Here is a 115,343-nt window from a genome sequence, read left to right as displayed (position 1 = left end):
GTCCGAACTGCCGCCCCGCTGAAACCGGCCCGGCCCGCACCGGAGGCCGCAACCCCGCCCCACCGAAACCGGACGGACCCCGTGCCGCCGGAACAGACGCCGGAAACAGAAGGGCCCCGGTCCGAAGACCGGGGCCCTTCCTCAGCAGTGATGCTCCACCGAAGCAGAAGTCCTACTTCACGAACGGGTCCACCGCGATCACCACGAACAGCAGCGTCAGGTAGGTGATCGACCAGTGGAACAGCCGCATCTCCTTCAGCTTGGCGCCGACCACCCCGGCCTTGGCCCGGGCGTACAGTCCGTGCGCCTCCTTGAGCCAGGCGGCACCCAGCACGACGGCCGAGACGGGGTAGAGCCAGCTGGTGTCGGCCAGCGGCCACAGCGCCAGCGAGACGGCCACCATGACCCAGGAGTAGGCGACGATCTGCTTGGCGACCGCCAGGTTGCCCTTGATCACCGGCAGCATCGGGACGCCGGCCCGCTCGTAGTCCTCGCGCACCTTCATCGACAGCGGCCAGTAGTGCGGCGGCGTCCAGAAGAAGATGACCAGGAAGAGCACCAGCGCCGACCAGGACACCGTGTTGGTGACCGCCGCCCAGCCCACGAACACCGGCATGCAGCCGGCGATGCCGCCCCAGACGATGTTCTGCGCCGTCCGCCGCTTCAGCCCCAGCGTGTACACGAACACGTAGAAGAGCAGTGCCGACAGCGCCAGCAGCGAGGACAGCGGGTTGACCAGGTAGCCCAGCCAGATCGTCGAGCCGACCGCCAGGGCGATGCCGAAGACCAGCGCCTCGCGCGGCGACACCATGCCCGTGACGAGCGGCCGCCGCTCGGTGCGCGACATCACCGCGTCGATGTCACGGTCGATGTACATGTTGAGGGCGTTGGCACCGCCGGCCGAGAGGTAGCCGCCGATGACGACCTCCAGCACCAGCAGCGGATCCGGAACACCGCGCTGCGCCAGGAACATCACCGGCACGGTGGTGATCAGCAGGAGCTCGATGATCCGCGGCTTGGTCAGTGCGACGAAAGCGCCGACACGGGCCCCGAACGGCCGGTGCGCAGGCGTCGCCCCGGTGACCCCGGCGGGACGGGATTCGACGGCGGTCACTAACACCCCAACTGAAGATGAATCCTCACAGGCGGCCACGGGAACGAGGGCCCCGTTTCGTCCGCTCTGCGCGTACCACGCCACCTTAGACGCTCCATATCTCCCCACCGGCTCCGGGGTCCCCCGGCGAGGCGGAACGCACACCCCTGGGTGAACAGACGAAGCTGGTCCCGTGCGGTACCGGCCCCCCGCCCCGGCCCCCCGAGGGGCAGAGACGACGAAACCAGGAGAGCCTGTGACAAAACAGCCGCCCGGTCCTTCGTGGGAATCGCCATACGGAATTTCCCGTTGTCCCAGCACGGAGGGTGAGCCTCGGCCCGGACGGTAGGCTCGCTCCGAGAAGCGGGATCTACCCTCCGTGACCGGCACCACCCAAGCGTCCGGCCCCAGCGACGTGGCCGACCCGGTCCCCCTCACGGGGTCACTCTTCACAACGGAAGGAGCCCTGAGACAGGGTGAACACGACGCCGACGAACGTATTCGAGTGGTCCGAACTGGACGAGCGGACTGTCGACACGGCCCGCGTCCTGGCCATGGACGCGGTCCAGAAGGTCGGCAACGGACACCCCGGGACGGCCATGTCGCTGGCCCCGGCGGCGTACCTGATCTTCCAGCGCTTCCTGCGCCACGACCCGACCGACCCGGCCTGGGTCGGCCGCGACCGTTTCGTGCTCTCCCCCGGGCACACCAGCCTGACCCTCTACACCCAGCTCTACCTCTCCGGCTACGGCCTGGAGCTCGACGACCTCAAGGCCTTCCGGGTCGCCGGCAGCCGCACCCCCGGCCACCCCGAGCACGGCCACACCGCGGGCGTCGAGACCACCACCGGCCCGCTGGGCCAGGGCATCGCCAACGCGGTGGGCATGGCGATGGCGGCCCGCTTCGAGCGCGGCCTCTTCGACCCGGACGCCGCGGCCGGCGAGTCGCCGTTCGACCACACCATCTGGGCCATCGTCTCCGACGGCGACCTGGAGGAGGGCATCTCCGCCGAGGCCTCCTCGCTGGCCGGCCACCAGAAGCTGGGCAACCTCGTCGCCCTGTACGACGACAACCACATCTCGATCGAGGGCGACACCGAGACGGCCTTCTCCGAGGACGTCCTCAAGCGCTACGAGGCGTACGGCTGGCACGTCCAGCGGGTCACCCCGAAGGCCAACGGCGACATCGACGTGGCCGCCCTGGCCGAGGCCCTGGCCGCCGCCAAGGCCGAGACCTCCCGCCCGTCGATGATCGCTATGCGCACGATCATCGCCTGGCCGGCCCCGGACGCCCAGAACACCGCCAAGGCACACGGCTCCGCGCTCGGCGCCGCCGAGATCGCCGCCACCAAGAAGGTCCTGGGCTTCGACCCGGAGAAGACCTTCGAGGTCGGCGACAAGGTGATCGAGCACGCCCGCCAGGTGATCAAGCGCGGCAAGGCCGCCCGCGACGCGTGGCAGCAGTCGTTCGAGGCCTGGCGCGGCGCCAACCCGCACCGCGCCGCCGAGTTCGACCGCATCCAGGCCGGCGAGCTGCCCGAGGGCTGGAAGAAGTCCGTCCCGGTCTTCGAGGCCGGCAAGGACGTCGCGACCCGCAAGGCCTCCGGCGAGACCCTCAAGGCGATCGGCGCGGTGATCCCGGAGCTGTGGGGCGGCTCGGCCGACCTCGCGGAGTCCAACCTCACCACCATCGACGAGGAGAGCTCCTTCCTCCCCGAGGGCAACCCGCTGAAGACCGCCAGCCCCTACGGCCGGACGATCCACTTCGGCATCCGCGAGCACGCCATGGGCTCGACCATGAACGGCATCGCGCTGCACGGCAGGACCCGCGTCTTCGGCGGCACCTTCCTGGTCTTCGCGGACTACATGCGCCCCGCCGTCCGCCTGGCCGCGCTGATGAAGCTGCCGGTCACCTACGTCTGGACGCACGACTCGATCGGCCTCGGCGAGGACGGCCCGACCCACCAGCCGGTCGAGCACATGGCCTCGCTGCGCGCCATCCCGGGCCTGGCCATGGTCCGCCCGGCCGACGCCAACGAGACGGCCGTCGCCTGGCGCACCGTGGTCGAGCGGCAGACCACCCACCCCGGCCCGGTCGGCCTGGCGCTCACCCGCCAGAACGTCCCGACCTTCGACCGCGAGGTGTTCGGCTCCGCCGAGGGCACCGCGAAGGGCGGCTACATCCTGGCCGAGGCCTCCGACGGCGACCCGCAGGTGATCCTGCTCGGCACCGGCTCCGAGGTCCAGCTGGCCGTCAAGGCCCGCGAGGTCCTGGAGGCCGAGGGCATCGCGACCCGCGTGGTCTCGCTGCCGTCCTTCGAGTGGTTCCAGGAGCAGGACCAGGCCTACCGCGACAGCGTGCTGCCGCCGTCGGTCAAGGCCCGCGTCTCCGTCGAGGCCGGCATCGCCCAGGGCTGGCGCGAGCTGGTCGGCGACCACGGCCGGATCGTCTCGCTGGAGCACTTCGGCGCCTCCGCCGACTACAAGGTCCTGTTCGAGGAGTTCGGCCTGACCTCCGAGCGGGTCGTCGCCGAGGCCCACAACGCACTGCGCTCGCTCGAAGCCGTCAACCGCTAGCGGCACCCGGGCCGGGGCCGCCGACCGCACATCGGCGCCCCGGCCCCTCTGACTACCCCACGAAGCAGAAGAAAAAAGGGACTGAAGCACCATGACTGACGCACTGAAGCGCCTCAGCGACGAAGGCGTGGCGATCTGGCTGGACGACCTCAGCCGCAAGCGGCTGAACACCGGCAACCTCGCCGAGCTGGTGCAGAACAAGCACGTGGTGGGTGTCACCACCAACCCGACCATCTTCCAGAAGGCGATCGGCGGCGACGACTCCTCCTACGACGGCCAGCTGCGCGACCTCGCCGTCCGCAAGGTCACCACGGACGAGGCCGTCCGCATGATCACCACCTCGGACGTCCGCGACGCGGCCGACGTGCTGCGCCCGGTCTACGACGCCTCCAACGGCCGCGACGGCCGGGTCTCCATCGAGGTCGACCCGCGCCTGGCCCACGAGACCGCCGCGACCATCGCCGAGGCCAAGCAGCTCTGGTGGCTGGTCGACCGCCCGAACGTCTTCATCAAGATCCCCGCCACCAAGGCCGGCCTGCCCGCGATCAGCGAGGTCATCGGCAAGGGCATCAGCGTCAACGTCACGCTGATCTTCTCGCTGGAGCGCTACCGCGCCGTCATCGACGCCTACCTGACCGGCCTGGAGTCCGCCAAGGCCAAGGGCCTGGACCTCTCCCAGATCGAGTCGGTCGCCTCGTTCTTCGTCTCCCGCGTGGACACCGAGATCGACAAGCGCCTGGACAAGGTCGGCGGCGACGCCCGGGACCTGCGTTCCAAGGCCGCCCTGGCCAACGCCCGCCTCGCGTACCAGGCGTACGAGGAGGTCTTCGGCACCGTCGACGGCAAGACCGCCGGCAGCGACCGCTGGAAGGCCCTGGAGGCCGCCGGCGCCAAGCCGCAGCGTCCGCTCTGGGCCTCCACCGGCGTCAAGGACCCGGCCCTGCCGGACACCCTGTACGTCACCGAGCTGGTCGCCCCGGGCACCGTCAACACCATGCCCGAGGCCACCCTGGACGCCACCGGCGACCACGGCGTGATCACCGGCGGCACCATCGTCCCGAACTACGCCGACGCCAAGGCCGTGATGGACGCCATCGCCGCGGCCGGCGTGGACTACGACGACGTCGTCCAGGTGCTGGAGGACGAGGGCGTGGAGAAGTTCGAGCAGTCCTGGAACGAGCTGCTCGACACCGTCACGGCCTCGCTCGCCTCCTTCGCCGACGAGAAGTGATTCCCGCTCACAGCCAGCGCACGAAAGCGGAGCCCATCAAGTGAGCACTGATTTCCCTGAGTTGACATCGGACTCGGACGCGGGCGCCCCCCCGCCGGCTCCCGTCAACCCGCTTCGTGACCCGGCCGACCGGCGGCTCCCGCGCATCGCGGGGCCGTCCGGTCTGGTCATCTTCGGGGTCACCGGCGACCTGTCCCGCAAGAAGCTGATGCCGGCCATCTACGACCTGGCCAACCGCGGCCTGCTGCCGCCGGGCTTCTCGCTCGTCGGCTTCGCCCGCCGCGAGTGGAAGGACGAGGACTTCGCCCAGGAGGTCCACGACGCGGTCAAGGAGCACGCGCGGACGCCCTTCCGCGAGGAGGTGTGGCAGCAGCTCGCCAAGGGCATGCGCTTCGTCCACGGCACCTTCGACGACGACGACGCCTTCGACAAGCTCCGCGGCACCATCGAGGAGCTCGACAAGGCGCAGGGCACCAGCGGCAACTTCGCCTTCTACCTGTCGGTCCCGCCGAAGTTCTTCCCGACCGTCGTCCAGCAGCTGAAGAAGCACGGCCTGGCCGACCCGCCCCAGGGCTCCTGGCGGCGCGCGGTCATCGAGAAGCCCTTCGGCCACGACCTGGAGAGCGCCCAGGAGCTGAACCGGATCGTCCACGAGGTCTTCCCCCGGGACGAGGTCTTCCGGATCGACCACTACCTGGGCAAGGAGACCGTCCAGAACATCCTGGCGCTCCGCTTCGCCAACCAGATGTTCGAGCCGATCTGGAACCGGTCGTACGTCGACCACGTGCAGATCACCATGGCCGAGGACATCGGCATCGGCGGCCGGGCCGGCTACTACGACGGCATCGGCTCGGCCCGGGACGTCATCCAGAACCACCTGCTCCAGCTGATGGCGCTCACCGCCATCGAGGAGCCGGCGTCCTTCCACCCCAAGGCGCTGGTCGCCGAGAAGCTCAAGGTGCTCAGCGCCGTCAAGCTCCCGGCCGACCTCGGCAAGCACACCGTGCGCGGCCAGTACGCGGCCGGCTGGCAGGGCGGCGAGGAGGTCGGCGGCTACCTCGACGAGGACGGCATCAACCCGGACTCCAAGACCGACACCTACGCGGCCATCAAGCTGGAGATCAACAACCGCCGCTGGGCGGGCGTGCCGTTCTACCTGCGCACCGGCAAGCGGCTCGGCCGCCGGGTCACCGAGATCGCGGTGGTCTTCCAGCGCGCCCCGTACCTGCCGTTCGACTCCTACGCGACCGAGGAGCTGGGGCAGAACGCCCTGGTCATCCGGGTGCAGCCGGACGAGGGCGTCACGGTGCGGTTCGGCTCCAAGGTGCCGGGCACCTCCTTCGAGGTCCGGGACGTCACGATGGACTTCGCCTACGGCGAGTCCTTCACCGAGTCCAGCCCGGAGGCGTACGAGCGGCTCATCCTCGACGTGCTGCTCGGCGACGCCAACCTGTTCCCGCGCCACCAGGAGGTCGAGCTCTCCTGGCAGATCCTCGACCCGATCGAGAAGTACTGGGACTCCCACGGCAAGCCCGCCCAGTACCCGGCGGGCACCTGGGGCCCGGCCGAGGCGGACGAGATGCTCGCACGAGACGGCAGGAGCTGGCGCCGGCCATGAAGATCGACCTCACGAACACGACCTCCAGCAAGATCAACGCAGCGCTGATGGAGGCGCGCCGGGGCAACGGCGCCACCGCCGCCGGCATGGTGCTCACGCTGGTGATCGTGACCGACGAGGGCAGCGCCTACGACGCCCTCAAGGCCGCCAACGACGCCTCGCGGGAGCACCCCTCGCGCACCCTGGCGGTCATCAAGCGCGCCGGGCGCTCGCCCCGGGCCCGCGCCGAGACCCGCCTGGACGCCGAGATCCTGGTCGGCAGCGACGCCGGCTCCGGCGAGACGGTCGTCCTGCGCATGCACGGCGAGCTCGTCGCGCACGCCCAGTCGGTCGTCCTGCCGCTGCTCCTCCCGGACGCCCCGGTGGTCGTCTGGTGGCCGGAGAACGCTCCGCTGCACCCGGCCCAGGACCCGCTGGGCTCGATCGCCCAGCGCCGGATCACCGACGCCGTCACCGCGGAGTCCCCGGTCGGCCAGCTCGCCCAGCGGGCCCAGAGCTACACCCCGGGCGACACCGACCTGGCCTGGACGCGGATCACCGGCTGGCGCTCGATGCTGGCCGCCGCGCTGGACCAGCGGCCGTCCACGATCACCTCCGCGGTGGTCGAGGGCGAGTCGTACAACCCCAGCGTCGAGCTGCTCGGCCTCTGGCTGCACAACCGGCTGCACGTGCCGGTCGAGCGGGTCGTCACCGGCGGCCCGGGCATCACCGCGGTGCACCTGCGCACCCCGGACGGGGACATCACCCTGGACCGCCCGGACGGCCTGATGGGCACGCTGTCGATGCCCGGCTCGCCGGACCGCCAGGTGGCGCTCAAGCGGCGCGAGACGTCCGAGCTGATCGCGGAGGAGCTGCGCCGGCTCGACCCGGACGACATCTACGCGACGGCCGTGCGCACCCCCGTCGAGCGGCTGCGCGAGCCCGACGCCGAGACGGCGGCGGCGGCCGGGCACGCGGTCGCCGAGGCCGCGGTGGCCAACCCCTCACGGGTGACCGCCAAGGTGCCGGGCGCCGCCGCACCGGAGGAGGCCGCCGACCAGGAGTCCGCGCCGAGGAAGACCGCCGCGAAGAAGGCTCCGGCCAAGGGCGCGGACAAGAAGGCGGGATCGTGACCGCGGCCACCCCGCAGCTGGTCGTCCACCGGGACAAGGAGCTGATGGCCCAGGCGGCCGCGGCCCGGCTGATCACCCGGATCGTGGACGCCCAGGCCGCCCGTGGCACCGCCTCGGTGGTGCTCACGGGCGGGCGCAACGGCAACGCCCTGCTGGCCGCCATCGCCGCCTCCCCCGCCCGGGACGCGGTCGACTGGGCCCGGCTGGACCTCTGGTGGGGCGACGAGCGCTTCGTGCCCTCCGCCGACCCGGAGCGCAACGCCGTCCAGGCCCGGGCGGAGCTGCTCGACGCCGTCCCGCTCGACCCCGCGCGGGTGCACGAGATGCCCGCCTCGGACGGCGTGGACGGCTCGGACGTGGAGGCCGCCGCGGCCCGCTACGCCGAGGAGCTGGCGAAGGCGGCCGGGCCGGGTGACCGGCTCGGCGTCCCCGCCTTCGACGTGCTGCTGCTCGGCGTCGGACCGGACACCCACGTCGCCTCGCTCTTCCCCGAGCACCCGGGCGTCCGGGAGACCGAGCTGACGGTGGTCGGCGTGCGCGGTGCTCCGAAGCCCCCGCCGACCCGCGTCTCGCTCACCCTCCCGGCCATCCGGGCGGCCCGTGAGGTCTGGCTGCTGGCTGCGGGCGAGGACAAGGCCGGCGCGGTCGCGGTGGCCCTCTCCGGCCCGGGCGAGCTCCAGGCGCCCGCCTCGGGCGCGTACGGCCGCAGCCGCACCCTCTGGCTGCTGGACCGGGCCGCGGCGGCGCAGATCCCGCCGCAGCTGTACCCGCCGGCCTCGGCGTAGCCCCGGCCACGCGAAAGGGCGCCACCGTCGGAGAACGGTGGCGCCCTTCGTGTTGTCAGGTCTCAGATCTCGCCGCGCAGCTTCGCCAGGGCCTCGGCGAGGATCGCCTCGCCGTCGGCGTCGGTGCGCCGCTCGCGCACGTAGGCGAGGTGGGTCTTGTACGGCTCGTTGCGCGAGGGGGCGGGCGGGTTGTGCTCGTCCTGGCCGGCCGGGAAACCGCAGCGCGGGCAGTCCCAGGTGTCCGGGATGACCGCCTCCGCGGCGAAGCTGGGGCGGGTCTCGTGCTTGTTGGCACACCAGAAGGAGATCCGGTTGCGCGGGGCGGACTCGCCGCGCTCCGCCTCCCCCATCGGGCCGGCTCCGACCCTGCTGCCACGGATGGCGTTGCCACTTGCCACGGTCTGACTCCCTGCGTGCTGGTGCGCCGACCCGCCGCGGTGCGCGTCGGTGGCGAAAGTCGTCCTAGTGTAAGCAGGAGTTAAGGATCCACGACCACCGGCTCCGCCCCGGACCGTTCCAGCATAGGCCGCGGGGCAACGAGGCGTCAGAGATACGTCAGCTCTTGTACTTGAGCACCAGGCCGAGCACGATGATGCACGCGAACCAGGCGACACCGACGATGATCGTGATGCGGTCCAGGTTGCGCTCGGCCACCGCCGAACCGCCGCCGGTGGACATCGCGCCGCCACCGAACATGTCGGAAAGGCCGCCGCCCTTCCCCTTGTGCAGCAGCACCAGGAGGATCATCAGCAGGCTGAAGATGATCAGGGCAATCGAGAACCCGATAACCACGACGGGACCAACTCTCTCGTATCTTCGGCGAAGGGGCCGGGCCGCGCTGAGCGGTCCGGCCCCAAAGCCTACGTTGCTGCGGCGGCGTTAGCCTACTGCCTGCTCACGGTACCGCACGATCTTGACGAACTCGTCGGCGTCCAGGGAGGCACCGCCGATCAGGCCGCCGTCGACGTCGGGCTTGGCCATCAGGCCGGCCGCGCTCGACGACTTGACCGAACCGCCGTACAGCACGCGGACCTTGCCGGCCAGCTCGGCGTCGTACAGCTCGGCGATCCGCACGCGGATCGCGGCGCAGACCTCCTGGGCGTCCTCGGGGGTCGCCACCTCGCCGGTGCCGATCGCCCAGACCGGCTCGTACGCGACGACGATGGACTCGGCGTGCGCGGCCGGGACGTCCTGCAGGGCGCCGTCGAGCTGGGCCAGCGTGTACTCGACGTGGGTGCCGGCCTTGCGGATGTCCAGCGGCTCGCCGATGCAGAGGATCGGCGTGACCCCGCTGCGGTAGGCGGCCTTCACCTTGGCGTTGACGATCTCCTCGTTCTCGCCGTGGTACTGGCGGCGCTCCGAGTGGCCGATCACCGCGTAGGTGCACTTCAGCTTGGACAGCATCGGGCCGGAGACCTCGCCGGTGTACGCACCGGAGTCGTGCTGCGAGATGTCCTGCGAGCCGTACTTGATCTTCAGCTTGTCGCCGTCGACCAGGGTCTGCACCGAACGGAGGTCGGTGAACGGCACCAGGACGGCGACCTCGACCGACTCGTAGTCCTTGTCGGCCAGCGCGAAGGCCAGCTTCTGGGTGTGCTGGATGGCCTCAAGGTGGTTGAGGTTCATCTTCCAGTTGCCCGCCATCAGCGGGAGACGCTCAGTCATTGCCTCAGCCTTCCAGGGCGGCGAGACCGGGGAGGGTCTTGCCCTCCAGGTACTCGAGGCTCGCGCCACCGCCGGTCGAGATGTGCCCGAACTCCGTCTCGTCGAAGCCCAGGATGCGGACGGCCGCGGCGGAGTCGCCGCCACCGACCACGGTGAACGCGTCGCTGTCCAGCAGCGCCTGCGCGACTGCCTTGGTGCCCTCGGCGAAGGTCGGGTGCTCGAAGACGCCCACCGGACCGTTCCAGAACACCGTCCTGGCGTCGGCCAGCTTCGCCGCGAAGAGCTCGCGGGTCTTCGGGCCGATGTCCAGGCCTTCCTTGTCCTCCGGGATCTCGCTCGCGGCGACGATCGCGAAGTCCTCGACCGGGGCGTGCGTCTTGGTGTCGGGGAACTTCGCGGAGACCGCGACGTCCACCGGCAGCACGAACTCGACGCCGTTCTCCTCGCCGCGCTTCAGGTAGTCCAGGACCACGGGGACCTGGTCCTTCTGCAGCAGCGAGATGCCGACCTCGTTGCCGAGGGCGTACAGGAAGGTGTACGCCATGCCGCCGCCGATCAGGATGCGGTCGGCCTTGCCGAGCAGGTTGTCGATCACGCCGACCTTGTCGGACACCTTGGAGCCGCCGAGCACGACGACGTACGGGCGCTCGACCTCCTCGGTGAGGCGCTTCAGCACGCCCACCTCGGTGGCGATCAGGTCGCCGACGGCGTGCGGCAGGCGGGCCGGCAGGTCGAAGACGGAGGCGTGCTTGCGGTGCACCGCACCGAAGCCGTCGCCCACGTACAGGTCGGCCAGCAGGGCCAGCTCGTCCGCGAAGGCGCCGCGCTCGGCGTCGTCCTTGCTGGTCTCGCCGGCGTTGAAGCGCAGGTTCTCCAGCAGCGTGACCTCGCCGTCGGCCAGGGCGGCGACGGTGGCCTTCGCGCTCTCGCCCACGGTGTCGGCCGCGAAGGAGACCGGCCTGCCGAGGATCTCGCCGAGGCGGGCGGCCACCGGCGCGAGGGAGAACTGCGGGTCCGGCTCGCCCTTGGGGCGGCCGAGGTGGGAGGCGACGACGACCTTGGCGCCACGCTCGGCGAGCTTGGCGATGGTCGGCGCGACGGCACGGATCCGGCCGTCGTCGGTGATCGTGCCGCCGGACAGCGGGACGTTCAGGTCCGCGCGAACGAATACGCGCTTGCCGGCGACGTCGAGGTCTTCGATGGTCTTCACGGTCTTCCGTCTCCTGGGGGGTGGAGCAAGGACGGCACAACGGCGGGCCGTCAAAGGGGAGTTGAGGGTGCGCAGACGAGGGCCCGGATGGCGTCGAAGCCTTCCGGGCCCTCCCCCTTACTTCACGTCAGCTCCCGCTGCGTCAGAGCTGGCCACCGACGAGGCTGGTCAGGTTGACGAGGCGGTTCGAGTAGCCCCACTCGTTGTCGTACCAGCCGAAGACCTTGACCTGGTTGCCCTGGACCATGGTCATCAGCGAGTCGAAGATCGTGGAGAACGGCGAGTTCACGATGTCGGAGGAGACGATCGGGTCCTCGGTGTACTGCAGGATGCCCTTGAGCGAGCCCTCCGACGCCTTCTGGAAGGCGGCGTTGACCTCCTCGACGGTGACGTCGCGCTCCAGGGTGACGACCAGGTCGGTGATCGAGCCGGTCGGGACCGGGACGCGCAGCGAGGTGCCGTCCAGCTTGCCCTTCAGCTCGGGAAGCACCAGCGCGGTGGCCTTGGCGGCACCGGTGGAGGTCGGGATGATGTTGAGGGCGGCGGCGCGGGCGCGACGCAGGTCCTTGTGCGGGAAGTCCAGGGTGACCTGGTCGTTGGTGTACGCGTGCACCGTGGTCATCAGACCCTTGACGATGCCGAAGTTCTCGTTCAGCACCTTGGCCAGCGGCGCCACGCAGTTGGTGGTGCAGGAGGCGTTGGAGATGACGGTGTGCTTGGCGGCGTCGTACTTGTCGTCGTTGACGCCCATGACGATGGTGACGTCCTCGTCGGTGGCGGGCGCCGAGATGATGACCTTCTTGGCACCGGCGGTGACGTGCTTCTTGGCCGCCTCGGCCTTGGTGAAGATGCCGGTGGACTCGATGACGATGTCCACGCCCAGCTCGCCCCAGGGCAGGTTGGCCGGGTCACGCTCGGCGATGACCTTGAAGGTCTTGCCGTCGACGGTGATGCTGTTCTCGGTGTGCGAGACCTCGCCCTGGAAGGTGCCCAGGATCGAGTCGTACTTGAGCAGGTGCGCCAGGGTCTTGGTGTCGGTCAGGTCATTGACACCGACGATCTCGATGTCTGCGCCCTGGGCCTTGACCGCACGGAAGAAGTTGCGGCCGATGCGGCCGAATCCGTTGATGCCTACCCGGATCGTCACGAACCGATCTCCTCGTTAGGTACGCCGGAACTATGCCGACGGGGTGGAATTTGGGATGTCCCCGACCGCCTACGACCCTACCCCTCCGAGGCGTGCCGGGGCACATCAGGCCGGGTCAAAGACCCTGGCGTGGCGTGTCAAGGGGCCACGAACAGGACTTCCACCCCTCCCCCCGCAGGAAGTTGGTCCCACATCCCGGACACCCCGCCGGGGGCTCCGCCGTCGGCGGTTCGGACACGGAACGGCCGGTACCCGGGATTCCGGGTACCGGCCGTTCTCCACCACGGTCCGCGATCGCTGTCAAGGCCCCCTAGTTGAGCGCCATCTCGTCGGTCAGATTGGCCTCGGTGCTCGGCAGGCCGAGCTCGGAGGCCCGCTTGTCGGCCATCGCCAGCAGCCGGCGGATCCGGCCGGCCACCGCGTCCTTGGTCAGCGGCGGGTCGGCCAGCGCGCCCAGCTCCTCCAGCGAGGCCTGCTTGTGCTGCATCCGCAGCTGGCCGGCGGCGGCCAGGTGCTCGGGCACCTCGTCGCCGAGGATCTCCAGCGCGCGCTGCACCCGGGCACCGGCCGCCACCGCGGCGCGGGCCGAGCGGCGCAGGTTGGCGTCGTCGAAGTTGGCCAGGCGGTTGGCGGTGGCCCGCACCTCGCGCCGCATCCGGCGCTCCTCCCAGGCGAGCACCGACTCGTGGGCGCCGAGCCGGGTCAGCAGCGCGCCGATGGCGTCGCCGTCGCGGATCACCACCCGGTCCACGCCGCGCACCTCGCGGGCCTTGGCCGGGATGCCGAGCCGGCGGGCGGCGCCGACCAGGGCGAGGGCGGCCTCGGAGCCGGGGCAGGTGATCTCCAGCGAGGAGGAGCGGCCGGGCTCGGTGAGCGAGCCGTGCGCGAGGAACGCCCCGCGCCAGGCCGCCTCGGCGTCACAGGTGGCGCCGGAGACCACGGCCGGCGGCAGGCCCCGGATCGGCCGCCCGCGGCCGTCCACCAGTCCGGTCTGGCGCGCCAGCAGCTCGCCGTCCTTGACCACCCGGACCACGTAGCGGCTGCCGCGGCGCAGACCGCCGGGCGCCATCACGACCAGGTCCGAGGAGTGTCCGAAGATCTCCAGCAGGTCCTTGCGCAGACGGCGCGCCGCCGCGCCGGTGTCCAGCTCCGCCTCGATCACGATGCGGCCGCTCACGATGTGCAGCCCGCCCGCGAAACGCAGGATCGCCGAGACCTCCGCCTTGCGGCAGCAGGCCCGGGTGACCGGGAGCCGGCTGATTTCGTCCTTCACCGCTGGAGTCATCGCCATGGCCCGATCCTTCCATGTGTCCGGAAAATCCGGTCGTACGCGGCGGCCAAGAGCTCCGGGTCGTGTCGCGGCGTCCCGTCGGTACGGGCCACCCGCCCGAGCACCAGGGCCGCGCCCATCCGCTCGGCGGCCTTCTCCAGGCCGGCCAGGTCCGCCTGCCCGAAGGCGCCGCCGGTGACGGCGCGCTCGTCCACCAGGATCGCATCCACCGCGAGGGTGGGTGCGTGGTCGGCGATGACCTCCAGGTGACGCTGCGGGGTGAAGCCCTCCGTCTCGCCGGGCTGGGGGGCGAGGTTCAGGGTGAGCAGGCGACGGGCCCGGGTCTCGGTGAGCGCCTTGGCCAGCTCGGGCACCAGCAGGTGGGGCAGCACGCTGGTGAACCAGGAACCGGGGCCGAGGACCACCCAGTCCGCCTCGCGGACGGCGGTGACGGCCTCCGGGGCGGCCGGGGGCTCGTCCGGCAGCAGCCGGACCGACTCCACGGTGCCGGGCGTCGCGGCGACACTGGCCTGGCCGCGCACCGCGGAGACCTCTCCGGGGCGGGCCGGGTCGTGCCCGCGGACTATCGCCTCGATGTCCAGCGGGACCGCCGACATCGGCAGCACCCGGCCCTGGACGTTCAGCAGCCGGCCCACCCAGTCCAGGGCGGCGACCGGGTCCCCGAGCTTCTCCCAGAGCGCGACGATCAGCAGGTTGCCGACGGCGTGGCCGCCCAGTTCGCCGGTGCCGGTGAAGCGCTGCTGGATCACCTCGGACCAGGTGCGGCCCCAGTCGTCGTCGCCGCAGAGCGCGGCCAGCGCCTTGCGGAGGTCGCCCGGCGGCAGCACCCCGAGCTCCTCGCGCAGCCGGCCGCTGGATCCGCCGTCGTCGGCCACCGTGACCACGGCGGTGAGGTCGGTGGTGAGCCGGCGCAGGGCGGAGAGCGAGGCGGAGAGGCCCTGGCCGCCGCCGAGGGCGGTGATCCGGGGGGCCTGGTTGGACCGGGGCGCCTGACTGGTGCGCGCCGGGCCCGGGCGGGCCGGGTTGGTCCGGGCCTGCCCGGTCCGCGGCCTGCCGGGCACCGCGGCGCGCGGCGGGACCCCCGTCCGGTCGGCGGTCTTGTTCTGGAGCTGCCGCCCGGGCACGTATCCCGTCACACCTACCTCGCGTTCCTCTTGCCCGCCGCCGGGCCTCCGCCGGCGGCCCGGCAGGGGCGCGGCGGCTACTCCCGTCCCATGTCACGGTGGACGAGCACGGTTTCCACTCCGTCCGCGATGAGACGCTTCGTCAGGCGCTCGGACATCGCGACGCTGCGGTGCTTGCCACCGGTGCAGCCTACGGCAAGCGTCATGTAGCGCTTCCCCTCGCGGCGGTACCCCTCGGTGATGATGCGCAGCAGCTCGGCGTAGCCGTTGAGGAACTCGTTGGCCCCGGGCTGCTGGAACACGTAGTCGGCGACGTCGGCGTCGGTGCCGGTACGGGCGCGCAGCTCGGGGACCCAGTGCGGGTTGGGCAGGAAGCGGCAGTCCACCACGAGGTCGGCGTCGACCGGCAGGCCGTACTTGAAGCCGAAGGACATCACCGTGGCGCGCAGCTCGGGTTCGTCGTGGTCGGCGAACTGGGCGTCCAGCTTGGCGCGCAGCTGGTGCACGTTGAGGTTGGAGGTGTCGATCACCAGGTCGGCCTCGCCGCGCAGGTCGCGCAGCAGGTCGCGCTCCCGGGCGATGCCGTCGACGATCCGGCCGTCGGCCTGGAGCGGGTGCGGGCGGCGCACGCTCTCGAAGCGGCGGACCAGGGCGTCGTCGGAGGAGTCCAGGAAGACGACGCTCAGCCGGACGCCGCGCTTCTCCAGCTCGTCCAGCGAGGTGAGCAGGTCGTCGAAGAACTGCCGGCCGCGGACGTCCACCACGACGCCGATCCGGGCCACGTTGCCCTGGGAGCGGGCGCCGAGGTCGACCATGGTCGGGATGAGGGCCGGCGGCAGGTTGTCCACCACGAACCAGCCCAGGTCCTCCAGGCACTTGGCCGCGGTGGAGCGACCCGCTCCGGACATGCCGGAGATGATCACCAGCTCCGGGGCGTTCTCTCCCGCGTCTGACATCGTCACTTCGGTTCCCCGCTCTCGGTGGTTCTGCTGAGGAGAACGCGCGTCGCGCGGGCACGCTTCCCCGGCTCACTCGGACGAGTGGGCTCGGGGCGCGCCGGCTGACGGGCGGCGTCGGCCGTCATGGCGTCTCCTGGGACGTTGCTGCCTGGGGCGCCGCGCCGGCCGCCGGGCCGGCCACGTCGGCGCTGTCATCGATGATCTCGCCGGTGGCGGTGTTCACAGCCGGTGCCGCGGGTGTACGGGAGGACAACGCTGCCGCAACAGTCTCCGCCGTCCGGCGTCCGATGCCGGGGACGGCGCAGAGCTCGTCGACGGTGGCCGCGCGGAGCCGCTTCAGCGAGCCGAAGTGCTTCAGCAGCGCCTGGCGGCGAGTCTCGCCGAGGCCGGGGACGGAGTCCAGTTCCCCGGCGGTGAGTCGCCTGGAACGCTTGGCGCGCTGGTAGGTGATGGCGAAGCGGTGCGCCTCGTCGCGGACCCGCTGGAGCAGGTAGAGGCCCTCGCTGCTGCGGGGCAGGACCACCGGGTCGTCCTCGCCGGGCAGCCAGACCTCCTCCAGGCGCTTGGCCAGGCCGCAGAGGGCGACGTCGTCGATGCCCAGCTCGTCCAGGGCGCGCCTGGCGGCGGCGACCTGCGGCTGGCCGCCGTCGACGACCAACAGCTGCGGCGGGTAGGCGAAGCGGCGGGGGCGGCCCGTCTCCGGGTCGACCGGCCCGGCGGGCGCCTCCTGGCCGTCGGGGGCCTCCTGGCCGGCCGCGTCCGCGGTGGCGGCGACCGGGTCGTCGGCCTCGGGGACGGCCCATTCCCCCGTCTGCTCGCGCTCCTGGAGGTAGCGGCGGAACCGGCGGGTGATCACCTCGTGCATCGAGCGGACGTCGTCCTGGCCCTCGAAGCCCTTGATCTGGAAGCGCCGGTACTCGCTCTTGCGGGCCAGGCCGTCCTCGAAGACCACCATCGAGGCGACCACGTCCTCGCCCTGGAGGTGCGAGATGTCGAAGCACTCGATGCGCAGCGGGACGGAGTCCAGCTCCAGCGCGTCGGCGATCTCCTGGAGGGCCCGGCTACGGGTGGTGAGGTCGGAGGCGCGCTTGGTCTTGTGCAGTGCCAGCGCCTGCTGGGCGTTGCGCTGCACGGTGGCCATGAGGTCCTTCTTGTCGCCGCGCTGCGGGACGCGCAGGTCCACCTGGGCGCCGCGGAGGCCGCTCAGCCACTCCTTCACGGGGCCGACCGGTTCGGGCAGCGCGGGGACCAGCACCTCGCGCGGGACGGCCTCGCTCCGTTCGTCCCCGCCGGCACCGCCGTAGAGCTGCTGGAGCGCGTGCTCGACCAGGCCCGCGGTGTCCACGTCCTCGACCTTGTCGGTGACCCAGCCGCGCTGGCCGCGGACCCGGCCGCCGCGGACGTGGAAGATCTGGACGGCGGCCTCCAGTTCGTCCTCGGCGACGGCGAGCAGGTCGGCGTCGGTGGCGTCGGCGAGCACGATGGCGTTCTTCTCCATCGCGCGCTTGAGCGCCCCGATGTCGTCCCGCAGCCGGGCCGCCTTCTCGTACTCCATCTCCGCGGCGGCCTCCTGCATCTGCTCTTCCAGCCGGCGCAGGTAGTTGCCGGTGCGGCCGGCCATGAAGTCGCAGAAGTCCTCGGCCAGCGCCCGGTGTTCGTCGGCCGAGACCTTGCCGACGCAGGGCGCGGCGCACTTGCCGATGTAGCCGAGCAGGCAGGGCCGGCCGACCTGGCGGGCGCGCTTGAAGACGCCGTTGGAGCAGGTCCGGACGGGGAAGACGCGCAGCAGCAGGTCGACCGTCTCGCGGATCGCCCAGGCGTGCCCGTACGGGCCGAAGTAGCGCACGCCCTTCTTGTGCGCCCCGCGCATCACCTGGACCCGCGGGTACTCCTCGTTGAGGGTGACCGCCAGCTCCGGATAGCTCTTGTCGTCGCGGTACTTGACGTTGAAGCGGGGGTCGAACTCCTTGATCCAGGAGTACTCCAGCTGGAGCGCCTCGACCTCGGTGGCGACCACCGTCCACTCCACCGAGGCCGCGGTGGTGACCATCGTCGCGGTGCGCGGGTGCAGCCCGGCGAGGTCCTGGAAGTAGGACGACAGCCGGGGGCGCAGGCTCTTGGCCTTGCCGACGTAGATGACCCGACCGTGGGCGTCGCGGAACTTGTAGACGCCCGGCGAGACCGGGATGGCGCCCGGGGCCGGGCGGTAGGTGGACGGGTCAGCCATGGGTCCACCGTACCGAGTCGGGCCGGGCGTGCGGAGGGGAGATCGACTGGGCGGAGATCAACTGCTTCAGCTCGGGGTCACCTTGAGGTTCCCGCCCTCGACCGCCACCGTGTACTCGGGAAGCGGGGTGGGGGCGGGACCGTCGAGCACGGCGCCGTCGGTGATGCCGAACATGCTGCCGTGGCAGGGGCATTGGATCTTCTGGTTCTTGACCTGGTCGACGATGCAGCCGGCGTGGGTGCACTTGGCGCTGAAGGCCTTGTACTGGCCCTCGGCCGGCTGGGTCACCACGATCTTCTTGTCGCGGTAGACGGTGCCACCGCCGACCGGCACCGCGGAGGCCGGGCCGACGTCCACCGGGGTCTTGGCGGCAGGGGTGCCGGAGGAGCCGGAGGAGGACGAGGAGCAGCCGGCGACCGCCAGCGTGCCGCCGCCGGCGGCGAGCACGGCCGCGGCCCCACAGAGCAGGGTGCGGCGGGAGGTGGCGGGGCTCTCGGCCTGCGGGCTCTCGGGTGCCTCGGACATGGGTGCGCTCCTGGTCTGGCGGCGGGCTCGGCTGCTGGGGTCGCCGGGAATTCTATGCGGCCCTTACCGGCCGCCCCCACGGGTGGGGGCGGCCGGTGAGCGGTGCCGCACGGTAGGGCCGGCGGGGCTACTTCTTCGCGGCGGCCCGCTTGCGCGGGGCCTTGACCGCCACCGGGGCGTCGGCGAACTCGCCCGGGAGGATGTCCCGCAGGAACTTGCCGGTGTGGCTCTCCGGGACGGCGGCGATCTGCTCCGGGGTGCCCTCGGCGACCACCGTGCCGCCGCCGGAACCACCCTCGGGGCCCATGTCGACGATCCAGTCGGCGGTCTTGATCACATCGAGGTTGTGCTCGATGACGATCACCGTGTTGCCCTTCTCCACCAGACCGGAGAGCACCTTGATCAGCTTGCTGATGTCCTCGAAGTGCAGGCCGGTGGTGGGCTCGTCCAGGACGTAGACCGTCCGGCCGGTGGAGCGCTTCTGCAGCTCGGAGGCGAGCTTGACGCGCTGCGCCTCGCCGCCGGAGAGCGTCGGCGCGGACTGGCCGAGCCGGACGTAGCCGAGGCCGACGTCGTTGAGCGTCTTCAGGTGGCGGGCGATCGCGGGGACGGCCTCGAAGAAGTGCAGGGCCTCCTCGATCGGCATGTCCAGCACCTCGGCGATGGACTTGCCCTTGTAGTGGACCTCCAGCGTCTCCCGGTTGTACCGGGCGCCGTGGCAGACCTCGCACGGCACGTAGACGTCGGGCAGGAAGTTCATCTCGATCTTGATGGTGCCGTCGCCGGAGCAGTTCTCGCAGCGGCCGCCCTTGACGTTGAACGAGAAGCGGCCCGGCAGGTAGCCGCGCACCTTGGCCTCCTGCGTCTCCGCGAAGAGCCGCCGGACGTGGTCGAACACGCCGGTGTAGGTGGCCGGGTTGGAGCGCGGGGTGCGGCCGATCGGCGACTGGTCGACGTGCACCACCTTGTCCACCAGGTCGGTGCCGGTGATCCGGGTGTGCCGGCCGGGCACGCTGCGGGCGCCGTTCAGCTCCCGGGCGAGGTGGGTGTAGAGGATGTCGTTGACCAGCGTCGACTTGCCGGAGCCGGAGACGCCGGTGATCGCGGTGAACGTCCCGAGCGGGAAGCCGACCGTGACGTCCTTGAGGTTGTGCTCGCGGGCGCCGTGGACGGTCAGCTGGCGCTTCCGGTCCCGGTCGCGGCGGGCGGCCGGGATCGGGATGGACCGCTTGCCGGAGAGGTACTGGCCGGTCAGCGACTCCTTGTTGCCGAGCAGCTGCTTCAGCGAGCCGGAGTGCACGACCTTGCCGCCGTGCTCGCCGGCGCCGGGGCCGATGTCGACCACCCAGTCGGCCATCTTGATGGTGTCCTCGTCGTGCTCGACGACGATCAGGGTGTTGCCGATGTCCCGCAGCCGGACGAGCGTCTCGATCAGGCGGTGGTTGTCGCGCTGGTGCAGGCCGATGGAGGGCTCGTCCAGCACGTAGAGCACGCCGACCAGGCCGGAGCCGATCTGGGTGGCGAGCCGGATCCGCTGGGCCTCGCCGCCGGAGAGGGTGCCGGCCGCGCGGTTGAGCGAGAGGTAGTCCAGGCCGACGTCGACCAGGAAGCGCAGCCGCTCGTTGACCTCCTTGAGGACGCGCTCGGCGATCTGCTTGTCCCGCGCGTTGAGCTTCATCGCGCCGAGGAAGTCCGAGCAGTCACTGATCGACATCGCCGAGACGTCCGCGATCGACCGGCCCTCGACGGTGACGGCGAGCACGACCGGCTTGAGCCGGGTGCCCTCGCACGTCGGGCAGGGCACCTCGCGCATGTAACCCTCGAAGCGCTCCCGGCTGGAGTCGCTCTCCGCCTCGGTGTGCCGGCGCTGGATGAACGGGACGGCGCCCTCGAAGCCCGTGGTGTACGAGCGGTCCCGCCCGTAGCGGTTGCGGTAGCGGACCTCGACCTGGTGCTTGTGCCCGTACAGCAGCGCCTTCTTGGCGCGGGCCGGCAGCCCGGCCCAGGGGATGTCGGTGCGGAAGCCCAGCTCGCCGGCGAGGGCGTCGATCAGCCGCTGGAAGTACTCCTTGGTGTGGCCGCCCGACCACGGGTGGATGGCGCCCTCGTCCAGCGACTTCTCGTCGTCGGGGACGACCAGCTCCGGGTCCACCTCCATCCGGTTGCCCAGGCCCGAGCAGTCCGGGCAGGCGCCGAACGGCGAGTTGAAGGAGAACGAGCGCGGCTCCAGCTCCTCGAACGACACGTCGTCGTACGGGCAGTAGAGGTGCTCGGAGTACATCCGCTCGCGCTCGGGGTCGTCCTCCGGGAGGTCGACGAAGTCGAGCACCACCATGCCGCCGCTCAGCCGCAGGGCCGTCTCCACCGAGTCGGTCAGGCGGCGCTTGGCGCTCTCCTTGACGGTCAGGCGGTCGATGACCACCTCGACGGTGTGCTTCTCCTGCTTCTTGAGCTTGGGCGGCTCGGCGAGCTGGACCGTCTCGCCGTCCACCCGGGCGCGGGCGTAGCCCTTGGACTGGAGGTCGGCGAAGAGGTCGACGAACTCGCCCTTGCGCTCGCGCACCACGGGGCTGAGCACCTGGAACCGGGTGCCCTCGGTGAGCTCCAGCACCTTGTCCACGACGGCCTGCGGGGACTGCTTGGCGATCGGGCGGCCGCAGTGCGGGCAGTGCGGCTTGCCGATCCGGGCGAACAGCAGGCGCAGGTAGTCGTACACCTCGGTGATGGTGCCGACGGTCGAGCGCGGGTTGCGGTTGGTGGACTTCTGGTCGATCGAGACGGCCGGGGAGAGGCCCTCGATGAAGTCGACGTCGGGCTTGTCCATCTGCCCCAGGAACTGGCGGGCGTAGGAGGACAGCGACTCGACGTACCGGCGCTGCCCCTCGGCGAAGATCGTGTCGAAGGCCAGCGAGGACTTTCCGGACCCGGAGAGGCCCGTGAAGACGATGAGGGAGTCGCGGGGCAGGTCGAGCGAGACGTTCTTGAGGTTGTGCTCGCGAGCACCGCGGACGATGAGCCGGTCGGCCACTGCTTCTGGCGCCTTTCTCCGGGGCGAGATGGCTGGTGAAAGTGAGGTGTTCTTCTTCCAGGATGCGGCAGCCAGCCTACTAGCTCACGCGTTCGATTATCGAGCTTGTCCAGCCAGGTCCACCCGAACGAGTGACGGCGACCTCGGGGCCGTCCGTACCCGGTCCGAAAAGGCCCTGCTCAGGGCCCGGGTTCGGAGGTAGCGTCAGCTGGTCAACGAGCGGAGCCCCACCGGGGCAACGCACCGCCTCCGAAGAGAAGGCCCACCCGATGACCGACCCGCAGACCGCCGCCGCCCTCGCAGCCGACCGGCTCGCCCTGGTCGGGGAGAGCACCCGGCACCTGCTGCACACCGTCTCCGAGCTGAAGCCCGAGGCCGTCGCCGAGCCGTCCGCACTCCCCGGCTGGACCAGGGGCCACGTCCTGGCCCACCTCGCCCGCAACGCCGACTCCCTGGTCAACCTGCTGAACGGCGCCCGCACCGGCACCGACATCCCGCAGTACGCGAGCAACGAGGCCCGCGACCAGGAGATCGAGGACGGCGCGCCCCGCCCGGTGGACGTCCAGCTCGCCGACCTGGAGGCGAGCGACCGGCGCTTCGCCGAGGCCGCCGCGCTGCTGCCCGGCGAGGCGTGGACCGCCGACGTCCGGCACCGCACCGGCTACGTCTTCCCGGCCTGCGACATCCCGTGGAAGCGCCTCGCCGAGGTCGAGTACCACCACGTCGACCTGGACGCCGGCTACACCCCCGCGCACTGGCCGGAGGCCTTCGCGGTGGCCGAGTTCCGCAGGATCGCCGCCAGGCTGGCAGACGCCGCCCTGCCGGCCGTCGAGCTGGTCGCCGACGACACCGAGGACCGCGGCGCGATCGGCTCGGGCGGGCCGGGGCTGGTCGTCGAGGGCCCGGTCCGCGCACTGCTCGCCTGGCTCTCCGGCCGCTCGGACGGCGACGGGCTCCAGGTCCACCGGGGCGGTGTCCAGCTCGCCGACGGCCGCGCCGCGCTGCCCCCGCTTCCCCCGCTGGGCTGACGGCGCGAGGATGATCCTGACCCCTGTAGCGACCTGACGAGGAGCGGACGGATGACGTACCACGGAGCGGTCAAGGTCGGCGGACCGCCGGGCGTGCGCGAGCTGGCCCATCTGATCATCACCAAGGTGGCCGTCGGGCCGTACGACAACAACGCCTACCTGCTGCGCTGCCGGGCCACCGACGAGCAGCTGCTGATCGACGCCGCCGCCGACGCGCCGGTGCTGCTGGAGACCGTCGGCGACGAGCTGGCCACCGTGGTGACCACGCACCGCCACCACGACCACTGGGCGGCGCTCGCCGAGGTGGTCGCCACCACCGGCGCCCGCACGGCCGCCGGCGAGCACGACGCCGAGGGCATCGACGTCCCCACCGAGCTGCGGCTCGCGGACGGCGACACCCTCCGGGTCGGCCAGGTGGAGCTGACCGCCCGGCACCTGGTCGGCCACACCCCCGGCGCGATCGTGCTGGTCTACGACGACCCGCAGGGCCACCCGCACGTCTTCACCGGCGACTGCCTCTTCCCGGGCGGCGTGGGCAACACGTGGGGCGACGCGGCGGCCTTCGAGAGCCTCTACCGGGACGTCAACGCGAAGATCTTCGACGTCCTGCCGGACGAGGCCTGGGTCTACCCCGGCCACGGCAACGACACCACCCTCGGCGCCGAGCGCCCGCACCTCCAGGAGTGGCGCGAGCGCGGCTGGTGACCGCCCCGGCCACCGGGAACGACGGCGGGCCCGCGACCTCTGCCAGGTCGCGGGCCCGCCGTCGTACGAGAGGGGGTCAGGCGTCGATCTTCTCCGACTCCACCGCTTCCCGCTCCTGCTTCTTCGAGGCCATCAGGCTGGTCACCGTGGTGACGGCCAGGACGACGACGATGACGCCCAGGGAGAGCGGGATGCCGATCTCCGGCACGTTCGCGCCGGCCTCGTGGGCGGCGTGCAGGACCAGCTTCACGCCGATGAAGCCGAGGATCACCGACAGGCCGTACGAGAGGTGGACCAGCTTCTTCAGCAGGCCGCCGATCAGGAAGTACAGCTGGCGCAGACCCATCAGGGCGAAGGCGTTGGCGGTGAAGACGATGTACGGGTCCTGGGTGAGGCCGAAGATCGCCGGGATGGAGTCCAGCGCGAAGAGGACGTCCGTGGTGCCGATCGCCAGCATGACGATCAGCATCGGGGTCATCAGCCGGCGGCCGTTCTCCCGGATGAACAGCTTGGTGCCGTGGTACTTGTCCGTCGACGGGAAGCGCTGCTCGATGGACTTGAGCAGACGGTTCTCCTCGAACTCCTCGTCCTCCTCGTCGGCCCGGGCCTCCTTGATCAGCTTCCACGCCGTCCAGATCAGGAAGGCGCCGAAGATGAAGAACACCCAGGAGAACTGCGCCACCAGCGCCGCGCCGCCCGCGATGAAGACCGCCCGCAGCACCAGCGCGATGATCACGCCGAACATCAGCACGCGCTGCTGGTAGATCCGCGGAACCGCGAACTTGCCCATGATCAGAATGAACACGAACAGGTTGTCGACACTGAGCGACTTCTCGGTGATGTAACCGGCGAAGAACTCGCCGGCCGGCTGCGCGCCGGAGTGCCACCAGAGGAAACCGCCGAAGACCACGGCCAGCACGACCCAGACCGCGGTCCAGATCCCGGCTTCCTTGATCGACACCTCGTGCGGCTTGCGTCCGCCGATGAAGAAATCGGCCACGATCAGCGCCAGCAACACACCGATCGTGCCGACCCACATGCTTACGGAAACGTCCACTTACTGCTCCTCCGGCAGGTAGGCGAGACAGTCATCGTCACTTGCCGGAGGTCTCTTCCGCCCGTCGGACCCGCTCTGGCGCGCCCGCGGACCAGTGCCCCGGGGCGCCGCTCGCGAGGGCGCCCGTGATGACGGGACGACTGCGGGGGAATACTCCCCTCCGCTGCCCTCGAGAGTAACAGGAAGTCCAAAGAAAGGTAAAGAAGGTAAAGAACCGCCCCGCACTCCCCCCCTTCCCGGGCGCCCGGGGGGCCTGCGCGAGGCGCCTCCGCGGGGTACCTCGCGCAGGCCCTCCCCGGGTGCTTCGCCCGGCGCCTAGAGGAACGGCTCGATGGCCGGCAGCAGGTCCTGGAAGGTCCGGCCCCGCGCGGGCGCGCCGATCGCCTGCATGCCCCAGCCGCCGGACGGCTCGCGGAACACCTTGGCCATGATCTGCCCGGTGTGCGGGCCGCCGCCGGCCAGCTCGTACCGGGCCAGCTCCAGACCGGTGGACTCGTCCACCAGCCGGCAGTACGCGTTCTGCACCTCGGCGAAGGTCTGCCCGGTGTAGGAGCTGACCGTGAACACCACCTGGGTGATGTGCGCCGGCACGTGCACCAGGTCGACCAGGATCGACTCGTCGTCCCCGCCCGCACCGGTGCCGCCGACCAGGTTGTCGCCGGTGTGCCGGACGGACCCGTCGTTGCTCTCCAGGTGCTGGAAGAAGACCACGTCGGACGGGGTCTGCTCGGCGTACAGCAGCGCCGAGGCGTCCAGGTCGATCTGCCGGGTGCGGCTGCCGAAGAGGCCCCGCTTGGGCGCCGCCTTCCACCCCAGCCCCATCCGGACGATGGTCAGCGATTCGCCCGAACCCTTCTGCAGGCTGACCTGCTGCCCCTTGGCAAGGTTCACCGACACGGCGTTGTCCTCTCTGCCCAGCCGCGCGGTCGGTCTCCGCGCCGGCTCCACGGTGGAACACCCCGTTGCCGTCCCCCGGCTGAGGCCCCCTGGTGCGACCGCCCTCGTCCCCGGACGGCACCGCAGACAAGCCTATGGCCTGCGGTCGGGCGCACCGGTCAGCGTCTACCCGTTTGTGGCAAGGCTGAGACACCCCGGGGCTTGACCGGTGTCAGAACCGGCCAAGCCCCGCGGCGGTACGCCCGGAGGCGTCAGGCGATGCCGGCCTCGCGCATCTGCCGCAGCTCCTTCTTCAGCTCCTTGACCTCGTCGCGCAGCCGGGCCGCGACCTCGAACTGGAGGTCCGTCGCGGCCGCGTGCATCCGGTCCGTCATCGACTGGATCAGGTCGGCGAGCTCGGCGGCCGGCATGGACTTGGCCGGCTTGCGGTCCGCGCCGAGCGCCGGCACCGGGGCCTTGCCCTTGGCGGCCGAACCCCGGTACCCGGTGGAGAGCAGCTCGTCGGTGTCCACGTCCTCGCGGGCGAGGGTGTCCAGGATGTCGCCGATCTTCTTGCGCAGCGGCTGCGGGTCGATGCCGTGCTTCTTGTTGTAGGCCTGCTGGACGTCCCGGCGGCGGTTGGTCTCCTCGATCGCCTTCTCCATCGAGGGGGTGATCCGGTCCGCGTACATGTGGACCTCGCCGGAGACGTTGCGGGCGGCGCGGCCGATGGTCTGGATCAGCGAGGTGCCGGAGCGCAGGAAGCCCTCCTTGTCCGCGTCCAGGATCGCCACCAGGGAGACCTCGGGCAGGTCGAGGCCCTCGCGGAGCAGGTTGATGCCGACCAGCACGTCGTACCGGCCGGCCCGCAGCTCGCGCAGCAGCTCGACCCGGCGCAGCGTGTCGACGTCGCTGTGCAGGTACCGGACCCGGATGTCCAGGCCGAGCATGTAGTCGGTGAGGTCCTCGGCCATCTTCTTGGTGAGCGTGGTGACCAGGACGCGCTCGTCCCGCTCGACCCGCTTGCGGACCTCGTGCACCAGGTCGTCGATCTGGCCCTCGGTCGGCTTGACGATCACCTCGGGGTCGATCAGGCCGGTCGGGCGGATGATCTGCTCGACCTGGCCGTCGCCGCGCGACAGCTCGTACGGGCCCGGGGTGGCCGAGAGGTACACGGTCTGGTCGACCCGCTCCAGGAACTCCTCCCACTTGAGCGGGCGGTTGTCCATCGCGGAGGGCAGCCGGAAGCCGTGCTCGACCAGGGTGCGCTTGCGCGAGGCGTCGCCCTCGTACATCGCACCGATCTGCGGGACGGTGACGTGCGACTCGTCGATGACCAGGAGGAAGTCCTCCGGGAAGTAGTCGAGCAGCGTGTTCGGCGGGGAGCCGGGCTCGCGGCCGTCGAAGTGCATCGAGTAGTTCTCCACGCCGGAGCAGGTGCCGATCTGGCGGAGCATCTCGATGTCGTAGGTGGTGCGCATCCGCAGCCGCTGGGCCTCCAGCAACTTGCCCTGCTTCTCCATCCTGGCGAGCGTCTGCTCCAGCTCCCGCTCGATGTCGTTGACCGCGCGCTCCATGCGCTCCGGGCCGGCCACGTAGTGGGAGGCCGGGAAGACGTGCACGGAGTCGTCCTGGCTGATGATCTCGCCGGTGAGCGGGTGCAGGGTGTACAGCGCCTCGATCTCGTCGCCGAACATCTCGATCCGGACGGCCAGCTCCTCGTAGACCGGGAAGATCTCGATGGTGTCGCCGCGGACCCGGAAGGTGCCGCGGGTGAAGGCGAGGTCGTTGCGGGTGTACTGGATGTCGACGAAGCGGCGGAGCAGGACGTCGCGGTCGATCTCCTCGCCGACCTTGAGCCGCACCATCCGGTCGACGTACTCCTGCGGGGTGCCGAGGCCGTAGATGCAGGAGACGGAGGCGACCACCACCACGTCCCGGCGGGTGAGCAGCGAGTTGGTCGCGGAGTGGCGCAGCCGCTCGACCTCCTCGTTGATCGAGGAGTCCTTCTCGATGTAGGTGTCCGTCTGCGGGACGTACGCCTCGGGCTGGTAGTAGTCGTAGTACGAGACGAAGTACTCGACCGCGTTGTTCGGCAGCAGCTCGCGGAACTCGTTGGCCAGCTGGGCCGCCAGCGTCTTGTTCGGCGCCATCACCAGGGTGGGGCGCTGGAGCTTCTCGATCATCCACGCCGTGGTGGCCGACTTGCCGGTACCGGTGGCACCGAGCAGGACGACGTCCTTCTCCCCCGCGCGGATCCGGCGCTCCAGCTCGGCGATGGCCGCCGGCTGGTCGCCGTTGGGCTGGAAGGGGCTGACGACCTCGAAGGGCGCCTCTGACCGCTCAATGCTCGTGATGGGTCGCACGAGTCCACCGTACGACCCACCACTGACAACACGGGCGCCAACGCGTGATCCCGCGCGGGGGCCGCGGGCCCGGCCCCCGCGTCAGCCCTTCGCGCTGTCGCGGGCGAGGGCGACCAGGCGGGAGACCGCGCGCAGGTACTTCTTGCGGTAGCCGCCGCGGAGCATCTCCTCCGGGAAGACCTGGTCGAAGGGGATGCCGGAGGCGGTGATCGGCAGCTCGCGGTCGTACATCCGGTCCGCGAGGACGACCAGGCGCAGCGCGGTGGACTGGTCGTCGACCTGCCGCACGCCCCGCAGGCAGACCGCCTGCACGTCGTCCAGCAGGGCGCCGTAGCGGCTGGGGTGGACGGCGGAGAGGTGGTCCAGCAGCGCGCCGAAGTCGTCCAGCGAGGCGCCCGGGGTGCGGGCGGCGACGGCGTCCACGTGTGCGTCGGCGTACGGCGGCGGGGCGTCCGGGAGGCCGCGGTGGCGGTAGTCCTGGCCGTCGATCCGCATCGGGCGGAAGTGCGCGGAGAGGCCCTGGATCTCGCGCAGGAAGTCGGCGGCGGCGAACCGGCCCTCGCCGAGCTTCTCGGGCAGCGTGTTGGAGGTGGCGCAGAGCTTGACGCCGTTCTCGACCAGGCGGCCGAGCAGGGTGGAGACGAGGACGGTGTCGCCCGGGTCGTCCAGCTCGAACTCGTCGATGCAGAGCAGCCGGTGGCCGGAGAGGGTCTGCACGGCCTGCTGGAAGCCGAGCGCGCCGACCAGGTTGGTCAGCTCGACGAAGGTGCCGAAGGCCTTGGGGCCGGGCGCGGCGTGCCAGAGCGAGGCGAGCAGGTGGGTCTTGCCGACGCCGTAGCCGCCGTCCAGGTAGACGCCGGCCGGGCCGCTGGGCGCGGGGGCGCTGCGGCGGAACCAGCTGCGCCTCGGGGCCGCGCCGTTGACGCTGTTGAGCGTGCCGGCGAACTGCTCCAGCACCTGCACGGCCTCGTACTGGCTGGGCTGCGTCGCGTCGGGGATGTACGTCCCGAAGCTCACGTCGGAGAAGCGGGGCGGGGGGACCATCTCGGCGACCAGGCGCTCGGCGGGAACGACGGGGCGCCGGTCGGTGAGCGCGACGGGGGCGGGGGTTATCGACCCGGCCTCGGTCGCGGCGTCGGGGTGTGGGGCTGCTGCGGGCACGGTAGTAGAGGGTACGCCTGGTCGTGCACGCCTCAGGGCGGGGCCACCGGTGGAGGCCGGTGGAAGACTGGCGGTATGCAACAGTTGATCAGCCCGCTCGCCCAGTCTTTCGCCGATCCGGCCTCGCTGGAGTCGCTGGCCGCCGTCTACGCGTACCCCGACCAGGTGAATCACGGCCGGCCGTGGCTGCGCGCCAACATGGTGTCCGGCCTGGACGGCGGGGCGAAGCTGGACGGGCTCTCCGAGGGGCTCTCCGGGGACGCCGACAAGCGGATCTTCGGGGTGCTGCGGGCGCTGTCGGACGTGGTGCTGGTGGGTGCCGAGACGGTCCGCGCCGAGGGTTACCGCCCCGGGCGGGCGCGGGCCGAGTTCGCGCAGGCGCGCCGGGCGGCCGGGCAGGCCCCGGCTCCGGCCATCGCGGTGGTCAGCCGCTCGCTGGGGCTGAACCTGGCGGCGCCGCTGTTCACCGAGCCGCTGGTGCGGACGGTGGTGATCACCACCGAGGACGCCCCGGCGGAGGGCCTGCGCGCGGTGGCCGAGGTGGCCGACGTGGTGCAGGCCGGCCGCGGCTCGGTGGACCTGCGGGCAGCGGTCGCGGCGCTGGCCGCACGGGGCTGGACGAGGTTGCTGAGCGAGGGCGGCCCGCGGCTGCTGGGACAGCTGGCGGCCCAGGACCTGCTGGACGAGCTGTGTCTGTCGCTGGCGCCGTTGATCACGGCCGGCGACGCGCCGCGCATCATCCACGATGCGCAAATGCCTGACGTGCAGCGGATGCGGCTGGTCTCATTGATCGAGCAGAAAGGATTCCTCTTCACCCGCTACCTGCGTCTTCACCCGCACTCGGCCTCGCCGACCCCGTGATCCCCGGAATGTGATCCCGATCCCGGTCGGGAGCCTTCGTCCGCGTGGCCCGTGTGACGGGTGGGCAGCGTGCGGAAAGCTTCCGCCGGGCAGTATGGGATGCGATGCCGGGGCCCGGGGGCCGGCCACTGGAAGGGACTCACGTGTTCAAGACGGTACTGATGATCGAAAAGGCGCTCTCCGACGACGATGTGGAGCTGGTCACCACGCTCCACAGCGACGAGAAGGTGTCCTTCGTCGTCCTGATGCAGCCGCGCGGCAAGCAGGACGAGCTGCTGCGGGCCCTGGACGACGTCGCGCTCGGACACCTCGACAAGGTGGTGCACGAGCACGACGAGTCCGAGAGCGGGCCGACGGTGGCCAGCGAGTCGCTGGAGCACAGCCTGCGCCACCTGCGCGCGGCCGGGGCCGAGGCGGTCGGCGAGCTGGTCGAGGAGAAGCCGCTGGACCGGCTGCGCACGGCGGTCGAGGAGCACGAGGCCGACGAGGTGGTCGTGCTCACCTCGCCCCACTTCGTGGAGGAGTTCTTCCACCGCGACTGGGCCTCCCAGGCCCGGCACAAGGTGGGCGTCCCGGTGCTGCGGCTGTTCGCCAGCGACTCCTGAGCCGACCCGCCGGTGGTGCAGAATCGTCCTTGCGGCCCGTCCGCGAGGACGATTCGCACGTCCGACCCCAGCTGTCCCCCTGTCCTGCCCCCGCCCGTACGGAGCCCCGCCTTGAACGACGCCGCGCACGACCTGCACGCCCCGCACTTCATCGGTATCGGCGGCGCCGGGATGTCCGGCCTGGCGAAGATCCTCGCGGTCCGCGGCGCCAGCGTCTCCGGCAGTGACTCCAAGGAGTCCGAGACCGTCCTGGCGCTGCGCGCGCTCGGCGCCGACGTGCACATCGGCCACGCCGCCGAGAACCTGCCGGAGGGCGTCAGCAGCGTCGTCGTCTCCAGCGCGATCCGCGCCGACAACCCGGAGCTGGCCGCCGCCCGCGAGCGCGGCGTCCCGGTCGTCCACCGCTCCGACGCGCTGGCCGCGCTGATGGGCGGCCGCCGGGCGCTGGCGGTGGCCGGCACCCACGGCAAGACCACGACCACCAGCATGCTGGCCGTCGCCCTCGGCGAGCTGGGCCTCGACCCCTCGTACGCGATCGGCGGCGACCTCGACGCACCCGGCTCCAACGCCCACCACGGCACCGGCGAGATCTTCGTCGCCGAGGCCGACGAGAGCGACCGCAGCTTCCACAAGTACGCGCCCGAGGTCGCGATCGTGCTCAACGTGGAGCTCGACCACCACGCCAACTACGCCTCGATCGACGAGATCTACGAGTCCTTCGAGACCTTCGTCGGCCGGATCACCCCCGGCGGCACCCTGGTCGTCTCCGCCGACCACGCGGGTGCGCGCGAGCTGGCCTCGCGGGTGGCCGGCCGTGACGGCCTGAACGTGGTCACCGTCGGCGCCGCCGAGGACGCCGACGTCCGCGTCCTGTCGGTGGCCGCCCGCGGCATGACCAGCGAGGTCACCGTCCTGCTGGACGGCGCCGAGCTGTCCTTCACCGTCTCGGTGCCCGGCCGGCACTACGCGCACAACGCGGTCTCGGCGCTGGCCGCCGGCGTCGCGCTCGGCGTCCCGGCCGCCGACCTCGCCAAGGCGCTCGGCGCCTACACCGGCGTGCGGCGCCGGCTCCAGCTCAAGGGCGAGGCGGGCGGCGTCCAGGTGATCGACTCCTACGCCCACCACCCGACCGAGATGGCCGCCGACCTGGAGGCGATCCGCGAGGGCCTGGAGGGCGCGGGCCGGGTGCTGGTGGTCTTCCAGCCGCACCTGTTCAGCCGCACCCAGCAGCTCGCCGAGGAGATGGGCCAGGCGCTCGCCCTCGCCGACGCCTCCGTCGTCCTCGACATCTACCCGGCCCGCGAGGACCCGATCCCCGGTGTCACCAGCGAGCTGATCATCGACGCGGCCAGGCGGGCCGGCGCCGACGTCACGCCCGAGCACGCCTTCGACGCCGCCCCCGCCCTGCTGGCCGGCCTGGCCCGCCCGGGCGACCTGCTGCTCACCATGGGCGCGGGCGACGTCACCAACCTCGGGCCGGCCATCCTGGAAGAATTGGGGCAGGGCCTGGGGCGCCTCGCGAACGTCGCCACCAACGTCTGAGGACCTGTCGACCGGGAGCGTGTGATGAGCTACGAGATCGAGAAGACCGACGCCGAGTGGCGCGCCCAGCTCTCGCCGGAGGAGTACCACGTCCTCCGCGAAGCCGGCACCGAGCGCCCGTTCACCGGCGAGTACACCGACACCAAGACGGTCGGCGTCTACGGCTGCCGCGCCTGCGGCGCCGAGCTGTTCAGCTCGGAGACCAAGTTCGACAGCCACTGCGGCTGGCCGTCCTACTACGCGCCGCTCGCCGGGGACCGCGTCCAGTACATCGAGGACACCACGCTCGGCATGCGCCGGGTCGAGGTGCGGTGCGCGAGGTGCGGCGGGCACCTCGGGCACGTCTTCGAGGGCGAGGGCTACGGCACGCCGACCGACCAGCGGTACTGCATCAACAGCATCTCGCTGACGCTGAAGCCGGCCGACGAGGGCTGACCCCGCGTGCCGCAGGCCCGGGAACCGCCGTCCGGTTCCCGGGCCTGCGTGCTGTCCGCGGTCGTCCCCGCCGCCCGCCGGCTACCCCGGGACGGGCTGGAAGCGGACCGGCAGGTGCACCAGGGCCCGGTGGAAGGGGCCCGGGCGCCAGAACAGGTTGCCGGCGGGCGTCGCGAGTTCGAGGTCGCTGAGGCGGCTGGTGAGCTGCTCGATGGCGGTGATCGCGATCAGCAGCGCGGGGTCGCGGGCCGGGCACGCGTGCGGGCCGGCCGACCAGGCCAGGTGGGCGGACTGGCCGCTGCCCAGCCCGGGGCCGTCGGTGGACGGCGCGGCCTGGGAGTTGGCGGCCGCGTAGGAGACGAGCACCAGCGAACCGGCCGGGATCTCGCGGCCGTGGAAGGTGACGTCGTAGCGCGGGTAGTGGGCGGAGAGGTTGGCCATCGGCGGCTCGTGCCAGAGCGCCTCGTCGATCGCCTGGTGCGCGGTCATCGCGCCGCCGAACAGCGAGCCGGCGTAGCGGGCGTCGGTGAGCAGCCGCAGCAGCGCGTTGCCGATCAGGTTGGCGGTCGGCTCGTGCCCCGCGATCATGGTGAGGGTGATCTGCCGGACCACCTCGTCGTCGTCCAGCCGGGCCGGGTGGGTGAGGAACGAGGAGGTCAGGTCGCGCTGGGGCCGTGTGCGGCGCTCGGCGACCATCTCGGTCACCACCGCGACGAGGTCCGTGTAGGCGACGACCGACTGCTCCGTGGACTCCACCATGTCCGCGATGCCGGCCACCAGCCGGGCGCTGTGCTCCTCCGGCACGCCGTACCAGGTGTTGAAGACGAACGCCGGCAGCCGGCGCGCGTACTGGGCGATCAGGTCGGCCGAGCCGGTGGCCGCGAAGGCGTCGATCAGCTGGTGGGCGACCTCGGCGATCCGGCGCTGGAGCAGGTGCGGTTCCAGCAGGGCGAGCCCGTCGGTGATCACCTGGCGGTAGCGGGCGTGCTCGGCGCCGTCGGTGAAGAAGGCGGTGGGGCGGAAGCCGAGCATCGGCTGCAGCGGCGAGTCCGACGGGACGGTCTCCGGCCAGGCCCGCGGGTCCTTGGAGAAGGTGTCGGTGTCGCGCAGCAGGTCCAGGGCGGCCTGGTAGTCGGTGACCAGCAGGGCCTCGACCCCGGGGGCGAGCTCCACCGGGGCGACGGGGCCGTAGCGGCGCAACCGGTCGTAGACGAGTTTCGGGGCGGCGGCGAACTCCGGGCCGTGCAACGCGATCGGCCCGTCGTCCGCTCCGGTGGCGGGGGTGCCGGAGCCGGTGGTGCGGGTGGCGCCGGTGGTGTCGGTGCCGGTGGTGCCGGTGGTGTCGGTGGTGCCGGTGGTGCCGGTGGTGCCGGTGGTGTCGGTGCTGGTCACGGCTGCTCCGGGGCGGCGTCGGGTGCTGCGGGCAGGCCGTGCAGGACGTGCTCGGCCAGCGCGATCAGCGCGTCCAGGCTGGCGCCGCGGTCGCGGGCGTCGCAGAGCACCAGCGGGGTGGCGGGGTGGAGGTCCAGGTGCGCCCGGAGCACCTCGGCCGCGTGGCCGGGCGCGTCCGGGAAGCAGTTGACGGCGACCGCGTACGGCAGGCCCTGCTCCTCGACCATGTCCATGATCTCGAAGGAGTCGGCCAGCCGGCGGGTGTCCGCCAGCACCAGGGCGCCGACGGCGCCGCGGGCGATGTCCTGCCAGAGCGGGAAGAAGCGGCGCTGGCCGGGGGTGCCGAACATGTAGAGCACCACCTGGCCGGGCAGGGTCAGGCGGCCGAAGTCGACCGCGACCGTGGTGGTGGCCTTGCCCGGCAGGAGCGCGGTGTCGTCGACGGGGGCCCCGGTCTCGGTCATCGCCTCCTCCGTGTGGAGGGTCGGGATCTCCGAGAGGGTGCGGATGAGCGTCGTCTTGCCGACCCCGAACGGGCCGGCGACGACCAGCTTCATCAGTGTCTGGTCCCGGTCGGGCAGGTAACCCACCCGGCCCTGGGCCTGGCCCGGAGCCGGAACCTGGCCCGGAGCCGGAGCCAGGCCCGGAGCCGGAGCCAGGCCCGGAGCCGGAGCCAGGCCCGGAGCCGGAGCCTGGGCCGGAGCCGGAGCCTGGGCCTGGCCGCCCGGCCGGCTGCCGGCGGGGCTACCGGAGAGTGCGGAGTCCAACGAGGAGCCTCTCGACGATGGAGCGGTCGGTCTGCTGTGCGCGGGGGATCGGGGCGCGGGCCCGGAGACAGCCCGCCTCGACCAGGTCGGCCGCGAGGAAGACGGTGGCGCTGACCGGGAGCCGCAGGTGGGCGGCGGCCTCCACCACGGTCAGCGCGCCGGGCTGCAACAGCTCCCAGAGGCGCCGGTGCTCGCCCTCCAGGTCCTGCAACGCCTGCGGCGGTTCGGCGCCCGTGGCGTGCAGCACGGTGAGCCGTTCGAAGCCCTCCGTGCCGGGGCGGGCCCGGCCGCCGGTGGCCAGGTAGGCAGGGACCATCCTCCTGCGGGGTACGGCGGTCATGACCGGGCGCTGACGTCCTGCCGCCTGGCCGGGCTCGCCAGGGCGTGGCCCAGAGCGGCGACCTGGACCTGCATCTGGTAGGCCACGTTGCCGAGTTGGGCCTCCGGGGTGGTGAACACCGCCAGCGAGGTGTTCTCACCGGCCGGGACGACGATGGCGAAGCCCAGGTCCGACTCGACCACGGTCTGCGCCAGCCGGGGCTGCTCGGTGTCGGTGAACGCGGTGGTGAACGCGCGGGCCGCGGCGTGCACGGTGGCCGTCATCGCGGCGACCCGCTCGGCGGAGGCGCGGCCGAGGCCGTCCGAGGCCCCCTCGACGAGGCCGTCGCCGGTCGCGATGACCGCGTGCAGGACACCCGGCAGCTCCAGTAACGGCGTCAGCACCCACGAGATCTCGTCGGTGGCGGTCAGGCTGGACGTGCTGCTCACTGCTCTGCTCCTTCGGAGGGCTGGGCGGGGCGGTGGCCGGTCGGGCCCGGGCCGGCGGCCTCGGGGCCCATGTGGTCGGGGCCGGTGCGGTCGGGGCCGCTGCGGTCGGCGGTGCCGGCGGCGGCCGGGGTCGTCGTGTCGGGGCCGTCGAGAGCCGGGCGTACGGCGGCCGGGAGGGCCTCGGCGGCCCGTTGGCCGACCTCCGCTGACTCCGCCCGGGCGACGGCGGCCCGGCCGGAGCCGGTGCCCTGTTGCAGCGCCTGCCAGCGGGCGGCGGCCTCCTCGGGGGTCCGCCCGGCCAGGCCGGTGAGCGTGTCGTCCGGCGCACCCGTCGGGGCATCCGTCGACGCGCCCGCGAGGGCCTGGGCGGCGGTGGCCCGGGCGGCGCCGCCGGCCGGCTGCTGGGCGAGCGGCTGGCGCCTGCGCCTGGTGGGCAGGCCGCTGCCGTCGGACGGCGCGGCGGGCCCCGGCGTCACCTCGTGCACCGGCGGCACGACGTGCATGGCCGGCGCGGCGTGCCGGGTCGGCAGGTGGTGCCCGTCCGGCCCGTCGTGCCCGTTCCGATCGTCGGACTCGTCGTACGACGCCGGCACCACCTGCACGGTCGGCGCGGGCGCCGGCCCCGCCCCGGCGCGCAGCGGCAGCGGGGTGAGCACCGAGAGCGGCTGCTCCGCGTCCACCACGGTCAGCAGCCCGGCCGGGATCCGCACGATGGTCCGCATGCCGCCGTAGGGCGAGATCTCGATGTGGCAGGCGAAGCCGTACTGCCGGGCCAGCTTGCCGGCCACCGCGAAGCCGGTCTTGGGAGGGTTGCCCAGCTCGGTGAGCAGCACCTCGGGCGGACCGGCCAGCAGACGGCGGGCGCGGCCCAGCTGGTCCTCCTCCATGCCGATGCCGCTGTCGTCGATGATCACCAGCGCGCCACGGCCGCCCTGCTGGACGGTGACCGGGATGTCGGTCTCCGGGTGCGAGTACGCGGTGGCGTTGGCGAGCAGCTCGGCGATGGCGATGGCGAGCGGCTCCGCCGCCCGGGCCACCACGGCCAGCCGGTTCTCCCGCAGGTGGTTGGCGACCTTGATCCGGGCGTAGCCGGGCACCCGGGAGAGCGCGCCGAGCACCACCTCGGCCAGCGGCGAGTCGGTCCGGGCCAGGCCGGGCCAGGCCTCGCAGAGCACCGCGATGGTCTGGATCCGGCGCAGCGCGACCTCGTTGCGGAAGTCGAGCTCCAGCAGCCGGGGGTCGTCGTTGTCGTGCTGGAGCTGCTGGACCAGGCTCTGGATCTGGTAGAGCAGCGTCTGGATCTTGGAGGTGGCACCGCGCATCGCGGCGCGGGCGGCGGCGTCGACCCGTTCGCGCTCGTCGGTGACGGCGGTGGCGGCGGCGTCAAGGACGGCCTGGAGCAGCCGCACGGCCTCGGGGCCGACGGCCTGCGGGTCCAGCGGGCCGTTGGCGGGAGCGCTGGGGTGGAGGAGCCGCAGCGAGGTGGCGCTCACCCGCTCGGCGGCGAGGTGGCCGATCTCGGCCAGCAGGGCGCGGACCTGCTCGTCGGCCTCGGCGGCCCGGCGGACGGCCGCGGCGGTGCGGTCCTCGGCCGCGCGGGCGTGCAGCTCGGCCTCGGCCGCACGGTGCTCCGCCTCGGCGGTGCGTTGGGCGGCCTCGCGGGCCCTGCCCTCCGCGGCCAGCGCCCGGGTCTCGGTGCGCTGCGCCTCCTCGGTGGCCCGGCGGGTGAGCGCCTGCGCCTCGCGGAGCTGCTGCTCGCCCCGGGCCAGCCGGCCGTCGGCGGCGCGGGCCCGTTCCTCGCCGTGGGCGGCGGCCGTCTCGGCGGCGACGGCCCGGACGAGTGCGCGGGTCCGTAAGCGGGCCAGGACACCGGCCGCCGCGAGCGCGGCGGCTGCGAGCACTGCCAGGGCGAGCAGCGCGATCTGCATCATCGAACCTCGGACGTCCTCGATCGAAGGGGGTGGGGGTGCGCCGGTGCGGGCGCGGGCGCCGGGTCAGGCCGACGCGGGGGCGTCCTGCCCGGACCGGGGCCGCGACGGGCGGCCGGCCTCCTCGTCCAGCTCCCTGGCCACCAGGGCGACCTGGCTCATGGCCTCCAGCACGTTCGGCACCTCGCTGCCGTCCAGGTGCCGGTACTCGGCGGCGACGGTGAGCACCAGCCGCTCGGGCAGGCCGAGTTCGGGGTGGCGCTGCTCGGCGATGATCCGCCGGGCGGCGTCCAGCGCCGGTGTCCCGGCCTCGTGCAGGGCGTGCGCGCGCTCGCGGACATAGCCGAGGTAGGCGATGTGGTCCCGGACGCCGGAGCGGTCCAGCACCGGGCCGTGGCCGGGGACGAAGATCTCGGCTCCGGTGGCCAGGGCCTGCTCGCAGGCGCCGATGACGTTCTCCAGCGGGCCGGCCCAGTGCGAGGGGTGGTCGCCGGGCTGCTCGGGCGTCGAGCCGAAGATCACGTCGCCGGTGAACACCGCGCGCTGGTGCGGCAGGTGGACGATCAGGTCGCCGCCGGTGTGCGCGGACGGCAGTGCGGTGATCTGGACGGGGTACTCCCCCACCCGGAGCTCCAGCTCGCCGCTGAAGACGGTCTGCGGGTGGACGGGCTCGGTCTCGGACCAGTCGAACTGGCCGAAGTGGCGCTGGAGGTAGCCGCCGAGCAGCGAGGCCGGGTCACTGCCCGTGACGAGCGCGTGCTGCTGCTTCGGGCTCGGCTCCCAGTGGATGTGGCCGAGCGCCTCGCGCGTGGCGATCACCTCGGCGTCCGGGAGCACGCCCGCGCCCCAGAGGTGGTCGCCGTTGGCGTGGGTGACGACGATCCGGTCGACGGTGACGCCGTCGGCCAGCCGTTGCCGGCTCTCGGCGAGGAACTCGGCGGCGAGGGAGGGGTCGTAGGGCGTGTCGATCCAGAGCGCGGTCCCCGGCGAGGCCAGCAGCCCGCAGTTGGCCAGCCCCCAGCCGCGCTTGGGCGGAAGCCACACGTACAGGTCCTCGGCTATCGCGCTCACGTTCGCACGGCTGATCGTCATGTGCGCGATTATGCCGATGATGTGACAGGTAGGGGAGTAAAAGGCTTGTGATTCAAGCCATTTCCTGTCCCGGACCATCCTGACCTGTCCTACTTCGCACCGGCACGGTCCGGCCCATTTCGTCTCAATGCACGGGGACGGACGGACCGGTGAACGCGGGAGGTCGGACCGGCCGACTTCCTGCTCCCGGGCTGCCTCAGAGCCGCGGATCCACGGTGCCCGGCCCCGGATCCACGGTGCCCGGCGCCCGCCCGCTGCTCAGACGGCGGGCAGGATCCGGCAGACCTCCACCGTGACGTCCACCGTGTCGAGGCCGATGACCCGGCCCTCGACGGCGGCGAATCCTTTCTCCCCGCTGCGGAACAGCGCCGCCAGCGGCGACTTCCGACCGGTGGCCGCCAGCGCCTCCACCGCCATCGCCGAACCGAAGGCGAAGACCCCGCAGACCACGATGCAGGGCGCCTGCCGGGAGGTACGGGTCACGAAGACGAAGCCGTGATCCCGGATCAGTTCGTCCGCCGCGTTGTACTGCGCCTCGAAGGTCATCCCGCCCCAGCGGGCGCGGGCCGCCTCCGGGTACTCGATGCAGAAGTCCGGGAACGCCGCGCCGAGCACGCTCGCCGAGTACCGGTTGACGCTCGGGCCGCCGATCGAGAAGGTCGGCATCCTCGGGTCCTGCGAGCCGGCCGCGACCAGCTCTATCGTCGCCTTCCGGTTGACCTTCCGCAGCAGGTCGATGAGTTGGGCTATCGCCCGCGCCTCGGCCATCGGCATGAAGAGGACGTTCCTCGGGCCCCGGCTGGTCAGCCGGCGGCCGTCCTTGGCGAAGGCGAACTCCGCCACCTCGATGCCGGGGGTGATGATCTGCACCCGGCTGTACGGCGCGAGCAGCGCGCGGAGGAAGCCGTACTGCAGAAAGAGCCGGGCGCGGGCGAGCGAGCGGGCGGCGAGAAAACCGATGACCGCCGGAACGAACCCGACCAGGACCTGAAGCAGGATCTCCATAGCATCCCCCGCACGGAAGACTCGGGCACGAACTGTCTGCCGAGAGGTGATGCCCCGTAGAACACCGGGAACTCCCGGCACTGCCGTCAACCCGGCGCCCGCCGTCGGCAATGCGCCCACTTCAGCCCTTCGGGTGAAGACCCGTGCCTCGCCACGGACGGCCTGCGGGGCAGGCCTCCCCCGGCCCGCCCGTCATCCGTCCAGCCGCTTGACGAACTTCCGCTCGCTCGCGCAGCGCTCGTACCCGAGCCACTCGTTGATGGCGAGCATCGGCGCGTTGGTCGCGTCGTTGCTGGTGTACGCCCGCCGGTAGCCCGCCGCCTGCGCCCGGCGCAGCGACTCCAGCTTGGCGAGCTTGGTCAGGCCCCGCCCCCGGAAGTCCCGCCGGCAGGCCGAGAACGCCGACCAGTAGCGGTCCGCGCCGTCCGTCTGCACCGCGCTGAACGCGACCGGCTCGCCGTCCAGGACGGCGACCGTCGTCAGCTCGCGGTCGAGGTCCGGGCGGGCCCAGTCGCCGTGGAGGAACTCCTCGTAGTCGGCGGCGTCCATCGCGACCTCGCCCGGCTCGTCGCGGATCGCGTCCGCCTCGATGACGAAGATCGGGTACGGGTCCTCCACCCACTCGCTCGCGGGGCGCAGCTCGACACCGGCCGGCAGGTCGGGGGCGGCCGGGAGCGGCAGCGACAGGTCGCGGCGGGCGAAGTGGGCCGTCCGGCCGGCGGTGAAGCCGCGGTTCGCGGCGAACTCCAGCGCGCCCGGCTCCTCGTCCACCCAGCTGTGCACCTCGGCGACGCCGAGCCCGGCCAGGTACGCCTCGGCCTCGGCCAGCAGCGCCGTGAACGCACCCCGCCGCCGGTACGCCGGCAGGATGCTGCCGTTGGCGTAGCCGACGCCCCGGGTCGTCGTGCCGGTGACCAGGCCGCAGCGCAGTGCGCCGACCACCCGGCCGTCGAGCTCGGCCACCAGGGTGCGGTGGTGCTGCCCGGCCGGGAGGTTGGCGTCCATCCAGACGAACACCTCGGGGGTGAGCACCAGGTGCTCGCGCCCCGCGCTGTGGGCGGCGGCCACGGCCCCGGCGTCGGCCGGGCGGAAGTTACGGATCGTCAGAGTCGTCATAGGTGCGCCACGGTAGCCCGCCGCGGCCCCGGCCCGCCTCCGATTTACCGCCCCCACCTGCGGTTCCGTGGCGGGGAGGGGGTCGGGGTCGGTCACCACCGGGCCGGCAAGCTCAAATAATGCTCTGAGATGACCGGGTGAGGCTTGGCAGTCGCCGCGTCCGGGGACACCCTCAGCAACACAGCCCGGTCCCGCCCTGGCGACGACGCCCGCGCCGGCCGACGGCTTCCCACCCAGCCCTCCGAAGGGGGCGCACCGATGACCTCCCCTGCCGTGAAAGCGCCCGTCAAGGGCACCACACCCGACCGGGTCACCGCCGCCACGGCCACCGCCACGGCCACCTCCGCGGCCACCTCCGCGCAGGTCGGCACGCTCGGCGTCGGCCTCGGCTGGCGCAGCGAGATCGACATCGTGGTCGAGCGCCAGCCGGGCCTGGACTGGGTCGAGGTGGTCGCGGAGAACGTCTGCGCCGGCCACCTGCCGGAGTCGCTGCGGATCCTGCGGGAGCGCGGCGTCACCGTGGTCCCGCACGGCGTCTCGCTCGGCCTGGGCGGCGCCGACCGGCCCGACCCGGCCCGCCTCGCCAGGCTCGCCGAGACCGCCGACGCGCTCGGCTCGCCACTGGTCACCGAGCACCTGGCGTTCGTCCGGGCCGGCGGCCTGGAGGCCGGGCACCTGCTGCCGGTACCGCGCTCGCGCGACGCTCTCGCGGTGATCGCCGAGAACGTCCGGATCGCGCAGGACCAGCTGCCGGTGCCGCTGGCACTGGAGAACATCGCCGCCCAGCTGGCCTGGCCGGACGACGAGCTGACCGAGGGGCAGTTCCTCGCCGAGCTGGTCGAGCGGACCGGTGTCCGGCTGCTGATCGACGTCGCCAACCTGCACACCAACCGGGTCAACCTCGGCGTGGACCCGGCCGCCGAGCTGGACCGCCTGCCGCTGGAGGCGCTCGCCTACGTCCACGTGGCGGGCGGGCGGCTGGTCGACGGCGTCTGGCACGACACGCACGCGCACCCCGTCACCGAGCCGGTGCTGGAGGTGCTGGCCGAGCTGTGCGCGCGGGTCGCGCCGCCCGGCGTCCTGCTGGAGCGGGACGCGAACTTCCCGCCGCCCGGGGAGCTGGCCGCCGAACTGGACGCCGTCCGGCGCGTGCTGGAAGGGGCCCGGCGACCGTGACGACACCGGAGGACAGCGAGCTCGCCGCCGCCCGCGCCCGACTGGCCGAGCGCCAGGAGGCCCTGCTGGCCGCCCTGGTGGCGGGCGGGCCGGTCCCGCCGGGCTTCGACGAGGCCCAGGTCCACGCCCAGGCACTGGGCCTGGCCCACAAGCGCAGGGACACCGCGGCCAAGGTGGCCCCGGAGCTGCCCCGGCTGCTCGGGCCGCAGTACGGGCCGCTGTTCCTCGCCTTCGCGCGCCGCCACCCGCAGACCGGCGGGTACCGCGCCGACGCCCGCGCCTTCGCCGCGTGGGCGCTGGCCAACACCTCGGCCTACGGCCCCGGGGAGGGGCTCGGCCCGGAACAGCGGCGGGCCCTGGAGCTGTGGCTCCGCGGCCCCGCCCCGGAGCCGGTGCCCGGCCCGCTCACCCGCCTGCGCCGGGCGCTGCTGCCCGCCCGCCGGCACCACTGACCCGCTCTCCGCTTCGTTCACCATCCGGGGGAATCCGCCCATGTGGCACAACACGTACTTCCTCGTACCAGCCGTCCTGCTGGTCGCCGCCGCGCTCTACGCACCGCAGACCAAGCAGGCGGCCCAGAGGGTCCCGCAGGCCAAGGGCCTGCCCGGGCGCGGGCTGCCGCTGCTCGACACCGCCTTCCTCTCCGGCGGGCCCGGCCGGGTCTTCGACACCGCGTTCGTCCGGATGCACCAGTCGGGCCGGGTCGTCGTCAACCGGGACGGCCTGGTCACGCTGACCGGCGGCCGGCCGTACGACTCCGTCGAAGAGGCGATCATCGAGGCGCTCGGCCCGACCGGGCAGCGCGAGCTGGCCCCGCTGCGGCGCGCGGTGATGCGCTCGGCCGCCGTCCAGAAGCTGGGCGACGGGCTCGCCCACCGCGGGCTGCTGCGCAACCCCGTCCTGCTGCGCCGGGCCAAGGTGGCGCGCCGACCGCTCTGGCTGGCCCTGCTGGTCGTGGTGCTGAGCACCGTCCTCGCCTACGTCCTGGACAACGGCGAAGCGGACCGCCCGGCGCTCTGGATCCCGGCGGTCCTGCTGATCGTCGGACTGGCGTCAGTGATCGTCTCCTGGCCGCTCAAGGGCCGGATCACGCCCGCCGGACGCCGCCAGCTCGCCCTGATGGACACCGGCAAGCCGTGGACGCCAGCCGACGCCGTGACACCCCTGGCGACCGGCGCCGCGCTGCTCGGCGCGATCGCGCTCGGCGGGCTGGCCGCGTCCGGGCTGGAGGACGCGGAGCTCCAGGAGGCGATGCTCGCCGCCGCGGCGGCCGAGGAGGAGGCCGCCAGGGTGGCCGCCGGCATGGCCTCCTCCACGGCGTCGTCCTCCTCCGGCTCCTCCTCCAACCCGGCCACCTGGTGCGGCGCCTCGTCCGACTCCGGCTCCTCCGGTTCGGGCTGTGGCTCCTCCTCCGGTTCGGGCTGCGGCTCCTCCTCCGGCAGCTGTGGCTCGTCCTCTTCGTCCGGTTGCGGCTCCAGCTCCAGCAGCTGCGGCTCCTCGTCCTCCTCCAGCTGCGGTTCCAGCTGCGGCGGAGGCAGCTCCTGCAGCTCGTAGGGTCCGGCCTCGAACTCCCACCGGCCTCCCGAGTCACAGTTCGGTATCGCGGTCCGGGAATCCGTTCCGCCCGGAGTGAAGGCGGGTCTACAACAAGCCCATGTGGTTGCTCTTCCTGATCCCGGCCTGCGCCGCCGCGGTGCTCTCCTGCATCCGGCTGGTCCGGATGGCCGCCACCGCCGACGCGCTCGCCGACCAGGAGGGCCCCCGACCGCCCGAGGCGGTCGGGATCGGCCTGTACGAGACGGCGTACCTGGCGGGCGGACCGGACCGGGTGGTCGAACTGGCACTCGTCCTGATGGCCTCCCGGGGCCGGCTGCACCTCGCCCACACCGGCTGGACCACCGTGGTCGACCCGAGGGGCCGCAGCCGGCTGGAGCGGGCCGTCATCACCACCGTCGGCCCGGACGGCCAGTGCCGCACCGACGACCTGCGCCGGGCGATGGCCGCCCACCCGACCGTGCTGGAGATCGGCGGCCGGCTCGCCCTGACCGGCCTGGCCACCCCGGCACCGGTCCAGCAGAGCACCGTCCTGGTGATCCGGCAGGTCCGGCACGCGCTGCTGCTCTCGCTGGCCCTGATGGCCGGCGCCGTGGCCGTCGGCGGCCTCTCGGACGGTGACGCGCTGGCGCCGCTCGCCTGGTTCTCGCTGCCCCTGGTCCTCACCGCGGGCACCCTGCTGATGGCCCGGGTCGACGTCTACCCGTACACCCGCTGGGCCTCCCCCGTCGGCCAGGAGGTCCTGCGCGAGGTCCGTCCGCCCCGCCAGCACGGCCTCGGCGACGACGACGAGCGCGAACTGCTCACCGCCGTCGCCATGATCGGCCCCGCCGCCGTCCCGGACCCGCGCCTGCGCGCGGCCCTGCGCCACCGGCACTGACCGGAAACCCGGTGCGCCGCCCGGCCTCCCCCGGCAGACTCGCGGCATGAAGCGAACCCCGGGCCCCGCCTCGCCCGTCCCCGCCCTCGACCTGGCCGTACGGGACGGCGGGCTGGTCCGGCTGCGCCGCTCGCTGCCGGGCGCCGACCGCCTGGAGGGCTTCGTCGTCGGCACCGGCCCGGTCTGGACCCTGCTCGCCAACTGCACCGACCACCGCCTCGACGGCTGGACGGCCGTCCGCACCGCCGACCTGCGCAAGGTCCGCCGGATCGGCGACGAGGACGGGCTGACCGTCCGCGCGCTGCGCCGGCGCGGCGACTGGCCGGTCCGCCCGCCGGCCGGCGACCTGCCGCTGGACGACCTGCCGGGCCTGGCCGAGGCGGCGAGCCGGGCGTACGGGCTCATCGCGCTGCACACCGAGGAGAGCGCACCGGACGTCTGCTGGGTCGGCGCCGTGACCGGCGTGCGCCCGAAGTCGCTGCGCCTGCACCGGGTCGACACCGAGGCGCGCTGGTACGACGAGCCGGTGAAGTTCCGGCTGGACCGGATCACCCGGATCGACCTCGGCACCCACTACACCGCGGTCCTGCGCGAGTTCGCGGGCGAGCGCCCCTGAGGACCGCCGCAAACGCCGGGGGGTCACCGGACACGCCGGGGTCACGGGACTCGCCGGGTCACCGGAAGCGCCGAGGGCCGGCTCCCCCTTCCCGGGGGAACCGGCCCTCGCTCGGCCGGGCTCAGACCAGGCCGGCCAGCAGCTCGCTCACCGGCTTGCGGCGGCCGGTGAAGAACGGCACCTCCTCGCGGACGTGCAGCCGGGCGCGGGACGGGCGCAGGTCGCGCATCAGGTCGACGATCCGGTGCAGCTCGTCCGCCTCGAAGGCGAGCAGCCACTCGTAGTCGCCGAGCGCGAACGAGGCCACCGTGTTGGCCCGCACGTCCGGGTAGCCGCGCGCCATCTGGCCGTGCTCGGCGAGCATCGCGCGCCGCTCGGCGTCCGGCAGCAGGTACCACTCGTAGGAGCGGACGAACGGGTAGACGCAGACGTAGTCGCGCGGGCGCTCGTCGGCGAGGAACGCCGGGATGTGCGACTTGTTGAACTCGGCCGGGCGGTGCAGCGCCATGTTCGACCAGACGGGCTCCAGCTCACGGCCCAGAGCGGTGCGGCGGAAGCGGTTGTACGCCTCCTGGAGGTCGTCCGAGTCCTCCGCGTGCCACCAGACCAGGATGTCGGCGTCCGCCCGCAGACCGGACACGTCGTAGGTGCCGCGCACCGTGACGTCCTTCGCGGCGAGCTGGGCGAACAGCTCGTCCACCTCGGCGGCCAGCGCGGTGCGGTCCTCGGGCAGCGCGCCCTTGAGCTTGAACACCGACCACATGGTGTAGCGGATGACCTGGTTCAGGTCGCGCGCCTTCTTCTTCTCGGGCTGCTGCTCCGGCTGCTGCTCAACGGTCTCAGTCATGCGCCCATTGTCCTCTCCGTGACGTTCTCCCCGGTCAGCGGGGTCAACACTTTGTCGAGCGCGTCGACGGCCGTCCGCGCGCTCGCGATGCACGCCGGGATGCCCACCCCGTCGTACGCGGCCCCGCAGAGCGCCAGCCCGCCCACCCGGCCGGCCGCCGCCCGGATCCGCGCCACCCGGTCGAGGTGGCCGACCGGGTACTGCGGCAGGCCGGCCCGCCAGCGGGTGACGGCGGTGTCGTACGGCCGGGCGGTCAGGCCGATCGCCTCGCCCAGGTCGGCCAGCGACTGCGCCACCAGCTCCTCGTCCGACAGGTCCAACGCCTGCTCCTCGTGCAACCGCCCCAGCGAGGTCCGCAGCATGAAGGTGTCCGGGGCCGAACGCTCCAACCAGCCCCACTTGTTGGAGGAGAAGGTGGACGCCTTGATCCGGCGGCCGTCCACCGGCGGCACCAGGAATCCGCTGCCGGCCGGCGGCTCCGGCAGGTCGGCCCGCCGGAACGCCAGGGTGACCAGCGCCATCCCCGCGTACTCGACGCCGTCGAGCTCGGCGGCCGCCCCCGGCGCGTCTGTGCGCAGCAGCCGGGCGGCGGCGGGCGCGGGCACGGCCAGCACCACGGCGTCCGCGTGCAGCGTCGCGCCGTCGCCGGTCACCACTCGCCAGCCGTCGGCGGTGCGCCGCAGCTCCGCCACGGCGGTCCGGGTCCGCAGCTCGACGCCGGCGTCGGCACAGGCCGCGGCGACCGCCACGGGCAGGGTGCCGATACCGCCGCGCAGGCCCTGGAAGACGGGGGTCGAGACGGTCTGCGGCCGGGTGGCCAGCTCGTGCACGCCCTCGACCAGCGAGCCGCCGCCACGGGCGATCGCCAGCAGCTGCGGCACGGCGGCGCGCAGCGAGATCTCGTCCGCGTGCCCGGCGTAGACGCCGCCCAGCAGCGGCTCGACCAGCCGGTCCACCACCTCGCGGCCGAGCCGGTCGGCGACGTAGCGCCCGATCGCGACGTCGTCCGCGACACCCTCGCCGGTGCCTTCGTGCCGGGCCCGTTCCAGCCCCTCGGCGGTCAGCACCCCGGACTTCGCGAGCGCCTCCAGGTCACCGGGGACGCCCATCACCTGCCCGCCCGGCAGCGGCCGCAGGGCGCCGCGCGTCCAGATCGCGGCCTTGGCGGTGGTCGGCGGCTCCAGCTCCGCGCCCAGCCCGACCGCCCGCGCCAGCTCGACCGCCTCCGGCCGCCGGGCCAGCATCGACTCGGCCCCGAGGTCCACCGGGACCCCGCCGACCTCGCCGCCCGACAGCTTCCCGCCGAGCCGCTCGGACGCCTCCAACAGCGTCACCCGGGCCCGCGCGGGCCCGCCTGCCGCCCCGCTGAGAAACGCGGCAGCGGCCAGCCCCGCGATACCGCCACCGATCACCACGACCTGTGCTTGCGCCATGTCCGCAGTCTCGCAGGTCCTTACATCCCCGCCTCAGTCCGCCCGCCCGGGCGCTTCGCCGCCGGCACGAGCGCGTCGAGGTCGATGTCCACGGGGAACGGCACGGGCCGCTGCAGCCGCCCCCGGAAGATCCCGGCGGGGGCGTAGGACGAGGTGGCGGCGTCGAGCTCGTAGGCGTGCACGACCGGCCGCCCGTCCTCGTCCTCGATCACCCAGTAGTGCGGGATGCCGGCCTCGGCGTACTTGCGCACCTTGACGGTGCGGTCGCGGTGCGCGGACTCCGGGGAGACCACCTCGACGACGAGCGAGACCTCGTCGGGCGTGAACTGAGTTCGCTCGGGGTCGTACTCGGCGGTGGTGACGAGCACGTCGGGCTCCGGCCGGTTCCGCCGGTCCAGCTTGATCGTCATCTCCCGTCCCGCACGACTGCCCGGCGGGATCTGGGCCCGCAACGCGACGACCAGGTCGGTGACGAGCTCACCGTGCCACCAACGCTGCGGGGGCAGCCGGAAGACCAGTGCTCCGTCGATCAGTTCGGTGTGCCGCGGCGCCTGCGGCAGGTGGTCGAGGTCCTCGGCGATCCACCCCTCGTCCCGGGGCGGGTACATCCAGCCCGGCAGCTCGCTCATGGGCCCAAGGTAGCGTCTGGGGCGACCGGCGAAGGGGCTCGGATGTATCTGCAGGGTGAGGCGGTCCGCTGCGTTGACGACAGCGACTGGCCGTACATCGTGGAGGTCCGGTTCACGGACGTGGACGGGCGGCAGTGGGCGGTGGTCGACAAGATCGTGATGTTCGGGACCGGCACCCTGTCCGAGGAGCAGTTCGACGCCGGCTTCCCGTACCCGGCGGCGGTCGGCGTCCCCTGCCGGGTCCTCGGCTCCCCCGCCGTCGGCGAGGACGACGAGGTGGTCACCGTCGCCGTCCTGCCCGAGCGCGGCCACGGGCCCGAGGTCCGGGTGCGGCGGCGGCAGCTCGACGCGGCGGAGCCCGTCCTGGTGAGCGCGTGCCTGGCCGGGGTGCCGTGCCGGTACGACGGACGGGCGAGGACGTCGGAGGCGGCGGTCGGGCTGGTCGAGGACGGGCGGGCGGTGGTGGTCTGTCCGGAGGTTGCCGGCGGGCTGGCGACGCCGCGGCCCGCGGCGGAGATCGTCGGCGGCGACGGCGCGGACGTGCTGGACGGACGGGCCCGGGTGGTGGACGCGACGGGGGCGGACTGCACGGAGGCGTTCCTGGACGGGGCGCGGCAGGCGTTGGCCGCCGCCGAGGCGGCCGGGGCGCGGCGGGCGTTGCTGATGGCGCGCAGTCCGTCGTGCGGGTGCGGGCAGGTCTACGACGGGAGCTTCGGCGGGACGCTGCGGGCCGGCGACGGGGTGACGGCGGCGCTGCTGCGGCGGGCGGGTGTCGTGGTGACGGCGGGGCAGGCCGGGTAGCGCCTTGTCCGGGCCGCCGCCGAGCCGTGACCGACTTGCGATCTCCCGGGCGGGTCCGGCCGGCCGTCTTCTCCGTCCAATGGTCCGGACGCCCGGATCGCGGCGCCGGACAAGGGACTTGGGGAGGGCTCGATCGTGGTGCGAGGACGGCGCGGGGCGGGGTACCGAGCGGGGGTGGCGGCCGCGGCGCTCGCGGCCGCGGTGTTGGCCGGGGGGTGCGGCGCCGGCTCCGGGCGGGGCGAGGACGGTGCGGCGGCAGTGGCCAAGCAGGACGCGCCAGCCCCGGCGGCGGACGGGGCCGCGGCAGGCGCGCCCGCAGTGGGCGGGGCCGCGCCCGCACCGCCTTCGGCCACCGCGAAGCCCGGGTCGCCGGCCACCGGCGGGGCGGGGCAGCCGGGCTCCGTGACGGTCGCCGACACCCGGCTGATCGCGTACACGGCGCAGCTGTCGGTGCGGACGAAGGACGTCGCCGCGGCGCTCACGAAGGCACGCGGGCTGGCGGCCTCCGCCGGCGGCTACGTCAGCGCCGAGACGGTGAGCGGCGGGGGCGAGGACGCCGCCGGGCAGAGCGGCCAGATCACCGTCAAGGTGCCGTCCGCGACCTTCCAGCAGACCCTGGAGCAGCTCTCCGCGCTCGGCGAGGTGCTGTCGCGCAGGAGCCAGGCGGACGACCTGACCCAGCAGGTGGCGGACGTGTCGAGCCGGGTGCAGACCCAGCAGGCGAGCGTGGACCGGGTGCGGGCGCTGATGGCCCAGGCGAAGACGCTGGGCGAGATCACCAGTCTGGAGGGCGAATTGAGCCGCCGCGAGGCGGACCTGGAGTCGCTGCAGAAGCAGCTGAAGGAGCTGTCGGCCCGGACCTCCCTCTCCACCGTCACCCTCGACGTGCGGCGCGAGGCCGGTCCCGTCCCCGCCGGGGCGCCGGACAAGGGGAAGGACGAGGGGTTCTGGGCGTCGGTCGGCTCGGCGCTGGGCGGCGGCTGGAACGCGCTGGTCACGATCGTCCGGGCGGTCGCCGTGGCGATCGCCGCGGTGACGCCGTTCCTGCTGGTGCTGGGCCCGGCCGCGCTGGTGTTCTGGCTGGTCCGCCGGCGCCGGTCGCCCGGGCCGGCCCCCGTGGTGCCGCCGGTCCCGGCCCACCTGCCGCACCGGCCGGAACCGGAGGAGGAACGGGAACCGCAGGAGGACTGAGCGGCCGCACGGCGGCGGGCCCCCTCCCGCGGAAGGGGGCCCGCCGCCGTGCGGCCCGTGGCCGTGACGTCCGCCGCCCGTGGCGGACGGCGCCGGGGTCAGCGCGCGCTGGCCTCGTGGACGAACGCGACCAGCCGGCTGAGCGCGTCCGGGTCCATGCTGGGCAGCACGCCGTGGCCGAGGTTGAAGATGTGGCCGCTGGTGCCGAGCGCCTGGGCGGCGTGGAGCACCTCGCGGGCCTTGGTCTCGACGGCCTTGGTGGGCGCGAAGAGCACGGCCGGGTCGAGGTTGCCCTGGAGCCCCTTGCCCGGGCCGACCCGCTCGGCGGCGACGTTCAGCGGCACCCGCCAGTCGACGCCGACGATGTCGGCGCCCGCCTGGCCCATCAGGCCGAGCAGCTCGCCGGTGCCGACGCCGAAGTGGATCCGCGGCACGCCGTAGCCGGCGACGGCGTCGAACACCTTGGTGCTGGCCGGCATCACGGAGCGGCGGTAGTCGTCCGGGGCGAGCGAGCCGACCCAGGAGTCGAACAGCTGGACGGCGGAGGCGCCGGCCTCGATCTGCACCTTGAGGAAGGCCGAGGTGATGTCGGCGAGCCGGTCGACCAGGGCGGCCCACAGCTCGGGCTGCCCGTACATCATGGCCTTGGTGTTCTCGTGGTTCTTGGACGGGCCGCCCTCGACCAGGTAGCTGGCGAGCGTGTAGGGGGCGCCGGCGAAGCCGATCAACGGGGTGGAGCCGAGCTCGTCGACGAGCAGGCCGACCGCCTCGGTGATGTAGGGGACGTCGTCGGGCTCCAGCGGGCGGAGCCGCTGGAGGTCCTCGGCGGTGCGGATCGGGTCGGCGATCACGGGGCCGATGCCGGGCTTGATGTCGACGTCGATGCCGATGGCCTTGAGCGGCACCACGATGTCGCTGAAGAAGATCGCCGCGTCCACCTTGTGCCGGCGCACCGGCTGGAGGGTGATCTCCTTGACCAGCTCGGGCCGCATGCAGGACTCCAGCATGGGGATGCCCTCGCGGACCTTCAGGTACTCGGGCAGCGAGCGGCCCGCCTGGCGCATGAACCACACCGGGGTGTGCGGCACCGGCTCGTGCCGGCACGCCCGCAGGAACGCGGAGTCGTGCGCGGCGCCGCGGCGCGCGGGGGACTGCTGACCGGGGGCGGCGCCGGCCTGGGGGGCTGCCGCGGTGTCTGCCGTTGTCTCGCTCACGGTTCAAATCTTCGCACGCGCTCCGGACCGGACTCCCCGGGCAGGCTCGTCGGTTCCTCCAAGATCTGCCCGGTTTGCCGGTCCCGGCACGCCGCACAGGCGGAAGTTACGGCGATTACCCGGGTTTTCGACCTAGTCTTCGGGTCATGGCAGCGGTCGGCGGGCACCCCGCACAGGGTGGCGGAACAGGTGGCGGAACGAATCGGGAGGCGGCGCCGAGCGAGTTCCGGGCCGCGGTCGAGGCGCTGACGGAGGCGCGGCTGCGCCCCGAGCTCGAACTCTCCTCCGCCCCGGCGCCGCGCCGGCTCGCCCCGCACGCCTTCGCGCTGACCGCCTCGGTGGAGGTGGACGGCGAGGAGCTGGCCGACGGCCGGCTGGTGCTGCTGTACGACCCGGCCGGGCAGGAGGCCTGGAACGGCGACTTCCGCGTGGTGACCATGACCCGGGCGGAGCTGGAGCCGGAGATGGCCGGCGACCCGATGCTCTCCGAGGTCGGCTGGGCCTGGCTGCTGGACGCCCTGCAGGCGCACGGCGCCGGGTACGCGGAACCGTCCGGGACGGTGACCAGGTGCGCCTCGCAGTACTTCGGCGCGCTGGCGGACCGCCCGTCGTCCACCGAGATCGAGATCCGGGCGTCCTGGACGCCGGCCGACGGCCGCTTCGAACGGCACCTCGCGGCCTGGGGGGACCTGCTCTGCATCAGCGCCGGCCTGCCGCCGGCCGCCCCGGCGCAGCAGCAGGCGCCCGACGCCCCGTCACTCGGCGGGGTGGTCCCGATGCCCGCCCGCCGGCGCCCGCGTTCGCACTGACGAGTGGCGTCCGGGCCGGTCGGCCCCGGCACGTCCGACGCCACCCCCAGGGCTGACGGAGTGTGACTTCAGACCCGCTCTGCGTCAATGCCCGGTCAAAACCGACCGATCTGCGATGAATCTGATCGATTTTTGTGCGAATTCGAGGCATGTCGCATCAGTCGTCTGCGCGATTTGTCCGTATTGTTACTCACTAGATCGTGATCTTTCGCTAAAGCCGGGCACGGTTGCTGCCGAAGCAGACTGTGACCCTTTCCAAACGCGGAACACTCCGACCGCCCCCATCGGGGTTCCGTCCGCCACTCCCCGCAGGAGGCCTGGTGTCGGTCCTTCTTGAGCACCCCGCAAACGTGGTCGCCTACCGCCCGACCAAGCCCACCGCCATGGTGGTCATCGCCGATCCCCGTGTCCGAAACACCGTCACCCGGCACCTCTGGGCGCTCGGCGTCCGTGACGTGATCGAGGTGTCCTCGATCGCCGAGGCCCGCCCCCGGGTCTCCACCCCGCGCGACATCTGCGTCGCCGACGTCCACCTCCCGGACGGCTCCGGGCTGACCATCCTGGCCGAGACCCGCGCCGCGGGCTGGCCAAACGGCCTGGCCCTCTCGGCCGCCGACGACATCGGCGCGGTCCGCAGCGCGCTGGCCGGCGGCGTCAAGGGCTACGTGGTCACCGGAACCCGGACCAACGTCGCCATGCCCGGCCGCCCCGGACTGCCGATCGGTGCCGGCGGCCTGGCCGGCCGGATGCGCCGCCCCGGCATGCCGGGCGTGCCGGGTGCGGCCGGTGCTCCGGGTGCGCCCGGAGCTCCTGGCGCACCCGGAGCCCAGCAGGCCGCGTACCGGGAGCTCTCCGGCCGCGAGGTCGAGGTGCTGCGCCTGGTCGCCGAGGGCCAGTCCAACAAGGCGATCGGCGTCGCGATGGGCCTCTCCGCGCTCACCGTGAAGAGCCACCTCGCCCGCATCGCCCGCAAGCTGGGCACCGGCGACCGGGCCGGCATGGTCGCGGTCGCGCTGCGCACCGGCATCATTCACTGACCCGTCGTGGGGCCGCTGCGGCGGCCCAGGAGGAACGTTCCTCCTGGGCCGCCGCAGCGGCTTGCGCACAGTCGTCACGGTGAGCGGGCCGTCACCTCCCGAGCGGCACGGCCCCCGGGAGGCGGCCGGGTGACGGCGCTGTCATATTCACCGACCCGGTCTGACCAGTCCGACAACACTCCCGGTAGCGAGGTCCGTCGTACCCTTGGTGAGTGACCGACGCCGTAGCAGCCATCCCAGAAGAAGCAGCCCCGGTCCCGCTCCTCGAACCGAAGGAGGGGATCCCGCCAGTCGTGGCGGACGAGCGGGCGCTGGCCGCCGTCGTCGCCGCCTTCGCCGCGGGTACCGGGCCGGTCGCCGTCGATGCCGAGCGGGCCTCCGGCTACCGCTACGGCCAGCGGGCGTACCTCATCCAGCTCCGCCGCGCGGGCGCCGGTACCGCGCTGATCGACCCGATCGCCTGCCCCGACCTCAGCGGGCTGGGCGCGGCCCTCGCGGACACCGAATGGGTGGTCCACGCGGCCACCCAGGACCTGCCCTGCCTGGCCGAGGTCGGCATGCGCCCCCAGCGCCTCTTCGACACCGAGCTGGCCGGCCGGATCGCCGGCTTCGCCCGGGTCGGCCTCGGGCCGATGACCGAGAGCGTGCTCGGGCTGAGCCTGGCCAAGGAGCACTCGGCGGTCGACTGGTCCACCCGTCCGCTGCCCGAGCCGTGGCTGCGCTACGCCGCCCTGGACGTCGAGGTGCTGGTCGAGCTGCGCGACGCACTCGAACAGGAGCTGGACGCCCAGGGCAAGCTCGGCTGGGCGCTGGAGGAGTTCGCCGCGATCGTCGCCGCGCCCCGCCCGGCGCCGCGCACCGACCCCTGGCGCCGCACCTCGCAGCTGCACAAGGTCCGCCGTCGCCGCCAGCTCGCCGTGGTGCGCGAACTCTGGCTCACCCGGGACCGGCTGGCGCAGGAGCGGGACGTCTCGCCGGGCCGGGTGCTGCCGGACGCCGCGATCGTCAACGCCGCGCTCGCCATGCCGCTCAACGTCGCCGCCCTGCAGGCCGTCCAGGGCTTCGGGCCGCGCGTCCACCGCCGCCAGCTGGAGCAGTGGCTGGCGGCCGTGCAGCGCGGCCGGGAGGTCCCGGAGAACCAGTTGCCGCCGGCCTCCGCGCCGCACGACGGCCCGCCGCCGCCGCGCGCCTGGGCCGAGAAGGACCCGGTCGCGGCCGCCCGGCTCTCCGGGGCGCGGGCCGCGGTGAGCGAGCTGGCGGAGGCGCGGAACCTGCCGGCCGAGAACCTGATCACCCCGGACCTCGTCCGCCGGGTCTCCTGGGAGCCGCCGGCCGAGGCGAGCGCCGAGAACGTGGCCGCCGCGCTGCGCCGGCTCGGCGCCCGGCAGTGGCAGGTCGACCTGGTCGCACCGGTGGTCGCCGCCGCCTTCGCCAAGGCCGCGGTGGAGCAGGACTGACGCGGTGCCGCCGGGAGACCGGGAGGCACGACACGAAAGGGGACGCCGTCCGACGTCGGCGTCCCCTTCGTCGTACCCGGACGGGGGACGTGTCGCGGGACACACGCGGTGATCGGGCCGCCGGGCCTGGGCAGGTTGGTTACCGGCGGGTAGCATGGCGGGGAAGCGGCGCCGCTCACGTCCTCTCTGCGACGGACGGCGGCAGCCTGCCCACCTCAATCTGTTGGTCCCTGGGAGGAGAGCCCCCGTGCCTCGTACCGCGAGGGACGTCGTCTTCGTCGATGGCGTCCGCACCCCGTTCGGCAAGGCCGGCCCGAAGGGCATCTACCACGAGACGCGCGCCGACGACCTCGTCGTCAAGTGCATCCGGGAGCTCGTGCGCCGTAACCCCAACCTGCCCGTCGAGCGGATCGACGAGGTCGCCGTCGCGGCCACCACGCAGATCGGCGACCAGGGTCTGACGATCGGCCGCACCGCCGCCCTGCTGGCCGGGCTGCCGAAGTCCGTCCCGGGCTACTCGATCGACCGCATGTGCGCCGGCGCGCTGACCGCCGTCACCGCGACCGCCAGCGGCATCGCCTTCGGCGCGTACGACATCGCCGTGGCCGGCGGCGTCGAGCACATGGGCCGCCACCCGATGGGCGAGGGCGTCGACCCGAACCCGCGCTTCGTCTCCGAGAAGCTCGTCGACGAGTCCGCCCTGTTCATGGGCATGACCGCGGAGAACCTGCACGACCGGTTCCCGCACATCACCAAGGAGCGCTGCGACGCCTACGCCGTGCGCTCGCAGGAGAAGGCCGCCAAGGCGTACGCCAACGGCGACATCCAGCCGGACCTGGTGCCGATCTCGATCCGCAACACCAACCCCGAGGTCGGCGAGACCGGCTGGGGCCTGGCCACCGTGGACGAGCCGCTGCGCCCGGGCACCACGATGGAGAACCTGGCGGGCCTCAAGACCCCGTTCCGCCCGCACGGCAACATCACCGCGGGCAACTCGGCCGGCCTGAACGACGGCGCCACCGCGTCGCTGCTGGCCGCCGAGGACGTCGCCGAGGAGCTCGGCCTCCCGGTCAAGATGCGCATGGTCTCCTACGCCTTCGCGGGCGTCGAGCCCGAGGTCATGGGCATCGGCCCGGTGCCGGCCACCGAGAAGGCGCTCGCCAAGGCCGGTCTCACGATCGACGACATCCAGGCCTTCGAGGTCAACGAGGCCTTCGCCGTCCAGGTGCTGGCCTTCCTGGACCACTACGGCATCGCGGACGACGACGAGCGGGTCAACCCGTTCGGCGGCGCGATCGCCTTCGGCCACCCGCTGGCCTCCTCCGGCGTGCGCCTGATGAACCAGCTGGCCCGCCGCTTCGAGCAGCGCCCGGACGTCCGCTACGGCCTCACCACGATGTGCATCGGCTTCGGCATGGGCGGCACCATCATCTGGGAGAACCCCCACTTCGAGGGTGGTAAGTGACCATGAGCACCACGACTGAACTGCTCCAGCACGGCGCCGCCCTGTTCCCGGGCGAGGTCGTCACGACCGCGCACGTGCGCCACCTGGACCTGCCGCTCCAGGCCGGCAAGCTGGCCCTGATCACCCTGGACAACGGCTTCGACCACACCAAGCCGACCACCTTCGGCCCGGGCTCGCTGCTGAAGCTGTCCGTCGCGCTGGACCAGGTCGAGGCCGAGGCCGCCGAGGGCAAGATCGTCGGTGTCGCGATCACCGGCAAGCCGTTCATCTTCGCGGTCGGCGCCGACCTCAAGGGCGTCGAGATCCTCAAGGAGCACGCCGACGCGCTCGCCATCGGCAAGGGCGGTCACGACGTCTTCAAGCGGATCGCCGCGCTGCCCGTCCCCTCCTTCGCCTTCTACAACGGCGCGGCGATGGGCGGCGGCGTCGAGGTCGGCCTGCACGCCACCTACCGCACCGTCAGCGCGGGCGTTCCGGCGTTCTCGCTGCCCGAGGTCTTCCTGGGCCTCGTCCCCGGCTGGGGCGGCTGCACCATCCTGCCGAACCTGATCGGCCCCTCGAAGGCGATCAAGGTCATCATCGAGAACTCGATGAGCCAGAACAAGCAGCTCAAGGGCAAGGACGTCTTCGAGCTCGGCATCGCCGACGCGATCTTCGAGCCGGCCGACTTCCTGGAGCAGTCGCTGCTCTGGGCCGCCAAGGTGCTCAAGGGCGACGTCGTCGTCGAGCGCGAGGAGATCGACCGCGGCAAGGCCTGGGACGACGCCGTCGCCTGGGGCCGCCTGGTCGCCGACGCCAAGGTGCACGGCGCCGCGCCGGCCGCCTACAAGGCGCTGGACATCATCCAGCAGGTCAAGGACCAGGACCTCCAGGCCGGCTTCGACGCCGAGGACGCGGCCCTGGCCGACCTCATCATGAGCGGCGAGCTGCGCAGCGGCATCTACGCCTTCAACCTGGTGCAGCGCCGGGCCAAGCGCCCGTTCGGTGCCCCGGACAAGTCGCTGGCCCGCCCGGTCACCAAGGTCGGCGTCGTCGGCGCCGGCCTGATGGCCTCGCAGCTGGCGCTGCTGTTCGCCCGCCGTCTGGAGGTGCCGGTGGTCCTCACCGACATCGACCAGGAGCGCATCGACAAGGGCGTCGGCTACGTCCACGCCGAGATCGACAAGCTGCTCGCCAAGGGCCGGATCGGCAACGACAAGGCCAACCGCCTCAAGGGCCTGGTCACCGGCTCGCTCGACAAGGCGGCCGGCTTCGGCGACGCGGACTTCGTGATCGAGGCCGTGTTCGAGGAGATGGGCGTCAAGCAGACCGTCTTCGCCGACCTGGAGAACGTGGTCTCGCCGACCTGTGTGCTGGCGACCAACACCTCCTCCCTGTCGGTCACCGAGATGGCCTCCAAGCTGAAGCACCCCGAGCGGGTCGTCGGCTTCCACTTCTTCAACCCGGTCGCGATCCTGCCGCTGCTGGAGATCGTCCGCGGCGAGCAGACCGACGACGCCTCGCTGGCCACCGCCTTCGGCGTCTCGAAGAAGCTGAAGAAGACCGCGGTGCTGTGCAAGGACGCCCCGGCGTTCGTGGTGAACCGGATCCTGACCCGCTTCATGGGCGAGATCCAGACCATCATCGACGAGGGCACCCCGATCGCCACGGTCGAGAAGGGCGTCGAGCCGCTCGGCCTGCCGATGTCCCCGATCATGCTGCTGGAGCTGGTCGGCCCGGCCATCGCGCTGCACGTCTCGGAGACCCTGCACGGGGCCTTCCCCGAGCGGTTCGCCGTCTCGGAGAACCTCGGCAAGGTGGTCAAGGCCGGCAAGCGCGGCTTCTACACCTGGGTGGACGGCAAGCAGGTCCTCGACCCCGAGGTGCTGGAGCTGCTCGCGTTCGGCGACACCGTGCTGACCGAGGAGCAGGTGCTCAACCGCTCCCTGGAGGCCGTCGCGCAGGAGATCGGCCTGATGCTGGAGGAGGGTGTCGTCGGCGAGGCGCAGGACATCGACCTCTGCATGATCACCGGCGCCGGCTGGCCCTTCCACCTGGGCGGGATCACCCCGTACCTGGACCGTGAGGGCGTCTCGGAGCGGGTGAACGGCAAGCGCTTCCTCGCCCCGGGCGTGGCCTCCGTGCCCGCCTAGGCAGTGACGCAGGAGCCCCGGTGACCGTGGAGGTCACCGGGGCTCCTGCGTGTCCGCGGGCGGGCCGTGCAGCCGGTGCTGGCCGTCCGGCCGGGGCCGGGCCCGGTCGGCGGGCCTCAGCGCTTGAGGCGGTAGACCACGGTGTCAGCGAAGACGCCGACCATCTCGTAGTGGGTGTCCAGCAGGTTCTCGATCCGCGGGATCTGGGTCGGCTGGTACGGAGCCAGGCCCGAGTCGTCCACCACGACCTCCGGGAGGCCGTTGGCGAGCAGCTCCTTGTCGAAGGTCTGCCAGGCGTCGCTGACGCTGTACTTCTCGCCGACGTTGGGGCTGCTGTCCTTGCCGCCGCTGTAGTTGGTCAGGAACCCGGCCGTCAGGTAGCGGGTGGCCGGCTTGCGGTCGGCCAGCCAGTACAGCTCCGGGTGCATGCCCCAGACCAGCACGGTGTCCTTCGGCGTGGTCTGCGCGGCGACCGCGGTGGCGACCTCGGTGGTCTGGTTGAGCCGCTCGCCGGGCCAGGCCAGCGCCAGCGCCCAGAACACGGTGGCGGCGGCCGTCGTGTACACCAGGACGGGCTTCCAGCGGACCGCCGAGGTGGCCACCGCGCCGGTGCCGAGCAGTACCAGCGGGGGGATCAGCTGGAGGTAGTAGTGGCCGAAGAAGTGGAAGCCGACGCTGACCGCGACCACCGAGGAGAGCAGCCAGACCCAGAGGTCGGCGGTGGAACCGTGCTCCTCCCCGGCGACCGGGAGCGGGCGGTGGCGGTACTTCAGCCAGAGCCGTCGGCCGACCGGCAGCAGGAAGCCCAGGCCGGCCCCGGCCAGGATCGCCGAGTTGCCGAGCGCCCGGCCGGTCATCTGCAGCCAGGCACCGCCGAACGAGGCGTAGTCGCCGCTGCCGGTGACCACCCAGAACAGGAAGCCCTTGGGCTTGGTGAGGATCACCGCGACCAGCGCTATCGGCAGGGTGAACCCGAAGCCGATCTTGAACAGGGCCGGCGGCCACCGGACGCCGCGCCGGCGGGCGTCCTGGAACAGCATCCAGAGCACCGGCAGCAGCACCGCGCCGCCGGTCTGCTTGGTCAGCGAGCAGAGTGCCACCGCGATCCCGGCGGCCAGCCAGCGGCGCCGCTCGGCGTACCGGAAGGCCGCCACCATGGCGGGCAGCATGAAGACCTCGAAGGTGGCCGCCTGGGTGTCCTCCGGGGAGAGCCCGATGGAGACCAGCAGGTACAGCAGGCCCGCACCGGCGCCCGCCCGGTTGCCCCAGCGGCCGCGGGCGATCGAGGCCAGCAGGACGGCGGTGCCCAGGTGCGCGACGACCGCCAGGGTGCGCAGCGGCCAGAGCGAGGCCGAGCCGAAGACGGCGAAGCAGGCCTGGTAGAGCCAGGGCAGCAGCGGCGGCTTGCGGTCGACCACGGTGTCGTAGAGCACGCCCCCGTCGGCCAGCATCCGGGCCTGGGTGGCCAGGAAGCCCTCGTCGGGGCTCCAGACCGGCCGGACGAACGAGGGGATGTGGGTGGCGAGCGCCACCAGGGCCAGCACCGGCACCAGCCTCGTCCAATATCCAGTACGGACGTGGTCGGGCAGGCGCTCGGCTAGCCCGGCGAGGCGGGATCGGGTGGGGGTCGGCACGGATGACAACCTACCGGGCGGGATCGGCGCGGGCAGCGCCGGTCCCGCCTTTCCTTGCGATTATCAGCCTGCCCCGGGCGAACTGTTGCGGACTTGTCGCAAACGGGCGCCGCGGGGCGGGCCGGGGGTGCCGGGGCCGGTCTCAGGCCTCGACGGTGGCCACGTCCAGCTTGGCGAGCCGGGCGACCAGCGCGGTCACCTGGCGGGCGATGTCCGGGGCGTTGAGGCCGATCTCGGCGAGGATCTCGCCCCGCGAGGCGTGGTCCAGGAACTCCTGCGGGATGCCGAAGTCGCGCAGCGGGACGTCCACCTCGGCGTCGCGCAGCGCCTGCGCGACCGCGGCGCCGACGCCGCCGACCCGGCCGTTGTCCTCGATCGTGACGACCGCCCGGTGCTCGGCGGCCAGGCCCGGCAGGGCCTCGTCCACCGGCTTGACCCAGCGCGGGTCCACCACGGTGGCGGTGATGCCCTGGGCGGCCAGCAGGTCGGCCACCTCCAGGCTGGTGGGGGCCATCGCACCGACCGAGACGATCAGCACGTCGGCGCGGCGGCCGTCGGCCTGCTCCGCGGCCTCGGGGGCCTCCCGCAGCACGTCCATGCCGCCGATCCGGCCCACCGCGGCGACGGCGGGGCCGACCGTGCCCTTGGAGTAGCGGACCACCGTGGGGGCGTCCTTGACCTCGACGGCCTCGCGCAGCTGGGCGCGCACCTGGTCGGCGTCGCGCGGGGCGGCCAGCCGCAGGCCGGGGATGACCTGGAGGATCGACATGTCCCACATGCCGTTGTGCGAGGCGCCGTCGGTGCCGGTGACACCGGCCCGGTCCAGGACGAACGTGACCCCGAGCCTGTGGAGGGCGACGTCCATCAGGACCTGGTCGAACGCGCGGTTCAGGAAGGTGGCGTAGACCGCGAAGACCGGGTGCAGCCCGTTGGTGGCCAGGCCGGCCGCGCTGGTGACGGCGTGCTGCTCGGCGATGCCGACGTCGAAGATGCGGTCGGGGAAGGCCTTCGCGAACGGGGCCAGGCCGACGGGGTGGAGCATCGCGGCGGTGATGGCGACGATGTCCTCGCGCTCGTGGCCGAGCGCGACCATCTCCTCGCCGAAGACGGACGTCCAGTCCTTGCCCGAGCTCTTGACCGGCAGGCCGGTGTCCGGGTGGATCACGCCGACCGCGTGGAAGCGGTCCTCCTCGTTGTTCTCGGCGGCGTGGTAGCCGCGGCCCTTCTCGGTCAGGCAGTGCACGATCACCGGCCCGCCGAAGCCGCGCGCCTTGGTGAAGGCCGACTCCAGCGCGGTGAGGTCGTGGCCGTCGATCGGGCCGATGTACTTGAGGCCGAGGTCCTCGAACATGCCCTGCGGGGCGATGAAGTCCTTGAGGCCCTTCTTGGCACCGTGCAGGGTCTCGAACAGCTGCTGGCCGACCACCGGGGTGCGCTGCAGCGCGTCCTTGCCCCAGGACAGGAAGCGCTCGTAGCCCTGGGTGGTGCGCAGCGTCGCGAGGTGGTTGGCCAGGCCGCCGATGGTCGGCGAGTAGGAGCGCTCGTTGTCGTTGACGACGATGACGACCGGCAGGTCCTTGGCGTCGGCGATGTTGTTGAGCGCCTCCCAGGCCATGCCGCCGGTGAGCGCGCCGTCGCCGATCACGGCCACGACCGGGTCGTTCTTGCCCTGGATCCGGTTGGCCTTGGCCAGGCCGTCCGCGTACGAGAGCACGGTGGAGGCGTGCGAGTTCTCGATCACGTCGTGCTCGGACTCGGCCCGGGACGGGTAGCCGGAGAGGCCGCCCTTCATCTTCAGCCGGGAGAAGTCCTGGCGGCCGGTGAGCAGCTTGTGCACGTAGCTCTGGTGGCCGGTGTCGAAGATGATGCGGTCGCGCGGCGAGTCGAACACCCGGTGCAGCGCGACGGTCAGCTCCACGACGCCGAGGTTCGGGCCGAGGTGGCCGCCCGTCTTGGAGACCTCCGTCACCAGGAAGGTCCGGATCTCCTCGGCCAGGGTGGCCAGCTGTCCGGGAGTGAGCTTGTCGAGATCGCGCGGTCCCCGAATGCGGGTCAGCAGGGCCACCCGTTCCTCCTCGTTCAAAGTCGCGGACCGCGGGCGGTCCGACGGGCGTCGCTGCCCGGTGTGCCGGCGCGGTCCGACTGTCTCGGTCGGTGCCGACCGGTCGAGTCTAATGTCCGCCTACCGGACGCCGAGCGGGGTGCCCGCCACCATCGGCCGGTAACCGCCGGTACGGGTGCGCCGACGGCCTCGGACGTCCCTCTGGCCGGGCACTCACGGTCGGGCGACGGACGCCTGTACGGACCGGCCCAGCGCGCTGGAGTCGTCCATCTCGCTCATCACCAGCGCCAGCGCGCCCAGCACCTCGGCCCGGCCGCCCAGTGTGCCCGGCACCACCGACAGCTGGCGGGCCGCGCTCGGGATGGCGTAGCGGGCCACCGAGTCGCGGATCGGGGCCAGCACCAGCTCGCCGGCGTCGGCGAGGTCGCCGCCGAGGATCACCCGGCGGGGGTTGAGCAGGTTGCAGAGGGTGGCGACCCCGGTGCCGATCTGCCGGCCCGCGTCGGCGATGACCCGGCGGCAGCCCAGGTCGCCCTGGTGCGCCAGCTCGACCAGCCGGGGCAGCGTGAGGTCCGGGCCGAGGGTGGTGGAGAGCAGGCCCAGCAGGTAGCGGGAGCCGACGAAGGTCTCCAGGCAGCCCCTGTTGCCGCAGCGGCAGACCGGGCCCGCCTCGTCCAGGGTGATGTGCCCGATCTCACCGGCGGTGCCGCCCGGGCCTCGGTAGATCTGGCCGTTGACCACCAGGCCGGCGCCGACGCCGCTGGCCACCTTGATGTAGGCGAGGTCGCTCAGGCCGCGGCCCGCGCCCCAGACCAGCTCGCCCAGCGCGCCCAGGTTCGCGTCGTTGTCCACGTGCACCGGCATGCCGAGACGGGCGGCCAGCTCGCGGCCGGGGGCGATGCCCGTCCAGCCGGGCAGGATCGCGGTGGAGCCGAGCGCGCCGGTCTCCACGTCGATCGGGCCGGGGACGCCCAGGCCCACCCCGATCACCTTGTCCGGGCGGAAGCCGGCCTGGGCCAGGAGCCGCTCGACCAGCGCCTCGGCGCGGTCGAAGCCCTGGGCCGCGGAGACGTCCACGTCGATCGGCGCGCTCTCCTCGGCGAGCACCCGGTGCGCGAGGTTGCCGACGGCGACCCGGAGGTGGGTGTGGCCGAAATCGATGCCCACCACGATGCCGGCGTCACCGCTGAGCGAGACGCTGCGGGCACGGCGGCCGCCGGAGGAGGTGTCGGCGACCACGACGGTGCCGCTCTCCTTGAGCTCCCGGACGATGTTGGACACGGTGGCCGCGGAGAGCCCGGTGCCGCGGGCGATCTCGGCCTGGGTCAGCGAGCCGGCCATCCGTACCGCCCGGAGCACGCGCTCCAGGTTCGCCCGGTGCAGCGAGGACTGCGAGCCCGGTGTGTCCGTCGACATGATCCACCCTCCCAAGGGCGAGGGAACCCCTCCGCCGGGCGCTCCCTCCAACTCCTGAAGCGTAGGCCCTGAAGGGGGTCGGGGGTGCGGCGACCGGCGACGCGGGCGGAACAGCGGGTGACGGGGAGGCGGCGCGGGGGCGTCGGAAGGGGTGCGGTCCGCGGCGGCGCGGGGGCGTCGGAAGGGGTGCGGTCCGCGGCGGCGCGGGGGCGGCCGGGAGTGCGACGGGCCGGGCCGGGCTGCGCCCGGAGGGGGCCCGGCGGCGACACGCCGGGGCGCGGGCGGAACGGGGGCGGCGGGACACGCGGCAGCTCAGGGGCGCGGCGCGCGGGGTTCGGGGCTCCTGAAGCAGGGCCAAAACGGGCCACCCGTACGATGGTGCCCAATCTCACCCGTCCCACCGGCCTCGGACGTGACCCGGCCGGGGGACGCTTTCAGACATGACGGGGAATCAGATGGCAGGGGATCACCCTACGCCGGGGGCAGGCGACTCGTCCGGCGGCGGACACCAGGACAACCGGGGAGTCTCGCTGGGGCGCACGCCCGGCGGAGCACCGGACCCGGCCGCCGTGGCGGACCAGATGACACAGCTCGACGGGGCACCGATCCCCGGCCAGGCCGCACCGGCCGCGCCGGCCGCGCCTCCCGGCCAGCCCCCGGCCCAGCCGCCGGCACCGGGCAGTGACTACGCCTACGCGCCCACCGCCGCTGCCTTCCCCGCGCAGGGCACGCCCCAGCCCCCGGCGGGCGCGCCGGTCGGCCCGTACGACCCGGCCCCGGGCCAGCCCTCGTTCGGCGGCACCGGCGCCGGACAGCAGTACGGCTACACCGCCCCGCCGGCCGCCGACGGCGGCTACGCCTACCAGCAGCAGCAGGCCGGGTACAGCTACCCGGGCGCGCCGGTGCCGACGGCGCCCAAGCAGCGCAACCCGGTGATGCTCTGGGGCGGCATCATCGGCGGCGTGCTGGCGATCGCCATCGTCGCCGGCCTGATCGTGCTGTTCACCGACAACCCCGACGACCCGAAGACCCCCACCGCCGACAACGGCGGCACCAGCAGCACCGCGGGCGGTGTCACCGGCGGCACCTCCGGCGGTACCACCACCGACCCCACCACCGGCGGCACGACCGGTGGCGGCAAGGCCGGCGCCTACAACCTCGCCTGGACCGCCGCCAAGCCGGCCAACGCGGCGAGCGGCTCGCAGATGCTCGGCATCTGGGGCGCCGACAAGACCATCGTGCGCGCCGACAGCTCCGGCATCCGCGGCCTCAACTCGGCCGACGGCAAGGAGCTGTGGACGATCGCCCCGCCGGCCGGCAGCAAGGAGTTCTGCGCCGCCTCGTACGGGGTGAACTCCAAGCACATCGCCGCGGTCGCGCTCAACACCGGTGACAGCGACTGCTCCACCGTCGGCGCGGTCGACGTCAGCACCGGCAAGCTGCTCTGGACGGCCAAGGTCAGCCAGGACCGGATGTCCTCGCCCACCCTGACCGTCACCGAGAAGGTCATCGGCATCGGCGCCAACATGGTCGGCGCGGTGAACATCAGCGACGGCTCGCCGGCCTGGCAGTTCCAGCCGCGCGAGAAGGACTGCAGCGTCTACGGCAAGGCGGCCGGCGCCCAGATCGCCGTCAGCGACCGCTGCTACGGCCTCAACACCACCACCAAGTCGCAGCTGGTGCTGGTCGACGCGGACACCGGCAAGACCACCAGCTCCGCGCCGATCCCCCTGACCGGCAGCATCGAGCGGGTCGACAAGGTCGTCTCGGACCAGCCGCTCGTCCTGCTGGTCACCAACGGCCCGAACGGCGACTACATCCTGCCGTTCGACAAGAGCAACAAGCCGATGAACCCGATGTCGGTCAAGGAGCCGGGCGCCGACAGCCTGCGCCTCTCCGGCCAGGCCGACGCGTTCACCCAGAGCGTGGTGAGCGGGACGACGCTGTACGTCCAGACCAACCCCACCAAGCCGGCCGTCAACGCCTACGACCTGACCAGCGGCAAGCGGCTCTGGTCGGCCACCGGCGGCGCCACCGACGGCATCCGCCTGGTCTCCGGCACCGACAAGGACGGCAAGGTCCGCGCCGTGCTGGACATGGGCTACAACAAGGACTCCAAGCTGGTGACGCTCTCGCCGGCCGACGGTTCGGCGAGCGAGCTCGGCAACCTCACCCAGAACAAGGCCGCCGACTCCGTCTACGCCAGCTCCACCGAGTACGTGGTGCAGTCCGACGGCTCGCTGTTCGGCTTCGCCCGCAGCTCCAGCTCGGAGAACCCGGTGATCAAGTACGTCAAGAAGTGACGCGTCGGCCTTGAGGGGCTGACCACCCGTCGGCACGACCGGGCGGGGCGGAGCGGGCCGACCGGCCCGTCCCGCCCCGCCCGCGCTTTTTCCCCCGGCCCGGGCGTCGGGACATGGGAGGATGCGAGGCATCAAGCCTGACGAAGGAGTCCTGCGAGTGCCCGGCACCAACCTGACGCGTGAGGAGGCCCGCACCCGGGCCGACCTCCTGCGCGTGGACGCGTACGACATCGAGCTCGACCTCGGCTCGGCCCGCGAGGGAGGCACCTTCCGGTCCACCACAGTGGTCCGGTTCACCGCCCGCACCCCCGGCGCGGCCACCTTCATCGACCTGGTCGCCCCGAGCGTCGAGGAGATCACGCTCAACGGCGAGCGGCTCGACAACGCCAACTTCGCCGACAGCCGGATCGCGCTGCCGAACCTGGCGGCCGAGAACGAGCTGCGGGTCGTCGCCGACTGCGCCTACACCAACACCGGCGAGGGCCTGCACCGGTTCGTCGACCCGGTGGACGGCGAGACCTACCTGTACACCCAGTTCGAGGTGCCGGACGCCCGCCGGGTCTTCGCCTCCTTCGAGCAGCCCGACCTCAAGGCCGCGTTCACCTTCACCGTGACCGCGCCCAAGGGCTGGGTCGTCGTCTCCAACTCCCCCACCCCGTCCCCGGAGGGCGAGGGGGACACCCAGGTCTGGAGGTTCGAGCCCACCGGCCGGATCTCCAGCTACATCACCGCGCTCGTCGCGGGCCCGTACGTCGGTGTCTTCGACGCCTACGAGAACGGCGACCAGAAGGTGCCGCTGGGCGTCTACTGCCGCCCCTCGCTGCGCGAGTTCCTGGACGCCGAGGCGATCTTCGAGGTCACCAAGCAGGGTTTCGACTACTTCCAGGAGAAGTTCGACTACCCGTACCCGTTCGCCAAGTACGACCAGCTCTTCGTCCCGGAGTTCAACGCCGGCGCGATGGAGAACGCGGGTGCCGTCACCCTGCGCGACCAGTACGTGTTCCGCTCCAAGGTGACCGACGCCGCGTACGAGTCGCGGGCCGCGACCATCCTGCACGAGCTGGCCCACATGTGGTTCGGCGACCTCGTCACCATGGAGTGGTGGAACGACCTCTGGCTGAACGAGTCGTTCGCCACCTTCGCCGAGGCCGTCTGCCAGGCCGAGGCGCCCGGCTCGAAGTGGCCGCACTCGTGGACCACCTTCGCCAACCAGATGAAGACCTGGGCGTACCGGCAGGACCAGCTGCCGTCCACCCACCCGATCATGGCCGAGATCAACGACCTGGAGGACGTCCAGGTCAACTTCGACGGCATCACCTACGCCAAGGGCGCCTCGGTGCTCAAGCAGCTGGTGGCGTACGTCGGCCAGGACGCCTTCTTCCAGGGCGTGCGGGCCTACTTCAAGCAGCACGCCTGGGGCAACACCCGCCTCGGCGACCTGCTCGGCGCCCTGGAGAAGTCCAGCGGACGCGATCTCAAGGCCTGGTCCAAGGCCTGGCTGGAGACGGCCGGCATCAACGTGCTGCGCCCCGCGCTCACCCTCAACAGCGACGGCGAGATCGAGTCCTTCGCCGTCCTCCAGGAGGCCCCCGCGCTGCCGGCCGGCGCCAAGGGCGAGGCGGTGCTCCGCCCGCACCGGATCGCCATCGGCCTGTACGAGCTGGTCGACGGCTCGCTGGTCCGCACCGACCGGATCGAGCTGGACGTCGACGGCCCGCGCACCGAGGTGCCCGAGCTGGTCGGCCGGCACCGCCCGGCCGTCATCCTGCTCAACGACGACGACCTCTCCTACGCCAAGGTCCGCCTGGACGAGGACTCGCTGGCCGTCGTCACCGAGCACCTCGGCGGCTTCGCCGACTCGCTGCCGCGCGCGCTGTGCTGGGCCTCCGCCTGGGACATGACCCGCGACGGCGAGCTGGCCGCCCGCGACTACCTGTCGCTCGCCGTCTCCGGCCTCGGCCGGGAGTCCGACATCGGCGTCGTCCAGTCGGTGCACCGCCAGGTCAAGCTCGCCCTCGACGCCTACGCCGACCCGGCCTGGCGCGAGCAGGGCCTGGCCCGCTGGGCCGAGGCCGCCGAGGCGCAGCTGCGCGCCGCCGAGCCCGGCAGCGACCACCAGCTGGCCTGGGCCCGCGCGCTGGCCTCCGTCGCCCGCACCGAGGGTCAGCTCGGCCTGCTGGCCGGCCTGCTGGACGGTTCGGTCGAGCTGAAGGGCCTGGCCGTCGACACCGAGCTGCGCTGGACCCTGCTCGGCCGGCTCTCCGCCACCGGGCGTGCCGACGAGGCCGCCGTCGTGGCCGAGCTGGAGCGCGACAACACCGCGGCCGGCCAGGAGCACGCCGCCACCTGCCGCGCGTCCCGGCCGACCGCCGAGGCCAAGGCGGAGGCCTGGGCCTCCGTGGTGGAGTCGGACAAGCTCACCAACTACGTCCAGGAGGCCGTGATCGTCGGCTTCCAGCAGGCCGACCAGCGTGAGCTGCTGGCGCCGTTCACCGCGAAGTACTTCGCGGCGGTCAAGGGCATCTGGGAGACCCGCAGCCACGAGATCTCGCAGCAGATCATCGTCGGCCTGTACCCGGCGCTCCAGGTCGAGCAGGCCACGCTGGACGCCACCGACGCCTGGCTGGCCTCGGCCGACCCGGCGCCGGCGCTGCGGCGGCAGGTCGTCGAGGCGCGCGCCGGGATCGAGCGTGCGCTGAAGGCCCAGGTGGCCGACCGGGCGGCGGGCGCCCGGGCGCTCGGGCACTGACGCCCTCCGGGGCCGGGGGCCTGCGGGCTCCCGGCCCCGGAACGTGCAGGAACGCCCGAGGGGGCGCCGGACGTGGTGTCCGGCGCCCCCTCGGGCGTCGTACGGGGCTGGGGTGGAAGGCCCGCGCTACTTCTTCTTGGCCTTGCTGCCCCACGGCATCCCGGCCAGGGCCGCGATGATCACGAAGGACCCGATCGGGATCAGCACGTACAGGCCGAGGATCTGGGCGACACTCAGGCCGGTTCCCGGGTCGTCGCCGTCGTCCCGGGTGAGGGCCATGGCGGGCGACGACAGCAGCATCATCAGCGTGACCGTTGCGGTGACCGCGCCGGCTCGCAAAGCGTTCCTCTTGTCCACGTTCCCCAACTTACCCGCCTCTTACGTCGCGGCGCTCGGCGGGGTCGGCCTTTCGGGACCCCTCACCAGGGCCCCTCGCCAGGACCCCGGCGAGCGCGCGGGCCGCCCCGTCCGCGGCGATCGCGTCCAGCGTGACCGGTGTCCCGGCGCCGTCGGCGACCGGCAGCCGCCAGTTCGGGTACTGGTCCCAGGTCCCGGGCAGGTTCTGCGGGCGCGGATCGCCCACCAGGTCCGGCAGCCAGACGCCGACCAGCTCCGCCGGGGTGGCCCGCAGGAACCGGTACAGCGCCTGTGCGGAGAGCGGCTCGCCCTCGGCCAGCAGGCCCAGCCGGGCCAGCTCGGCCCGCCAGTCGGCCAGCTCGGCCGCCGCCTCCGCCTGCTCCTCTCCGAGCGTGCGGGCCAGCAGCCCCAGCCGGTGGCGCAGCTCGACGTGCTCGCCGGACAGCCGGGCCGCCGTGCTCGGCAGGTCATGGGTGGTCAGGGTGGCCAGGCTGCCCGGCCGCCAGCGCTCCGGTGCGAGGACCTCGCCCTTCGACTGCCAGTCCCGCTCGAACCAGAGCACCGACGTGCCGAGGATGCCGCGCGCCGCCAGCTCCTCCCGGACCCCCGGCTCCACGGTGCCCAGGTCCTCGCCGATCACCGCCGTCCCCGCCCGGTGCGCCTCCAGGGCCAGCACGCCGAGCATCGCCTCGGCGTCGTAGCGGACGTACGCGCCCTCGGTCGGCGCGTGGCCCTCCGGCACCCACCAGAGCCGGAACAGGCCCATCACGTGGTCGATCCGGATCGCGCCCGCGTGCCGGGCCGCCGAGCGGAGCAGCTCCGCGAACGGGGCGTAGCCGGCCGCGGCGAGCGCGTCCGGGCGCCAGGGCGGCAGGCCCCAGTCCTGGCCGTGGGCGTTGAAGGCGTCCGGCGGGGCCCCGGTCGAGATGCCGGCGGCGAGGAAGTCCTGGAGCGCCCAGGCGTCGGCACCGTCCGGGTGGACGCCGACGGCGAGGTCGTGGATCAGGCCGACCGGCATGCCGGCGGTGCGGGCGGCCTGCTGGGCGTGGGCGAGCTGCTGGTCGACCTGCCAGGCCAGCCAGCGGTGGAACTCCACCGCCTCCGCGTGCCCCTCGGCGGCCAGCGTGACGTGGGGGCTCTCCGGGTGGCGCAGGCCCTTCGGCCAGGCGTGCCGGTCGGCGCCGTGCACCTCGGCGAGGGCGTTCCAGAGGGCGTACCGCTCCAGCCACCCGCCCTCCCGGGCCCGGTACGCCTGGTAAGCGGCCTCCCGGCCGGCGCCGCGCGGGACCTCGTGCAGCAGCTCCAGGGCGCGGCGCTTGAGCGCCCAGACCGCGTCCCGGTCGATCAGGCCGTCGTGGCCCAGCACCTCGGTGCGCAGCCGGGCGGCGCGGCGGCCCAGCTCCTCGGCCTCGGCGCGCTGCTCGCCCGTCAGGTAGGCGTACTCGGGCACCGCCTCGACCCGCAGGTGGACGGGGTCGGCGAAGCGGCGGGACGAGGGGCGGTAGGGGGACGGGTCGGAGGGGGTCGCGGGAAGGCCCGCGTGCAGTGGGTTGATCTGCACGAACCCGGCGCCGAGGCCTCCGGCCCACTGGGTGAGCTCGGCGAGGTCGCCGAGGTCGCCCATGCCCCAGGAGCGGTCGGAGAGGACGGAGTACAGCTGGGCGAGGAAGCCCCAGCTGCGGCCCGGCAGCTGCGGCAGCCGCTCCGGCGCCACGATCAGGTGGACGCGCTGCTCCTCCCCCGCCGTCTGCGCCCTCAGCGTGTGCCGGCCGAGCGGCAGGTCCGCCGGCAGCCAGTGCGAGTGCCCGCGCGGCAGCTCCCAGGCCCCGCCGTCCTCCAGCTCGACGCTCAGCCGCACGTCGGCCGGCACGTCCAGCGCCGTCCGCCGCCCGGCCCGCACCACCACGGTCGGCGGCAGCAACCGCGTGCGCTGCCCGGCCCGGTGACGCTCCAGCGCCTCCCGCGCCGCCTCCGGCGTCCTCGCCTCCACCCCCAGCGCGGCCAGCACCGCGACCAGTGTCCGCGCCCCCACCGGCACGCCCCCGGGGCCGTACCGGGTGTCCACCCCGTACGCCTGCGCCAACGCCACCAGCTCGGGCGGCGGAGGGGGCGCGTCCTGCGCCGGCACCTCCAGGCCGTCGGCTCCGTCACGGTCGAGATAAGCGGCCACTCGCGGCTCCTGCGATGCTCGGCAAAGCCCGGTCAGAACAGCCACAGTCCTACCCGCGTGACGACCCGGTCACCCGGCGCGACACGGCGCGGGGGCAACGTGTCGCACCGGGGGGTGCCGCCGGGCCCGTGCCGGAGTCGGAGCCGGCCCGGCCGGGCCTACGAGATCACAAACGCCACAAACCAGGCATAGCCGTCGACGGCGTTGACACCGGCTGGGTCAACTGGTGGGCTTTGGCGCGATGTGGTCGATGCCTGGCGAGGAGGCTCCTGTGCAAGCCCGAGTGTCCGTCGCCGCAGGACGGCGGTTGCGGCAGCAGCTGGACCAGAGCCCGGCGCTGCGCGAGGTGTTGTACCACCCGGCCGCACTGGCGGCGAGGCGGGCCACGGCGCGGACGTGCCGTCAGCTGGCGCCCAGGACGGCGGACCGGCTGATCGCGGACCTGAAGGGGACGCCGCCGCTGCTGGCGTCGGTGCGGGCGGAGCGGGCGCTGGCCTCCCGGCCCGGGGCGCCGAGCCGGCGGACGCTGCAGGTGGCGGCGACGCTGTCGGCGGCGGCCGTGGTCGGCGGGCTGCTGGTCAGCGGGCCGGTGGCGTACGCGTACAGCCCGGGGCCGGACGTGGTGAGCACGGCGGCGCAGACGCCGCTGGGGAGCGTGAGCAACCCTCAGGTGTTCCCGCGGCCGCAGGAGCAGAGCGTGGCCGGCAAGCCGGTCGTGGTGCCGGCCGCCGTCACGCTGGTGACCGCGCCGAAGGCGGACGGCGGGGCGGTGGACACCGTCCGCGAGGTGCTGGGCGTGGCCGGGGCGACGACGGTGACGCCGCAGCCCGACGGCGGGACGCCGGCCGCCGGGTCGCTGGTGGTGTACGTCGGCGGGCCCTCCGAGGGCGCGGACGGCGAGGCGGACCGGGTGCTGCGGGAGCTGACCGCGGCGGCGGGCGGCAAGGACGGCACCGCACCGTCCACCTCCGGGATGCCGGCCGGCGGGTACGTGCTGTCCGCGGGCCAGCTGCCGGCGCAGGGCGGCGGGACGTACGGCGCGGTGGTGCTGGCCGGGACGGACGCGGCGGGCACGTTCTACGCGGCGCAGTCGCTGCGCCAGCTGCTGGCGGCGGTGCCGGCCGGGCAGGGGCAGGCGGCGGGCGCGGCCGGTCTCGGGCTGCCGGGGATCACGCTGCGCGACTGGCCCTCGGGCGCGCCGGTGCGCGGGACGGCGGAGGCGTTCTACGGGACGCCGTGGAGCCAGCAGCAGCGGCTGGACCAGCTGGACTTCCTCGGCCGGTCGAAGCAGAACTTCTACCTGTACGCGCCGGGCGACGACGCGTACCGGCTCTCCCGCTGGCGCGACGGCTACCCGCAGGCGCGGGCCGAGGAGCTGAAGGCGCTGGCCGCCCGGGCCCGGCAGAACCACGTCACCCTCGGGTACGCGATCGACCCGGGTCAGTCGCTCTGCTACAGCTCGGCCAAGGATGCCGACGCGCTGGTCGCCAAGCTGGACGGGCTGCGCAAGCTCGGCTTCACCGCGTTCCAGCTCCAGTTCCTGGACGTCTCCTACGACGAGTGGCACTGCAGCGAGGACCGGTCCAAGTACGGCACCGGGCCGGCCGCCGCCGCCAAGGCGCAGGCCGAACTGATCACCAGGGTGAACGACCGGCTGATCGCGAGGAACCCCGGGCTGGCCCCGCTCTCCGTGGTGCCGACCGAGTACCACCAGCAGGGCGCCACGCCGTACCGCAAGGCGCTGGCGGCGGCGCTGCCGCAGGGCGTGCAGGTGGCCTGGAGCGGGGTCGGGGTGATCCCGGAGAAGATCACGGGCGCTCAGGCCGCCGACACCGGAACCCTGTACGGGCGGCCGCTGGTCACCATGGACAACTACCCGGTCAACGACGCCAACCCGGACCGGCTCTACCTCGGCGCCTACACCGGGCGGGACGCGGAGGTCGCCACCAGGTCGGCCGTCATGCTGACCGGCGCGATGCAGCAGCCGGTCGCCTCCCGGGTCGCGCTGTCCACCGCGGGGGACTTCGCCTGGAACCCGGCGGCGTACAAGCCGGAGGAGTCCTGGCAGGCCGCGCTGCGTTCGCTGGCCGGCCCGACCGGCGCCGCGACCACCCCGGCCGGGGCCGCGCTGTCGGCCGTCACGGCGCTGGCCGGCAACAGCTCGTCCTCGCCGCTGTCCAAGCAGGAGTCCGGCTACCTGGCCCCGCTGCTGGACCGGTTCTGGGCGACCGCCGAGCCCAACGCCGGTGCCGCGCCGGACCTCGCCAAGCTGATAGAGGCGGCGGGCCCGCTGCGGGACGCCTTCACCGCGATGGCGGGCGCGCAGCAGACCCTGGCGGCGACCCCGGCCACCGCCCCGCTGGCCGCCGAGGCCGGCCCCTGGCTGGCCCCGCTGCGCGACTACGGGCTGGCCGGCCAGGCCGCGCTGGACATGCTGCTGGCGCAGCGCGGCGGCGACGGCGCGGCCGCCTGGAAGGCCCGGGTGGAGCTGAACAAGCTGCGCGAGCAGCTCGGCCAGAGCCCGGCGACGGTCGGCGCGGGCGTGCTCGGCCCGTTCCTGGAGCGCGCCGTCCGGGCCGCCGACAACTGGGCGGGCGTGGTCGGCGGCGGGATCACCGCGACCAGCACGCTGGGCACCGCGCACGACCACCTGCCGGCCCTGATGGCCGACGGCGTGGCCGACACCTTCTACTGGAGCTCGGCGCCGCCGCAGCCGGGCGACTCGGTCGGCCTCGACCTTGGCGGCGGCCGTCCGGTCGGCAGCGTCACCGTGCTGATGGGCTCCTGGGGCAGCGGCCCCGACGGCGGGAGCGCGCTGGACGACTACATCCGCGACGGCGTGCTGGAGTACACCACCGGCGAGGGCGGCTGGAAGCAGCTGGCGCAGGTGAAGAACCAGAAGAGCGTCACCGCCCAGCTGCCCGCCGGCACGGTGGTCCGCGGGGTGCGGCTGCGCGCCACCGCCGCGCAGAAGACCGCGGTGGCGGTGCGCGAGTTCACCGTGACCGCGCCGGACGAGGCCCCGGCCAGCGTCACCGGCGGTCCGGAGGCGCTTCCCGGCGCCTCGGCCGCCGCCGTGCTGGACGGCAACCCGGACACCGCCTACCGGGCGGCCACCGCGCCGACCGCCACGGACGAGCCGCTCACCGTCGAGCTGGGTGCGGCCCGGCCGCTGGACCGGCTGACCATCCTCACCGACCCGAACGTGCGGGCCTCCGCCACCGTCGCGGTGCGCCGCGCGGACGGCACCTGGGCGGAGATCGGCACCGTCCAGCCCGGCTACAACGAGCTGTCGGCCGGCGGCCTGAGCGCGGACGCGTTCCGGATGGCCTGGAAGCCGGGCGGGGAACCGCCCGTGGTCAACCAGGTGATCCCCTGGTACGCGGACGTCCCGGTGGCCCGGCTCAGCCTGGCCGACGCGGCGCTGGACGTGGTCACCGGCGCGCCCGCACCGGCGCAGGCGCGGGCGATGGTCGAGGCGGGCCGCCCCGAGGGGGTCTCCGGCGAGCTGCGTGCCGAGGTGCCCGCCGTCGCCAAGGGCCTGACCGTGGCCCCGGCGTCCGGGGTGAACGTGCCGCGCGGCGGCCGGGTGGGCGTGCCGCTGATGGTCAGCGCCACTGCGGAGACGCCGTCCGGGACGTACCAGGTGCCGGTGGTGTTCGTGGCCGGGACGACGACCGTCCGGCAGGTGCTCCAGGTGCACGTGGTGCCGCCGACCGGCGGGCCGGACCTGGCGACCACCGCGCAGGCGAGCTCGTCGGCCGACGAGACGTCGAACTTCCCCGCGTCGGCGGTGGCGGACGGCGACCCGAAGACCCGCTGGTCCTCGCCGGCCAAGGACGACGCCTGGGTGCAGCTGGAGCTGCCGCAGGCCGCCCACCTGGGCTCGGCGGTGCTGCACTGGCAGGCCGCGTACGCCTCCGCGTACAAGGTCCAGGCCTCGGCGGACGGCAAGACCTGGACCACCGTGGCGACGGTGGACGACGGCAAGGGCGGCAACGAGACGGTGCGCTTCGACGCGCCGGGGGCGAAGTTCCTGCGGGTGCAGGGCGTCGCCCGGGCCACCAAGTACGGCTACTCGCTCTGGGGCGTCGAGCTGTACGGCGTCACGGCGGCTGCCCCGCCGGCCGGGCAGCCCGCCCAGCCGGCCACCCCGGCCACCCCGGCCACGCCGCCCGCCACCTCCCCGGCCACGCCGCCGGCCACGCCCGCCACGCCGCCCGCGAAGCCGTAGGGCCGCACCGGCCCCGTGCCGGGCGGGCGCACCCCGCGCAGACGGCGGGCCGCCGCGCTCCCCGGTGCGGGGTGCGCGGCGGCCCATGAGGCGTACCGAAGGTATGACGGGCAAGCCCTTGTGGAACGGGGTCAGGCGGAGAGCGGTTCCGGCTGCTCACCGCGGCGGACGGGGGCGGTGTGGGCGGCGTGCGCCCGGCCGAGCGGCACCGTGTGCCCGGCCTCACTATGGTCGTGGTGCTCGTACTCGCCCCACTGCGGGGCGCGCAGCTGGTCGCCGCCGCCGTACGGTTCCAGGTAGGGACGCCAGCGCGGGTCCCTGATCCCGGTGCCGATGATGCGCCAGGCCAGGCCGCTGGGCGGGGCCGGCGGGCGCTTCATCCGCCAGCCGAGTTCGGTGAGGTGGCGGTCGGCCTTGGTGTGGTTGCAGCGGCGGCAGGCGGCCACCACGTTGTCCCACCGGTGCTGGCCTCCCCGGCTGCGCGGGATGACGTGGTCGACGCTGGTGGCGGCGGCCCCGCAGTAGACGCAACGGCCGTGGTCGCGGGCGAACAGCGCCCGGCGGGTGAGCGGGACGGGCCCGCAGAAAGGGACCCGGACGAAACGGGTCAGGCGGACGACGGACGGCGCCGGAAGGGCGCTGGTGGCGCTGTGCAGAGTGACTCCCGAGTCCTCCAGGCTGACCGCCTTGTGGTTGAGGACCAGGATGAGTGCGCGGCGCATCGATACGACGCCGAGTGGCTCGTAGGACGCGTTGAGGACCAGGACATGCGGCACGGATGCCTCCTTGGACGCCTGCGGCGCGTGGCTCGCGCCGGGACGAGCGGTTGGACCACGCAACGGGTGCGTGATCTCCCCCAGTGTCGCCTTACGCCTTTGTACGGCGCCACCACTCCTGTGTAACGGACCCGGTATGAACTCCGGGTGTGCTTTCCGTCATACCCGGTATGCCCTGGCGACGGACGGGTTGCACCCGGGCGCCCGCGCGGGGGCGGCTCGGCCGGTCGGAGCAGCCGGGGCGGCGGGCGGCGCGGGGCCGGTCGGGGGGCGGCGCAGGGGGCGGACCAGGGGCGGACCGGGGGCTCGCCGGGTCGTTGACGGGGCGTCCGGTCGGTTTCCGCGCGCCCGGTGGCAGCTCCTCCCGCCGGGCCCGGCGTGTCCGGAGGGCGGTTCGACGGCCGATAGGCTAAGGCGGACGGTCCGCAGGCCAGGGGCATGCTTCCGCGGCGGCGGGCTGTGCAACGCCCCCTGCAGGAAGGTCCCGCACGTGTTCAGGTCCGGAGCCGCCGGCCTCCTCGCCGACGCGTCCACGACGCTCACGTCCACGACGACACTCCCGGCCGCGCCGGGTTCGGCCACCTCCCCGGTCCCGGCCCCGAGCCCGACGGCCCCCGCACTGCCACAGCTCGACCTCAGAATCCCGACCAGCGCGCAGGAGGTCAGCGACACCACCAAACAGGCGGCCGGCTGGTTCGACTCGCACTGGCAGGACTGGCTGGCCGGCGGGGTGCGGATCGTCTTCATCATCGTGCTGGCGCTGGTGCTGCGGGCCGTGGTGCGCAAGCTGATCACCCAGCTGATAACGCGGATGACCAGGCCGAACGAGGACGACGACGAGCCCACCCGGCTCGGCGGACTGCTGGCCAACACCGGGGTGGTCAACCCCGAGCGGCGCCAGCAGCGCTCGGAGGCGATCGGCTCGGTGCTGCGCAGCGTGGCGTCGTTCACCATCCTGGGCACGGCCGCGCTGATGGTGCTCGCGGCGCTCGGGGTGAACCTGGCGCCGCTGCTGGCGAGCGCCGGTGTGGCCGGTGTGGCGATCGGTTTCGGCGCCCGCAACCTGGTCACCGACTTCCTCTCCGGGGTCTTCATGATCATGGAGGACCAGTACGGCGTCGGCGACGAGATCGACACCGGGGTGGCCACCGGGACGGTGCTGGAGGTCGGCCTGCGGGTCACCAAGCTGCGCGGGGCGGGCGGCGAGATCTGGTACATCCGCAACGGCGAGGTGAAGCGGATCGCCAACATGAGCCAGGGCTGGTCGACCGCCTCGGTGGACGTCCAGGTCGGCTACAAGGAGGACCTGGTCCGGGTCGAGGCGCTGATCCAGGAGACGGCGGAGACGCTCGCCAAGGAGGCGCCGTTCGACGAGCTGATCTGGGCGCCGGTGTCGATCCTGGGCGTGGAGTCGGTCGCCGCGGACTCGGTGGTGCTGCGGGTCGAGGCCCGGACGGCGCCGGGCAAGTCGCTGACGGTGGCGCGGGCGCTGCGGCAGCGGCTGAAGGCCGCGTTCGACCAGTCCGGGATCAAGGTCAAGGAGGAGGTCGCTCCGGCCGCCGGCGCCGCGGGCGCGGCCGCCGGGACGGCCGCGATGGTCGTGGCGACGACCTCGGCGACGCCGCCCACCGACGCCGCCCCGCCGTCCGCGCTGGCCGACCCGACCTCGCCGCGCTACCTGGCGACGGCGCCGATACCGGCACCGGTCAAGCCCGCCGACGACGCCGGGGCCAAGTCGCCCTGACGGCCGCGGGAGCGACCCGAAAACGGACCAAAGCCCCGCCTCCCGGACACCCCGGGAGGCGGGGCTTCGCGCTGCCCGGTAACGAGTCGGCATCCACCCTCGCAACGACCATTGACACCCTCCTGACGGGGACCGTACGGTCCTGTCTCAAGCGACTGGAAAGTTTCCTAACAGTTCGCTCCGGGGCCGCCCGGAGGATGCCGGCACCCACCCGGAGGCCGCCACCACCTGCAGGAAGAGGAGGATCTTCGCGTGACCAAGACGACCGCCAAGGCCCCCCTCGCCGGCACCCCCAGCCTGCTGCGGGCCATCAACGACCGCGCCGCCCTCGAACTGCTCCTGGAGAACGGCCCGCTCTCCCGCACCCAGATCGGCACCCTGACCGGGCTCTCCAAGCCCACCGCCTCCCAGCTGCTGGCCCGCCTGGAGGCGGCCGGGCTGGTCCTCCCGGTCGGCACCACCGCGGGCGGGCCGGGCCCCAACGCGCAGCTGTACCAGGTGAATCCGGCGGCCGGCTACGTCGCCGGGCTGGACGTCACCAACAGCCACGTGCGGGTCGCCGTCGCCGACATCACCGGCACCACGCTGGCCGAGCACGTCACCCCGACCAAGGGCTGGCCGGCCGCCGAAACCGTCACCCGGGTGGCCGCCGCGGCCGCCGAGACCGTCCGCGCCGCCGGACTCGCCGAGGGCAGCCTGCACAGCGTGGCGATCGGCGTCGGCGGCGCGCCCGACCCGGTCACCGGAAAGCTCCGCTACGCCTCCCACCTGCCCGGCTGGCACTCACCGCGGCTGGTGCAGGAGCTGTCGGAGGCGATCGGCGCCCCGGTGTCGATCGAGAACGACGTGAACCTCGCCGCCGTCGCCGAGCAGGCCTCCGGCGCCGCGCACGGGTTCGAGGACTTCGTCCTGCTCTGGGCCGGCGAGGGCACCGGCGCCGCGATCGTGATCGCCGGCCGGCTGCACCGCGGCTTCACCGGCGGCGCCGGGGAGGTCGGCTACATGCCGGTGCCCGGCTCACCGGTCGTGCAGAACGTGCGCCGCCGCAACTCCGGCGGGTTCCAGGAACTGGTCGGCGCCCCCGCCGTCCGGGCCCTGGCCCGGGAGTTCGGGCTCGGCGCGCCCACCGCGGAGGAGTCGCTCGCGAAGGCTCTGGCGACCCCGGGCGCCGGCGACGGGTTCCTCACCGCGCTGGCCGGACGGCTCGCCGTCGGGCTGGCCGTGATCGTCGCCGTCGTCGACCCCCAGCTCGTGGTGGTCTCCGGCGGTGTGCCGAGTGCGGGCGGCGAACGGCTGCGCGCACTCGTCGAGGAGGAGCTGGCCCGGATCTCGATCGCCCGGCCGGAGGTCCGCATCAGTGCCCTGCCCGGTTCACCTGTCCTGACCGGCGCGCTGCAACGCGCGCTGGCCGCCGCCCGCGAGGCGGTCTTCTCCACCCACTGACGCTCCCAGCGCACCCACCCGTCGTACCGCACCTGAAACCTCTCCCCCATTCCCCGAACGCGGGACCCGAGGCAATGACGCCTGCCCGCGCACCCCAGGAGGACCTCGAAGTGCACCCCACCACCTCGCGCAGAAGCCGCCGCACGCTGGCCGCCGTCACCGGCAGCGCCGTCCTGGCCCTGCTCGCCACCGCCTGCACCGGCACCAACGACGCCGGCGGCAACGACGACTCGGCCTCCGGCAAGGACGTCACCATCACCTTCTGGCACGGCTGGAGCCAGGACTCCGAGGTGAAGGCGATCAACGACAACATCGCCGCCTTCGAGAAGGCCCACCCGAACATCCACGTCAAGACCGTCGGCAACATCGCCGACGACAAGGTCAACCAGGCCCTCCGGGCCGGCGGCGACGACGCCCCGGACGTGGTCTCCTCCTTCACCACCAACAACGTCGGCATGTTCTGCTCGACCAAGGCCCTCGCCGACCTCAAGCCCTTCCTGGAGAAGGACCGGATCGACGCCGCGAAGACCTTCCCGGCCGCGATGCTCAACTACACGCAGTACCAGGGCAACCAGTGCTCCCTGCCGCTGCTCGGCGACGCCTTCGGCCTCTACTACAACAAGACCGCCTTCGCCAACGCCGGCATCACCGCCCCGCCGAAGACCTTCAGCGAGTTCGCCGACGTCGCCGCCAGGCTGACCATCGCCGACGGCGGCGGCTACAAGCAGCTCGGCTTCATGCCGCTCTACCACGGCTACGAGTCCACCACCGAGCACTTCCTCGGCCAGTACGGCCCGACCTACTTCGACAGCCCCGGCAAGTCGAACCTCGCCACCGACCCCAAGATCGCCTCCATGCTGAACTGGCAGAAGGGCCTGGTCGACAAGCTCGGCGGCTACGACAAGCTGGACAAGTACCGCGCCACCTTCGGCGAGGAGTTCAGCGCCAAGAACCCGTTCCACACCGGCCAGGTCGCGATGGCCATCGACGGCGAGTGGCGCACCGCCTCGCTCGCCGAGAACAAGCCCGACTTCGAGTGGGCCACCGCGCCGTTCCCGGTGCCGGACGACCAGGCCTCCACCTGGGGCCGCGGCTACCAGACCGGCACCATCGTCGGCATCGCCAGCAGCAGCAAGAAGCAGGCCGCCGCCTGGGAGCTGGTCAAGTACCTGACCACCGACACCGACGCCGTGGTCAGCTTCGCCAACGCGATCCACAACGTGCCGAGCACCTTCGACGCCCTCAACTCGCCGAAGCTGATCAGCGACCCGAACTTCAAGACCTTCCTGGACATCGCCAAGAACGCCAACTCCGGCACCACGCCGGCCAGCGTCAACGGCGGCGCCTACATCGTCTCGCTGCAGAACCTCGGTTACGCCTACGAGTCCGGCCAGCAGAAGGATCTCGCGGGCGGCCTCGCGGCCACCGCCAAGGAGATCGACGCCGCCATCGCCCAGGCCAAGTAGCCGCGGCCCCACGGAGCTCCCATGTCACTCGCGCTCGGCACCCGCAAGGGGACCGGAGCGGCCGGCCCGGCGGCGCCCTCCACGCAGCACCTGCTGCGCCGGAAGCGCCGCCGGGAGGCGGCCCGGACCCTCGCCTTCCTCTCCCCCTGGCTGATCGGCTTCAGCGTCTTCTTCCTGTACCCGCTGATCTCCACCGTCTACTTCTCCTTCATGAAGTACAACGGCTTCACCGCCCCCACCTTCAACGGCCTGAAGAACTGGGACTACGTCTTCAACGACTACCCGTCCTTCTGGCAGGGCCTGCGCAACACGCTCTGGCTCGTCGTCGTCATGGTGGCGCTGCGGGTGACGTTCGGTCTCGGCATCGGGCTGCTCATCACCAAGATCAAGACCGGCGTCGGCTTCTTCCGCACCGCGTTCTACCTGCCCTACCTGGCACCGCCGGTGGCCGCCACCGTCTCCTTCGCCTTCCTGCTCAACCCCGGCACCGGCCCGGTCAACCACTTCCTCGGCGAGATCGGCCTCCCCCAGCCCGGCTGGTTCGCCGACCCGGCCTGGTCCAAGCCCGCGCTCACCATGCTCGCCATGTGGGGCATCGGCGACCTGATGGTCATCTTCATGGCGTCCCTGCTGGACGTCCCGAAGGAGCAGTACGAGGCCGCCGAACTGGACGGCGCCGGCCCGTTCCAGCGCTTCCGGTACGTCACCCTGCCGAACATCTCGCCGATCATCATGTTCGCGGTGGTCACCGGGGTCATCCAGACCATGCAGTACTACACGCAGGCGATCGTCGCCGGGAAGGTCGCCGGCGGCATCGCGGGCAACTCCGGGCAGCAGTTCGAACCCGGCTACCCGCAGGGATCCACCTGGACCCTGCCGCAGATGGTCTACAACCTCGGCTTCCAGCGCTTCAACACCGGCGCGGCCTGCGTCGTCGCCCTGGTGCTGTTCGCCATCTCCATGGCCGTCACCTCGATCCTGCTGCGCCGCAAGTCCGGCTTCATGGCGAGCGACGACTAGCGGACCAGTGAGGACACGATCATGACTCTCAGCACCACGCTCACCAAGGCCCCCGCCGGCCGGCCCGGCACCTCCGGCGGGTCCGGCGGCGCCGCCGCCCGGGTCGCCCGCCGGCGGGCCGCGCTCAACTGGGTGGCCGTCCACTCGCTGGCCATCGCCGCCACGCTGTTCTTCCTGCTGCCGTTCGTCTTCGCCTTCCTCACCTCGGTGATGACGGACAACCAGGCGCTCACCACCGAGTACTGGCCCACCTCCTGGGAATGGGGCAACTACGCCAAGGTCTGGGACACCCCCGGGTTCCTCACCTGGTGGCGCAACACCCTGCTCTACGCCGGCCTCGGCACCGTCCTGACCGTCGTCTCCAGCCTCCCGGTGGCCTACGCGCTCGCCAAGTTCCGCTTCCGGGGCCGCAATCTGGCGCTGATGGCGGTCATCGCGATGATGATGCTGCCGCAGCAGGTCACCATCATCCCGATGTACCTGTTCTGGTCGAAGCAGATGCACCTCACCGGCACGCTCTGGCCGCTGATCATCCCGATGGCCTTCGGCGACGCCTTCTCGATCTTCCTGCTCCGCCAGTTCCTGATGACCATCCCCAAGGAGTACATCGAGGCGGCGCGGATCGACGGCTGCGGCGACCTGCGCACCCTGCTGAAGGTCGTGCTGCCGATGGCCAGGCCGGCCATCGCCGCCGTCGCCCTCTTCCAGTTCTTCTACGCCTGGAACGACTACTTCGGCCCGCAGATCTACGCGAGCAACAACCCCGGCGCCTGGACCCTCTCCTACGGCCTGGAGTCCTTCAAGGGCGCCCACCACACCAACTGGAACCTCACCATGGCCGCCACCCTGCTGGTGATGGCGCCGGTGATCATCCTCTTCTTCTTCGCACAGAAGGCCTTCATCGAAGGCGTGACACTGACAGGGGTCAAGGGCTGATGTCCGCACTCAAGCTGGCCATCGTGGGCGGCGGTTCGACGTACACCCCGGAGCTGATCGACGGATTCGCCCGGCTGCGCGACACGCTGCCGATCGCCGAGCTCGTCCTGATCGACCCGGCCGCCGACCGGCTGGAGCTGATCGGCGGGCTGGCCCGGCGGATCTTCGCCCGGCAGGGCCACCCGGCCGTCGTGTCGACCACGACCGACGTCGAGGCGGGTGTCGCCGACGCGGACGCCGTGCTGCTGCAGCTGCGGGTCGGCGGACAGGCCGCCCGCAACCAGGACGAGACCTGGCCGCTGGAGTGCGGCTGCGTCGGCCAGGAGACCACCGGCGCGGGCGGCCTGGCCAAGGCGCTGCGCACCGTCCCGGTGGTGCTGGACATCGCCGAGAAGGTCCGCCGCACCAACCCCGACGCCTGGATCGTCGACTTCACCAACCCCGTCGGCATCGTCACCCGCGCCCTCCGGGCCGCCGGCCACAAGGCGGTCGGGCTCTGCAACGTCGCCATCGGCCTCCAGCGGCGGTTCGCCGGACACCTCGGCGTCGACCCGGAGCTGATCCGGCTCGACCACGTCGGCCTCAACCACCTCACCTGGGAGCGCGGCGTCACCCTGCTCGACGCGCCGGGCGCCGCCGGCGGCCGCGAGGTGCTGCCGGAGCTGCTCTCCGGCTTCGGCAAGGAGATCGCCGACGACCTCCGCCTGCCGCAGCGCGTCATCGAGCGGCTCGGCGTCGTCCCGTCGTACTACCTGCGGTACTTCTACCAGCACGACGTGGTCGTCGAGGAGCTGAAGGCCAAGGGCTCGCGGGCCGCCGAGGTGGCCGAGATCGAGCGGCAGCTGCTGGAGATGTACGCCGACCCCGCCCTCGACACCAAGCCCGAACTGCTCGGCAAGCGCGGCGGCGCGTTCTACTCCGAGGCCGCGGTGCAGCTCATCGCCGCCCTGCTGGGGACGGACGGCCGCACGTCCGTGCAGGTGGTGAACACGCGCAACGACGGCGTGCTGCCCTTCCTGCCCGACGACGCGGTCATCGAGGTCCCGGCCGAGGTCGACGCCGCCGGCGTGCGCCCGCTGCCGCAGCGTCCCGTCGAACCGCTCTACGCCGGCCTGATCGCGGCCGTCACCGCGTACGAGCACCTCGCCCTGGACGCCGCGCTGCACGGCGGCCGCGACCGCGTCTTCGACGCCCTGCTCGCCCACCCGCTGGTCGGCCAGATCGAACTCGCCGACCAGCTCACGGACCGGCTGCTCGCCCACAACCGCGAGCACCTCGCCTGGGCCTGACCCGCCCCTTCCGTCCGGTCCGCCGCGCGCCCCCGGGCGCCGGCGGACCGGACCGCGAGGAGACCGACCACCCCCGGCCGGGGACAACGGCCGGGCCACGTACGAGCCGCGGGGACCTCATGACCCACCAGCCCGAACCACTCCTGCCCGGTGTACTCGCCATCGACGCCGGCAACTCCAAGACCGACGTCGCCCTCATCGGCGCGGACGGCACCGTCCACGGCACCGCCCGCGGCGGCGGCTTCGCCCCGCAGAAGGTCGGCGGCGCGGCCGCGGTCGCCGGCCTCGCCCCGCTGGTCGAGGAAGCCGCCGCGGCGGCCGGACTCTCCTTCCGCAGCGGCGTCCTGACCACCCACGTCAGCGCCTGTCTCGCCAACGCCGACCTCCCGGTCGAGGAGGAGGCCCTGCGCACCGCGCTGGAGTCCCACCCGTGGGGCGTCACCAACACCGTCGCCAACGACACCTTCGGCCTCCTCCGGGCCGGTACCGACGGTCCGCGCGGCGTCGCCGTCGTCTGCGGCGCCGGAATCAACTGCGTCGGCCTGCTCCCCGACGGCCGCACCGCCCGCTTCCCCGCCCTCGGCGAACTCACCGGCGACTGGGGCGGCGGCAGCGGCCTCGCCGTCAGCAGCATGTGGCACGCCGTCCGCGCCGAGGACGGCCGCGGCGGGCCCACCGCCCTCGCCCGGGCCATCGCCGAACACTTCGGCCTGCCGAGCACCGGCGCGGTGGCCGAGGCCATCCACCTCGGACACCTGCCGTGGGCCCGGCTGCACGAGATCGCCCGGGTGCTGTTCGCGGTCGCCGCGACGGGGGACGCCGTCGCGCTGGAGCTGGTCGACCGGCAGGCCGACGAGATCGCCCGGCTGGCGGTCGTCGCCCTGGGACGGCTGGACCTGCTGGACGAGCCGACGCCGGTGGTGCTCGGCGGCGGTGTACTCGCCTCCCGGCAGCCTCTGCTGCTCGACAACCTGACGGCGCGGCTGGCCGCGGCCGCCCCGCTCGCGGAGCCGCGTGTCGTCGTCGCACCGCCGGTCCTGGGGGCGGCGCTGCTGGGCCTCGACCACCTGGGTGCCGGAGAGGCGGCGCAGGCCCGCGTGCGGGAGGCGTACGACCCGACCCGGCGCGTGGCGGCGTAGCCGCCGGGCCCCGACCTCCCGTTCCCGCCGGGCCCGCACGCCGGGCGGGAACGGGAACCGGCCGGACCTCCGCCGCGCGTTCGCGGATGCTGCTGTCCGGCGCCGCCTCGGGGGGCTTGAGCCATGACCCCGCCTTCCCGCCTGCTCCTCGGCGCGAAGCCGGTGCCGCTGCCCGTCCTGCTCCAGCACGCCGGGGACTGCCTGGCCGAGCGGGAGCCGGCCCGCCCGTACGGCTGCTACGGGAACAAGTACGACCCGGTGCTCGACGCGCAGGGCCGGATCCTCCGCATCGGGGAGCTCTACCACCCCTGGGCCGGAGCCCGGATCCGCCCGGATCCGCCAGCGCCGACCGGGTCTGCGGCTCGCCGTCCGCCTGGCAGACGCCTCCGTCGCATCCCCCCTTGATCTGATGAGCTGCCGGGCATGGACCACGAACGAGGTGACCGCCGGCGCTGGCTCGTGCTCGCCGTCGGGATGTCCGCGATGACCTCCGGGTGCGCGTTCCAGTTCGGACTGCCCTACCTGATCCCGGCGTTGCGCGACGAGGGGCTCTCGCTGAGCGGGGCCGGACTGCTGGCCGCCTGCCCGACGGCCGGCCTGGTGCTGACGCTCACCGCGTGGGGGGCGGCGGCGGACCGGTGGGGCGAGCGCTGGGTGCTGGCGTCCGGGCTGGGGCTCGGCGGGCTGGTGCTGCTGGCCGCGACGGCGGTGCGCGGGACGGCCGGGCTCGGGGCGTGCTTCCTGCTGGCGGGCGCGGCCGGGGCCTCGGCGCACGCGTCGAGCGGGCGGCTGATCCTGGGCTGGTTCCCCGCGCGGGAGCGCGGGCTGGCGATGGGCCTGCGGCAGACGTCGCTGCCGCTGGGGGTCGCGGTGGCGGCGCTGCTGCTGCCGCCGCTCGCGGCGCACGGACGGGCCACGGCGCTGGCGGTGCTGGGCGGGCTCAGCGTGGGGGCGGCGCTGCTGGTGGCCGTCGCGGTGCGCGATCCGGCCCGGCCGGGTGGCGGTGAGGCGGGCGGGCAGGCCGGGAACCCCTACCGGACACCGGTGCTGTGGCGGCTGCACGGGGCCGCGACGCTGCTGGTGGTGCCGCAGTTCACGGTGTCGGTGTTCGCCCTGGTCTTCCTGGTGGACGAACGCGGCTGGTCACCGTCGACGGCCGGGCCGCTGCTGGCGTGCGTGCAGGTGGCGGGGGCGGGCGCGCGGCTGGCGGCCGGGCGCTGGTCGGACGTGGCGGGCAGCCGGGTCGGGCCGATGCGCCGACTGGCGTGGACGGCGTCCGGAGTGCTGGCGGTGCTCGCGGCGGGCGCGTTCAGCGGCTCGGCGGTGGCGGTGGCCGCGTTGATGGCGGCGGGCGTGGTGACGGTGTCCACCAACGGGCTGTCGTTCACGGCCGTGGCCGAGTACGCCGGTCCGGCCTGGGCGGGCCGGGCGCTGGGGGTGCACACCACCGTGCAGAACGCGGTCGCGGCGTGCGTCGCCCCGGCCGTGGGCGCGCTGATCGGCGCGGCGGGGTACGGCTGGGCGTACGCGGTCGTGGTGGCGTTCCCGCTGGTGGCGGCGGCGGTGGTGCCGTTGCACGAGAAGTCGGCCGGTTCGACTTCTCGCGCAGGCTCCACGCCCCGTCGGCTCTCCGTCCCGGCGGGCGCGGCCGTCCGTTCGCGGCCTCCTTCGGGCCCGGATGCCGGCGGCGGTCAGAGCGAGTAGCCGCTGACCACGACGGGCCGGAAGCCCTGGGCCACCCGGTCGTCGAACGTCTGCTGGTACTGGTCCGCCGTCAACCGGTGATGAGCAGAGAACGGCGGCCCCTCACGCTGCTCGAAAATCGCCGCATAATGATCAGCACCATCAAACGTGTAACCACACACGTCGACGGGCCGGAAACCCTGCCCCACCCGATCGTCGAACGTCTGCTGGTACTGATCCGCCGTCAACCGGTGATGAGCAGAGAACGGCGGCCCCTCACGCTGCTCGAAGACCGCCGCGTAGCGGTCACCGCCGTCGACGGTGTACCCGCTCACCCATACCGGGCGGAAGCCCTGCCCGACAAGGGTGTTGAAGATCTGCTGGTACTGGTCGGCGGCCAGATTGTGGACCGCGTGGAACGACGCGCCCTGGGACTGTTCGAAGATCGCGGCAAACCGCTCGGTGCCGCTCACCACCTGGTCGCCCGTGGCGCAGAACACCTCGCCGGTGTCCTGGTTGGCCGTGCAGAATCCGCCGAGCAGTTGCACCTCCACGTTCGCGTTGTTGCCGCTGCCGCCGATGTGCACCACCGAGAAGCCGCCGCTGACCGCGCTGGTCGCAGCGGGCGCCACGCTCTCGTCGTAGGAGTTCGAGCCGAGGAAGGGGTTTTCCCAGTGGAAGCGGACCTCGCCCTTGCGGACGCCGTCGACGTCCTCGATCTGGTAGGTGACCCGCCCCTCGGTCCCGGTGCCGACCCCGTCCGACTCGGATTCCCATTCCCCCCTGTCCCCGATGAGGATCGGCGGCCGGACGGTGAATTCACCACCGGGGAGTGACACGTCCGTACGCCTGAGGTTCAGTGTCCCGGCTAAATTCCGGAGAGTGACGTGGGTTGACCTGGCAGCCATCGTCTCATCCCTCCACTTGTTCGTTTACCTCCTTATAATTTACGCCGCCACGCGGGGAACGCGGCGTGCGGCAACGGACCGTGACGACGCCTACGGTGGGCCACCGCCCTCGGTTCGGCGCGACCGACCCGGGCAATCCGGTGGACGGCGCGGACCCCGGTGGCGCAGAGTCGCGTCATGCCTCGTCCCTCTCTGCCCTCCCTCCCGGCCCGGTACCGGACGCGGTCGGCGACTGCGTCCGATGCCCCGGCCATCCATCGGCTGATCACCGCGCGGGCGCGGGAGCTGCCCGGCGGCCTCGAAAGCGCGCCCGAGGGCGGCGTCGACGCCGTGGCCGCCGACCTCGAACTGCCCGGGCTGGACCCGGCGCGCGACACCCTGCTGGTCGAGGACGCGGCGGGCCTGGTCGTCGGGCGCGCGTGGGTGCACGGACGCCGGAGCAAGGTGGACGTCCACCCGGCCCACCGCGGTGGGGGGTTGGGCGCCGCGCTGCTCGACTGGGCCGAGGCGCGGGCCCGGGAGGCGGGCGGCGAGCGGCTCTCGCAGACCCTGCCGGACGGCGACCGGGCGGCCGCCGGGCTGCTGCGCTCGCGCGGGTACGAGCCCTTCGTCACCGAGTGGCTGCTGGAGATCGCGCTGCCCGCCGCGTACGGGGTGCCCGCCCCGCCGGACGGGGTCACCGTGCGGCCGTTCCAGCCCGGGGACGAGCGCGCCGCGTACCAGCTGACCGAGGACGCGTTCGACGAGTGGCAGCAGCGGCGCAAGCCGTACGAGGAGTGGGCGCTGCACACCGTCGAGCGGGACACCTTCGCTCCCGCGCTCTCGCCGGTGGCGTTCGCGGGCGGCGAGATGGTCGGCGCGGTGCTGTCGCTGGACCTGCCGCACACCGGCGAGGGCTACGTCGAGCGGGTCGCGGTGCGGCGGGACCACCGCAACCGGGGGATCGCCCGGACGCTGCTGCAGGAGGCCTTCCACGCGTTCCACCGGCACGGGCGGCAGGCGTGCACGCTGTGGACGCACTCGGAGACGGGCGCGCTGTCGCTGTACCAGCGGGTGGGGATGACGGTGCGGCGCAGCTCGTCCGTCTACGGCAAGGCCCTCGTCCCCGCCTCGGACGGGTGAGCCGGACAACCGTCAGGTGACCCGGACAGACAGCCGTCAGGTGAGCCGGACAGACAGCCCTCAGGTGAGCCGTCGGGCCAGCTCCGCCGGCAGCGGGTAGGGCCGCTCCGGCGGGAGGAGGCGCTGGGCCTTGGCGGCCTGGCCGTTCTGCACCAGGGCGGCGATCTTGCGGACCTGCGGGGTGAGGTCGGTGATCCCGGTGATCCACTCCTCGGCGTAGGCGCGGATCAGCGAGCGGCCGACGCCGATCTGGATGCTGTAGTGGTTCAGCGCGGCGCCGCGCAGGGACCGCTCGGGGTCCCACTGCACGTGCACCTCGGCGCGGGCGAGGGCGGCCGGGTCGGCGGTGGTCGGCACGGCGCGGGAGAGCGCCTCCTCCCAGCCCGCACGGGTGATCCGGACGGCGAGGACGCGCTCCTGGCCCGGCTTCTGCGCCCAGTTGCTGCGGTGCATGAGCCAGCGGAAGGACGGCTTGATCCACGTCATCCGCCCGAAGGAGAACGGCGGCACGAAGCGGCCCGCCGCCACCGCCGGACCGGCCACGGCCGGGGCGTACGCCTGGTACACGACGATGGTGGAGGCGTCGTGGTCGGCACGGATCTCACGGAGGCTCGGCTGCTGCACGGGGGCCACCCTGCCCGCCGGACACCGCCCGGGGCGAACGGTTTTTCCACTGCGGCCCCGGAGCCGGCCCCCGGCGACGGCGAGCGGCCGGGGGCCCGGCGCAGGGCGGGTGGCCGCCCCGTGCGGGCCGTCAGGGGTCCGGTAAAATTCGGCACCGGAACCCGCACGGCGGGTTGTTTCGGGGGCGGAGCAGAACGGCATGACGGCTGGAATCGATCAGGACATCTCCGGCTCACCCGACGTACCCGCCGAGCTGGGCCAGTGCTACCTCGACCTGCTCGTCGACGTCTCCCGGACCGGACGGCTGCTCCGCCGCGGCGAGTTGGAGAGCCTGAGGGCACTCGGCGAGCGCGGGGCGGAGACCGGCCACGGGCTGCAGCGGATGGCCGCGCACTGCCTGGCCGCCACCCGGCAGGCCTGGCGCACGCTGCCCGGGATCACCGCCGCCGTGACCGTCGCCGACCTGCGCCGCACCGGTGACGCCGTGCTCGCCGCGACCGAGGCGGCGCTCGCCGCACTGGGCGAGGGGCACGAGCGGGCGCAGCGGTCGGCCGTGCGCCAGGAGGAGGCGGCGCGGCGGGAGTTCATCGACGACCTGCTGTACGGGCGCAGCGACCTCGGCCTGCTCGCCGAGCACGCCGAGCGGTTCGGGCTGCGGCTGGCCGGCGGGTACTCCGTCGCGGTGGCGGTCGGCGACGTGCCCTACGCGGACGTCCACCCGCTGGTGCACCGGGTGGAGCGTGAGCTGGTGGGCCGGTTCGGCGACCGGGACGTGCTGCTGGCGACCAAGGACGGCCGGCTGGTCTGCATCGCGCCCGACTGCGACCGCGCGGTACTGGAGGCCTTCGCGGACCTGGCGCTGCGTCCGGGCCGGGGCTACCAGCCGGTGCTGCGGGTGGCGACCGGCCGTCGGCACTCGGGCGCGGGCGGCGTGGTGCACAGCTACGAGGAGGCGCTGGGCGCGCTGGACTACGCGGAGCGACTGGCGCTGCCCGCACGGCGGTTGAAGGCGGAGGAGCTGCTGGTCTTCCCAGTGCTGATGCGCGACCGGGAAGCCATGGCCGACCTGGTGCGCAACGTCCTGGGCCCGCTGACCGCGGCCCGGGGCGGCGCCCGGCCGCTGCTGGACACCATCGCGGTGCAGGCCGAGACCGGGTACGTGAACGCGGAGGCGGCCCGCCGGCTGGGCCTGAGCGTGCGGACGCTCGGCTACCGGCTGGAGCGGATCCGTGCGCTGACGGGCTACGACCCGGCGGACGCGCTGCACCGCTACACCCTGGAGACCGCCGCGATGGGCGCGCGGCTGCTGAACTGGCCCGAAGAGGCGCTCTGACCGACGGCCCGCACCGGCGTCGCTGCGTGTTCCAGGCTGTCAAGACGGCGTCAAGACTGCCGGATCCTGGCAATGTGCGAACCGGCTCCGGGCTGTCACGATCACCGTGGCGCGCCGGAGGGGGCGCCGCGGGAGCAGGCAGGGGGCGTGGCCCGACGGGGGGATCGTCGAGGCCGCGCCGGGCTCTCCGGCGGCGCCCCCTCCTGCGCGCCGAGGGTGGTCACCGGGGACCGACCGTTGGTCCTGCCCGGTGGTGTCGGGGCCGACGCCCTGCACGGGGGTCACGGCGTCGGCCGCGGGGGCCTGCTCCCGGAGGGGTCACGGCGCCGATCCCCACATCGGCGTCGCGACCGGGGGCGCCCGGGGCACGACGCCGGCCATCACGGAAACGGGGGCCGGCGGCGGGGATCGCCCCGGACCTCGGCCCGCCCCCGCACGCTTGGTTACCGCTCGGTAGCATCGCCGGAGGGAGAACTCTTCGAGGGGGCGCGATGGAACGGCAGCGGACCGCGGTGGTGTCCGGGGGCGGGACGGGGATCGGGCGGGCGATCGCCGCCGAACTCGCCGGGGAGGGCTACCGGGTGGCGATCCTCGGCCGGCGGGCCGAGGTGCTGGCGCAGACGGCCGCCGCGATCGGTGCGGGCGTGGTGCCGGTCGCGGCCGACCTGACCGTGGCCGCCGAGGTGGAGCGGGCCGCCGGGGAGATCGCGGCACTGGGGCCGGTGGACGTGCTCGTCAACAACGCGGGCGCGGTGATCACCCCGCCCGCCGACGCCGGCCTGGCGGCGCTCGCCGAGGCCTGGAGGCGTGACCTGGACACCAACCTGCTCACCGCCGTCCTGCTCACCACCGCACTGGCCGGCCACCTCCGGCGCCCCGGCGGCCGGCTGATCCTGATCAGCTCCGCGGCCGCCCAGCGCGGCGGCGCCGGCCCCCACTCGGCCGGCTCGTACGCGGCTGCCAAGGCCGCCCTGCACGGCTGGGCGTTCGGCCTGGCCCGCCAGTTCGGGCCGGACGGGATCACCGTCAACGTCCTCGCGCCGGGCTACGTCGCGGACACCGAGATCTTCGGCGCCGACTGGAGCGAGGAGTTCCACGCCGGCAAGATCGCCGCCACCCTGGTCGGCCGCGCAGGCACCCCCGAGGACGTCGCCGCCGCCGTCTCCTACCTGGCCTCGCCCCGCGCGGGCTACCTGACCGGCCAGATCATCGGCCTCAACGGCGGCGCGGTCCTGGGCCGTTGAGAACGCGCCGCGCCGCCGGGACACCGGTCCGCCGGGACGCCCGGCAGGTCAGCGGCGTGCCGCGGCCAGCAGCTCGGGCACGGTGGCGAACTTGACGCGGGGGCGTCCGGCGGCCTCGCCGAGGGTGCGTTCGGTGCGGTCGATGGCGCGGAGCTGCTTGAGCCCGAGCGAGTCCGGGCGGCGGGTGCGGACGAGGCGGGCGAAGTCCCGGGCGGTGCCGGCTGGCTCGGGGAGGGCGCCGGCGACGGCGTCGTCGAGGAAGGCGTCGACGGTCTGCTGGGCACAGGCCCGGTTGGCGCCGATGCCGCCGGAGGGGCCGCGCTTGGCCCAGCCGACGACGTAGGTGCCGGGCAGCGGCCGGCCGGTGGCCGGGTCGAGGACGCGGCCGTCACGGCTCGGCAGGGCGGCGGCGTCCTCGTCGAAGGGGAGGCCCGGCACGGGCACGCCGCGGTAGCCGATGGACCGCACGACCAGGCCGGCCTCGATCACCGTGCCGCCCGCCTCGACGCCCGTCACGCGGTCGTCGCCGGCCAGCGCGGTGGGCGTGGTGAGGAAGCGCAGCACGATCCGCCGGCCGGGGCGCGGCGGCCGCGCGGTGTCGACGGTCTCCCTCGGGAGTCCCGCGAGCAGCGCGGCCTTGGAGCCGGGTGCGGCGGCCTCGACGGCGGCCCGGACGTCCGGGTGGTCCTCGACGACGAGGTCGACGCCGGGCAGGTGCTTCAGGGCGAGGAACTCGGGCCGCGTCCAGGCGGCGTCCTCCGGCCCGCGCCGGGCGAGCAGCACGACCTCGCGCACCCGGCTGCCGCGCAGGGCGGCGAGGGCGTGGTCGGCGATGTCGGTGGCGGCGAGCCGCCCGGGGTCGAGGAGCAGGATCCGGGCGACGTCGACGGCGACGTTGCCGTTGCCGATGACGACGACGCGTTCGGTGGTGAGGTCGACGGCGTCGGCGGGCACGGTGGGGTCGGCGTTGTACCAGCCGACGAGGGTGGTGGCGGGCAGGCTGCCGGGGAGGTCCTCACCGGGCAGGCCGAGCCGGCGGTCGGCGGCGGCACCGACGGCGTAGACCACCGCGTGGTGGTGGGCGGCGAGTTCGGCGTGGGTGAGGTCGCGGCCGATCTCGACGTTGAGGTGGACGGTCAGGCGCGGGTGGTGGAAGACGGAAGCGAAGCTCTCGGCGATCCGCTTGGTGGCCTGGTGGTCGGGGGCGACGCCGTGCCGGAGCAGTCCGCCGGCGACCGGCAGGCGGTCGATCATGGTGATCTCGGCGCCGGTGGTGCGCAGCAGCGACTGGGCGGTGTAGCCCGCGGAGGGGCCGGTGCCGACGATGGCGATGCGCGGCGTGCCGAGGCCGCCCGGCAGGCTGCGCGGGAAGGCCGGCGCTCCCCAGGCGTGGTCGTTGGGGTGGTCGCGGTAGTAGTCGCGGTTGAGGTCGCCGAAGACGGTGTCGGGCCCGGCGAGCCGGTCGACGGGGCGGACGGCGTCGACCGGGCAGGCGTCGGCGCAGGCGCCGCAGTCGATGCAGGCGGCCGGGTCGATGTACAGCATGTCGGTGCTGCCGAAGTCCGGTTCCCCGGGGGTGGGGTGGATGCAGTTGACCGGGCAGACGGAGACGCAGGAGGCGTCGTTGCAGCAGGTCTGGGTGATCGCGTAGGCCATGGCCGGGAGTGGTCCTCGCTGCGTGGGGGTCGGGGGTCCGGTACGGCGGGGGGTCAGAGCATGTGGACGCGGCGGTAGACCGCCGCGGAGGCCTTGGTGAGCAGGCCGCACTCGGCGAGGAAGGCCATCAGGTGGCGCGAGCTGGTGCGCATCATCGCCTTGCGGTGCTCGTTGGCGCGCACCTCGGCGACGGCCCGCTCGCGGTCGAGCCCGGCCGCCGTGTAGACGCCGGGGTGCACCATGCTGCTGACGATGACGTAGGCCCCGGCGGCGATCCCCGTCGCGGCGGCCCGCCGGCGCGCGGGCGAGGCCCCGCGCATCCGCTCGCGGATCTGCTGGCGGGCGAACTTCATGTGCCGGGACTCCTCGACCACGTGGATCCGGGAGGTGCCGCGGACGATGTCGAGGACGTTCCCGCCGCGCATCCAGTCGCGCTGCATGACGTCGAGCACCTCCTCGGCGACCAGGATGCCGCCGTAGGCGAGTTCGCCCCGGGCGGTGGCCTTGAAGAGGCGGCCGGCCTGGGCGATCACCGGGTTCGGCCGGTACTGGGGGACGCCCATCTTCTCGCAGGCGCGGGCGAACATGATCGAGTGCCGGCACTCGTCGGCGATCTCGGTGAGGGCGAAGCGGAACTCGGCGCCGGCCGGGTTCTTGAGGTACTGGTCGCGCAGCACCATCTGCTGGAGGATCATCTCGAACCAGATGCCGGTGGTCATGATCGAGCAGACCTCGTGCCGGGTCAGGGTGACCCGCTGCTCCTCGGTCATCTCGCCCCAGAGCCGGGTGCCGTAGAGGGTGCTCCACTCGGGGTTGAGGCCGTAGTCACCCGCGGGGAGCGGGGCGTCCCAGTCGATCTCGGTCGCCGGGTCGTAGGAGAGGGTCGCGGCCGAGTCGATCAGCCGCTTCGAGACGTCGTCGTCGGCCTCGGTGTGGCCGTGGATTCCTGCCGCCGCGCCGGTCGCGCCGGTCCGGGTCATGACTGCCTCCAGGTGCATGCCCTGTGCGGGCTTCCCGCCGATCCCGCTTATTAGACGGAGAGTACAATAAGAGCCCCGGGGCGAGAAGCCCCCGCGCATCCGCCGGTACGCGCCCGCCCCGCCCCCGCACCACGCACCCCGCTCGTCACGCATCCGCGCGTGCCCCTGCCCGGCCGAGTCCTGGCGGCCGAGGGATGATGGCGGAGGCGGACGTGAGCGGCCGGTCGACGGCCGACGTGGCGAGAACACATCCGAGGTGCGCACATGGACAGCCGGCGGTTCCCCTTCGTCGACACCGCGGCCGGGGCCCTGCTCGACGCGGACGGCAGGATCATCCGCTGGACGCCGGAGGCCGAGCAGCTGCTCTCCCTGCGCGCCGACCAGGCCTGCGGCCGACGCGTCCGGGAGCTGCTCGCCGATCCGGCCACCTGGCCCGCCCTGCTGGCCGAGCGGACGCCGGACGCCTGGTCCGGCCGGGCCGTGGTGCGCTCGGGGCGGGGCGAGGAGCTGGGGATCGTCTTCCAGGTGCTGCCGCTCGCGGACGGCGGAGAGGGCGCCCCCGCCCCCGCCTCCCGCTACTTCGTCCTCGCCGCCCCCGCCGGCCTGGTCGCCCAGTGGCGCCAGGACCAGGCGTTCACCCGGGAGCTGTTCCTCCAGGACCGCGTCGGCCTCGCCGTCTTCGACGAGCGGCTGCGGCTGATCAGGACCAACACCCACCTGCTCCCCTACACCGGCCTCCCGCCGAACCTGAACGGCCACCGCCTCGGCGACTTCCTCCAGCCCGACGACGCGGCGACGGTCGAACGCCACCTCCACGAGGTGCTGGAGACCGGTCGGCCGCTGGTGCTGACCGAGGAGCTCGTCCGGACGATCGAGAATCCGGGCACCGGTGCGGTGATGGCGGTCTCCGCGTTCCGGCTGCAGGCCCCCGACGGGCACGCGATCGGCGTCACCGCGCTCTTCACCGACGTCACCGAACTCCACCGCTCGGGCGAACGCCTGGCCGTGCTGCACCGGGCCACCGCGGCCGTCGGCGGCTCGCTCTCCGTCACCGGCACCGCCGAGGAGCTCGCCGCCGTCCTCGCGCCCGGGCTGGCCGACCTGGCGGTGGTCGAGGTCGCCGAGGCGGTGTTCACCGGCGAGGAGCCGGTCCCCGACCGGGACGGCCGCCTCTGGCTGCGCCGCACCGCTGTCGCCGCGGGGCCCGGGACCGCCGCCGGCCCGGAGCCCGGGACCGGCTCGCCCGCTGCCGACCCTGTCCACGACGCCGCCACCGACGCCGCCGCGGTCCCCGTCACCGAGTCCGCCACCGCCTCCCCCGCCGCCCTCTCCCCCTCCGCGATGACCGCCCCGCTCCGGGCCCGCGGGGCCCTGCTCGGCCGGGTGACCGTCCGGCGGGCACCCGGCCGCCCGCCGTACGAGCCGGCCGACCTGGACCTGCTGCGCGAGATCGCCGCCCGCGCCGCCCTCGCCCTGGACAACGCGCGTCGCTACACCCGCGAGCGCCGGGCCGCCGTCGGGCTGCAACGCAGCCTGCTGCCGCCGTCGCAGGCGGAGACCGCCGCCGTCAGCGCCTCCAGCGTCTACCTGCCGACCGACACCGCCACCGGCGTCGGCGGCGACTGGTTCGACGTGATCCCGCTCTCCTCCGCCCGGGTCGCGCTGGTCACCGGGGACGTCGTCGGGCACGGGCTGGAGGCCAGCGCCACCATGGGGCGCCTGCGCACCGCCGTCCGCACCCTCGCCGACCTGGACCTGGAGCCGGACGAGCTGCTCGTCCACCTCGACGACCTGGTCTCCCGGCTGCTGGTCGAGGCCGACGAGCCCGGTGGCCAACCCGGAGACCGGGCGAATGGCGGGGCGGACGGCCGGGCGGACGGGCGCCCGGAGGACGAGGGGTGGCCCGCCCCGCGCCGCGCCGTCGCCTCCGGCGCGACCTGCGTGTACGCGGTCTACGACCCGGTGTCCCGGCGGTGCGCGATCGCCTCCGCCGGCCACCCGCCGCCCGCCGTCGCCGCCCCGGACGGCACCGTCGAGTACGTGCCCGTGCAGCCGGGCCCGCCGCTGGGCGTCGGCGGCCTGCCGTTCGAGGTGACGGAGGTCGAACTGGCCCCCGGCAGCATCCTGGCGCTCTACACCGACGGCCTGATCCACGGCCGCGGCGGCGACCTCGACGAGGGCATGGCCGAGCTCCGCCGCCGGCTCGCCCTGCCCGGCGTCACCACCACGCCGCTGCCCGAGCTCGGCCGGGCCCTCGTCGCCGGCCGTCCCGCGGACCTGCGCGGCGACGACGTCACCCTGCTGCTGGCCCGCACCCGCGCGGTGCCGCCCGAAGCCACCGCCGTCTGGCCGGTGGAGCCCGACCCCGCCGCCGTCGCCCTCGTCCGCGAGCGCACGGCGGAGCAGCTGCGCGCCTGGGGGCTGGAGGACCTGGTCTTCACCACCGAGCTGGTGCTCAGCGAGCTGGTCACCAACGCGATCCGCTACGCGGGCGGCCCGGTCGAGGTCCGGCTGATCCTCGCCGAGCGCCTGACCTGCGAGGTCTCCGACCCCAGCGCGACCCAGCCCAGGATGCGCCGCGCCCACCTCACCGACGAGGGCGGCCGCGGCCTCTACCTGGTCGCCCAGCTCACCGACCGCTGGGGCAGCCGCTACACCCGCCACGGAAAGACCATCTGGGCCGAACAGGAACTGCCGCAGTCCCAGCCCCAGACCCAGGAGCCGCAGTCCCAGCCCCAGGAGCCGCAGCCCCAGTAGCCCCCGGCGGTCAGGCCCGGAAGGCCGCCGCGAAGACGCCCGGCATCCGCGCCCACGAGGGCCGCGCCGCGAACCGGGTGAGCCGCCGTCCGGTCAGCGCCGCACTGCGGGCCGTGACGAACCACGGCGGCTTCGGGAAGAGCGCCCACTCGCCACCCGCCACCGACCGCGGGAACGGCCGGAACGGTCCCCGGACGACCGTCCGCTCCGGCCCGTCGATCAGCAGCGCGTTGTGGACGACGCCGATCCCGCTCTGCGCGTCGTCCACCGTGTGTCCGGGGTAGGCGCCCCACGGGGCGGTCGCGGTGAGGAAGCCGAGCGCCGTCCAGGCGTTGACGGCGATCGTGCCGTACCGCAGCGCGGCGAGCGCGTCGTCGAAGGCCGGGCCGAGGCGCCGGAGCGTGGCCGGGTCGACCAGGACGTTGGCGCCGAGGGTGCCGACCAGATCGCGGTTGGCGGTCTCGACCGCCCGGTCGAGGAAGTCGGCGCCCGTCCCGGGCAGGGTGAGCACGCCGAGGACCGGCGCGAAGTACTCGGTGGTCTCCAGCGTCGCCGCATCCCGGCCGTCGCCGAGGTCGACCAGCAGCCGGGATCCCTCGGCGCCCTGCCACTCGGCGCCCGGGTGGCTCGCCGCCGCGTCCGCCAGCCGCTGGGCGCTGCCCGGGTACCAGGCGGGCCGTGCCGGGAGCCGCTCCAGCGCCGTGCGGAGCAGCCGGAGGAAGGTCTCGCGCTGCGGCCAGTCCTCGCCGAGCAGCACCAGCTGCGTGGCGATGCAGTTGTGGCCGCTGTTGTGCAGGCGCTGGGTGGCGATGTGCTCGGCCTGGTAGCGCAGGTCGGCCTCGCTCCACTCGCCGGGGACCACGATGACCGGGGAGACGCCGCCGAGCTCGCTGGTCATCGGCTTGGTGAGGAGCGGCGTCCCGGCGGCCTTGCGCGCCCTGCCCTCCTCCCCCGGCCCGAAGGCCACCACGTCGTGGGTGGCGAGGCTGCCGGTGATGTGGACGTGCGCGACACCGGGGTGGTGGGCGAGGTAGCCGCCGACGTCCCCGCCGCCGGAGACGATGCGCAGCACGCCGTACTCGATCAGCGGGGCGAGCGCGCGCCGGTAGACGGGCTCCAGGTCGCCGAGGACGGGGTTGAGCTTCAGCAGGACGACCCGGTTGTGGGCGATCAGCTCGTACAGCACGTCCAGCGGCGCGATGGAGGTGATGTTGCCGGCGCCGAGGACGAGGCCGACGCCGCCGGTCCGCTGCGGGTCGAGCGCGCCGAGGCCGGCCCGGCGGCGTACCGTCTCCGCGTCCGTGCCGGGCGGCATCCACACCTCGGCGGTGAAGCCGTTCAGCAGCAGCCGGTCGTGGGCGGTGAGCGGCAGGACGGGAACGGTCACCCGCCCGCCGGGCGCCCGGCCGAACCGCGCGCCGTCCAGCGGGCTGCGGCCCGCCGCGACCGCCCGAAGCGAGCGGGCGAGCGCGTCGAGGGAGGTCAGCAGGGCGTACGGGCCGGACATCCACTCCTCACCGGTCAGCGGGGAGTCGTCCGCCAGCAGCTTGATCCGGCTCGCCGTCCGCACCCAGGCCTGTGCCTCGGCCGCGACGGCGGCGTGGACGCGGCCCAGCAGGGCGACCCGCCCGGTGAGCGGGGTCGCCGCCCACCGGCGCTCGCCGTCGGCCAACTCGGCGAGCAGCGCGTCCAGTTCGGGCCTCGCGCCGGGCTCGGCCGGGGCGCTTCCGGCGGGGGTGGCGACGGTCATGTTGGCTCCCTCGTTCGCGTCCGCCCGCGCGGGCGGGCGCCGTGCTGCCCGCCGGGCGGGCCTGGGTGCGGGCACAAGAGTCCCGTGACGGTGCCACGATGGCGCAGGCCCGGCCCGCGGCGCCATGGGCGGGCGCCCCGCGTTGTCCCCAGCCGTACTGTGCGGCGGCACAGTTGAGCCGGCGCCGGCGGCGGGTACGGTGACCGCATGGGCGCCCTGCGAGACACCGCACAGCTCGACGACGTGTTCGCCGAGATCCTCGCCTCGGTCGAGGCTCTCACCGACGAGACCGTCCGCAAGATCGCCGCGGACGAGGCCGGTTACGTCGAGAACCGGCTGCCGCCGGAGCTGCTCCGCACCCTCGTCCGCGCCAACATCGAGGCCGTGCTGCGCGCGGAGTCCGGCGGTCCGGACGGCGGTGACGAGACCGCCCGCTGGACCGGCCGGGTCAAGGCCGAGCACGGCGTGCCGCTGCCGGCGCTGCTGCACGCCTTCCGGCTGGGCGGGCTGGAGATCTGGGAGTGGGCCATCGCCCGCGCCACCACCGGTGCCCAGGCCACCGCGCTGCTGCAGCGGTCCTCGCGCTTCTGGGCCGTGCTGGACCGCTTCTCCACCGCCGCGACCGAGGCCTACCGCCAGGTGGCCGACGACCGGGAGCGCCAGGAGGAGGCGGCCCGCCGGATCATGCTGCTCGGCGTCTTCGAGGGCACGTCGCACGCCACCGGCCTTCCGCGCGCCCTGGGCCTGCCGGACCGCGCGTCGTACCGCGTGGTCGTCGGCGAACTCGGCCCGGACGGCGCGGACCCGCTGCCCGGCGTCGCCACCCGGCTGGCAGCCCTGCACGTGCCGTCCGTGTGGACCACCGAGCTGGGCGAACGGCTCGGCCTGCTCGCCCAGACCGGCGAGTCGGACACCGCGGCCACCCTCCGCGTCCTCGGCCTGGCCGCCGCCAGGGTCGGCGTCAGCCGCCCGTTCACCTCCCCGGCCGGTGCGCCGGAGGCCCTGCGGCAGGCCCGGATCGCCCTGGAGTGCGTGCCCCGGTCCGGCACCGGCGTGCACTGCCACGGCACCGCGCCGATCGACGCCCTGCTCGCCGCCCATCCCGCGTCCGCCGCCGAACTCGGCGCCGACGTCCTCGGTCCCCTGCTCGCCGGCGAGGACGGCGGCGGCGCCCTGCTCGCCACCCTCGACGCCTGGTTCGCCGCCGACGGCTCCACCGCCGAGGCCGCCCGCCGCCTGCACTGCCACCGCAACACCGTCCTCTACCGCCTGTCGAGGATCGCCGAGCTCACCGGCCGCACCCCCACCCGCCCGGTCGACGCCGCCGAGCTCTACGCGGCGCTCCGCGCCCACCGCCTCGGCGCGGCACGGTCGTTCCCGGACCCTTCCGCCACCTCCCCCGCGGAGCCGCGCGGCTGAGGTCCACCCGCGCCCCGCGCGGTTGAAGTCCTCCGGCTCCCCATGCGGTCGAGGTCCCGCCATGCCCCGTGCGGCCGAGGTCCACCCGGGCCCCGGGCGGTTGTCCCGTGCGCAAGTCGGTTGTCCGGCCGACGGGCCGCTGACATGATCAACACCATGCCCACCTTCCCCGCGCCCGACGGCACCCTGCTCTCCTACCGTGTCCACGGGGACGGCGAGCCGCTCGTCTGCCTCCCCGGCGGCCCCACGGACTCCGCCTACCTCAGTGAGCTCGGCGGCCTCTCCGCGCACCGCCGGCTGATCGTGCTGGACCCGCGCGGCACCGGCCGTTCCGCCGTCCCGGCCGACGCCTCGTCCTACCGCTGCGACCGCATGGTCGACGACGTCGAGGCGCTGCGCGCGCACCTGGGGCTCGCACGCTTCGACCTGCTCGCCCACTGCGCGGGCGCCAACCTGGCCGTCCAGTACGTGGCCCGGCACCCGGAGCGCGTCGGCCGGCTCGCCCTGATCACGCCCAGCACCCGGGCGGTCGGCGTCGACGTCACCGGGGAGATGCGGCAGGACGTCGCCCGGCGGCGGGCGGGCGAGCCCTGGTTCCCGGCCGCCTCCGCCGCACTCGGCGCGATCGTCGCGGGCACCGGCAGCGACTGGGAGGCCATCGCCCCCTTCGCCTACGGCCGTTGGGACGCCGCGGCGCAGCAGCACCATGCGACGACGACGCCGGACAACCCGGCGGCGGCCGGCGGTTTCGGGGCGGACGGCGCCTTCGACCCGGAGGCCACCCGTGCGGCGCTCGCCGCTTGGAAGGGCGCGGCACTGGTGCTCGCCGGGGAGTTCGACCTCAACAGCCCGCCGCCGGCGATGGCCGGGGTCGCCGCACTGTTCCCCGACGCCGAGTACGCCGAGCAGCCGGGCGCGGGCCACAACCCCTGGGTGGACGACGCCGACCGCTTCGTCGCCATCACGGCGGCGTTCCTGGGCTGAGGGCCCCGGCCGGCCGCCTCGGGCGGCGTCTCCCGCGGCGCACCGGCGCCCGGACACGCCCCTGGGGCCGGCCGTCCGGCCAGCCGTCCGTTCGTCCGTCAGCCGGCGATCCCCGGCACCACCAGGCCGGACTCGTACGCGATCACCACCGCGTGGGTCCGGTTCTGCGCGCCGAGCTTGAACAGCACGTTCCCGACGTGCGTCTTCACCGTCTCCAGGCTCACCGTGAGCGAGTCCGCGATCTCCGGGTTGGACTGGCCGGTGGCCATCAGCCGCAGCACCTCCTCCTCCCGGACGGTCAGTGCTGCCTTCGGCAGGGCCTCGGCGGAGTCCAGCGGGCGGGCGGAGACCATCCGGCGCAGCGCCGCCGGGAAGAGGATCGCCTCCCCGGCCGCCGCCACCCGCACCGCCTCCGCGACCTCCCGGACCGGCCGCCGCTTCAGCACGAACCCGCTGGCCCCCGCGCTGAGCGCGGCGGTGACGTAGCCGTCGTTCTCGAAGGTGGTGATCACCACGACCTTCGGCGGTTCGGCCGTCCCGGCGAGCAGCTTCCGGGTGGCCTCGATCCCGTTGCACCGCGGCATCCGGACATCCATCAGAACCACGTCCGGCCGCAGCCGCAGCGCCTGCTCGACCGCCTCGACACCGTCGGCGGCCTCCCCGACCACCGCGATCCCCGGCTGTGCCGCGAGCAGCAGGCGCAGACCGCTGCGGGTCACCTCGTCGTCGTCGGCGATCAGGAGCGTGACGGGGGTGACGGAGGTGCCGGGCGTGCCGGGGGCGCCCGCGGTGCCGGCAGGGCCCGCGTCCCGGCCGACGTCCGGGCCCGCGTCAGCGCCCGTGTCAGGACCGGCCTCAGGACCGGCGTCAGGACCGGCGTCAGGGCCCGTCATGCCGACAACCGCACCGGCAGCCGGACCGCCAGCCGCCACCGCTGCGGGCCGTCCGGGCCGACCTCGATCTCACCGTGCAGCAGCCGCACCCGCTCGGCCAGCCCGGTCAGACCGTGCCCGGACGTCGGGAACGCCCCCCGGCCCGCGCCCGCCCCCGCACCGGTCCGGTTGACCACACCGAGTTCCAGGCCGTCCGGCCCGGCCGCCACCCTGACCTCGATCGGACCGCCCGCCCCGTGCCGCAGCGCGTTGGTCAGCCCCTCCTGGAGGATCCGGTACGCCGCCCGCGAGAGCGTCCCCTGCACCTGCGCCAACTCGCCCGACAGCTCCGGCTCCACCACCGCGCCCGCGTGCCGCAGCCGGTCCAGCAGCTCGGGCAGGTCGGCCAGGGTCCGGGCCGGGGCCGTCCCCGCCTCCTCCTCGCGCAGCACGCCCAGCACGTAGTCCAGGTCCTCCAGCGCGGCCCGGGCCGACTCCTCGATGCTGCGCATGGCTGCCCGCGCCGCCGCGGGGTCGGCGGAGAGCACCTCGCCCGCCACCGCGGCCTGGATCGTGGCCGCCGTCAGCGTGTGCCCGATCGAGTCGTGCAACTCGTGGGCCAGCCGGTTGCGTTCGGCCAGCAGCAGTTCCCGCTCGGCCGCCAGCGCGAGCCGTTCGGCCGCCGACGGCCCGAGAAGCCGCGGTGCCAGCCACCGTAGGGCGCTCGCCACCCCCACGCAGACCGCCGCCGCCATCAGCAGGCACCCGAGCGCCATGACCCAGCTCTGCCAGCCGCCCTCCACCCGCACCGACCGGCCGAACAGGCTCAGCCGCACCTCGCCACGGAGCCAGCCCCCCGGGAGGCTCAGGCCCAGGGAGAACAGCAGGCCGCCCAGCAGCGCCCCGGTCCACCCCAGCGCCACGTGCAGCAGCAGCCAGAGGGGGGTCCGCCAGCGGTCGGCCCGGGCTGCCGCGGCCGCCGCCGGGGCCGGCAGCGGCACCCGCAACAGCCTGCGGGCGGACACGACCAGCACCCGCCGCGTGGTGCTGGCCAGCCCGACCGCAGCGGTCAGTGCCGCCCAGACCAGCAGGACGAGGACGAGCTGCGCCCCCTCCGGACCGGACCGCCACATCAGCGCCGGCACGAGCGCGAAGGGCAGCAGCGGAAGGCTCGCCAGTGCGCCGCAGTAGGCGAACAGCACACCCGTGTACGTGGAGCCGCGCAGCAGCGGCCGGAATCCCCTGATCATGATCGCCAGTATGGCCGCGCAGGTCACGGGTGACCTCCCCCGATCGAGGGAGCGGTTTCTCCCGCCTTTCCGCGATGTGCGTCCGGGGCCCCCGGCTCCAGGATCGTGTCCTGCCCGGCCGACGCCGCCGGCTTCCACACGATTCCCCAGGAGTTGACCCATGCGTGAGTGGACGTCCCACATGTCAATCCCCCGGCGCCGGCGGGCCGGCCGGCGACGCGCCGTGGCGGCAGCGGCCGCGGTGGCCGTCGCCGTCATGACGGCGGGCGCCCTGGCGCCGCCCGCCGCGTCCGCCGCCTCCAGGCCGGACACCGTCCAGCAGGGCCTGACCGCGCTGGTGCACGACGACGGCCTGCCCGCCACGCTGGCGAGCGTCCAGGACCACGAAGGCCGGACCCGCACCTACACCGCGGGGGTGGGCGATCTGGCCACCGGCTCCAAGGTGCCCAGGGACGGCCAGGTGCGGATCGGCAGCAACACCAAGACGTTCACCGCGGTCGTCGTGCTGCAGCTGGTCGGTGAGGGCAAGGTCGACCTCGACGCCAAGGTCGACACCTACCTGCCCGGCATCGTCCGGGGGGAGGGGATCGACGGACGGAACATCACCGTCCGCGAGCTCCTCCAGCACACCGCCGGACTTCCCGACTACGAGAGCCTCGTCGACGAGGACATCCGACAGCACCGGTACTTGGAACCCCGCGACCTCCTCGACATCGCGTTCCGGCAGAAGGCCGTCTTCGCCCCCGGGAAGGGCTGGGCCTACAGCAGCACGAACTACGTGGTGGCCGGCCTGATCGCCCAGAAGGTCACCGGCCGGCCGCTCGCCGAGGAGGTGGACCGGCGCATCGTCCAGCGCATCGGGCTGCGGCACACCTACTTCCCCGCCGCCGGTGACATGACCATCCGGGAGGCCCACCCCAAGGGCTACCAGAAGGACTCGGCGGACGCCCCGCTGCGCGACTACACCGAGATCGACCCCTCCGCGGGCTGGGCGGCCGGTCAGATGATCTCCACCACCTCCGACCTCAACCGGTTCTTCAGCGCACTCCTGGCCGGTGAGCTCCTCCCGGCCGCCCAGCTCGCCCAGATGCGCACCACCGTCCCCGTCGGGGACAGCGGCGCCGGATACGGGCTGGGGATCATGAGCAGGCCGTTGTCGTGCGGCGGCGTCTACTGGGGCCACGGCGGCGACATCCCGGGCTACGAGACCCGGGGCGGGGCCACCGACGACGGCCGCGCCGCCAACATCGCGGTGACCAGCATCCCCGACGACTACGCGGTCACCAAGCACCTGGAGAAGGTCGTGGACACGGCCCTCTGCCGCTGAACCACGCGCCGTACGAGGGCCGCTGGAGCGGACGACCGGTCCGCTCCAGCGGTGCCGCCCGCCGTCGGGCCGGCCCCGTCCCTCCCGAGCCGGACGTCACCAGTGCATCAGTGCCAACTCGCCCGCGCCCCAGGCGGAGTAGACGCGCGCCCGCACGAGGTAGCTGCGCCCCCTGAAGAGCTTGACGCCCAGGCGGCCGTTGCCGTCCTGGCCGCTGTCGTCCACGGCGGTGACGTACCGCAGCTCACCGTTGATCCGCTCGAACAGGGCCATCACCACATCGGCGTCCCCGAAGGTGCCGATGACGTACTTGCGGGTCTCGTTCGGTGCGATCGCGAAGTCGGCCTGGCCACCGGTCCGTGTCGGCAGCAGGACGGACTCCTGGGGCGTCAGGACGTGGGGCCGGCCCGCGACCGCCGGGTACCAGGCCAGAACCTCCTCCTTGTCGGTCGCCGACAGCGACAGCGGCTCGCGAATGCCCTGGAGGCCGAGCTGCTTCGGCCGGCGGATCCATCCGGGCGAGATGGCGTACTCCATCCCAGATCTTGCGTGGGTCTCCCCGGCTTCAGCCGGGGAGGGAAACGCATCCTTGGCCCGGAGGCGGGCAGCGCCGGAGCACAGTGCGCATTGTCAGTGGCGTGTGGCAGGTTGACCACAGTGACCGAAGGAGTCGGCCCGGGTGATTCGTGCGGTCAAGCTCCTCCTGCGTAGAAGCACCAAAAGCAATGAGGCCGGTCCATCCGACTTTCGTCGGACCGACCGGCCTCATCAGCTGTGCGCGAGGGGGGAGTTGAACCCCCACGCCCTTTCGGGCACTGGAACCTGAATCCAGCGCGTCTGCCTATTCCGCCACCCGCGCATCTGGGTGATGAGGTAAATCGTAGCCCATCCACGGGGGTGCTCCTGACCAATATCCGGGGCACCCCCGGGGACGGGCGCGTCGCCGCCGGGATCAGCGGGCGATGCGCTCGACGATCCAGTCGATCAGGACGCCGGAGATGTGACTGTGCTCGGTGTTCTCCGTGTCGAACGCGACCTCGTCCAGGTGGCCGCGGTCGAGGTCGGCATCGGTGATGGAGAGCAGCGGGTTGACGTTCCACCGCACCGGGTCGAAGTCCAGCGCCGCCGCACTGACGGCCGGCACGAAGGTGCCGCTGCGGAACTCCTCGCTGATCTTCGCCTTCAGCGCGTCCGCGACCTTGCCGAAGGAGTCCAGGGTGCCGCCGGGCACGTTGTCCAGCGCCGGGACCTCGGTCGTGGTGCTGCGGCGCATCGCCAGACCGAGGTGCATCCCGCCGATCGGCTGCTTCTCACCCCGCTCGGGCTGGAAGCGGGCGGTCGCACTGGCGACCAGGGCCTGCCAGTCGAAGGCGACCTCGCCGGCCGGCAGCGGGAGTCCGACGCCGTCGCGCCGCCCGTTGGAGACGCCGAGCTTGAGCGGGCGCTGGGGGAAGTTCCCGACCCGGGCCAGGTCCTCCAGGAACTCCTTGCGCAACGGGCTGGCGGTGGCCACCGGGCCCGAGTACTTGGAGTTCTCCACCCACGCCCAGAGCAGCTGCTGCGCCGCCTCGCTCCGGATCAGGTCGGCCTGCTTGGCCCCGTCCGGGCCGGCCGGGGTGTAGTCCTCGAAGAAGTACGCCATCTGCTGGAGGATCAGCGGGATCCAGGCGCCGTTGTGCGGGGTGTCGTAGGAGAGGTAGGTGGCGGTCTCGTGGTCGGCCTGCTCGGCCTCCATCTTGGCGAGCGCGTAGCGGGTGATCATGCCGCCCATGCTCACCCCGCCGACGGTCAGCGGGATGTCGCTCTTGCGCTCCTGGATCGTCCGCCGGATCGCGGCGATCGCGACCTCGGCGTTGGCCTGGATGTGGGTGTGCCGCTCGGTGAAGCCGAGCACGATCACGTCCATGCCCTGCCCGAGCAGCTGGTCGAAGAAGCCGGGCTTGCCGTCGTAGGGCATGTTGAAGTAGGCGAACAGCCCGGGGAGGTCGCTCTCGCCGTAGTTGAACCCGTCCGCGAAGATGATCGGGCGGTTGAGGCCGAACTTCGGGTTGGCGAGGTAGACGGCCGCCTTGCCCTCCGCAGCCCGGCCCTTGTAGGGCGCGCCGACGAGATCCCAGGTGTAGTCGGGCTTGCGCCCGCCCGCGCCCGCACCGGCCAGCGGGGCGGTGAACCAGACTCCGGGCTTCAGGGAGTCGGCGAGCTCGACCAGCTCGGCCGACGTGGGCTCCGCGCCGCCCTCCCGGAGGGTGAGGGCAACGTCGATCCGTGGTTCCTGTGCCATGACTACTACCGCCTCTGCCGATACGAAGGGGACTTGTTCGCGCGCAGAGCGAAGGTAGCCCCTCGACTACGGACAGCGCCGGGGGCGCGACGGAGAGTGGTCGAAAATCTCCGCGGACCCGGCCCCGGGGCAGATCGGCACCGGCTAATCGTCCGAGGCGTCGACCCGCTCCAGCGCGCCGGAGTACGCGGCCAGCAGGCGGCGGTAAGCGGTGGAGATCTCGGCGAGCGTCTCAGCACCCGTCACATAGAGGTCGATGAGCGGCAGGAGCGCCTCCGACTCGTCGTCGGGCGTGACGGCGGCCGTGAGCGCCGCCTCCGTCCGGTCGAAGTCGGCGAGCACCGCGTCGAACGGTTCGAGACCCCTTTCGAGTTCGGCGATGTCCTCCTCGATCGCCGCCCTCGGCGCACCCGCCCGGAGCGCGTACCCGGCGTCCAGCTCCGCGCGGCGGACGACGACGTCGGCTCTGGCATCCTCCACGGCCTCACGAAGTCCCCGCGCCTCGGCACCCGCGATGATCAGCAACTCCTCCATCGTCACGGCACGCTGCTGCTGCTGCTGCGGCCGCTCGCGCTCCTGGAGCTCGCGGCGCTTCTTGCGCTTCCTCAGGCCGAACATGCGAACACCCCCGATCAGGCCACACGGTCGGCTGATCATGGCACCTGCCGGGCGACCTGCCAAAAGACCGGCCGCGGCGGGGATGCGGCGCAGCTAGAAGGGAAGTTCACCGGCCTGGACGCCGGCGACGAAGGCCTGCCAGGAGGCGGCGGGGAACACGAGGGTGGGGCCGTCGGGGTCCTTGGAGTCACGCACCGGGACGAGATCGGGGAATCCTGGGGCCACCTCGACGCACTCGCCCCCGTGGTCCGCGCTGTAGCTGCTCTTGCGCCAGATGACCATGTTGAGCTCGGCGTTCTTCATACCGGTACTCCTCCATCGCTTCGGCGATCAGCGCACGAGAGTCGCTCGCCGAGAGTACTTCCCCGCGCACGAGATCATAGTCGCCTCGACACTCGGCCACGATCGACGGAGCATCACTGAAGTGCCCCCGATAGAGGCTCTCCGAGTAGAGCCACTCGACACCATCTGCCATTTGCAGAAGGAACATTGAGGTTGCCGGCAACCTGGTCGCAAGTCCGAAGGAAGCCACCTGAATGCTGACATTGGACCGGCCACCCACCGCAAGAAGGTGCTCCATCTGTGCGCGCATGACGCCCGGCCCTCCAACGACACTTCGAATGGCACTCTCATGGAGGACCGCAAGGAGCAGCGGACCTCCTGGCTCAAGGAAGCGATCCTGCCTGCTCAATCGAGCCGTCACGCGCTCCGCGAGCAACTCGGGCCTGTCGCGCGCCTCACCGAGCCCGAACAGCGAACGCGCATACTCCTCGCACTGCAGCAATCCGTTGATTCGGGCGTACTGGAACACCCTCACCGCCACTGCCTCGGCCTCCAGTCCCACGTACTTCTGGAACCAGTCGGGATGCTCGACCTCCGCATGCCAATCAACCCGCTCGTACAACCGGGTGAGCAGGCCTCCGGTGCCGAGCAGCTTGTCCGCGTCCTCCAGGAACTCGGCCGGGAACTTCCGCCTGCCACCCTCGGACTTGGTGATCACCGTCCGGTCGCAGTGCAGGAGTTTGCCGAGCTCCTCCTGCGTGTAGCCCGCCGCCTCCCTGGCGAACCGCAGCTCCTCACCGAACAGTTCAGCCGAACTGGCGGTCGGTCCCTTGCGGCCCTTCCGATGTGACATCCCCGTCCCCTCTCGTGGCGCGATCTCCCGGCACGCCGAATCGGCCGTCACCGTATCTCCGCACCGCGATGATTGATACCGGAACGCGATCCTTTGCTTGCGCAGCGTGATGCCGTACGCCCCCGCTGCGAGCCGCTTCCGCTCCCCCATCACGCCCGGAGGTTGCCCCGCCATGCCCACGACCCGTACCCACCACCGGCCTCGCGAGTTCGCGGCCCGGTTCGACCCCCGGCCCGCCTCCACGCCGTTCGCGCGGCTGGTGCTCCGCGCCTACCTGGCCGGGATGCCGCAGGGCGAACGGTACGCGGACACCGCCGAGTTGCTGCTCGGCGAGCTGTTCGCCAACGCGGTCCAGCACAGCGACGCTCCGCCGGACCGCCTGGTCGAGGTCCGGTTCGCACTGACCTCCGACCGCCTGCGGATCGAGGTGCACGACGCGGGTACCGGTCGGCCGGCGGTGCGCGAGTCCACCCGGGACGACGAGCGCGGCCGCGGCCTCTTCCTCGTCAACGAGCTTGCCGAGCGCTGGGGTTGCTGCCCGCGTGCGGGTGGAATCGGCAAGTTCGTCTGGGCGCTGGTCGCCCCCACTGCCGGCTTCACCGACGTGGCCTTCGGCCGCACCCGGGACGCCGTGGCCGTCTGATCCCGCCCGGCGCACGCCCCCGGCCCCGCTCGCACCACGTTCCCCCCAAGGTGGGGTTTGGCTCAACAAACCACCCACCGCACGCCGATACCCCGTCCGACGCAAAGTCCCGGGCGGGGTGGCGGCGCTGAGGGCTGCCACCCCGCCCGTTGCTCCGGACCGCTCACACGGGCCACCCTCGGGTTCAGAATCCGGTCACCTTGGGTAGTCGGGACTCCACCGACCGTATCCAGTTGCAAGGGGACCCGACCATGGCCGATCGCCGGCAGACCGCAGCAGAGGCACCAGCGCCCTACGAGGAGGCCGACCTCATCCTCCACGGCGGCGAGATCGTGACCGTCGCCGAGCCGCCCACCGCCGAGGCGGTCGCGGTCAAGGACGGCGTCATCGTCTTCGTCGGCGACCACGCCGAGGCCGTCGACCGCTGGGGCGGCTCCCGGACGAGGGTGCGCGACCTCGGCGGCCGGGCGCTGCTCCCCGGGTTCATCGACGCGCACGGGCACCTCGGCGGCATCGGCCTCCAGGCCACCATCGCCAATCTGCTGGCCGCGCCGGACGGCGACGTCACCACCGTCGCCTCGCTGCAGCAGAAGCTGCGCGACTGGGCGGACTCCGACCTCGGGCAGGAGTCGGAGTGGATCGTCGGGTTCGGCTACGACGACGCGATGCTCGCGGAGAAGGAGCACCCCACCCGGAAGGACCTGGACGAGGTCTCCACCTCCCGGCCGGTGCTGGCGATCCACCAGTCCTTCCACCTGGGGGCGGTCAACAGTCTCGGGCTGGAGCTGCTCGGCTACGACTCGAACCGCAAGGACCCGGAGGGCGGGGTCATCCGCCGGTGGGAGGACGTCATCGCCGAACCCCACGGCGAGCCGAACGGGGTGCTGGAGGAGACGGCCTTCTCCCCCGCCTCGGACGCGGCGCTGGCGGGCCTCCCCCAGGCCGCGCAGCTCGGGCTGTTCGGCAAGGGCGCGGCGTCGGCGGCCGCGTTCGGCTTCACCACCGTCCAGGAGGGCGGGGCCACCCTGACGAATCTGGGCGCGCTGCGCGAGATCGCCGCCGCCGTGCCGTTCGAGATCGACGTCGTCGCCTACGCGCGCGCCGACCAGGCCACGGCCGCCCTGGAGAAGGACCCGGGCACGGACCCGGTCGGCGCGAGCCCGGAGTACGTCAACGGCGTGCGGGCGGCGGGCGTGAAGATGTTCCTCGACGGTTCGCCGCAGGGGCGCACGGCCTGGCTCAGCAAGCCGTACAAGACGCCGCCGGGGAACGAGCCGGACACCTACTGCGGTTACCCGGCCATCAAGGACGACGCCGTCGTCCTCCAGCAGGTGCTCACGGCGTACACCAGGGGCTGGCAGGTGCTCGCGCACGTCAACGGGGACGCGTCGATCGACCAGTTCATCGGCGCGGTCAGGGCCGCCGCCGCGGAGGCCGGACCCGGCGACCGCCGCACGGTCGCGATCCATGCGCAGACCGCCCGCGAGGACCAGATCAACGAGTTCGCGCTGCTCCGGATCATCCCGTCGTTCTTCTCGATGCACACCTTCTACTGGGGCGACTGGTACCGGAAGACCGTGCTCGGCGAGGAGCGGGCCGCCAACATCTCCCCCGCTCGCTGGGCGCTCGACCGGCGGATGGCCTACACCTCGCACCACGACGCCCCGGTGGCGCTGCCCAACTCGATCGCCATCCTGTCCAGCCAGGTCACCCGCCGCACCCGCACCGACAAGGTCGTCCTCGGGCCGGAGCAGTGCGTGTCCGCCCTGGACGCCGTCCGCTCGATCACCATCAACGCCGCCCACCAGTACGACGAGCAGGACCGCAAGGGCAGCATCGAGGTCGGCAAGCTCGCCGATCTGGTGATCCTCAGCGCCAACCCGGTGACGGTCGACCCGGAGGAGATCCAGCACATCAAGGTCGCCGAGACCCTCAAGGCCGGCCGGACCGTCCACCCCGCGGTCGCCCCGCGCACCGTCGGTCCCGCGCCCACGCCGGACCGGACCCCGCCGCTCGACCACGACTGGCACTGCAGCTGCTGAGCCCTTCGGCGGGGGTCGCGGCACCGGGGGCCGCGACCCCGCCCCGGGGCCTCAGTCGTCGGTCTTGATCTTCTTCATGGTCAGGTGGGAGTCGACCCGCGCCACCGCCGGCAGGCCCATGAGCTTCCCGGTCAGGAAGGTCTCGTAGGTCGCGTGGTCCGCGACCGCGACGCGGACGAAGTAGTCGGGGCGGCCGAACAGCCGGCGGAACTCGACCACCTCCTCGTAGGAGGCCACCGTCGTCTCGAACTCCTCCACCGTCTGGAGGTCGTTGACGCCGATCTCGACCGCGACCACCACCTCGAAGCCGCGCCCGGCGGCCGCCGGGTCGATCCGGGCCCGGTAGCCCGCGATGATCCCCGCCTCCTCCAGCCGCTTGACCCGGCGCAGGCAGGGCGGCGGCGTCAGGCCGACCCGCCTGGCCAGCTCCACGTTGGTCAGCCGACCGTCCTGGCGCAGATGGAACAAGATTTCACGATCGATGGGGTCGAGTGTTTCTTTATTGCTCACAGGGCGACTCCAAGGCAATGATTGGAAACCATATTACGGGCAATTCGCCCTAGAATTTCCTGCATGGCTTCCGCTCCCGTCGGGACGCTCCCGCGCCTCGATTCCCCTCCCCCGCCCGCCGTCCTCGGTCCCGCCCCCGTCTCCACGCCTACGGCCCGGACCGACCTGTTCGCGGCGGTGCGGGACTCCAGCTCGGTGGGCCTGGGGCTCTTCCCGCTCGGCATCGCGTTCGGCGTGCTGGTCGTCCACGCGGGCCTGGACTGGTGGTGGGCCACGGCGTTCTCGGCCCTGGTGTACGCCGGGTCGCTGGAATTCCTGCTCGTGGGGCTCGTCGTCGCCGTCACCCCGCTCGCGCAGATCGCGCTGACCGCGTTCCTGGTGAACTTCCGGCACGTGTTCTACGCGCTGTCCTTCCCCCTGCACCGGGTGAACGGCCGCCTCGGCAAGGCGTACAGCACCTTCGGCATGACGGACGAGGCCTACGCGCTGACCACCGGCGCCGGCGCCCGGTCCTGGAGCGGCCGGCGGATCATCTGGCTCCAGGTGCTGTGCCAGGCCTACTGGGTGGTCGGCGCCACGGCCGGCGCGCTGTTCGGCGCGCTCGTGCCGGCCCGGCTGGTCGGGCTGGACTTCGCGCTCACCGCGCTGTTCGTCGTCCTGACCGTCGACGCCTACCGCGCCCGCCGGGACATCCCCACCCCGGTCCTGGCCCTGGTCTGCGCGCTCGCGGCGCGCTTCACCCTCCCCGACCAGATGCTGCTCGCCGCCACCGGGCTGTTCACCACCGGACTGCTGGCCCGTTACGCCGTCGCGAAGCACCGCACGCCCGCCACGAAGGAGCCGGCCCGTGCCTGACACGCCCTACCTGCTCGCCGCCATCGGCGTCTCGACCGCCGTCACCTGGGGGCTGCGCGCCGTCCCCTTCGCCGCTCTCGCCCCGCTGCGGGCCAGCGCCGTGCTCCACCACCTGAGCGCCCGCATGCCGGTCGGCGTGATGGTGATCCTCACCGTCTACTCCCTGCGCGACCTCCCCCTCACCAGCCCGCCCCACGCCGCGCCCACGGTCCTCGCCCTGGCCGCCACGCTCGGCCTGCACCTGTGGCGGCGCAACGCCGTGCTGAGCATCCTCGGCGGCACCGCCGTGCACGTCGGCCTCGCGAGCACGGTCTTCGCCCACCCCTGAGCACCCCGACCGCCCTGACCGCCCCGGCCACCCCCGACGGCCGCTCCGCAGGCCGGCCCGACTGCAGGCCGGGCCCCGGCGGCCGGTCGGCCGGGGCCCGGCCTGCGGATACCGCCCGGGCGCCCTACTTCGCCGCCTCCAGCGCCGCGCGCCAGACCGGGCTGTCCACGTAGTGGTTGTCGTACAGCTCGGAGGAGTCCTTGATCTCCTGCGGGCTGGCCTCGCCGCGCATCACCCGGCCCAGCAGGCGCAGGTAGTCGAAGCGCGGCATGCCGGGGGTGAAGGTGAACAGCACATCGGCCTCGGAGCCCGGGGCCGCCGCGAAGGCGTGCGGGGTGTGCGGCGGGACGAGCAGGAAGTCGCCCTCGTTCAGCACCTTCACCTCGTCGTCCACCAGCACCTGGAGCGAGCCGCCGATGACGAAGAACAGCTCCGAGGCCCGGGTGTGGAAGTGGGCCGGGGCCCCGACCGCGCCCTTGGCGAAGGACGAGCGGTAGCTGGTGATCGGGCTGCCGTCGGTGCCGCAGTCCGCCAGCAGGGTCATCGTGCTGCTCGGGTCACTGGTGGTCTCGGCCTCGGAGGCGCGGGTCAGGACGGGCTTCAGCGTGTTGGTGCTCATGTTGGTCTCCCCTGGTCATCGGCCGTTCCGGCGTTCCCTCCCGGCCTTGTGTTCATCACTCTATGCTTGCGAAAGACCACTCATCTGGTTCATTTCTGAAGAAGAATCATGGGTCAATTCGCCTGGGTCGCCGGCCGTCCGCCGAGGCGCAGCTCCAGCGCGGCGCGGCGGTCCGGCCACTCCTCGGCGGTGATCGAGAAGATCGCGGAGTCACGGAGGCGGCCCTCCTCGCCCGGGACCCAGGAGCGCGCCCAGTTCCGCAGGACGCCCTCGAAGCGGGCCCCGGTCGCCTCGATCGCGGCACGGGAGCGGTCGTTGCGGGCATCGGTCTTCAGGTCGACGCGGCCCACGCCCCACTCCTCGAAGGCGTGCCGGAACAGCAGGTACTTGGCCTCGCGGTTGATCCCGGTGCGCTGCGCCGAGGCGGCGAGCCAGGTGTAGCCGATCTCGACCGCGAAGAGCCGGCCGTCGTCCGGGAGTCGGCGCGGATCCAGGTAGGCGGTGGCGCCCACGACCCGGCCCGACGCCCGGTCCACCTGCGCGTACGGAGCGACCTCCCCCGCCGCGGCGCGGGCCAGCTGGGCGTCGATGTAGCCACGGATCTCCGCGGCCCTCGGCACCCAGGTGAAGCCGTAGGAGCCGCGCTCCTCCTCGGCCGCGCCGGCCAGGCCGGCCTCGTGCCGGTGCTCCAGCGGTTCCAGGCGCACCGACGCGCCCTCCAGCACCGGTCCTTCGAGCTTCCCGTCCACCGTTCACCACTCCTTGCCCGTGCGCCACTCGGCCACCGGCCCGGTAGCGTCCCAGAACCCGCACCGGGCTGTCGCGCGGTTTTGCCGCGTCGGCCCGCCCCGTCGTCCCGTGCGCCCGCCACGGCCCCCCGCCGGTGCGGCGATCGCCGTCAGCCGAGGCCGGCGAGGAATGCGCGGACGGCCTTCCCGAATCCGGCCGGGTCGCCGTCGTGGGCGAAGTGGTCGGTGTCGAAGTGGTCGGTGTCGAGGACCACGGGCCGGGTGCGGGGGCGGCGCTCCGCCATCGCCCCGGCCTGGCCGGCGTCCAGGCAGGGCATGCGGTTGCCGGCCACCAGGAGGGCGGGGCAGTCGGTGGCGGGCCAGTCGGTCGGCCCAGCGGTCGCCGTGGACGAGGGTCTCGGAGTCGACGATCTCGTATCAGGAGCGGCGCAGCCCGGCGAGTCCGGTTCAGCGGTCCAGCTCGATGGCGTTCTTGGCCCGCTCGACGGACTCCTCCGCCGCCGGGCCGCCGGGGTTCTCGGTGGCGAGTGCCTGGTTGAGGGCGACGAAGGGGCGCATCCGCTCCTCGTAGCGCTCGTACGCCGCGCGGTGACCCTCCCCCGCGGCCCGGGCGCGGCCGAGTTCGTCGGCCAGCAGGTAGGCGCCGACCAGGGCGAGGCTCGTGCCCTGGCCGGAGAGCGGCGAGGCGCAGTAGCCGGCGTCGCCGAGCAGGACGGTGCGGCCGGCGGACCAGTGGTCGAGGTGGATCTGGGCCATCGCGTCGGCGTAGAAGTCGGGGGCGTCGTGGAGCGCGGCCAGCATCCGGGGGGTCTCCCAGCGCAGCGCCGCCATCCGCTCGGCGACCAGCTGCCTGGTCCGCTCGGTGTCCCGGACGACGGGGTCCTGGTTCTCGTAGCCGAAGACGACCCGCAGCTCGCTGTTGCCGCGCACCGGGTAGATGCCGTAGCCGGCGTCACCGTCACGGAGCCAGACCTGCCAGTCCTCCAGGCCGAGGAAGTTGTCGGCGCTGAAGATGGCGAGGTGGGTGCCGAGGTGGTGCAGGAACTGCTCCTCCGGGCCGAAGGCCAGCTTGCGGACCCGGGAGTGCAGGCCGTCGGCGCCGACCACCAGGTCGAAGGTGCGGGGCTGTCCGTTCGCGAAGGTGACGTGGACGCCGTGCTCGTCCTCGCGGAGGGCGGTGACGGTGTCGCCGTGGATGAACTCGACGTCCCCGGCGGTGTGTTCGTGCAGGATCGCGACGAGGTCCTCGCGCAGCAGCTCGACGTCGTCGCTGTCGAGCCGGCCGCTGCTGAAGGTCTCCTCGGTGGAGCGGTGCACCTCGTTGCCGTCGGGGTCGAGGACGGACATGCCGCGCATCCGGGTGCGGACGGCGCGGACCCG

96 protein-coding genes, 1 tRNA gene and 1 pseudogene (2 of these 98 cut by a window edge) are annotated in these 115,343 nt (G+C 73.2%); 46 read left to right on the top strand and 52 right to left on the bottom strand.

What is annotated here, in order from left to right:
* Positions 1-22, top strand: the 3' end of a protein-coding gene (locus J5Y04_RS10615; RefSeq protein ID WP_209411698.1) for a DUF2461 domain-containing protein. The gene continues 620 nt to the left of window position 1, outside the view; the window shows 22 of its 642 coding nt (coding positions 621-642); its start codon lies beyond the left edge, outside the window; it ends in the stop codon at positions 20-22.
* A 150-nt stretch (positions 23-172) separates the two neighbouring features.
* Here the strand turns inward: J5Y04_RS10615 and J5Y04_RS10610 are convergent, their stop codons facing one another.
* Positions 173-1,114 (bottom strand): heme o synthase, encoded by a 942-nt coding sequence (locus J5Y04_RS10610; RefSeq protein ID WP_148642537.1) that lies wholly within the window; start codon positions 1,112-1,114, stop codon positions 173-175.
* A gap of 455 nt (positions 1,115-1,569) precedes the next feature.
* Here J5Y04_RS10610 and tkt point away from each other — a divergent pair, with 455 nt between their 5' ends.
* The 5 genes from tkt to pgl all read left to right on the top strand — a co-directional run bounded on the left by tkt (position 1,570) and on the right by pgl (position 8,415).
* Positions 1,570-3,669 carry a transketolase gene (tkt, locus tag J5Y04_RS10605; RefSeq protein WP_209411697.1) on the top strand — a complete coding sequence of 700 codons (2,100 nt, stop codon included), beginning with the start codon at positions 1,570-1,572 and terminating at the stop codon, positions 3,667-3,669.
* A gap of 91 nt (positions 3,670-3,760) precedes the next feature.
* Complete coding sequence (gene tal / locus J5Y04_RS10600) at positions 3,761-4,900, top strand: transaldolase (RefSeq protein WP_209411696.1); 1,140 nt, start codon at positions 3,761-3,763, stop codon at positions 4,898-4,900.
* 61 nt (positions 4,901-4,961) lie between these two features.
* Positions 4,962-6,518: a glucose-6-phosphate dehydrogenase gene (gene zwf, locus J5Y04_RS10595; RefSeq protein WP_209411864.1), complete on the top strand. Its 1,557-nt coding sequence runs from the start codon at positions 4,962-4,964 to the stop codon at positions 6,516-6,518.
* A complete protein-coding gene (opcA, locus tag J5Y04_RS10590) occupies positions 6,515-7,630 on the top strand; it encodes a glucose-6-phosphate dehydrogenase assembly protein OpcA (RefSeq protein ID WP_209411695.1) in 1,116 nt (371 codons plus the stop codon). Before zwf ends, opcA begins: the two co-directional genes overlap by 4 nt.
* Complete coding sequence (gene pgl / locus J5Y04_RS10585) at positions 7,627-8,415, top strand: 6-phosphogluconolactonase (RefSeq protein ID WP_307853045.1); 789 nt, start codon at positions 7,627-7,629, stop codon at positions 8,413-8,415. Before opcA ends, pgl begins: the two co-directional genes overlap by 4 nt.
* Before the next feature lie 62 nt (positions 8,416-8,477).
* Here pgl and J5Y04_RS10580 read toward each other — a convergent pair whose 3' ends face one another.
* From J5Y04_RS10580 to uvrA, 11 genes are all read right to left on the bottom strand, one after another.
* Positions 8,478-8,813 carry an RNA polymerase-binding protein RbpA gene (locus tag J5Y04_RS10580; RefSeq protein ID WP_035841977.1) on the bottom strand — a complete coding sequence of 112 codons (336 nt, stop codon included), beginning with the start codon at positions 8,811-8,813 and terminating at the stop codon, positions 8,478-8,480.
* Positions 8,814-8,970: 157 nt separating this feature from the next.
* Positions 8,971-9,207: a preprotein translocase subunit SecG gene (gene secG / locus J5Y04_RS10575; RefSeq protein ID WP_209411694.1), complete on the bottom strand. Its 237-nt coding sequence runs from the start codon at positions 9,205-9,207 to the stop codon at positions 8,971-8,973.
* 87 nt (positions 9,208-9,294) lie between these two features.
* Positions 9,295-10,080 (bottom strand): triose-phosphate isomerase, encoded by a 786-nt coding sequence (gene tpiA, locus J5Y04_RS10570; protein ID WP_209411693.1) that lies wholly within the window; start codon positions 10,078-10,080, stop codon positions 9,295-9,297.
* 4 nt (positions 10,081-10,084) lie between these two features.
* Positions 10,085-11,290 carry a phosphoglycerate kinase gene (gene pgk / locus J5Y04_RS10565; RefSeq protein WP_209411692.1) on the bottom strand — a complete coding sequence of 402 codons (1,206 nt, stop codon included), beginning with the start codon at positions 11,288-11,290 and terminating at the stop codon, positions 10,085-10,087.
* Positions 11,291-11,432: 142 nt separating this feature from the next.
* The gene (gene gap / locus J5Y04_RS10560; protein WP_209411691.1) at positions 11,433-12,437 is read right to left on the bottom strand and encodes a type I glyceraldehyde-3-phosphate dehydrogenase; all 1,005 of its coding nucleotides are present in this window, start codon (positions 12,435-12,437) and stop codon (positions 11,433-11,435) included.
* Positions 12,438-12,747: 310 nt separating this feature from the next.
* Positions 12,748-13,728, bottom strand: a complete 981-nt coding sequence (whiA, locus tag J5Y04_RS10555) for a DNA-binding protein WhiA (protein WP_209411690.1) — start codon at positions 13,726-13,728, stop codon at positions 12,748-12,750.
* Positions 13,719-14,789 carry a uridine diphosphate-N-acetylglucosamine-binding protein YvcK gene (gene yvcK, locus J5Y04_RS10550; RefSeq protein ID WP_374105987.1) on the bottom strand — a complete coding sequence of 357 codons (1,071 nt, stop codon included), beginning with the start codon at positions 14,787-14,789 and terminating at the stop codon, positions 13,719-13,721. The genes whiA and yvcK overlap by 10 nt, the downstream gene beginning before the upstream one ends.
* A 140-nt stretch (positions 14,790-14,929) precedes the next feature.
* Positions 14,930-15,808, bottom strand: coding sequence for an RNase adapter RapZ (rapZ, locus tag J5Y04_RS10545; protein ID WP_148642546.1), 879 nt, complete (start codon positions 15,806-15,808; stop codon positions 14,930-14,932).
* 124 nt (positions 15,809-15,932) lie between these two features.
* On the bottom strand, positions 15,933-18,038 hold the full coding sequence (gene uvrC, locus J5Y04_RS10540) for an excinuclease ABC subunit UvrC (protein ID WP_209411689.1): 2,106 nt from the start codon (positions 18,036-18,038) through the stop codon (positions 15,933-15,935).
* Between the two features lie 66 nt (positions 18,039-18,104).
* On the bottom strand, positions 18,105-18,563 hold the full coding sequence (locus tag J5Y04_RS10535; protein ID WP_209411688.1) for a Rieske (2Fe-2S) protein: 459 nt from the start codon (positions 18,561-18,563) through the stop codon (positions 18,105-18,107).
* A 127-nt stretch (positions 18,564-18,690) separates the two neighbouring features.
* Positions 18,691-21,591: an excinuclease ABC subunit UvrA gene (gene uvrA, locus J5Y04_RS10530; protein WP_307853044.1), complete on the bottom strand. Its 2,901-nt coding sequence runs from the start codon at positions 21,589-21,591 to the stop codon at positions 18,691-18,693.
* Between the two features lie 269 nt (positions 21,592-21,860).
* On the opposite strand from uvrA, the gene J5Y04_RS10525 reads away from it, so the two are divergent.
* Positions 21,861-22,619 (top strand): maleylpyruvate isomerase family mycothiol-dependent enzyme, encoded by a 759-nt coding sequence (locus tag J5Y04_RS10525; protein ID WP_209411687.1) that lies wholly within the window; start codon positions 21,861-21,863, stop codon positions 22,617-22,619.
* A gap of 51 nt (positions 22,620-22,670) precedes the next feature.
* Positions 22,671-23,324 carry an MBL fold metallo-hydrolase gene (locus J5Y04_RS10520; protein WP_209411686.1) on the top strand — a complete coding sequence of 218 codons (654 nt, stop codon included), beginning with the start codon at positions 22,671-22,673 and terminating at the stop codon, positions 23,322-23,324.
* Between the two features lie 76 nt (positions 23,325-23,400).
* On the opposite strand, the gene J5Y04_RS10515 is transcribed toward J5Y04_RS10520, so the two are convergent.
* The 4 genes from J5Y04_RS10515 to zapE form a co-directional block, all read right to left on the bottom strand.
* Positions 23,401-24,381, bottom strand: a complete 981-nt coding sequence (locus J5Y04_RS10515; RefSeq protein WP_209411685.1) for a TerC family protein — start codon at positions 24,379-24,381, stop codon at positions 23,401-23,403.
* A gap of 315 nt (positions 24,382-24,696) precedes the next feature.
* Positions 24,697-25,278 (bottom strand): TerD family protein, encoded by a 582-nt coding sequence (locus tag J5Y04_RS10510; RefSeq protein ID WP_148642552.1) that lies wholly within the window; start codon positions 25,276-25,278, stop codon positions 24,697-24,699.
* A gap of 251 nt (positions 25,279-25,529) precedes the next feature.
* A complete protein-coding gene (gene uvrB / locus J5Y04_RS10505) occupies positions 25,530-27,623 on the bottom strand; it encodes an excinuclease ABC subunit UvrB (RefSeq protein ID WP_209411684.1) in 2,094 nt (697 codons plus the stop codon).
* Between the two features lie 81 nt (positions 27,624-27,704).
* Positions 27,705-28,784, bottom strand: coding sequence for a cell division protein ZapE (zapE, locus tag J5Y04_RS10500; protein ID WP_209411683.1), 1,080 nt, complete (start codon positions 28,782-28,784; stop codon positions 27,705-27,707).
* A gap of 75 nt (positions 28,785-28,859) precedes the next feature.
* On the opposite strand from zapE, the gene J5Y04_RS10495 reads away from it, so the two are divergent.
* The 4 genes from J5Y04_RS10495 (at position 28,860) to msrB (ending at position 32,227) form a co-directional block, all read left to right on the top strand.
* Entirely contained in the window at positions 28,860-29,645 is a 786-nt protein-coding gene (locus tag J5Y04_RS10495) for a pyrimidine reductase family protein (protein WP_209411682.1), read from the top strand.
* 143 nt (positions 29,646-29,788) lie between these two features.
* Positions 29,789-30,250, top strand: a complete 462-nt coding sequence (locus tag J5Y04_RS10490; RefSeq protein WP_209411681.1) for an indole-3-glycerol phosphate synthase — start codon at positions 29,789-29,791, stop codon at positions 30,248-30,250.
* 111 nt (positions 30,251-30,361) lie between these two features.
* Positions 30,362-31,792 carry a UDP-N-acetylmuramate--L-alanine ligase gene (gene murC / locus J5Y04_RS10485; protein ID WP_305852826.1) on the top strand — a complete coding sequence of 477 codons (1,431 nt, stop codon included), beginning with the start codon at positions 30,362-30,364 and terminating at the stop codon, positions 31,790-31,792.
* A gap of 24 nt (positions 31,793-31,816) precedes the next feature.
* Positions 31,817-32,227: a peptide-methionine (R)-S-oxide reductase MsrB gene (gene msrB / locus J5Y04_RS10480; RefSeq protein WP_209411680.1), complete on the top strand. Its 411-nt coding sequence runs from the start codon at positions 31,817-31,819 to the stop codon at positions 32,225-32,227.
* Positions 32,228-32,308: 81 nt separating this feature from the next.
* On the opposite strand, the gene J5Y04_RS41530 is transcribed toward msrB, so the two are convergent.
* From J5Y04_RS41530 to J5Y04_RS10440, 8 genes are all read right to left on the bottom strand, one after another.
* Positions 32,309-33,619 (bottom strand): cytochrome P450, encoded by a 1,311-nt coding sequence (locus tag J5Y04_RS41530; RefSeq protein ID WP_374105979.1) that lies wholly within the window; start codon positions 33,617-33,619, stop codon positions 32,309-32,311.
* The gene (locus tag J5Y04_RS10470) at positions 33,616-34,176 is read right to left on the bottom strand and encodes an ATP/GTP-binding protein (RefSeq protein WP_209411679.1); all 561 of its coding nucleotides are present in this window, start codon (positions 34,174-34,176) and stop codon (positions 33,616-33,618) included. The genes J5Y04_RS41530 and J5Y04_RS10470 overlap by 4 nt, the downstream gene beginning before the upstream one ends.
* A gap of 187 nt (positions 34,177-34,363) precedes the next feature.
* On the bottom strand, positions 34,364-34,726 hold the full coding sequence (locus J5Y04_RS10465; protein WP_148642558.1) for a DUF742 domain-containing protein: 363 nt from the start codon (positions 34,724-34,726) through the stop codon (positions 34,364-34,366).
* Positions 34,723-35,154 (bottom strand): roadblock/LC7 domain-containing protein, encoded by a 432-nt coding sequence (locus J5Y04_RS10460; RefSeq protein ID WP_307853043.1) that lies wholly within the window; start codon positions 35,152-35,154, stop codon positions 34,723-34,725. The genes J5Y04_RS10465 and J5Y04_RS10460 overlap by 4 nt, the downstream gene beginning before the upstream one ends.
* Positions 35,151-37,085, bottom strand: coding sequence for an ATP-binding protein (locus tag J5Y04_RS10455; protein ID WP_209411678.1), 1,935 nt, complete (start codon positions 37,083-37,085; stop codon positions 35,151-35,153). The genes J5Y04_RS10460 and J5Y04_RS10455 overlap by 4 nt, the downstream gene beginning before the upstream one ends.
* 63 nt (positions 37,086-37,148) lie before the next feature.
* Entirely contained in the window at positions 37,149-38,174 is a 1,026-nt protein-coding gene (locus J5Y04_RS10450; RefSeq protein ID WP_209411677.1) for an MBL fold metallo-hydrolase, read from the bottom strand.
* 258 nt (positions 38,175-38,432) lie between these two features.
* Positions 38,433-39,179, bottom strand: coding sequence for a hypothetical protein (locus J5Y04_RS10445; RefSeq protein ID WP_209411676.1), 747 nt, complete (start codon positions 39,177-39,179; stop codon positions 38,433-38,435).
* Between the two features lie 192 nt (positions 39,180-39,371).
* A complete protein-coding gene (locus tag J5Y04_RS10440) occupies positions 39,372-40,295 on the bottom strand; it encodes a GNAT family N-acetyltransferase (RefSeq protein ID WP_209411675.1) in 924 nt (307 codons plus the stop codon).
* A gap of 258 nt (positions 40,296-40,553) precedes the next feature.
* Between J5Y04_RS10440 and J5Y04_RS10435 the strand changes: the two are divergent.
* The 4 genes and pseudogenes from J5Y04_RS10435 to J5Y04_RS10415 all read left to right on the top strand — a co-directional run bounded on the left by J5Y04_RS10435 (position 40,554) and on the right by J5Y04_RS10415 (position 44,521).
* Positions 40,554-41,923 (top strand): annotated as a pseudogene (locus tag J5Y04_RS10435) (DUF692 domain-containing protein).
* Positions 41,924-41,963: 40 nt separating this feature from the next.
* Positions 41,964-43,025, top strand: a complete 1,062-nt coding sequence (locus tag J5Y04_RS10425) for a TIGR04222 domain-containing membrane protein (protein WP_209411672.1) — start codon at positions 41,964-41,966, stop codon at positions 43,023-43,025.
* Between the two features lie 100 nt (positions 43,026-43,125).
* Positions 43,126-43,905 carry a TIGR04222 domain-containing membrane protein gene (locus J5Y04_RS10420; RefSeq protein WP_209411671.1) on the top strand — a complete coding sequence of 260 codons (780 nt, stop codon included), beginning with the start codon at positions 43,126-43,128 and terminating at the stop codon, positions 43,903-43,905.
* A 46-nt stretch (positions 43,906-43,951) separates the two neighbouring features.
* Complete coding sequence (locus J5Y04_RS10415; protein ID WP_209411670.1) at positions 43,952-44,521, top strand: hypothetical protein; 570 nt, start codon at positions 43,952-43,954, stop codon at positions 44,519-44,521.
* Positions 44,522-44,642: 121 nt separating this feature from the next.
* Here the strand turns inward: J5Y04_RS10415 and hemQ are convergent, their stop codons facing one another.
* The 3 genes from hemQ to J5Y04_RS10400 are packed head-to-tail and all read right to left on the bottom strand — an operon-like array spanning position 44,643 to position 47,430.
* Complete coding sequence (hemQ, locus tag J5Y04_RS10410; RefSeq protein ID WP_209411669.1) at positions 44,643-45,368, bottom strand: hydrogen peroxide-dependent heme synthase; 726 nt, start codon at positions 45,366-45,368, stop codon at positions 44,643-44,645.
* A complete protein-coding gene (gene hemG / locus J5Y04_RS10405; protein WP_209411668.1) occupies positions 45,365-46,801 on the bottom strand; it encodes a protoporphyrinogen oxidase in 1,437 nt (478 codons plus the stop codon). Before hemG ends, hemQ begins: the two co-directional genes overlap by 4 nt.
* Before the next feature lie 20 nt (positions 46,802-46,821).
* Positions 46,822-47,430 carry a Uma2 family endonuclease gene (locus J5Y04_RS10400; RefSeq protein WP_209411667.1) on the bottom strand — a complete coding sequence of 203 codons (609 nt, stop codon included), beginning with the start codon at positions 47,428-47,430 and terminating at the stop codon, positions 46,822-46,824.
* Between the two features lie 327 nt (positions 47,431-47,757).
* Between J5Y04_RS10400 and J5Y04_RS10395 the strand changes: the two genes are divergently transcribed.
* A complete protein-coding gene (locus J5Y04_RS10395; RefSeq protein ID WP_307853062.1) occupies positions 47,758-48,231 on the top strand; it encodes a DUF523 domain-containing protein in 474 nt (157 codons plus the stop codon).
* A 402-nt stretch (positions 48,232-48,633) separates the two neighbouring features.
* Positions 48,634-49,422, top strand: a complete 789-nt coding sequence (locus tag J5Y04_RS10390) for a DUF4349 domain-containing protein (RefSeq protein ID WP_307853042.1) — start codon at positions 48,634-48,636, stop codon at positions 49,420-49,422.
* A 98-nt stretch (positions 49,423-49,520) separates the two neighbouring features.
* Here the strand turns inward: J5Y04_RS10390 and hemE are convergent, their stop codons facing one another.
* Positions 49,521-50,534, bottom strand: coding sequence for a uroporphyrinogen decarboxylase (gene hemE, locus J5Y04_RS10385; RefSeq protein ID WP_241003167.1), 1,014 nt, complete (start codon positions 50,532-50,534; stop codon positions 49,521-49,523).
* Between the two features lie 248 nt (positions 50,535-50,782).
* On the opposite strand from hemE, the gene J5Y04_RS10380 reads away from it, so the two are divergent.
* From J5Y04_RS10380 to J5Y04_RS10360, 5 genes are all read left to right on the top strand, one after another.
* Positions 50,783-51,445, top strand: coding sequence for a DUF3000 domain-containing protein (locus J5Y04_RS10380; RefSeq protein ID WP_209411666.1), 663 nt, complete (start codon positions 50,783-50,785; stop codon positions 51,443-51,445).
* A 320-nt stretch (positions 51,446-51,765) separates the two neighbouring features.
* Complete coding sequence (locus tag J5Y04_RS10375; protein WP_148642571.1) at positions 51,766-52,482, top strand: response regulator transcription factor; 717 nt, start codon at positions 51,766-51,768, stop codon at positions 52,480-52,482.
* 212 nt (positions 52,483-52,694) lie between these two features.
* Positions 52,695-53,939 carry a ribonuclease D gene (locus J5Y04_RS10370; protein WP_209411665.1) on the top strand — a complete coding sequence of 415 codons (1,245 nt, stop codon included), beginning with the start codon at positions 52,695-52,697 and terminating at the stop codon, positions 53,937-53,939.
* 247 nt (positions 53,940-54,186) lie between these two features.
* On the top strand, positions 54,187-55,404 hold the full coding sequence (locus tag J5Y04_RS10365) for an acetyl-CoA C-acyltransferase (protein WP_209411664.1): 1,218 nt from the start codon (positions 54,187-54,189) through the stop codon (positions 55,402-55,404).
* Positions 55,405-55,406: 2 nt separating this feature from the next.
* The gene (locus J5Y04_RS10360) at positions 55,407-57,536 is read left to right on the top strand and encodes a 3-hydroxyacyl-CoA dehydrogenase NAD-binding domain-containing protein (protein ID WP_209411663.1); all 2,130 of its coding nucleotides are present in this window, start codon (positions 55,407-55,409) and stop codon (positions 57,534-57,536) included.
* Between the two features lie 116 nt (positions 57,537-57,652).
* Here the strand turns inward: J5Y04_RS10360 and J5Y04_RS10355 are convergent, their stop codons facing one another.
* The 3 genes from J5Y04_RS10355 to J5Y04_RS10345 all read right to left on the bottom strand — a co-directional run bounded on the left by J5Y04_RS10355 (position 57,653) and on the right by J5Y04_RS10345 (position 62,648).
* Positions 57,653-59,086 (bottom strand): glycosyltransferase family 39 protein, encoded by a 1,434-nt coding sequence (locus J5Y04_RS10355; RefSeq protein WP_307853041.1) that lies wholly within the window; start codon positions 59,084-59,086, stop codon positions 57,653-57,655.
* 226 nt (positions 59,087-59,312) lie between these two features.
* Positions 59,313-61,235 carry a 1-deoxy-D-xylulose-5-phosphate synthase gene (dxs, locus tag J5Y04_RS10350; protein ID WP_209411661.1) on the bottom strand — a complete coding sequence of 641 codons (1,923 nt, stop codon included), beginning with the start codon at positions 61,233-61,235 and terminating at the stop codon, positions 59,313-59,315.
* Between the two features lie 210 nt (positions 61,236-61,445).
* Positions 61,446-62,648 (bottom strand): ROK family transcriptional regulator, encoded by a 1,203-nt coding sequence (locus J5Y04_RS10345; RefSeq protein ID WP_209411660.1) that lies wholly within the window; start codon positions 62,646-62,648, stop codon positions 61,446-61,448.
* A gap of 581 nt (positions 62,649-63,229) precedes the next feature.
* Here J5Y04_RS10345 and J5Y04_RS10340 point away from each other — a divergent pair.
* Positions 63,230-64,951, top strand: coding sequence for a PQQ-binding-like beta-propeller repeat protein (locus J5Y04_RS10340; protein WP_209411659.1), 1,722 nt, complete (start codon positions 63,230-63,232; stop codon positions 64,949-64,951).
* Positions 64,952-65,108: 157 nt separating this feature from the next.
* Complete coding sequence (pepN, locus tag J5Y04_RS10335; protein ID WP_209411658.1) at positions 65,109-67,700, top strand: aminopeptidase N; 2,592 nt, start codon at positions 65,109-65,111, stop codon at positions 67,698-67,700.
* Between the two features lie 126 nt (positions 67,701-67,826).
* Here pepN and J5Y04_RS10330 read toward each other — a convergent pair whose 3' ends face one another.
* Together J5Y04_RS10330 and malQ are read right to left on the bottom strand one after the other, a co-directional pair.
* Entirely contained in the window at positions 67,827-68,057 is a 231-nt protein-coding gene (locus tag J5Y04_RS10330; protein WP_209411657.1) for a hypothetical protein, read from the bottom strand.
* A 10-nt stretch (positions 68,058-68,067) separates the two neighbouring features.
* Complete coding sequence (malQ, locus tag J5Y04_RS10325; protein ID WP_374105986.1) at positions 68,068-70,191, bottom strand: 4-alpha-glucanotransferase; 2,124 nt, start codon at positions 70,189-70,191, stop codon at positions 68,068-68,070.
* A 307-nt stretch (positions 70,192-70,498) separates the two neighbouring features.
* Here malQ and J5Y04_RS10320 point away from each other — a divergent pair, with 307 nt between their 5' ends.
* Positions 70,499-74,461, top strand: a complete 3,963-nt coding sequence (locus tag J5Y04_RS10320; protein WP_307853040.1) for a beta-N-acetylglucosaminidase domain-containing protein — start codon at positions 70,499-70,501, stop codon at positions 74,459-74,461.
* A 131-nt stretch (positions 74,462-74,592) separates the two neighbouring features.
* Here J5Y04_RS10320 and J5Y04_RS10315 read toward each other — a convergent pair whose 3' ends face one another.
* Positions 74,593-75,237, bottom strand: a complete 645-nt coding sequence (locus J5Y04_RS10315; protein WP_148642581.1) for an HNH endonuclease — start codon at positions 75,235-75,237, stop codon at positions 74,593-74,595.
* A 490-nt stretch (positions 75,238-75,727) separates the two neighbouring features.
* Here J5Y04_RS10315 and J5Y04_RS10310 point away from each other — a divergent pair, with 490 nt between their 5' ends.
* The 9 genes from J5Y04_RS10310 to J5Y04_RS10270 all read left to right on the top strand — a co-directional run bounded on the left by J5Y04_RS10310 (position 75,728) and on the right by J5Y04_RS10270 (position 85,978).
* Positions 75,728-76,981 (top strand): mechanosensitive ion channel family protein, encoded by a 1,254-nt coding sequence (locus tag J5Y04_RS10310; protein WP_307853039.1) that lies wholly within the window; start codon positions 75,728-75,730, stop codon positions 76,979-76,981.
* A gap of 252 nt (positions 76,982-77,233) precedes the next feature.
* Positions 77,234-78,424: an ROK family transcriptional regulator gene (locus tag J5Y04_RS10305; protein WP_307853038.1), complete on the top strand. Its 1,191-nt coding sequence runs from the start codon at positions 77,234-77,236 to the stop codon at positions 78,422-78,424.
* Positions 78,425-78,498: 74 nt separating this feature from the next.
* Positions 78,499-79,890, top strand: coding sequence for an ABC transporter substrate-binding protein (locus tag J5Y04_RS10300; protein ID WP_209411653.1), 1,392 nt, complete (start codon positions 78,499-78,501; stop codon positions 79,888-79,890).
* A 21-nt stretch (positions 79,891-79,911) separates the two neighbouring features.
* On the top strand, positions 79,912-80,910 hold the full coding sequence (locus J5Y04_RS10295; protein ID WP_209411652.1) for a carbohydrate ABC transporter permease: 999 nt from the start codon (positions 79,912-79,914) through the stop codon (positions 80,908-80,910).
* Between the two features lie 21 nt (positions 80,911-80,931).
* Complete coding sequence (locus tag J5Y04_RS10290) at positions 80,932-81,846, top strand: carbohydrate ABC transporter permease (protein WP_209411651.1); 915 nt, start codon at positions 80,932-80,934, stop codon at positions 81,844-81,846.
* The gene (locus J5Y04_RS10285; RefSeq protein ID WP_209411650.1) at positions 81,846-83,135 is read left to right on the top strand and encodes a 6-phospho-beta-glucosidase; all 1,290 of its coding nucleotides are present in this window, start codon (positions 81,846-81,848) and stop codon (positions 83,133-83,135) included. The genes J5Y04_RS10290 and J5Y04_RS10285 overlap by 1 nt, the downstream gene beginning before the upstream one ends.
* A 119-nt stretch (positions 83,136-83,254) precedes the next feature.
* On the top strand, positions 83,255-84,274 hold the full coding sequence (locus J5Y04_RS10280; RefSeq protein ID WP_209411649.1) for an N-acetylglucosamine kinase: 1,020 nt from the start codon (positions 83,255-83,257) through the stop codon (positions 84,272-84,274).
* A 123-nt stretch (positions 84,275-84,397) separates the two neighbouring features.
* Positions 84,398-84,679 carry a hypothetical protein gene (locus tag J5Y04_RS10275; RefSeq protein WP_209411648.1) on the top strand — a complete coding sequence of 94 codons (282 nt, stop codon included), beginning with the start codon at positions 84,398-84,400 and terminating at the stop codon, positions 84,677-84,679.
* Between the two features lie 18 nt (positions 84,680-84,697).
* Complete coding sequence (locus J5Y04_RS10270; RefSeq protein WP_209411647.1) at positions 84,698-85,978, top strand: MFS transporter; 1,281 nt, start codon at positions 84,698-84,700, stop codon at positions 85,976-85,978.
* Here J5Y04_RS10270 and J5Y04_RS10265 read toward each other — a convergent pair.
* Entirely contained in the window at positions 85,966-86,796 is an 831-nt protein-coding gene (locus J5Y04_RS10265) for a hypothetical protein (protein WP_209411646.1), read from the bottom strand. The two genes, J5Y04_RS10270 and J5Y04_RS10265, sit on opposite strands and share 13 nt — an antisense overlap.
* A gap of 246 nt (positions 86,797-87,042) precedes the next feature.
* Between J5Y04_RS10265 and J5Y04_RS10260 the strand changes: the two genes are divergently transcribed.
* On the top strand, positions 87,043-87,987 hold the full coding sequence (locus J5Y04_RS10260; RefSeq protein WP_209411645.1) for a GNAT family N-acetyltransferase: 945 nt from the start codon (positions 87,043-87,045) through the stop codon (positions 87,985-87,987).
* A 60-nt stretch (positions 87,988-88,047) separates the two neighbouring features.
* Here J5Y04_RS10260 and J5Y04_RS10255 read toward each other — a convergent pair whose 3' ends face one another.
* The gene (locus tag J5Y04_RS10255; protein WP_307853037.1) at positions 88,048-88,611 is read right to left on the bottom strand and encodes a DUF4291 domain-containing protein; all 564 of its coding nucleotides are present in this window, start codon (positions 88,609-88,611) and stop codon (positions 88,048-88,050) included.
* Between the two features lie 199 nt (positions 88,612-88,810).
* Between J5Y04_RS10255 and J5Y04_RS10250 the strand changes: the two genes are divergently transcribed.
* Entirely contained in the window at positions 88,811-89,944 is a 1,134-nt protein-coding gene (locus tag J5Y04_RS10250; RefSeq protein WP_209411643.1) for a CdaR family transcriptional regulator, read from the top strand.
* A 491-nt stretch (positions 89,945-90,435) separates the two neighbouring features.
* Entirely contained in the window at positions 90,436-91,188 is a 753-nt protein-coding gene (locus J5Y04_RS10245; protein ID WP_209411642.1) for an SDR family NAD(P)-dependent oxidoreductase, read from the top strand.
* 48 nt (positions 91,189-91,236) lie between these two features.
* Here the strand turns inward: J5Y04_RS10245 and J5Y04_RS10240 are convergent, their stop codons facing one another.
* Positions 91,237-92,844: an FAD-dependent oxidoreductase gene (locus tag J5Y04_RS10240; protein WP_209411641.1), complete on the bottom strand. Its 1,608-nt coding sequence runs from the start codon at positions 92,842-92,844 to the stop codon at positions 91,237-91,239.
* Between the two features lie 53 nt (positions 92,845-92,897).
* Positions 92,898-93,824 (bottom strand): diiron oxygenase, encoded by a 927-nt coding sequence (locus tag J5Y04_RS10235; RefSeq protein ID WP_209411640.1) that lies wholly within the window; start codon positions 93,822-93,824, stop codon positions 92,898-92,900.
* A 264-nt stretch (positions 93,825-94,088) separates the two neighbouring features.
* Between J5Y04_RS10235 and J5Y04_RS42830 the strand changes: the two genes are divergently transcribed.
* Positions 94,089-96,581, top strand: coding sequence for a SpoIIE family protein phosphatase (locus tag J5Y04_RS42830; protein ID WP_209411639.1), 2,493 nt, complete (start codon positions 94,089-94,091; stop codon positions 96,579-96,581).
* A 10-nt stretch (positions 96,582-96,591) separates the two neighbouring features.
* Here the strand turns inward: J5Y04_RS42830 and J5Y04_RS10225 are convergent, their stop codons facing one another.
* On the bottom strand, positions 96,592-98,331 hold the full coding sequence (locus J5Y04_RS10225) for an aldehyde dehydrogenase family protein (RefSeq protein WP_209411638.1): 1,740 nt from the start codon (positions 98,329-98,331) through the stop codon (positions 96,592-96,594).
* A 207-nt stretch (positions 98,332-98,538) separates the two neighbouring features.
* Here J5Y04_RS10225 and J5Y04_RS10220 point away from each other — a divergent pair, with 207 nt between their 5' ends.
* Together J5Y04_RS10220 and J5Y04_RS10215 are read left to right on the top strand one after the other, a co-directional pair.
* Complete coding sequence (locus J5Y04_RS10220) at positions 98,539-99,750, top strand: CdaR family transcriptional regulator (protein ID WP_209411637.1); 1,212 nt, start codon at positions 98,539-98,541, stop codon at positions 99,748-99,750.
* A gap of 156 nt (positions 99,751-99,906) precedes the next feature.
* Entirely contained in the window at positions 99,907-100,734 is an 828-nt protein-coding gene (locus J5Y04_RS10215) for an alpha/beta fold hydrolase (protein WP_209411636.1), read from the top strand.
* Between the two features lie 98 nt (positions 100,735-100,832).
* On the opposite strand, the gene J5Y04_RS10210 is transcribed toward J5Y04_RS10215, so the two are convergent.
* Positions 100,833-101,627 carry a response regulator transcription factor gene (locus tag J5Y04_RS10210; RefSeq protein WP_245204581.1) on the bottom strand — a complete coding sequence of 265 codons (795 nt, stop codon included), beginning with the start codon at positions 101,625-101,627 and terminating at the stop codon, positions 100,833-100,835.
* Positions 101,624-102,856 (bottom strand): sensor histidine kinase, encoded by a 1,233-nt coding sequence (locus tag J5Y04_RS10205; protein ID WP_209411635.1) that lies wholly within the window; start codon positions 102,854-102,856, stop codon positions 101,624-101,626. Before J5Y04_RS10205 ends, J5Y04_RS10210 begins: the two co-directional genes overlap by 4 nt.
* Positions 102,857-103,037: 181 nt before the next feature.
* On the opposite strand from J5Y04_RS10205, the gene J5Y04_RS10200 reads away from it, so the two are divergent.
* Entirely contained in the window at positions 103,038-104,183 is a 1,146-nt protein-coding gene (locus J5Y04_RS10200) for a serine hydrolase (RefSeq protein WP_305852829.1), read from the top strand.
* Between the two features lie 96 nt (positions 104,184-104,279).
* Here the strand turns inward: J5Y04_RS10200 and J5Y04_RS10195 are convergent, their stop codons facing one another.
* The 6 genes from J5Y04_RS10195 to J5Y04_RS41515 all read right to left on the bottom strand — a co-directional run bounded on the left by J5Y04_RS10195 (position 104,280) and on the right by J5Y04_RS41515 (position 108,217).
* The gene (locus J5Y04_RS10195) at positions 104,280-104,720 is read right to left on the bottom strand and encodes a hypothetical protein (RefSeq protein WP_209411634.1); all 441 of its coding nucleotides are present in this window, start codon (positions 104,718-104,720) and stop codon (positions 104,280-104,282) included.
* Between the two features lie 238 nt (positions 104,721-104,958).
* Positions 104,959-105,042: transfer RNA gene (locus J5Y04_RS10190), tRNA-Leu, on the bottom strand.
* A 93-nt stretch (positions 105,043-105,135) separates the two neighbouring features.
* On the bottom strand, positions 105,136-106,464 hold the full coding sequence (locus J5Y04_RS10185; RefSeq protein ID WP_209411633.1) for a hypothetical protein: 1,329 nt from the start codon (positions 106,462-106,464) through the stop codon (positions 105,136-105,138).
* A gap of 144 nt (positions 106,465-106,608) precedes the next feature.
* Positions 106,609-107,082, bottom strand: coding sequence for a hypothetical protein (locus J5Y04_RS10180; protein WP_209411632.1), 474 nt, complete (start codon positions 107,080-107,082; stop codon positions 106,609-106,611).
* 93 nt (positions 107,083-107,175) lie between these two features.
* Entirely contained in the window at positions 107,176-107,307 is a 132-nt protein-coding gene (locus J5Y04_RS43495) for a DUF397 domain-containing protein (protein WP_307853036.1), read from the bottom strand.
* Positions 107,270-108,217, bottom strand: coding sequence for a helix-turn-helix transcriptional regulator (locus J5Y04_RS41515; protein WP_307853035.1), 948 nt, complete (start codon positions 108,215-108,217; stop codon positions 107,270-107,272). The genes J5Y04_RS43495 and J5Y04_RS41515 overlap by 38 nt, the downstream gene beginning before the upstream one ends.
* A 172-nt stretch (positions 108,218-108,389) precedes the next feature.
* On the opposite strand from J5Y04_RS41515, the gene J5Y04_RS10170 reads away from it, so the two are divergent.
* Together J5Y04_RS10170 and J5Y04_RS10165 are read left to right on the top strand one after the other, a co-directional pair.
* Positions 108,390-108,860, top strand: a complete 471-nt coding sequence (locus J5Y04_RS10170; protein ID WP_209411630.1) for an ATP-binding protein — start codon at positions 108,390-108,392, stop codon at positions 108,858-108,860.
* Positions 108,861-109,111: 251 nt separating this feature from the next.
* Positions 109,112-110,902 (top strand): amidohydrolase, encoded by a 1,791-nt coding sequence (locus J5Y04_RS10165; RefSeq protein ID WP_209411629.1) that lies wholly within the window; start codon positions 109,112-109,114, stop codon positions 110,900-110,902.
* Positions 110,903-110,953: 51 nt separating this feature from the next.
* Here J5Y04_RS10165 and J5Y04_RS10160 read toward each other — a convergent pair whose 3' ends face one another.
* On the bottom strand, positions 110,954-111,385 hold the full coding sequence (locus tag J5Y04_RS10160) for an Lrp/AsnC family transcriptional regulator (protein WP_209411854.1): 432 nt from the start codon (positions 111,383-111,385) through the stop codon (positions 110,954-110,956).
* Between the two features lie 90 nt (positions 111,386-111,475).
* Here J5Y04_RS10160 and J5Y04_RS10155 point away from each other — a divergent pair, with 90 nt between their 5' ends.
* Together J5Y04_RS10155 and J5Y04_RS10150 are read left to right on the top strand one after the other, a co-directional pair.
* Positions 111,476-112,267, top strand: a complete 792-nt coding sequence (locus J5Y04_RS10155; RefSeq protein WP_209411628.1) for an AzlC family ABC transporter permease — start codon at positions 111,476-111,478, stop codon at positions 112,265-112,267.
* Positions 112,260-112,595 (top strand): branched-chain amino acid transporter permease, encoded by a 336-nt coding sequence (locus J5Y04_RS10150; protein ID WP_209411627.1) that lies wholly within the window; start codon positions 112,260-112,262, stop codon positions 112,593-112,595. The genes J5Y04_RS10155 and J5Y04_RS10150 overlap by 8 nt, the downstream gene beginning before the upstream one ends.
* Positions 112,596-112,719: 124 nt before the next feature.
* Here the strand turns inward: J5Y04_RS10150 and J5Y04_RS10145 are convergent, their stop codons facing one another.
* From J5Y04_RS10145 to J5Y04_RS10130, 4 genes are all read right to left on the bottom strand, one after another.
* Positions 112,720-113,214 (bottom strand): cupin domain-containing protein, encoded by a 495-nt coding sequence (locus tag J5Y04_RS10145; protein ID WP_148642611.1) that lies wholly within the window; start codon positions 113,212-113,214, stop codon positions 112,720-112,722.
* A 113-nt stretch (positions 113,215-113,327) separates the two neighbouring features.
* Positions 113,328-113,963: a GNAT family N-acetyltransferase gene (locus J5Y04_RS10140; RefSeq protein WP_209411626.1), complete on the bottom strand. Its 636-nt coding sequence runs from the start codon at positions 113,961-113,963 to the stop codon at positions 113,328-113,330.
* A 149-nt stretch (positions 113,964-114,112) separates the two neighbouring features.
* On the bottom strand, positions 114,113-114,280 hold the full coding sequence (locus tag J5Y04_RS10135; RefSeq protein WP_209411625.1) for a hypothetical protein: 168 nt from the start codon (positions 114,278-114,280) through the stop codon (positions 114,113-114,115).
* 130 nt (positions 114,281-114,410) lie between these two features.
* Positions 114,411-115,343 carry the 3' portion of an FAD-dependent monooxygenase gene (locus tag J5Y04_RS10130; RefSeq protein ID WP_209411624.1) on the bottom strand. Its footprint extends 180 nt past the window's final position, so 933 of the gene's 1,113 nt are visible here — the last part of the coding sequence; the start codon falls outside the window, past its right edge; the stop codon is at positions 114,411-114,413.

The sequence above is a fragment of the Kitasatospora sp. RG8 genome (assembly GCF_017813315.1).
In the GTDB taxonomy this organism is placed as follows: Bacteria; Actinomycetota; Actinomycetes; order Streptomycetales; family Streptomycetaceae; genus Kitasatospora.
The sequence above is the reverse complement of the archived record's forward strand: the minus strand, read 5'-3'. Positions and strand labels throughout refer to the sequence as shown.

Bases quoted from the DNA above. Each gene is read 5' to 3' on its own strand.
- tal (WP_209411696.1), top strand. From the start codon at position 3,761: ATGACTGACGCACTGAAGCGCCTCAGCGACGAAGGCGTGGCGATCTGG.
- opcA (WP_209411695.1), top strand. From the start codon at position 6,515: ATGAAGATCGACCTCACGAACACGACCTCCAGCAAGATCAACGCAGCG.
- tpiA (WP_209411693.1), bottom strand. From the start codon at position 10,080: ATGACTGAGCGTCTCCCGCTGATGGCGGGCAACTGGAAGATGAACCTC.
- whiA (WP_209411690.1), bottom strand. From the start codon at position 13,728: ATGGCGATGACTCCAGCGGTGAAGGACGAAATCAGCCGGCTCCCGGTC.
- rapZ (WP_148642546.1), bottom strand. From the start codon at position 15,808: ATGTCAGACGCGGGAGAGAACGCCCCGGAGCTGGTGATCATCTCCGGC.
- uvrC (WP_209411689.1), bottom strand. From the start codon at position 18,038: ATGGCTGACCCGTCCACCTACCGCCCGGCCCCGGGCGCCATCCCGGTC.
- J5Y04_RS10535 (WP_209411688.1), bottom strand. From the start codon at position 18,563: ATGTCCGAGGCACCCGAGAGCCCGCAGGCCGAGAGCCCCGCCACCTCC.
- J5Y04_RS10525 (WP_209411687.1), top strand. From the start codon at position 21,861: ATGACCGACCCGCAGACCGCCGCCGCCCTCGCAGCCGACCGGCTCGCC.
- J5Y04_RS10520 (WP_209411686.1), top strand. From the start codon at position 22,671: ATGACGTACCACGGAGCGGTCAAGGTCGGCGGACCGCCGGGCGTGCGC.
- J5Y04_RS10495 (WP_209411682.1), top strand. From the start codon at position 28,860: ATGCAACAGTTGATCAGCCCGCTCGCCCAGTCTTTCGCCGATCCGGCC.
- msrB (WP_209411680.1), top strand. From the start codon at position 31,817: ATGAGCTACGAGATCGAGAAGACCGACGCCGAGTGGCGCGCCCAGCTC.
- J5Y04_RS10470 (WP_209411679.1), bottom strand. From the start codon at position 34,176: ATGAAGCTGGTCGTCGCCGGCCCGTTCGGGGTCGGCAAGACGACGCTC.
- J5Y04_RS10465 (WP_148642558.1), bottom strand. From the start codon at position 34,726: ATGACCGCCGTACCCCGCAGGAGGATGGTCCCTGCCTACCTGGCCACC.
- J5Y04_RS10455 (WP_209411678.1), bottom strand. From the start codon at position 37,085: ATGATGCAGATCGCGCTGCTCGCCCTGGCAGTGCTCGCAGCCGCCGCG.
- J5Y04_RS10450 (WP_209411677.1), bottom strand. From the start codon at position 38,174: ATGACGATCAGCCGTGCGAACGTGAGCGCGATAGCCGAGGACCTGTAC.
- J5Y04_RS10445 (WP_209411676.1), bottom strand. From the start codon at position 39,179: ATGGAGATCCTGCTTCAGGTCCTGGTCGGGTTCGTTCCGGCGGTCATC.
- J5Y04_RS10440 (WP_209411675.1), bottom strand. From the start codon at position 40,295: ATGACGACTCTGACGATCCGTAACTTCCGCCCGGCCGACGCCGGGGCC.
- J5Y04_RS10425 (WP_209411672.1), top strand. From the start codon at position 41,964: ATGTGGCACAACACGTACTTCCTCGTACCAGCCGTCCTGCTGGTCGCC.
- J5Y04_RS10420 (WP_209411671.1), top strand. From the start codon at position 43,126: ATGTGGTTGCTCTTCCTGATCCCGGCCTGCGCCGCCGCGGTGCTCTCC.
- J5Y04_RS10415 (WP_209411670.1), top strand. From the start codon at position 43,952: ATGAAGCGAACCCCGGGCCCCGCCTCGCCCGTCCCCGCCCTCGACCTG.
- hemQ (WP_209411669.1), bottom strand. From the start codon at position 45,368: ATGACTGAGACCGTTGAGCAGCAGCCGGAGCAGCAGCCCGAGAAGAAG.
- hemG (WP_209411668.1), bottom strand. From the start codon at position 46,801: ATGGCGCAAGCACAGGTCGTGGTGATCGGTGGCGGTATCGCGGGGCTG.
- J5Y04_RS10400 (WP_209411667.1), bottom strand. From the start codon at position 47,430: ATGAGCGAGCTGCCGGGCTGGATGTACCCGCCCCGGGACGAGGGGTGG.
- J5Y04_RS10380 (WP_209411666.1), top strand. From the start codon at position 50,783: ATGGCAGCGGTCGGCGGGCACCCCGCACAGGGTGGCGGAACAGGTGGC.
- J5Y04_RS10360 (WP_209411663.1), top strand. From the start codon at position 55,407: ATGAGCACCACGACTGAACTGCTCCAGCACGGCGCCGCCCTGTTCCCG.
- J5Y04_RS10345 (WP_209411660.1), bottom strand. From the start codon at position 62,648: ATGTCGACGGACACACCGGGCTCGCAGTCCTCGCTGCACCGGGCGAAC.
- J5Y04_RS10340 (WP_209411659.1), top strand. From the start codon at position 63,230: ATGACACAGCTCGACGGGGCACCGATCCCCGGCCAGGCCGCACCGGCC.
- J5Y04_RS10300 (WP_209411653.1), top strand. From the start codon at position 78,499: ATGACGCCTGCCCGCGCACCCCAGGAGGACCTCGAAGTGCACCCCACC.
- J5Y04_RS10295 (WP_209411652.1), top strand. From the start codon at position 79,912: ATGTCACTCGCGCTCGGCACCCGCAAGGGGACCGGAGCGGCCGGCCCG.
- J5Y04_RS10290 (WP_209411651.1), top strand. From the start codon at position 80,932: ATGACTCTCAGCACCACGCTCACCAAGGCCCCCGCCGGCCGGCCCGGC.
- J5Y04_RS10285 (WP_209411650.1), top strand. From the start codon at position 81,846: ATGTCCGCACTCAAGCTGGCCATCGTGGGCGGCGGTTCGACGTACACC.
- J5Y04_RS10280 (WP_209411649.1), top strand. From the start codon at position 83,255: ATGACCCACCAGCCCGAACCACTCCTGCCCGGTGTACTCGCCATCGAC.
- J5Y04_RS10275 (WP_209411648.1), top strand. From the start codon at position 84,398: ATGACCCCGCCTTCCCGCCTGCTCCTCGGCGCGAAGCCGGTGCCGCTG.
- J5Y04_RS10270 (WP_209411647.1), top strand. From the start codon at position 84,698: ATGGACCACGAACGAGGTGACCGCCGGCGCTGGCTCGTGCTCGCCGTC.
- J5Y04_RS10260 (WP_209411645.1), top strand. From the start codon at position 87,043: ATGCCTCGTCCCTCTCTGCCCTCCCTCCCGGCCCGGTACCGGACGCGG.
- J5Y04_RS10250 (WP_209411643.1), top strand. From the start codon at position 88,811: ATGACGGCTGGAATCGATCAGGACATCTCCGGCTCACCCGACGTACCC.
- J5Y04_RS10245 (WP_209411642.1), top strand. From the start codon at position 90,436: ATGGAACGGCAGCGGACCGCGGTGGTGTCCGGGGGCGGGACGGGGATC.
- J5Y04_RS10240 (WP_209411641.1), bottom strand. From the start codon at position 92,844: ATGGCCTACGCGATCACCCAGACCTGCTGCAACGACGCCTCCTGCGTC.
- J5Y04_RS10235 (WP_209411640.1), bottom strand. From the start codon at position 93,824: ATGACCCGGACCGGCGCGACCGGCGCGGCGGCAGGAATCCACGGCCAC.
- J5Y04_RS42830 (WP_209411639.1), top strand. From the start codon at position 94,089: ATGGACAGCCGGCGGTTCCCCTTCGTCGACACCGCGGCCGGGGCCCTG.
- J5Y04_RS10225 (WP_209411638.1), bottom strand. From the start codon at position 98,331: ATGACCGTCGCCACCCCCGCCGGAAGCGCCCCGGCCGAGCCCGGCGCG.
- J5Y04_RS10220 (WP_209411637.1), top strand. From the start codon at position 98,539: ATGGGCGCCCTGCGAGACACCGCACAGCTCGACGACGTGTTCGCCGAG.
- J5Y04_RS10215 (WP_209411636.1), top strand. From the start codon at position 99,907: ATGCCCACCTTCCCCGCGCCCGACGGCACCCTGCTCTCCTACCGTGTC.
- J5Y04_RS10210 (WP_245204581.1), bottom strand. From the start codon at position 101,627: ATGACGGGCCCTGACGCCGGTCCTGACGCCGGTCCTGAGGCCGGTCCT.
- J5Y04_RS10205 (WP_209411635.1), bottom strand. From the start codon at position 102,856: ATGATCAGGGGATTCCGGCCGCTGCTGCGCGGCTCCACGTACACGGGT.
- J5Y04_RS10200 (WP_305852829.1), top strand. From the start codon at position 103,038: ATGTCAATCCCCCGGCGCCGGCGGGCCGGCCGGCGACGCGCCGTGGCG.
- J5Y04_RS10195 (WP_209411634.1), bottom strand. From the start codon at position 104,720: ATGGAGTACGCCATCTCGCCCGGATGGATCCGCCGGCCGAAGCAGCTC.
- J5Y04_RS10185 (WP_209411633.1), bottom strand. From the start codon at position 106,464: ATGGCACAGGAACCACGGATCGACGTTGCCCTCACCCTCCGGGAGGGC.
- J5Y04_RS10180 (WP_209411632.1), bottom strand. From the start codon at position 107,082: ATGTTCGGCCTGAGGAAGCGCAAGAAGCGCCGCGAGCTCCAGGAGCGC.
- J5Y04_RS41515 (WP_307853035.1), bottom strand. From the start codon at position 108,217: ATGTCACATCGGAAGGGCCGCAAGGGACCGACCGCCAGTTCGGCTGAA.
- J5Y04_RS10170 (WP_209411630.1), top strand. From the start codon at position 108,390: ATGCCCACGACCCGTACCCACCACCGGCCTCGCGAGTTCGCGGCCCGG.
- J5Y04_RS10165 (WP_209411629.1), top strand. From the start codon at position 109,112: ATGGCCGATCGCCGGCAGACCGCAGCAGAGGCACCAGCGCCCTACGAG.
- J5Y04_RS10155 (WP_209411628.1), top strand. From the start codon at position 111,476: ATGGCTTCCGCTCCCGTCGGGACGCTCCCGCGCCTCGATTCCCCTCCC.
- J5Y04_RS10145 (WP_148642611.1), bottom strand. From the start codon at position 113,214: ATGAGCACCAACACGCTGAAGCCCGTCCTGACCCGCGCCTCCGAGGCC.
- J5Y04_RS10135 (WP_209411625.1), bottom strand. From the start codon at position 114,280: ATGCCCTGCCTGGACGCCGGCCAGGCCGGGGCGATGGCGGAGCGCCGC.